The 115,343-nt window shown below is 70.5% G+C and carries 96 protein-coding genes, 1 tRNA gene and 2 pseudogenes (2 of these 99 running past the window's edge); 45 read left to right on the top strand and 54 right to left on the bottom strand.

The features are described from left to right. Together ACWD4G_RS07485 and ACWD4G_RS07490 are read right to left on the bottom strand one after the other, a co-directional pair. Window positions 1-572, bottom strand: the 5' portion of a protein-coding gene (locus tag ACWD4G_RS07485; RefSeq protein ID WP_451291269.1) for a dolichyl-phosphate beta-glucosyltransferase. The gene continues 358 nt to the left of window position 1, outside the view; only the first 572 of its 930 coding nucleotides appear in the window; its start codon is at window positions 570-572; its stop codon lies beyond the left edge, outside the window. Between the two features lie 155 nt (window positions 573-727). Continuing rightward, window positions 728-1,033: a zinc-ribbon domain-containing protein gene (locus tag ACWD4G_RS07490; protein ID WP_451291675.1), complete on the bottom strand. Its 306-nt coding sequence runs from the start codon at window positions 1,031-1,033 to the stop codon at window positions 728-730. 204 nt (window positions 1,034-1,237) lie between these two features. Here ACWD4G_RS07490 and ACWD4G_RS07495 point away from each other — a divergent pair, with 204 nt between their 5' ends. The 5 genes from ACWD4G_RS07495 (at window position 1,238) to ACWD4G_RS07515 (ending at window position 9,327) form a co-directional block, all read left to right on the top strand. Continuing rightward, window positions 1,238-2,797 (top strand): class I adenylate-forming enzyme family protein, encoded by a 1,560-nt coding sequence (locus tag ACWD4G_RS07495; protein ID WP_451291270.1) that lies wholly within the window; start codon window positions 1,238-1,240, stop codon window positions 2,795-2,797. Window positions 2,798-2,970: 173 nt separating this feature from the next. Then, entirely contained in the window at window positions 2,971-4,833 is a 1,863-nt protein-coding gene (locus ACWD4G_RS07500) for a DUF3556 domain-containing protein (protein ID WP_451291271.1), read from the top strand. After that, a complete protein-coding gene (locus tag ACWD4G_RS07505) occupies window positions 4,830-6,275 on the top strand; it encodes a phytoene desaturase family protein (RefSeq protein WP_451291272.1) in 1,446 nt (481 codons plus the stop codon). Before ACWD4G_RS07500 ends, ACWD4G_RS07505 begins: the two co-directional genes overlap by 4 nt. Before the next feature lie 133 nt (window positions 6,276-6,408). Then, entirely contained in the window at window positions 6,409-7,695 is a 1,287-nt protein-coding gene (locus tag ACWD4G_RS07510; protein WP_451291273.1) for a PucR family transcriptional regulator, read from the top strand. A 111-nt stretch (window positions 7,696-7,806) separates the two neighbouring features. Then, window positions 7,807-9,327, top strand: coding sequence for a purine-cytosine permease family protein (locus ACWD4G_RS07515; RefSeq protein WP_451291274.1), 1,521 nt, complete (start codon window positions 7,807-7,809; stop codon window positions 9,325-9,327). A 1,001-nt stretch (window positions 9,328-10,328) separates the two neighbouring features. Here ACWD4G_RS07515 and ACWD4G_RS07520 read toward each other — a convergent pair. Beyond that, window positions 10,329-13,217, bottom strand: coding sequence for a SpoIIE family protein phosphatase (locus tag ACWD4G_RS07520; RefSeq protein WP_451291275.1), 2,889 nt, complete (start codon window positions 13,215-13,217; stop codon window positions 10,329-10,331). Window positions 13,218-13,957: 740 nt separating this feature from the next. Here ACWD4G_RS07520 and ACWD4G_RS07525 point away from each other — a divergent pair. The 4 genes from ACWD4G_RS07525 (at window position 13,958) to ACWD4G_RS07540 (ending at window position 15,883) form a co-directional block, all read left to right on the top strand. Continuing rightward, on the top strand, window positions 13,958-15,163 hold the full coding sequence (locus tag ACWD4G_RS07525) for a helix-turn-helix domain-containing protein (RefSeq protein ID WP_451291276.1): 1,206 nt from the start codon (window positions 13,958-13,960) through the stop codon (window positions 15,161-15,163). 113 nt (window positions 15,164-15,276) lie between these two features. Next, on the top strand, window positions 15,277-15,483 hold the full coding sequence (locus ACWD4G_RS07530; protein ID WP_451291277.1) for a hypothetical protein: 207 nt from the start codon (window positions 15,277-15,279) through the stop codon (window positions 15,481-15,483). Window positions 15,484-15,485: 2 nt separating this feature from the next. Then, window positions 15,486-15,704: a hypothetical protein gene (locus tag ACWD4G_RS07535; RefSeq protein ID WP_451291721.1), complete on the top strand. Its 219-nt coding sequence runs from the start codon at window positions 15,486-15,488 to the stop codon at window positions 15,702-15,704. Continuing rightward, window positions 15,701-15,883, top strand: coding sequence for a hypothetical protein (locus tag ACWD4G_RS07540; RefSeq protein ID WP_451291278.1), 183 nt, complete (start codon window positions 15,701-15,703; stop codon window positions 15,881-15,883). The genes ACWD4G_RS07535 and ACWD4G_RS07540 overlap by 4 nt, the downstream gene beginning before the upstream one ends. A 216-nt stretch (window positions 15,884-16,099) precedes the next feature. Here the strand turns inward: ACWD4G_RS07540 and ACWD4G_RS07545 are convergent. The 5 genes from ACWD4G_RS07545 to ACWD4G_RS07565 all read right to left on the bottom strand — a co-directional run bounded on the left by ACWD4G_RS07545 (window position 16,100) and on the right by ACWD4G_RS07565 (window position 20,369). Further along, a tRNA-Arg gene (locus ACWD4G_RS07545) sits at window positions 16,100-16,172 on the bottom strand. Between the two features lie 214 nt (window positions 16,173-16,386). Beyond that, window positions 16,387-17,817, bottom strand: a complete 1,431-nt coding sequence (locus tag ACWD4G_RS07550) for a hypothetical protein (RefSeq protein WP_451291279.1) — start codon at window positions 17,815-17,817, stop codon at window positions 16,387-16,389. Next, window positions 17,810-18,691: a site-specific integrase gene (locus tag ACWD4G_RS07555; RefSeq protein WP_451291280.1), complete on the bottom strand. Its 882-nt coding sequence runs from the start codon at window positions 18,689-18,691 to the stop codon at window positions 17,810-17,812. The genes ACWD4G_RS07550 and ACWD4G_RS07555 overlap by 8 nt, the downstream gene beginning before the upstream one ends. Window positions 18,692-18,943: 252 nt before the next feature. After that, window positions 18,944-19,621 carry a hypothetical protein gene (locus tag ACWD4G_RS07560; RefSeq protein ID WP_451291281.1) on the bottom strand — a complete coding sequence of 226 codons (678 nt, stop codon included), beginning with the start codon at window positions 19,619-19,621 and terminating at the stop codon, window positions 18,944-18,946. Between the two features lie 286 nt (window positions 19,622-19,907). After that, window positions 19,908-20,369: a hypothetical protein gene (locus ACWD4G_RS07565; RefSeq protein ID WP_451291282.1), complete on the bottom strand. Its 462-nt coding sequence runs from the start codon at window positions 20,367-20,369 to the stop codon at window positions 19,908-19,910. Window positions 20,370-20,800: 431 nt separating this feature from the next. Here ACWD4G_RS07565 and ACWD4G_RS07570 point away from each other — a divergent pair, with 431 nt between their 5' ends. The 4 genes from ACWD4G_RS07570 (at window position 20,801) to ACWD4G_RS07585 (ending at window position 24,531) form a co-directional block, all read left to right on the top strand. Then, entirely contained in the window at window positions 20,801-21,055 is a 255-nt protein-coding gene (locus ACWD4G_RS07570; RefSeq protein WP_451291283.1) for a hypothetical protein, read from the top strand. 110 nt (window positions 21,056-21,165) lie between these two features. After that, the gene (locus tag ACWD4G_RS07575) at window positions 21,166-22,236 is read left to right on the top strand and encodes an ABC-three component system protein (RefSeq protein ID WP_416981410.1); all 1,071 of its coding nucleotides are present in this window, start codon (window positions 21,166-21,168) and stop codon (window positions 22,234-22,236) included. Then, window positions 22,233-22,706, top strand: a complete 474-nt coding sequence (locus ACWD4G_RS07580) for an ABC-three component system middle component 2 (protein WP_451291284.1) — start codon at window positions 22,233-22,235, stop codon at window positions 22,704-22,706. Before ACWD4G_RS07575 ends, ACWD4G_RS07580 begins: the two co-directional genes overlap by 4 nt. After that, window positions 22,699-24,531: a hypothetical protein gene (locus ACWD4G_RS07585; protein ID WP_451291285.1), complete on the top strand. Its 1,833-nt coding sequence runs from the start codon at window positions 22,699-22,701 to the stop codon at window positions 24,529-24,531. The genes ACWD4G_RS07580 and ACWD4G_RS07585 overlap by 8 nt, the downstream gene beginning before the upstream one ends. Before the next feature lie 39 nt (window positions 24,532-24,570). Here ACWD4G_RS07585 and ACWD4G_RS07590 read toward each other — a convergent pair whose 3' ends face one another. From ACWD4G_RS07590 to ACWD4G_RS07615, 6 genes are all read right to left on the bottom strand, one after another. Then, window positions 24,571-25,518, bottom strand: a complete 948-nt coding sequence (locus ACWD4G_RS07590) for a glycosyl hydrolase (protein ID WP_451291286.1) — start codon at window positions 25,516-25,518, stop codon at window positions 24,571-24,573. Between the two features lie 84 nt (window positions 25,519-25,602). Beyond that, window positions 25,603-26,604, bottom strand: coding sequence for a LacI family DNA-binding transcriptional regulator (locus ACWD4G_RS07595; protein ID WP_451291287.1), 1,002 nt, complete (start codon window positions 26,602-26,604; stop codon window positions 25,603-25,605). Between the two features lie 129 nt (window positions 26,605-26,733). Continuing rightward, complete coding sequence (locus tag ACWD4G_RS07600) at window positions 26,734-28,002, bottom strand: alginate lyase family protein (protein WP_451291288.1); 1,269 nt, start codon at window positions 28,000-28,002, stop codon at window positions 26,734-26,736. 155 nt (window positions 28,003-28,157) lie between these two features. Continuing rightward, a complete protein-coding gene (locus ACWD4G_RS07605) occupies window positions 28,158-30,983 on the bottom strand; it encodes a glycoside hydrolase family 2 TIM barrel-domain containing protein (protein WP_451291289.1) in 2,826 nt (941 codons plus the stop codon). Next, a complete protein-coding gene (locus tag ACWD4G_RS07610) occupies window positions 30,980-32,500 on the bottom strand; it encodes an endo-polygalacturonase (protein WP_451291290.1) in 1,521 nt (506 codons plus the stop codon). Before ACWD4G_RS07610 ends, ACWD4G_RS07605 begins: the two co-directional genes overlap by 4 nt. A gap of 53 nt (window positions 32,501-32,553) precedes the next feature. Next, entirely contained in the window at window positions 32,554-34,050 is a 1,497-nt protein-coding gene (locus ACWD4G_RS07615; protein ID WP_451291291.1) for an alpha-N-arabinofuranosidase, read from the bottom strand. Between the two features lie 561 nt (window positions 34,051-34,611). Here ACWD4G_RS07615 and ACWD4G_RS07620 point away from each other — a divergent pair. The 9 genes from ACWD4G_RS07620 (at window position 34,612) to ACWD4G_RS07660 (ending at window position 45,762) form a co-directional block, all read left to right on the top strand. After that, window positions 34,612-35,955: an extracellular solute-binding protein gene (locus tag ACWD4G_RS07620; RefSeq protein WP_451291292.1), complete on the top strand. Its 1,344-nt coding sequence runs from the start codon at window positions 34,612-34,614 to the stop codon at window positions 35,953-35,955. Then, on the top strand, window positions 35,952-36,980 hold the full coding sequence (locus ACWD4G_RS07625; RefSeq protein ID WP_451291293.1) for a carbohydrate ABC transporter permease: 1,029 nt from the start codon (window positions 35,952-35,954) through the stop codon (window positions 36,978-36,980). Before ACWD4G_RS07620 ends, ACWD4G_RS07625 begins: the two co-directional genes overlap by 4 nt. Then, entirely contained in the window at window positions 36,980-37,801 is an 822-nt protein-coding gene (locus ACWD4G_RS07630) for a carbohydrate ABC transporter permease (RefSeq protein WP_194083118.1), read from the top strand. Before ACWD4G_RS07625 ends, ACWD4G_RS07630 begins: the two co-directional genes overlap by 1 nt. A 16-nt stretch (window positions 37,802-37,817) precedes the next feature. Continuing rightward, on the top strand, window positions 37,818-39,830 hold the full coding sequence (locus ACWD4G_RS07635) for a beta-galactosidase (RefSeq protein WP_451291294.1): 2,013 nt from the start codon (window positions 37,818-37,820) through the stop codon (window positions 39,828-39,830). A 220-nt stretch (window positions 39,831-40,050) separates the two neighbouring features. Then, window positions 40,051-41,484, top strand: a complete 1,434-nt coding sequence (locus ACWD4G_RS07640) for a glycoside hydrolase family 43 protein (RefSeq protein ID WP_451291295.1) — start codon at window positions 40,051-40,053, stop codon at window positions 41,482-41,484. 816 nt (window positions 41,485-42,300) lie between these two features. Beyond that, window positions 42,301-42,930, top strand: a complete 630-nt coding sequence (locus tag ACWD4G_RS07645) for a TetR/AcrR family transcriptional regulator (protein ID WP_451291296.1) — start codon at window positions 42,301-42,303, stop codon at window positions 42,928-42,930. Between the two features lie 142 nt (window positions 42,931-43,072). Further along, window positions 43,073-43,453, top strand: a complete 381-nt coding sequence (locus ACWD4G_RS07650) for an FAD-dependent oxidoreductase (RefSeq protein WP_451291297.1) — start codon at window positions 43,073-43,075, stop codon at window positions 43,451-43,453. Beyond that, complete coding sequence (locus ACWD4G_RS07655) at window positions 43,450-44,271, top strand: FAD-dependent monooxygenase (protein WP_451291298.1); 822 nt, start codon at window positions 43,450-43,452, stop codon at window positions 44,269-44,271. The genes ACWD4G_RS07650 and ACWD4G_RS07655 overlap by 4 nt, the downstream gene beginning before the upstream one ends. Window positions 44,272-44,550: 279 nt before the next feature. Next, window positions 44,551-45,762 (top strand): cytochrome P450, encoded by a 1,212-nt coding sequence (locus tag ACWD4G_RS07660; protein ID WP_451291299.1) that lies wholly within the window; start codon window positions 44,551-44,553, stop codon window positions 45,760-45,762. On the opposite strand, the gene ACWD4G_RS07665 is transcribed toward ACWD4G_RS07660, so the two are convergent. Continuing rightward, on the bottom strand, window positions 45,737-46,555 hold the full coding sequence (locus tag ACWD4G_RS07665) for an SDR family NAD(P)-dependent oxidoreductase (RefSeq protein ID WP_451291300.1): 819 nt from the start codon (window positions 46,553-46,555) through the stop codon (window positions 45,737-45,739). The two genes, ACWD4G_RS07660 and ACWD4G_RS07665, sit on opposite strands and share 26 nt — an antisense overlap. Before the next feature lie 255 nt (window positions 46,556-46,810). On the opposite strand from ACWD4G_RS07665, the gene ACWD4G_RS07670 reads away from it, so the two are divergent. Next, on the top strand, window positions 46,811-47,149 hold the full coding sequence (locus ACWD4G_RS07670; RefSeq protein ID WP_451291677.1) for an alpha/beta fold hydrolase: 339 nt from the start codon (window positions 46,811-46,813) through the stop codon (window positions 47,147-47,149). On the opposite strand, the gene ACWD4G_RS07675 is transcribed toward ACWD4G_RS07670, so the two are convergent. Together ACWD4G_RS07675 and ACWD4G_RS07680 are read right to left on the bottom strand one after the other, a co-directional pair. After that, complete coding sequence (locus tag ACWD4G_RS07675; RefSeq protein WP_451291301.1) at window positions 47,035-49,461, bottom strand: SpoIIE family protein phosphatase; 2,427 nt, start codon at window positions 49,459-49,461, stop codon at window positions 47,035-47,037. The two genes, ACWD4G_RS07670 and ACWD4G_RS07675, sit on opposite strands and share 115 nt — an antisense overlap. 359 nt (window positions 49,462-49,820) lie before the next feature. Next, on the bottom strand, window positions 49,821-50,282 hold the full coding sequence (locus ACWD4G_RS07680; RefSeq protein WP_451291302.1) for a thiolase C-terminal domain-containing protein: 462 nt from the start codon (window positions 50,280-50,282) through the stop codon (window positions 49,821-49,823). 41 nt (window positions 50,283-50,323) lie between these two features. On the opposite strand from ACWD4G_RS07680, the gene ACWD4G_RS07685 reads away from it, so the two are divergent. Further along, window positions 50,324-50,482 (top strand): hypothetical protein, encoded by a 159-nt coding sequence (locus ACWD4G_RS07685; RefSeq protein ID WP_451291303.1) that lies wholly within the window; start codon window positions 50,324-50,326, stop codon window positions 50,480-50,482. 319 nt (window positions 50,483-50,801) lie between these two features. Here ACWD4G_RS07685 and ACWD4G_RS07690 read toward each other — a convergent pair whose 3' ends face one another. After that, entirely contained in the window at window positions 50,802-50,993 is a 192-nt protein-coding gene (locus ACWD4G_RS07690) for a hypothetical protein (protein WP_451291304.1), read from the bottom strand. 27 nt (window positions 50,994-51,020) lie between these two features. On the opposite strand from ACWD4G_RS07690, the gene ACWD4G_RS07695 reads away from it, so the two are divergent. Next, on the top strand, window positions 51,021-51,467 hold the full coding sequence (locus tag ACWD4G_RS07695; RefSeq protein WP_451291679.1) for a TetR/AcrR family transcriptional regulator: 447 nt from the start codon (window positions 51,021-51,023) through the stop codon (window positions 51,465-51,467). A 24-nt stretch (window positions 51,468-51,491) separates the two neighbouring features. On the opposite strand, the gene ACWD4G_RS07700 is transcribed toward ACWD4G_RS07695, so the two are convergent. After that, window positions 51,492-52,364, bottom strand: a complete 873-nt coding sequence (locus ACWD4G_RS07700) for a helix-turn-helix domain-containing protein (protein WP_451291305.1) — start codon at window positions 52,362-52,364, stop codon at window positions 51,492-51,494. Window positions 52,365-52,691: 327 nt separating this feature from the next. Between ACWD4G_RS07700 and ACWD4G_RS07705 the strand changes: the two genes are divergently transcribed. Beyond that, window positions 52,692-54,158: an aldehyde dehydrogenase family protein gene (locus tag ACWD4G_RS07705; RefSeq protein WP_451291306.1), complete on the top strand. Its 1,467-nt coding sequence runs from the start codon at window positions 52,692-52,694 to the stop codon at window positions 54,156-54,158. A 109-nt stretch (window positions 54,159-54,267) separates the two neighbouring features. Here the strand turns inward: ACWD4G_RS07705 and ACWD4G_RS07710 are convergent, their stop codons facing one another. The 10 genes from ACWD4G_RS07710 to ACWD4G_RS07755 all read right to left on the bottom strand — a co-directional run bounded on the left by ACWD4G_RS07710 (window position 54,268) and on the right by ACWD4G_RS07755 (window position 64,272). After that, on the bottom strand, window positions 54,268-54,675 hold the full coding sequence (locus ACWD4G_RS07710; RefSeq protein ID WP_451291307.1) for a nuclear transport factor 2 family protein: 408 nt from the start codon (window positions 54,673-54,675) through the stop codon (window positions 54,268-54,270). Between the two features lie 59 nt (window positions 54,676-54,734). Further along, a complete protein-coding gene (locus ACWD4G_RS07715; protein ID WP_451291308.1) occupies window positions 54,735-55,403 on the bottom strand; it encodes an SDR family NAD(P)-dependent oxidoreductase in 669 nt (222 codons plus the stop codon). Window positions 55,404-55,464: 61 nt separating this feature from the next. Further along, window positions 55,465-55,764 (bottom strand): hypothetical protein, encoded by a 300-nt coding sequence (locus ACWD4G_RS07720; protein ID WP_451291309.1) that lies wholly within the window; start codon window positions 55,762-55,764, stop codon window positions 55,465-55,467. Between the two features lie 240 nt (window positions 55,765-56,004). Continuing rightward, window positions 56,005-57,147 (bottom strand): XdhC family protein, encoded by a 1,143-nt coding sequence (locus ACWD4G_RS07725; RefSeq protein WP_451291310.1) that lies wholly within the window; start codon window positions 57,145-57,147, stop codon window positions 56,005-56,007. Between the two features lie 42 nt (window positions 57,148-57,189). After that, complete coding sequence (locus tag ACWD4G_RS07730; protein ID WP_451291311.1) at window positions 57,190-59,379, bottom strand: xanthine dehydrogenase family protein molybdopterin-binding subunit; 2,190 nt, start codon at window positions 59,377-59,379, stop codon at window positions 57,190-57,192. Further along, entirely contained in the window at window positions 59,376-60,356 is a 981-nt protein-coding gene (locus ACWD4G_RS07735) for an FAD binding domain-containing protein (protein ID WP_451291312.1), read from the bottom strand. Before ACWD4G_RS07735 ends, ACWD4G_RS07730 begins: the two co-directional genes overlap by 4 nt. A 10-nt stretch (window positions 60,357-60,366) precedes the next feature. After that, a complete protein-coding gene (locus ACWD4G_RS07740; protein ID WP_194083143.1) occupies window positions 60,367-60,882 on the bottom strand; it encodes a (2Fe-2S)-binding protein in 516 nt (171 codons plus the stop codon). 61 nt (window positions 60,883-60,943) lie between these two features. After that, window positions 60,944-62,173: a cytochrome P450 gene (locus ACWD4G_RS07745; RefSeq protein WP_451291313.1), complete on the bottom strand. Its 1,230-nt coding sequence runs from the start codon at window positions 62,171-62,173 to the stop codon at window positions 60,944-60,946. Window positions 62,174-62,212: 39 nt separating this feature from the next. Beyond that, window positions 62,213-63,688, bottom strand: coding sequence for an FAD-dependent oxidoreductase (locus ACWD4G_RS07750; RefSeq protein ID WP_451291314.1), 1,476 nt, complete (start codon window positions 63,686-63,688; stop codon window positions 62,213-62,215). Then, window positions 63,685-64,272 carry a TetR/AcrR family transcriptional regulator gene (locus ACWD4G_RS07755; RefSeq protein WP_451291315.1) on the bottom strand — a complete coding sequence of 196 codons (588 nt, stop codon included), beginning with the start codon at window positions 64,270-64,272 and terminating at the stop codon, window positions 63,685-63,687. Before ACWD4G_RS07755 ends, ACWD4G_RS07750 begins: the two co-directional genes overlap by 4 nt. Window positions 64,273-64,789: 517 nt before the next feature. On the opposite strand from ACWD4G_RS07755, the gene ACWD4G_RS07760 reads away from it, so the two are divergent. Then, on the top strand, window positions 64,790-65,371 hold the full coding sequence (locus tag ACWD4G_RS07760; RefSeq protein ID WP_451291316.1) for a TetR/AcrR family transcriptional regulator: 582 nt from the start codon (window positions 64,790-64,792) through the stop codon (window positions 65,369-65,371). Window positions 65,372-65,614: 243 nt separating this feature from the next. On the opposite strand, the gene ACWD4G_RS07765 is transcribed toward ACWD4G_RS07760, so the two are convergent. From ACWD4G_RS07765 to ACWD4G_RS07810, 10 genes are all read right to left on the bottom strand, one after another. Further along, entirely contained in the window at window positions 65,615-66,637 is a 1,023-nt protein-coding gene (locus tag ACWD4G_RS07765) for a branched-chain amino acid ABC transporter permease (protein ID WP_451291317.1), read from the bottom strand. Continuing rightward, window positions 66,634-67,494 (bottom strand): branched-chain amino acid ABC transporter permease, encoded by an 861-nt coding sequence (locus ACWD4G_RS07770; RefSeq protein ID WP_451291318.1) that lies wholly within the window; start codon window positions 67,492-67,494, stop codon window positions 66,634-66,636. The genes ACWD4G_RS07765 and ACWD4G_RS07770 overlap by 4 nt, the downstream gene beginning before the upstream one ends. A gap of 55 nt (window positions 67,495-67,549) precedes the next feature. Beyond that, window positions 67,550-68,749 carry an ABC transporter substrate-binding protein gene (locus tag ACWD4G_RS07775; RefSeq protein ID WP_451291319.1) on the bottom strand — a complete coding sequence of 400 codons (1,200 nt, stop codon included), beginning with the start codon at window positions 68,747-68,749 and terminating at the stop codon, window positions 67,550-67,552. Continuing rightward, entirely contained in the window at window positions 68,746-70,407 is a 1,662-nt protein-coding gene (locus ACWD4G_RS07780) for an ATP-binding cassette domain-containing protein (RefSeq protein WP_451291320.1), read from the bottom strand. The genes ACWD4G_RS07775 and ACWD4G_RS07780 overlap by 4 nt, the downstream gene beginning before the upstream one ends. A gap of 252 nt (window positions 70,408-70,659) precedes the next feature. After that, window positions 70,660-71,175, bottom strand: a complete 516-nt coding sequence (locus tag ACWD4G_RS07785; RefSeq protein WP_451291321.1) for a VOC family protein — start codon at window positions 71,173-71,175, stop codon at window positions 70,660-70,662. Between the two features lie 77 nt (window positions 71,176-71,252). After that, window positions 71,253-72,932 (bottom strand): thiamine pyrophosphate-binding protein, encoded by a 1,680-nt coding sequence (locus tag ACWD4G_RS07790; RefSeq protein WP_451291322.1) that lies wholly within the window; start codon window positions 72,930-72,932, stop codon window positions 71,253-71,255. A 31-nt stretch (window positions 72,933-72,963) separates the two neighbouring features. Beyond that, window positions 72,964-73,728, bottom strand: a complete 765-nt coding sequence (locus ACWD4G_RS07795) for an SDR family NAD(P)-dependent oxidoreductase (protein ID WP_451291323.1) — start codon at window positions 73,726-73,728, stop codon at window positions 72,964-72,966. Beyond that, window positions 73,725-74,606 carry an SDR family oxidoreductase gene (locus tag ACWD4G_RS07800; RefSeq protein ID WP_451291324.1) on the bottom strand — a complete coding sequence of 294 codons (882 nt, stop codon included), beginning with the start codon at window positions 74,604-74,606 and terminating at the stop codon, window positions 73,725-73,727. The genes ACWD4G_RS07795 and ACWD4G_RS07800 overlap by 4 nt, the downstream gene beginning before the upstream one ends. Window positions 74,607-74,611: 5 nt before the next feature. Continuing rightward, complete coding sequence (locus tag ACWD4G_RS07805; RefSeq protein ID WP_451291325.1) at window positions 74,612-76,120, bottom strand: carotenoid oxygenase family protein; 1,509 nt, start codon at window positions 76,118-76,120, stop codon at window positions 74,612-74,614. Between the two features lie 34 nt (window positions 76,121-76,154). After that, window positions 76,155-77,624 carry an aldehyde dehydrogenase family protein gene (locus tag ACWD4G_RS07810; protein WP_451291681.1) on the bottom strand — a complete coding sequence of 490 codons (1,470 nt, stop codon included), beginning with the start codon at window positions 77,622-77,624 and terminating at the stop codon, window positions 76,155-76,157. A 189-nt stretch (window positions 77,625-77,813) separates the two neighbouring features. Here ACWD4G_RS07810 and ACWD4G_RS07815 point away from each other — a divergent pair, with 189 nt between their 5' ends. The 4 genes from ACWD4G_RS07815 to ACWD4G_RS07830 all read left to right on the top strand — a co-directional run bounded on the left by ACWD4G_RS07815 (window position 77,814) and on the right by ACWD4G_RS07830 (window position 81,671). Then, entirely contained in the window at window positions 77,814-78,308 is a 495-nt protein-coding gene (locus tag ACWD4G_RS07815) for a VOC family protein (protein ID WP_152785666.1), read from the top strand. A gap of 38 nt (window positions 78,309-78,346) precedes the next feature. Further along, entirely contained in the window at window positions 78,347-79,981 is a 1,635-nt protein-coding gene (locus ACWD4G_RS07820; protein ID WP_451291683.1) for a bifunctional 3-(3-hydroxy-phenyl)propionate/3-hydroxycinnamic acid hydroxylase, read from the top strand. Next, window positions 79,978-80,820 carry a fumarylacetoacetate hydrolase family protein gene (locus ACWD4G_RS07825; protein ID WP_451291326.1) on the top strand — a complete coding sequence of 281 codons (843 nt, stop codon included), beginning with the start codon at window positions 79,978-79,980 and terminating at the stop codon, window positions 80,818-80,820. The genes ACWD4G_RS07820 and ACWD4G_RS07825 overlap by 4 nt, the downstream gene beginning before the upstream one ends. A gap of 65 nt (window positions 80,821-80,885) precedes the next feature. After that, window positions 80,886-81,671: an IclR family transcriptional regulator gene (locus ACWD4G_RS07830; protein WP_451291327.1), complete on the top strand. Its 786-nt coding sequence runs from the start codon at window positions 80,886-80,888 to the stop codon at window positions 81,669-81,671. 258 nt (window positions 81,672-81,929) lie between these two features. Here the strand turns inward: ACWD4G_RS07830 and ACWD4G_RS07835 are convergent, their stop codons facing one another. Beyond that, window positions 81,930-82,520, bottom strand: a complete 591-nt coding sequence (locus ACWD4G_RS07835) for a TetR/AcrR family transcriptional regulator (RefSeq protein WP_451291328.1) — start codon at window positions 82,518-82,520, stop codon at window positions 81,930-81,932. A 120-nt stretch (window positions 82,521-82,640) separates the two neighbouring features. Here ACWD4G_RS07835 and ACWD4G_RS07840 point away from each other — a divergent pair, with 120 nt between their 5' ends. The 9 genes from ACWD4G_RS07840 to ACWD4G_RS07880 all read left to right on the top strand — a co-directional run bounded on the left by ACWD4G_RS07840 (window position 82,641) and on the right by ACWD4G_RS07880 (window position 93,891). Continuing rightward, window positions 82,641-83,378 carry an SDR family NAD(P)-dependent oxidoreductase gene (locus ACWD4G_RS07840; protein ID WP_451291329.1) on the top strand — a complete coding sequence of 246 codons (738 nt, stop codon included), beginning with the start codon at window positions 82,641-82,643 and terminating at the stop codon, window positions 83,376-83,378. A 45-nt stretch (window positions 83,379-83,423) separates the two neighbouring features. After that, entirely contained in the window at window positions 83,424-84,362 is a 939-nt protein-coding gene (locus ACWD4G_RS07845) for a cyclase family protein (protein ID WP_451291330.1), read from the top strand. Between the two features lie 167 nt (window positions 84,363-84,529). Further along, the gene (locus ACWD4G_RS07850; protein WP_451291331.1) at window positions 84,530-84,934 is read left to right on the top strand and encodes a nuclear transport factor 2 family protein; all 405 of its coding nucleotides are present in this window, start codon (window positions 84,530-84,532) and stop codon (window positions 84,932-84,934) included. Between the two features lie 93 nt (window positions 84,935-85,027). Continuing rightward, complete coding sequence (locus ACWD4G_RS07855) at window positions 85,028-85,681, top strand: DsbA family oxidoreductase (protein ID WP_451291332.1); 654 nt, start codon at window positions 85,028-85,030, stop codon at window positions 85,679-85,681. Between the two features lie 474 nt (window positions 85,682-86,155). Beyond that, window positions 86,156-86,746, top strand: a complete 591-nt coding sequence (locus ACWD4G_RS07860; protein ID WP_451291333.1) for a TetR/AcrR family transcriptional regulator — start codon at window positions 86,156-86,158, stop codon at window positions 86,744-86,746. Between the two features lie 287 nt (window positions 86,747-87,033). Next, complete coding sequence (locus ACWD4G_RS07865) at window positions 87,034-89,283, top strand: MMPL family transporter (RefSeq protein WP_451291334.1); 2,250 nt, start codon at window positions 87,034-87,036, stop codon at window positions 89,281-89,283. Between the two features lie 119 nt (window positions 89,284-89,402). Further along, entirely contained in the window at window positions 89,403-90,197 is a 795-nt protein-coding gene (locus ACWD4G_RS07870) for a LuxR C-terminal-related transcriptional regulator (protein WP_451291335.1), read from the top strand. Beyond that, a complete protein-coding gene (locus ACWD4G_RS07875) occupies window positions 90,137-90,889 on the top strand; it encodes a response regulator transcription factor (protein ID WP_451291336.1) in 753 nt (250 codons plus the stop codon). The genes ACWD4G_RS07870 and ACWD4G_RS07875 overlap by 61 nt, the downstream gene beginning before the upstream one ends. A gap of 545 nt (window positions 90,890-91,434) precedes the next feature. Further along, window positions 91,435-93,891, top strand: a complete 2,457-nt coding sequence (locus tag ACWD4G_RS07880) for a family 78 glycoside hydrolase catalytic domain (RefSeq protein ID WP_451291337.1) — start codon at window positions 91,435-91,437, stop codon at window positions 93,889-93,891. Window positions 93,892-93,958: 67 nt separating this feature from the next. On the opposite strand, the gene ACWD4G_RS07885 is transcribed toward ACWD4G_RS07880, so the two are convergent. The 4 genes from ACWD4G_RS07885 to ACWD4G_RS07900 all read right to left on the bottom strand — a co-directional run bounded on the left by ACWD4G_RS07885 (window position 93,959) and on the right by ACWD4G_RS07900 (window position 96,608). Next, entirely contained in the window at window positions 93,959-94,930 is a 972-nt protein-coding gene (locus tag ACWD4G_RS07885) for a LacI family DNA-binding transcriptional regulator (RefSeq protein ID WP_451291338.1), read from the bottom strand. A gap of 224 nt (window positions 94,931-95,154) precedes the next feature. Beyond that, complete coding sequence (locus tag ACWD4G_RS07890; RefSeq protein WP_416981489.1) at window positions 95,155-95,475, bottom strand: helix-turn-helix domain-containing protein; 321 nt, start codon at window positions 95,473-95,475, stop codon at window positions 95,155-95,157. Window positions 95,476-95,641: 166 nt separating this feature from the next. After that, complete coding sequence (locus ACWD4G_RS07895) at window positions 95,642-96,052, bottom strand: hypothetical protein (RefSeq protein ID WP_451291339.1); 411 nt, start codon at window positions 96,050-96,052, stop codon at window positions 95,642-95,644. 136 nt (window positions 96,053-96,188) lie between these two features. Beyond that, window positions 96,189-96,608 carry a hypothetical protein gene (locus ACWD4G_RS07900; protein ID WP_451291340.1) on the bottom strand — a complete coding sequence of 140 codons (420 nt, stop codon included), beginning with the start codon at window positions 96,606-96,608 and terminating at the stop codon, window positions 96,189-96,191. Between the two features lie 906 nt (window positions 96,609-97,514). Between ACWD4G_RS07900 and ACWD4G_RS07905 the strand changes: the two genes are divergently transcribed. Continuing rightward, window positions 97,515-98,348 (top strand): hypothetical protein, encoded by an 834-nt coding sequence (locus tag ACWD4G_RS07905; protein WP_451291341.1) that lies wholly within the window; start codon window positions 97,515-97,517, stop codon window positions 98,346-98,348. Between the two features lie 309 nt (window positions 98,349-98,657). On the opposite strand, the gene ACWD4G_RS07910 is transcribed toward ACWD4G_RS07905, so the two are convergent. Next, window positions 98,658-101,444 carry an HAD-IC family P-type ATPase gene (locus ACWD4G_RS07910; protein WP_451291342.1) on the bottom strand — a complete coding sequence of 929 codons (2,787 nt, stop codon included), beginning with the start codon at window positions 101,442-101,444 and terminating at the stop codon, window positions 98,658-98,660. A gap of 270 nt (window positions 101,445-101,714) precedes the next feature. Between ACWD4G_RS07910 and ACWD4G_RS07915 the strand changes: the two genes are divergently transcribed. Further along, window positions 101,715-102,569, top strand: coding sequence for a universal stress protein (locus tag ACWD4G_RS07915; protein WP_451291343.1), 855 nt, complete (start codon window positions 101,715-101,717; stop codon window positions 102,567-102,569). A 101-nt stretch (window positions 102,570-102,670) separates the two neighbouring features. Here the strand turns inward: ACWD4G_RS07915 and ACWD4G_RS07920 are convergent, their stop codons facing one another. From ACWD4G_RS07920 to ACWD4G_RS07950, 7 genes and pseudogenes are all read right to left on the bottom strand, one after another. Further along, window positions 102,671-103,567: a universal stress protein gene (locus ACWD4G_RS07920; protein WP_451291344.1), complete on the bottom strand. Its 897-nt coding sequence runs from the start codon at window positions 103,565-103,567 to the stop codon at window positions 102,671-102,673. Between the two features lie 74 nt (window positions 103,568-103,641). Beyond that, complete coding sequence (locus tag ACWD4G_RS07925) at window positions 103,642-104,376, bottom strand: universal stress protein (RefSeq protein ID WP_451291346.1); 735 nt, start codon at window positions 104,374-104,376, stop codon at window positions 103,642-103,644. A gap of 152 nt (window positions 104,377-104,528) precedes the next feature. Continuing rightward, window positions 104,529-106,901 (bottom strand): annotated as a pseudogene (locus ACWD4G_RS07930) (glycoside hydrolase family 65 protein). Next, entirely contained in the window at window positions 106,898-107,041 is a 144-nt protein-coding gene (locus ACWD4G_RS07935) for a hypothetical protein (protein WP_451291348.1), read from the bottom strand. The pseudogene ACWD4G_RS07930 and the gene ACWD4G_RS07935 overlap by 4 nt, the downstream one beginning before the upstream one ends. Window positions 107,042-107,061: 20 nt before the next feature. Further along, window positions 107,062-107,361 (bottom strand): annotated as a pseudogene (locus ACWD4G_RS07940) (HAD family hydrolase); the annotation flags it as partial. A gap of 119 nt (window positions 107,362-107,480) precedes the next feature. Continuing rightward, window positions 107,481-108,161, bottom strand: coding sequence for a CBS domain-containing protein (locus ACWD4G_RS07945; RefSeq protein WP_451291350.1), 681 nt, complete (start codon window positions 108,159-108,161; stop codon window positions 107,481-107,483). Window positions 108,162-108,276: 115 nt separating this feature from the next. Beyond that, window positions 108,277-110,013 carry a GAF domain-containing protein gene (locus ACWD4G_RS07950; protein WP_451291351.1) on the bottom strand — a complete coding sequence of 579 codons (1,737 nt, stop codon included), beginning with the start codon at window positions 110,011-110,013 and terminating at the stop codon, window positions 108,277-108,279. A 293-nt stretch (window positions 110,014-110,306) separates the two neighbouring features. Between ACWD4G_RS07950 and ppdK the strand changes: the two genes are divergently transcribed. From ppdK to ACWD4G_RS07965, 3 genes are all read left to right on the top strand, one after another. After that, the gene (ppdK, locus tag ACWD4G_RS07955) at window positions 110,307-112,979 is read left to right on the top strand and encodes a pyruvate, phosphate dikinase (protein ID WP_451291353.1); all 2,673 of its coding nucleotides are present in this window, start codon (window positions 110,307-110,309) and stop codon (window positions 112,977-112,979) included. Between the two features lie 50 nt (window positions 112,980-113,029). Continuing rightward, complete coding sequence (locus ACWD4G_RS07960; protein WP_451291354.1) at window positions 113,030-113,458, top strand: hypothetical protein; 429 nt, start codon at window positions 113,030-113,032, stop codon at window positions 113,456-113,458. Window positions 113,459-113,658: 200 nt separating this feature from the next. Then, window positions 113,659-114,120, top strand: coding sequence for a pyridoxamine 5'-phosphate oxidase family protein (locus ACWD4G_RS07965; protein ID WP_451291356.1), 462 nt, complete (start codon window positions 113,659-113,661; stop codon window positions 114,118-114,120). Between the two features lie 56 nt (window positions 114,121-114,176). Here ACWD4G_RS07965 and ACWD4G_RS07970 read toward each other — a convergent pair whose 3' ends face one another. Together ACWD4G_RS07970 and ACWD4G_RS07975 are read right to left on the bottom strand one after the other, a co-directional pair. Continuing rightward, window positions 114,177-115,025: a universal stress protein gene (locus tag ACWD4G_RS07970; RefSeq protein ID WP_451291358.1), complete on the bottom strand. Its 849-nt coding sequence runs from the start codon at window positions 115,023-115,025 to the stop codon at window positions 114,177-114,179. A gap of 184 nt (window positions 115,026-115,209) precedes the next feature. Next, window positions 115,210-115,343, bottom strand: partial view of a pyridoxamine 5'-phosphate oxidase family protein gene (locus ACWD4G_RS07975; protein ID WP_451291360.1) — the 3' end only. The gene runs 310 nt beyond the window's last position; 134 of the gene's 444 nt are visible here — the last part of the coding sequence; its start codon lies beyond the right edge, outside the window; its stop codon occupies window positions 115,210-115,212.

Raw genomic sequence — 115,343 nt, forward strand, 5'->3', positions numbered from 1 at the left:
CACGCGGTGTCCTCGATGCGCGGCGCGAGCGCCCGGAAGACCTCCGTGCGGATCGCCTTGAAACCGCACTGGGCGTCGGAGAAGCGGGCGGCGAGGCCGAGCTTCAGCAGCAGGTTGTAGGAGCGGGAGACGAACTCGCGCTTCGGCCCGCGCACGACGTCCGCCTGCCGGTGCAGTCTGCTCCCGATGGCGAGATCGCTGTGCCCGCTGAGGAGAGGAGCGACGAGCGGAAGGAACCCTTCGAGCCCCGTGGACAGATCCACATCCATGTACGCCACGACATCGGCCGTGGACCGGCTCCACACATGCTTCAGCGCACGGCCCCGCCCCTTGGCGTCGAGCCGGACGGCGTGGACGTGGGGCAGCCGGTCGGTGAGACCGAGGGCGACCCGCCAGGTCCCGTCCGTACTGGCGTTGTCCGCGATCGTGATCCGGAACGGGAACGGGAAGGCGTCCTCAAGATATGCGTGGAGCCGCCCGACACTGTCGGCGAGGACGTGCGCCTCGTTGTACACCGGCACCACGATCTCGACCGAGCGCTGCCGGACGCCTCCCGCGTTCATTTCGTTCATGGCAGCGACTGTCGAGGCCGCTTCTGGGGCGACGCTGAGCGATCAGTGAGGGAAGAATGAGAATCAGCGGACTCACAGCTTGCTCACAGTCCCTTGATTCCGGCCCACAGAATCCGGCCCACAGAAAAGGGGCCGCCACGGGAATTCAGGACTGGTCAGGACTGGTACGGCTGCTGCTTCTGCGGCTGTCCGTACGCCTGCCCGCCGGAGCCTCCGGAACCGCCCGCGGCCTGCGCCTCAAGCCGCTCGGCCTGCTCCGCGTCGATCTTCTGCTCGGCCCCGCAGAACGTGCACTGCGTCTGGTACTTCGTCGACACGGGGAACAGCGGCACGAAGAACAAGGTGAACTTCGTGACCCGCTTGCGAAGCGTATGCGCGGCGGGGTTGCCGCACCGCCCGCACACCAGCGTGAGTATCGCGAGCTGGTACAGATAACCCTTGGTACCGAAGATGATCAGCATCTCGAATCCCTTCCAGTCCTTCCCGACGGTGCCTGTCGCCACACTGCCACCAGTGTGCGGCACGGTTCGCTTGTCGATGCTGCACAGCTCGGCGGGGAGATTTGTGGACGCGTGACATGGGATGACGGGCGGCGCCTTCCTACTGTTCACGGACACCGCCGCACAGCAACACCGCTGCGCGGCGTGCGTCGGCGAGGTGATCTGGTGAGCGTTGGATATCTGCCCTGGGGCCGACCGGACTCCATGATGTCCCGGCCCTGTCTGCGCGACGCCCGGCACGAGCTGTCGTACGCGGATGTCGCGCGCCGCGCCGAGGCGGTGGCGGAGCAGCTGGCCGAGCGCGGGGTCGGCGAAGGCGACGTCGTCGCGGTCATGCTGCCCAACCGGGTGGAGCTGCTGCTGGTCCTGCTCGCCGCCTGGCGGCTGGGCGCGGGCGTGACACCGGTCAACCCGGTCTTCACGGCGAACGAGGCGGAGTACCAACTGCGTGACGCGGAGGCCGCGTTCGTCGTCACGGAGGGTCCCGACGCCCCCACCGCCGGGCTGCCGTCGATCCCCGTCGACGCGCTACGGGCGGAGCCCGACGGCGGATCGCGCCAACGAGACGGCGGATCGCGCCAACGAGACGGCGGATCGCGCCAACGAGACGGCGGGTCGTGTGCACGCGAGGTGCGTCCCGACGACCTGGCCCTGCTGATCTACACCAGCGGCTCCACCGGCCGTCCCAAGGGCGTGATGCTCGACCACACCCATCTGCGGGCGATGGCGTCCATGCTGGCGGGGCATCTGAAGCTCACCGAGGCCGACCACTGCCTGCTGGTCCTGCCGCTGTTCCACGTCAACGCGATCTGCGTGAGCTTCCTGTCCTCCCTGCTGGCCGGCGGGCAGCTCACCGTCCTGGAGCGCTTCGCGCCGCTGCCGTTCCTGGAGGCGGTCGAGCGGTACCGGCCCACCTACTTCGCCGCCGTGCCGACCATCTACGCCCGGCTCGCGGAGCTTCCCGCGGACGTCGTACCCGACACCTCCTCGCTCCGCTTCGCCGTCTGCGGGGCGGCCCCGGTGTCGAAGGAGCTGCTGGAGCGGTGCGAGGAGCGCTTCGGCCTCGTCATCGTCGAGGGGTACGGGCTCACCGAGGGCACCTGCGCGTCGACCTGCAACCCCGTCGACGGCCCGCGCAAGCCGGGCACGGTCGGCCCGCCGCTGCCGGGCCAGGAAATCGGCGTCATCTCACCGGACGGCGACCCGCTCCCGCCCGGCGCCACCGGCGAGGTCGTCGTCCGCGGCCCCAACGTCATGCGCGGCTATCTGCGCCGCCCCGACGAGACCGCCGCCGTACTCGTCGACGGCTGGCTGCGCACCGGCGACGTGGGACGCGTCGACGACGACGGCTACCTCACCCTCGTCGACCGGGTGAAGGACATGATCATCAGGGGCGGGGAGAACCTCTACCCCAAGGAGATCGAGTCCGTGCTGTACGGCCATCCGGCCGTCCTGGAAGCCGCCGTCGTCGGCGCGCCGGACCCTCTCTACGGCGAGGTCCCCGTCGCGTACGTCGTCACCTACCCCGATGTGCCGGTCACCGCCGACGACCTGATCGACCACTGCCGGCGGCACCTCACCAAGATCAAGCTGCCGGTCGAGATCCATCTGCCGGTGGCGCTGCCGAAGAACCCGGTCGGGAAGATCGACAAGCCCGTCCTCCGGAAGTCCCTTCAGAGGGGTCCCGGTCTCCTGCCGGGTCAGGGGCAGAACACCGGCCGCTGAATCTCCGGCCCGCCACCGCATTCCCCCGCTCCCGCATTCCCCCTCTCCTGAATTCCCCCCTCCTGAATTCCCCCTCCGCCGCATTCCCTCTCCGCTGAATTCCGCCTCTTTCCTCCCGCCCCGCGAACGGTCGCCGGGCGGTCGGTACCCCCTTGCCGCAAAGGAGCCGCACCATGGGGTTCAAAACGGGTGATTTCCCTCAGGTCGACCCGGAGTCGTTTCTCCGTAAACCCCTGCTCGAACGCACGAAGACCCTCGCGCTCCACTGGGTCGAGTACGGCTTCGGCACACCCAAGATGATCCACACGACCTACGTGGTGAAACTCCTCGTCCTCTACGTCCTGGGCGGTACCGCCGCCGCGACCGCCACCTCCGGGGCCGGTCCGTTCTGGGACGTCGCCGACTGGTGGAACGTGCCGATCGTGTACGAGAAGCTCGTGCTGTGGACGGTGCTCCTGGAGGCGGTCGGGGTGGCCGGGTCCTGGGGGCCGATCGCCGGGAAGTTCAAGCCGATGACCGGCGGCATCCTGTTCTGGGCGCGGTCCGGGACGATCCGGCTGCGGCCGTGGCGCCGGGTGCCGTTCACGAACGGCGACACCCGGACGGTCCTCGACGTCGTCCTCTATCTCGCCCTGCTCGGCTGCCTGGCCGCCGCGATCGCGCTGCCCGGCGACTCCTCGGATCTGGTCGACCCGGCGCTGGTGGTCGCGGTGATGGTCCTGCTGGTGCTGTGCGGGCTGCGGGACAAGACGCTCTTCCTCGCCGCCCGAGGGGAGCAGTATCTGCCCGCGATGGTGTTCTTCGCGTTCCTGTCGTTCACCGACATGATCGTGGCGCTCAAGCTGCTGATCGTGGTCGTCTGGGTCGGCGCGGGTGTGTCGAAGATGGGGTCGCACTTCTCCCACGTCGTCGCGCCGATGGTGTCCAACTCTCCGTCCGTGCCCGCCAAGTGGTTCAAGCGCGCCCACTACCGCGACTTCCCGCGCGACATCCGCCCCTCGAAGGTGGCGGGCGCCATGGCGCATGTGGGCGGCACCGTCGTGGAGATCGTCACCCCGCTGGTGCTGCTGTTCTCCACCAGCCGGGCGGTGACGCTGGCGGCCGTCGTGCTGATGGTGGTCTTCCACCTGTTCATCATCTCGACCTTCCCGCTCGCGGTACCGCTGGAGTGGAATCTGCTGTTCGCCTACGCGACCGTGTTCCTGTTCTGGGGCTTCCCCGCAGGGGACGGCTACGGGACCGGTGACATGTCGTCACCCTTGCTGACGGCGGCCGTGGTCGCCGGACTCGCCTTCTTCCCGGTCCTCGGCAACCTCCGGCCGGACCTGGTCTCCTTCCTGCCCTCGATGCGGCAGTACGCCGGCAACTGGGCCTCGGCGCTGTGGGCGTTCGCACCGGGAGCCGAGGAGAAGCTCAACTCCCTTCCGCACCGGCCGACTTCCAACCAGGTCGACCAGTTGCGGGCGATGGGCTACCCGGCGGCGGTCGCGGAGATCACCATGCAGCAGACCATCGCCTGGCGCTCCATGCACAGCCAGGGCCGAGGCCTGTTCTCCCTCCTCATCGACCACATCCCGGACCTGGACCGATGGACGGTCCGCGAGGCCGAGTTCGGCTGCAACTCGCTGATCGGGTTCAACTTCGGCGACGGCCATCTGCACAACGAGGACCTGATCAACGCCGTGCAGAGCCGGGTGGGCTTCGCCCCCGGCGAGTGGATCGTCGTCTGGGTCGAGTCGCAGGCCATCCACTCCGGCGTCCAGCACTACAAGGTCATCGACGCCGCTCTCGGGGTGATCGAGCGAGGCACCTGGCGGGTCGCCGACGCGGTGAACTCCCAGCCCTGGCTGCCGGACGGGCCGATCCCGTACGAGGTCACCTGGTCGGCCCCGGGCGCGCGGCAGCAGACCGAACGGCAGCAGACCGAACGGCAGCAGACCGAACGGCAGCCGTCCGAACGGCAGATGTCCGAACGGCGCGAGGACGGCACCGGCCCGGGTGCTTCGGGTGCTTCGGATGTGAGGACACCGGCGTGAGCACGGCCGTGGTGGTGGGCGGCGGGCCCAACGGACTCGCCGCCGCCGTCCTCCTGGCCCGCGAGGGCGTGCGGGTCACCGTGCTGGAGGCCGCCGACGAGGTCGGCGGCGGCGCCCGCAGCGGCGAGGCGATCCTGCCCGGCCTCCTGCACGACCACTGCTCGGCCATCCACCCCATGGCCGTCGGGTCCTCCTTCCTGAACAGCCTCGACCTGGGCGGATACGGCCTTGAGTGGCGGCTGCCCGCCATCGACTGCGTCCACCCCCTCGACGACGGCACCGCCGGCGTCCTGCACCGCTCCGTCACCGAGACCGCGGCCGGGTTCGGCGGCCCGGACGGCGCACGGTGGCGGCGGCTGTTCGAGGGCCCCGTGGCCTCGTACGACGAACTGGCCGAGGACATCATGGGCCCGCTCCTGCGCGTCCCCCACCATCCTCTGCGGCTCGCACGCTTCGGGACTCCCGCGCTGCTGCCCGCATCGCTACTGGCACGTGTGTTCGCCACGGAACAGGCGCGGGCCCTGTTCGGCGGCGTGGCGGCACACGCCTTCCAGCCACTGCACCACCCGCTCAGCTCCAGCATCGGCCTGGGCATCCTGACCGCCGGACACCGGCACGGCTGGGCGGTCGCGTCCGGCGGCTCGGGAGCGATCACCCGGGCGCTGGCCGCGCTGCTCACCGACCTCGGCGGCACGATCGAGACGGGCGTCCGGGTGCGATCGTCGTCCGGGCTCCCGCCCGCCGACGTGACGTTGTACGACCTCGCCCCCGCCGCCGTGGCCGACATCCTCGGCGACCGGCTGCCCGGCCGCGTCGCCCGCGCCTACCGCCGGTTCCGCCACGGCCCGGGTGCCTTCAAGGTCGACTTCGCGGTGGAGGGCGGCGTGCCCTGGACCGCCGAACCGGCGCGGCACGCCGGGACCGTGCATCTGGGCGGCACCTTCGCCGAAGTGGCCGCCGGGGAACGGGAGATCGGCGCCGGCCGGATGCCGGAGCGGCCGTTCGTCCTGGTCGGACAGCAGTACCTGGCCGACCCGCGGCGCTCGGTCGGCGACATCCACCCCGTCTGGACGTACGCGCACGTCCCGCACGGCTACACCGGCGACGCCACCGAGGCGATCACCGCACAGGTGGAACGGTTCGCCCCCGGTTTCCGGGACCGGATCGTCGGCCGCGCGGTGCGCACCACGTCCGCGTTCGCCGCGTACAACCCCAACTACGTCGGCGGCGACATCATGACCGGCGCCAAGACCGTCCCCCAGCTGGTGTTCGGCCCCCGCCCCACCCTCACCCCCTACGACACCGGCCTGCCCGGCCACTACCTCTGCTCGGCCGCGACCCCGCCCGGGCCCGGCGCGCACGGCATGTGCGGGGTGAACGCGGCCCGGGCGGCGCTGCGCCACCTACGGACGGGCTCCCGCGAAAGGAGTCGCCGCTCATGACCGGACTGGACGCCTCCCCCCTGTAGGACCTGCGGAGATACCATCTGCGGGCCCACGGGACGCGGGCCACGCGACGCGAGCCCACGTGGCGGCGGGCCCACGGGACGGCGGGCGTACGGGAAGGACGCGGATGATGGCACCGGTCACGGACGACGACATCCTGCCCCTGGTGGCCGAGACGGCGCGGCGGCTGAACGAGCGCGAACCGGAGATCGCCCGCACGATGAGCATGCTGCTGGCCCGCGAGATCAGCCATCTCGACGACGACCGGCACCTCGTCGAGATGCTGGAGGCCAGCGTCGACGCCAATGTGAAGACGATCATCCATGTCCTCGCCCATCACATCCCGACGGAGCATCTGCAGCCCACGACCGCCGCCACCGAGTACGCCCTGCGCCTGGCCCAGCGCGACATCCCCGCGCACTCCCTGGTCCGCGCGTACCACATGGGCCAGAACGACTTCATCGAGGCGTGCTTCACCGAGGTCCAGCGCCTCGACTGCTCCGCCGAGCTGAAGCTGGCGGTCCTGCACCACATCTCCGACGTGCTCTACCGCTACATCGACTGGATCTCCCTCTACGTCCTGGACGCGTACGAGAGGGAGAAGAGGCGCTGGATCAGCTCCCGTGGAAACCTCCGCTCCTCCCTGATTCACAAGATCGTCGCCGGGCAGCCCGTCAACACCTCCGTGTTCCAGCAGGAGACGGCCTACCGCCTCGACCAGTACCACGTGGGGGTGGTGGTCTGGAGCACCGCGCGGACATCCGATCCCGAGGGACCCCGCAGGCTGGAGCGCCTCGTCCTCGGCCTCGCCGCCGGTTGCCGCTGCGCCGGTCAGCCGCTGGTCACGGCGATCGACCGCAGCATGGCCTGGGCCTGGCTGCCCTTCGGGTCCAGGCGGCCCGCCCTCGACATCGCAGAGATCCGCGACCTCGCCGCCGGCCTCGCCAAGGACTGCCGACTCGCCCTCGGCCTGCCCGCGCACGGCCTCGCGGGCTTCCGGCGCACCCGCGAACAGGCCCAGTCCGCCAGAGACGTGGCCCTCGCCTCCGTCGGCCCCGCCCACCCCGTGGTGAGCTTCGGCGACCAGGGCGTGGCGATCGTCTCCCTGCTGGCCAAGGACATGGACTCGACCCGGCGATGGGTGCACGAGGTACTCGGCCCACTGGCCCGTGGTGACGACCACACCGCCGAACTCCGCCGCACCCTCCACGCCTTCTTCAGCACGGGCGAGAACTACGGGAAGGCCGCCGAACTGCTCAACGTGCACCGCAACACGGTCAAGTACCGCGTCAGCAAGGTGCTCGACTCACCCGGGCTCACCTCGGCACACGACCGTACGGACATCGCCCTCGCCCTGCAGATCTGCCACTTCCTCGGCCCCGCGGCACTGCCCGGCACCGAACACGCAGGGCAGTGAACGCACAGTCGACATACGATCAGATACATCGCAAAAGGTAAACGCGCTTGTCGCATGGGCGGCCGGGGCCCGCCCCCGCCGCCCCCGCCCGCTCGCCCTCAGGTGACGTACATGCCCACGACTCCCGAGCGCCCGGCCCTGGAGGTCTCCTTCGTCGACGACCCCAGAGTCGTCAAGGCGGCCGCAACCGAGGACTACTCGACGCATGTCGTCCCGCTGTCCTGGCGATCCGGGCGCTGGTCCCTGGCGATGGCCTGGGCGGCGCTCTTCTCGGCCATGTTCTGGCTGTACATCGCGGTGGCCTCGGCGGACGCCGTCGGCACACCGGCCACCATCGTGGGCATGACCCTGTCGGCGGCCACCTACGGAGTGGTGAACCTCGTGCTGTCCCGGTACGCCGCCCGCACCGGGCTCACCGTCGCCCTGCTCTCCCGCCGGCTGTTCGGCGTGCTCGGCTCGGCGCTCGCACCGCTGATCTTCGCGGCCACCGCCGTGTACTACGGCGTCTTCGAGGGGTCCATCATCGCGGTGGCCCTCCAGAGCTACTTCGCCGGCGAGATCAAGCTCTGGTACCTCGCCGTGGTGCTCTACGCCCTGCCCCTGGTGATCGGCGGAGTCCGGGTCTGGCTCGACAAGTTCAACGGAGTGCTGCTCCCCCTGTACGTGGCCGGGCTGGTCGCCGTCGTCGTCACGGCCACGGTCAAGCAGGGCTACCCGGACGACTGGCTTGACCCGTCGCCGACCGGCGGATCGCTCCCGGGCTGGCTCACCTCGTACCTGATCTACATGGGCGTGTGGATCATGATGATGTACACCATGGACTACGCCCGCTTCGGCCGGGCGCGGGACCAGCGCTTCCACGCCCACGTCACCTTCGGCTGGGTCTTCTACCTCTGCACGTTCCTCGTCAACGGCCTGATCGGCATCTACCTGCTGCGGGCCTGGGGCATCGAGGGGTCCGAGACGGGCGTGGTGGACGCGTTCATCCGCACGCTCGGATTCACCGGGGTCCTGGTGATCATCGTGTCCCAGACCCGTATCAACACCGCCAACTACTACCTCGCCTCCACCAACCTGGAGGCCTTCGCCGCCCGCTTCCTGCGGGTCAGGCTGCCGCGCGCCGCCTGGGTCGCCGTCGCCGGAGCCATCGCGTATCTGCTGATGCTCACCGACGTGCTCGGCTATCTGTTGGACGCCCTGGCCTGGCAGGGCGTGTTCGTCACCGCGTGGGTGGCCATCGCCCTGGTCCACATCGCCGTACGCGGCGCCGACCGCGACGATCTGCCCGAGTTCCGGTCGCTGCGGCTGGCCCCGATCACCGCGGGCGCCGGGGCCTGGGTGGTCGCGTCCGCCGTCGGCATCACCCTCACCGAGCAGACAGCGAACGCCGTACTCGCGCAGCTCGCGCCACCGGTGACGGTCGCCCTGGCGGCCGGCCTGTACTGGCTGGCGCTCCGGTTCGCCCCCGACCCCGTACGCACCACCGGCGACGACCCGCGCGACGAGGTCGACGACATCTGGGAGGCCCGCGTCCGCTGCCACATCTGCGACCGCTCCTACGTGGCCGTGGAGATGGACCGAACCCCCCAAGGCATGATCGTCTGCTCGTCCTGCACAACGGCCACCCACTGAAGCCTGCCCGAGGGGCCAGCCACAGAGCCCGCACGGCACCCGCGCCCGGCCCCGCACTTGCTGCCTGGCCCCGCACCCGCGCCCGGCCCCGCACCCGCGTACGCCGCGCAGGCCGGGCACGCCGCATAGGCGGCGTACACCGCCGCGTACGCGCGCAGGCCGCGCGATCAGTCGTCAGGCGCGGCGCCTGGCCTCGCGTCCGCGCCCGGCCCAGCGCCCGCATAGGCCGCGTACGCGCGTAGGCCGCGCGATCAGTTGTCAGGCGCGGCGCCTGGCCTCGCGTCCGCGTATGCCGCGCAGGCCGGGCAGGCCACGCGACCAGCTGTACGGGTGCGGCCCCCGGCCCCGCGCCCGCGTGCGGCCCCGCATCCGCGCCCGGCCCCGCGCCCGCATAGGCCGCGTACGCGGGCAGGCCGCGCGATCAGTCGTCAGGCGCGGCGCCTGGCCTCGCGTCCGCGTACGCCGGGCACGCCGCGCTGGCCACGGGTGCGGCGCCCGGCCCCGCACCTGCGCCTGGCCCCGCGTCCGCGTCCGGCCTCAGTGGCTGTCCACCGCGCAGGCCGGGCACGCCGCATAGGCGGCGTACGCCGCCGCGTACGCGCGCAGGCCGCGCGATCAGCCGTATGGGTGCGGCACCCGGCCCCACGCCCGCGCCCGGCCCCGCGTACGCCGCATAGGCCGCGTACGCCGTGCGACCAGCCGTACGGGGCCGGGGCATGGTGCCGCGCATCGTGCCCTGAGCAGGTCGGGCGAAGTCCGCTGCGGTTCGGCTGCGTCATGAAGGGGCGCGGGGCTGTGACATGTGCGGTTCCGCCGCGTGGGGGTCCCGCCGAGCTGGGGGTACCTCCCAGGACCTTGAGGCACGGGGGAGCAGCCGACGGCACTGGGGGAGCCGCCGGGCGTGGGGGAGGGACCAGCGACCATGCCGCCGCGGGCAACCGATGGCCTGTCGCGGCCTCGTGGCGGAGCCGCATATCGGCACGGTCAGTGGAGCGGAGCGTTTACGCCGCCAGGGCCTGTAGCCAGGACGGGTCCTCCGGGGTGCCCGGCCAATTTCCCGGCGGGCCGCCGGGGACGCCGGGGAGCGTCTGCTCGGTCCAGATGCTCTTTCCGACCGCCGTGTAACGCGTCCCCCACCGCTGGGAGAGCGCCGCGACGAGTTGCAGTCCGCGCCCGCCCTCGTCCAGCGCCGACGCGCGGCGCATACGGGGTGTCGTCAGGCTCCCGTCCGATACCTCGCAGATCAGGCTGGCGCTGCGCAGCAGCCGCAACTGCACCGGGCCCTTCGCGTGACGTACGACGTTCCCGACCAACTCGCTGACGATGAGTTCCGTGGTCGTCGTCAGATCGTCCAGCCCCCAGACGGACAACTGCTTCCGCACCCGCTCGCGGGCCTGACCGGCCGCCCTCGGGTCCTCGGGCAACCGCCAGGACGCCATCCGGTCGGCCGCGAGCGCGTGGACGCGGGCGACGAGGAACGCGGCGTCGTCATGGGCCGCGAGCTGCCCGGCGGGGAGCAGCCCGGTGGTGAGGGAGTCGCAGAGCGGTTCCAGATCCCCGCGGTCGGCGGTCCGCAACAGCCGCGCGAGTTCGGCCATGCCCTGGTCGATCTCCCGACTGGGGGACTCGACCAGGCCGTCCGTGTACAGCACGAGCAGGCTCTCGTCGGGCAGCTCCAACTCGACCGTCTCGAACAGCGGCTCGGCCACGCCGAGCGGTGGATCGGGGGACAGCTCCGGGAAGCGCACGGTCCCGTCCGGATGGACCACGGCGGGCGGCGGATGGCCGGCCCGGGCGATGGTGCAGATCCCGCTGGTGGAGTCGTAGAGCGCGTACAGGCACGTGGCGTACGAGTCCTCGCCGAGCCCGCCGACGATGTCGCTGAGGTGGCTCATGATCTCGTCGGGCGGCAGTTCGAGGTCGGCCAGGGTTTTGACGGCCGTACGCAGCCGGCCCATGGTGGCGGCCTCCGGCAGACCGTGTCCCATCACATCGCCGACGACGAGCGCGACCCGGCCGGCGGAGAGGGGGATGACGTCGTACCAGTCGCCGCCCACGTCCATGCCCTGCCCGGCGGGGAGGTAACGCGCGGCGACGGTGCACATCGGCAGTTCGGGCAGCCGCCGGGGGAGCAGACCGCGTTGCAGTTCCTGGGAACGGGTGTGCTCGGCGTCGTAGAGCCGGGCCCGCTCCAGGGCGTGGGCGACGAGAGCGCTGATCGCGGTCAGCAGGGCCTGCTCCTCGTGCGAGAGGCGGCGCGGCCGGTCGAAGGCGACCGAACAGACGGCGAAGGTGCGCCCGGAGACGATCAGCGGCAGGAACGCCCAGGCCTGCTTGTCGGCCAGCCGCGGCCGGTGGACGAGATGCGGATAGCGCTCCGCGTACTCCTCAGGCGAGGGGACGAACAGCGGCGCCCGGGTCCGCATCGCGTCCGCGATCGGGTCGCTCGCCGCCACCTGGTGGCCGTTGAGCGCGTCGAGGAACGCCTGCGGATAGCCGACGGCTCCGACGACGTACGCCCGGTCGCCCTCGATGGCCATCACGGCCAGGCCGCTGGCGCCGAACGGCGGGAGCACCCGCTGCGCGACCACGTCCACCACGTCCTGCGAGGTCGTCGCCTTGGCGAGCGCCGTGGTCAGTTCCGCGATGCGCGCCGCGCGCTGGGAGGCCGCGCGCCCGGCGGCGGCCTGCTCCTCCTCGCGCCGCCGCTTCTCAGTGACGTCCGTGAGATAGAGGGTGAGCCCGTCGGGCCCCGGGACGAGCCGGAGATGGTGCCGGCGCCCGGCCGCTATCCGCACGTCGAAGCCCTCGGACGTGCCCGTGGCGGCGGCCTGGCGGCAGCGGGCCTCAAGATCGGGGACCTGCCGCACGGCGGGCAGATCCCACAGGACGCGTCCGAACAGCTCCTCCTCCGGAACGCCGATCGTGCGCTCCGCCTCCAGGTTGGCGAAGGTGATCCGCCAGTCGTCGTCCACCAGGAGAAAGCCGTCGCTCATATGGCGCAGCGCGCGGCTGAGCGCGTCGCGGGCGGTACGGGACTCGCTGCTGTCCCATCCCATGCCGACCATCCGGACGGCTTCCCCGTCGTCGTACTCCACGACCGTGCCCCGGGACTGCGTCCAGCCGTAGCCGCCGTCCGGTCGCCGCACCCGGTACTCGGCCTCGTACACGGTGCCGTCGCGGATCGCCCGCTCGGCCGCGGCCAACGTCCAGGGGAGGTCGTCGGGGTGGATGACCTTCATCCAGCTCTCGATCCGGGGCACATAACCCGCGGGGTCGCCGACGTGGCCGTACAGGTCCATCGCCGCCTCGTCCAGCAGCAGCTCGCCGGTGCGGATGTTCCAGTCCCAGGTGCCGACCGTGACGGCCTTCAGGGCCTGCCGGAGCCGTGTGCCGACCAGTTCCTCCCGAGGCGGGGCGGGTGCCGGTGCCCAGCCCATCCACTCCTCGGCCCAGTCGACGACGCTCCGCAGGAACTCCCACCGCTCCTCGCTCGGCTCGCCCCCGTCGCCCATCACCAGGGTGAGCGCGCCGATCGTGCGGTGCCCGCTGAACATCGGAACGGAAGCGAGTCCCGTGCCCGGCCACGGCCTCGCGGGCGGCCCGGACGCGTCGGGCGCCACCGTGGACACCCACACGTCCCGACCCCCGCGCACGGCGCCCGCCGGGACCGTCGGCCCCTCCTGGCCGACGATCTCCCAGGGGCGGGTGAGCGCTGGGGGAAGACCGGTCGACGACACGAGGCGCAGGGCCGACATGGGCCCGCGCAGATGAATGGCGCCGCCCAGCGCGCCCGACTCGGCCACCGACTGCTGCAGGGCCAACCGGAAAATCTCACTCTCGGTGATCCCCTTGTCGGTGCCCGCGAGCAGCGACAGCCGCGCGTGCATGTTTTTACGGTACACGCAGGGTCTGTGCTGCGGGGATGTGCGGACGGACGGACGGACGGACCGGGACGGCCCGGGACGGACCGGGGCCTGTCCGGGCAGGGGGCGGGGAGTGCACCGGACGACAGGCCCTGGTGGCCGGGGAGTGCACCGGGCATGCAGAGAAGTTGACCACGCGGACGAAGCCGGGGCGCGGCGGAGGGCGAGGACGTGGGCGGGGGCGCCCGGCCAGGTCAGGGTGTTCGCGGCGTGGGCGTAGGGGCCGGTGGGGCCTCGGGCACCCGGCGTGCGGCGCTCTTGCGGACGTAGCGGCTGGCATGGCGCATGACGCCGTGGTGGGACAGGGCGTTCCCAACTAGCCTTCAGCAAGCCGAAGTTGAACGCTGTGTGCGGGCCGCCGGGGCGGACGTGGGCGGCGAGCCGTTCGGAAGGCGTCGGCCCGGGCTTCGGCGACGAAGACGCGGTCGCCGTCGAACTCGTCGCGATCCCGGGCCAGGTGCGGTCGGACTCGAACTCGGCGGGTACTCCTTCGGGAGGGCAAGGGCTGGAAACGTACGCGGAACCACTGACGGCCTTGCCCTCTCCAGTGGCCCCACGGGGCTGGTGGAGGAGTGCCCTTTCGCCATGCCCGGGCGTCAACAGCACGACGGCCCCCACGGTGTGGGGGCCGTACAACGCATACACCTGGAGCCGACCAGGCGTACCGTTCTGAGTGTCGAAGCCAGAACGGAAGCAGGTTCAGCATGCCACACCCCACTCGCCGGGACACCGGCGGAATCGGGGCGCGCATCGAAGAGGTAAGCGCCCTGCGCGGCTTCTCGCTGCGAGAGTTGGGACGCCGCGCCAACGTCTCCCCGTCGATGCTCTCCCGCATCATCAACGGCAAACGCCAAGCAAGCCCCGCCATCGTCTCCGCAGTCGCCCGCGCCCTGTCCGTCAGCATCTCCGTGCTGCACGGCCAGCCCTACATCCACCAACTCCAGGCCGACCAACTCGACCGGCTGATAACGCCGATCAGCTCCGCCCTGGACGACTGGGACATTCCCCTCAGCGAGGGCGACCCCCCGCCGCCCGACCTCGCAACGCTCAAGGCCCGGGTGGACAGGCTCAAGGAGCAGCGTGCCAAGGGCGAGTTCATCGAGATTGCCGCCGAACTCCCCGGCTTGATCACCGAAGTCAACGCCCAGTACCTCCTCAACGATCGGCCAGGGCACCGCCGCGAGCAGGCCGCCGAGTTGCAGGCGGAGGTGAGCCGCACGACCTGCGTCGTCGGCCGCAACATCGGGTTCATGGACTTGGCCCGCCTGGCGCTGTCCCGCATGGCGGTCGCAGCGACGCTGTCCGGCGACCCGCGCCAGGTCGCCATCGAGCGGTGGTACCGGGCCCAGTTGATGGCGGACGGTGCCCGGCATGACCGTGGGGTTCTCCTCGTGCAGCAGGCACTCAAGGACCTGGACGATGACGGCGAGCAGGCCACCAAGGCGGTACGCGGGGCACTCCACCTGAAGGCAGCTGTCTTGTCCAGCCGCCGCGGTGACTCATCGGGCGCGGACGATTGGCTTGCCGCTGCGGGGGAGATCTCCAAGGAGACGGGCGAAACCCGTGACTACGGCCTCGTGTTCGGGCCGGTGAACTGCACGCTCCACACCATGTCCGCATCAAACGACCGGGACAAGCACGCGCGTGCGCTGGAGAAGGCCCGCGAGGTGCGCCTGCCGGAGGACTACCCGAGTGCCCGGGCCGGTCACTACTGGGTGGACCGGGCCCGCGCGGAAACGTGGACGGCCCGGCACGACGACGCCTTCAAATCCCTGGCCCGGGCCCGGAAGGCGGCGCCCCAGCAGACCCGGTATCACCCGGGCGTGCACGAGACCGTCGCGACACTGCTGCGGGCACGGGCGAAGGCGCCGGGAGAACTGCTGGAGTTCGCGAACTGGTGCGGCGTGTAGCGGTCTCGAAGGCACCGGTCAAGGCCCCCAGTGTTGACAGTCGGGCAACGCTGGGGGCCTTCCTGATCGCCAGGATTGGACGGTAACCATCCCGTCTGTCCATGGAGCCGACCATGACCAGCCGCCCCACCACGATGGACCCGCCGCCCCTCCTTGGTCTTCCGCCCGAGGAGCCGAAGCCGCCGGCCGACTGCGAGCCGTGTGCCGCCCGGGTCCGGGAACGCTCCGAGGCCCGCAGCGAGGGCGACTGGTCGCAGGTGTCGGACATGAACGTTCTGATCCGCCGCCACCACCCGCCGCGCCGGAAGCGGAGGCGGTGACCGTGTACGAGCCGACCATCGGCGACACGGTCGAGGACACCGCCATCAGACGAGTCGGCAGGGTCATGGGATTCGTGGGCCCGTTCGTGCAACTGCGGCCGATCAGCGGCGGCCGGGAATGGGACGCCGAGCCGGACAACCTCCGGCGCCTCACCCTCGCCGAGGCCCTGAGCGCGAGCGTGGCGGCAGCCAACGCCCGGTCCAGGGGAGAGCGCCCGTGAGCGGGCAACCCGCGCCCGCCGGTCTCTGGGGTTATCCCGGCGAGACCGAGTACCGCACCTTCATCCACCACCTGTACGACTGCGAGGACTGCGGGTACGGCCAGGTCCGCTGCGAGAAGGCCACCGAACTGTGGCGGGAGTTCAAGGACGCCGAGAAACACGCGAAGAACCCCACATGAGCCCCTCGGCGCTGCCTCGGAACCTCGACACCGAGGACAGCCGTCCCGTGCCGTAGGGACGGCAGGCGACCCGCCCGACCTCCGAGTACATCCCGGTGGGGGTCTCCGCCTGCGGGGGCCCTCCTCCACAGACTGGGCTGGACCCTGGGCAGAAAAGAGGCTCCTCGTTCGAACGAACGAGGAGCCTCCCAGCCCTCTGACCTGCTACGCAGCCAGTGCCCCCGGCAGGATTCGAACCTGCGACACCCGCTTTAGGAGAGCGGTGCTCTATCCCCTGAGCTACGAAGGCGGGGCTTGTGCGAAACCTTGCGCGGAACTCGATGGACGGGTCGCGGTCAGGTCTCTCGGTCAAGCCCTGAGCGGCCTGGGGCAGGCCGCTGTGGCGTGGAGGCGAGCGGAGCCCGCGTGACACGCCGCAGCGCCCGCCAGGGCGCTCGATCCACAGGGTACCGGATCGGGGCTCGGGCGGGCGCTGGTGTTCTTGGAGCGGGCGGAGGGGGTGGTCAGGCCGTGTGGCTGAACATGGAGGCTCCTTCCTCGTGCAGTGCGCGGCTGGTCGAGTTCTGGGCGAGGACGAAACCGAGGGTCAGGAGTTGCTGGGCTTCGACTCCGTAGGAGATGAGGCGTCCGTTCCACAGGGAGGCGTCGAGTTGCGAGTGGCCCGACTCGGCGTCGCTTCGGTAGGGGTAGACGAGCTGATGGGTGCGGGTGAGTTCCGGTATCTGTTGCAGGTGCTCGGCACGGTGGAAGCCGCGTTCCTCGTCGCTTTGACCGGGTGGCCGTTCGCCTTTTCGGCTTGTCGTCCCGACGGCGACTCTGTGCTCGTGGAGGCCGTGTCGGCAGGGAATGGCCAGAAGGTGATACCAGCGGAACGTCTGGATTCCGCGTCGCTCCAGTCGCTTGATCGGTACGGGGACGAGTTCCGCGGTGCCGTCCGCGTAGTGGACTTTCTCCGCGATGCGTCCGTCGGCCGCCCACAATTCGTGGATGCAGCGACCGGGACGCAGTGATTCATAGAACTGCGGTTCGTTCCCTTTGTGCTGCTTGTTTACGACGAGGCCGCCGTACCGGGCAATGGCGTCCCGGTGTACGCCGCGGAATGCGCCGTCGTAGAGGACTCCCATGCAGCCAGGAGCCGCGGACATGATGTCTATGACGCCCTCGACGGCGACGGCGGCCTCCCCGCCCGGGTGGAGGTGGGGTACGTAGCGCGAGTCCAGAAACACTCGGGACAGGTAGTTCTCGTCTTTTCGGGCCGAGAAGAACACGTATTTCGGGCCGTACACCTCGGTGCCGCCGCCTTCCATCTGTGTGACGGAGGCGGGGTCGACACGGTGATATCGGATTTCGCCGGTCGTCATGTTCACGCTTTGGCCGGCCCGGGCCAGGGTCGGGGATTTGAGGACCGTGCCGTCGGCGGCTATCAGCTGGTGCCGCTGCGGGCTGCTCCACGACCGGGTCTCGTCCTCGGGGAAGATCCCCTGCTCAAGCGCCTGATCGAGGGCCAGCACCCGGTACATGTCCCAGAGGTCGTGCGAGTGCTCGCGCAGCCGTTGCTGGGCCCGGAGCCACTGGGAGCGGGTCGGTCCCGTTTCGGGGAGGACCGCGGCGGCCACGGTGCCGAGTTCGGCCCGTACTCCGGCCTTCAGGATCGTCCACACCTCCGGGTCTTCGAGGTGCGCGGCGGCGCGGCGTGCGGAGGCGAGCACGCTGCGGGCTGCCAGGAAGAAGAGGAACGCGACATCGGGGTAGTCGCGGGGCCTGCCGATCCTGCCGGGTGGCGGGAGCGTCTCGGCCAGCTCGTAGAGGTCGGGGTTGTGCGCGCAGTCAACGAGGCGCTCATGGAGTGTGCGGCGGTCCCTGTCGGTGAAGGCCCGCTTGCGTGGTACGCGCCGCGCCGGTGGGACGGCGTCTCCGAAGATGTCATCAGGCACGGCCGGCCTGCCCTTCCGGCGTACGGTGCGACCAGTCGTAACCGACGAGGTCGGCGGCCCGGTCCAGGGAGCGCAGTCCGAGTCCGCGTGCGACGTTCTCGACCTTTCCGGTCTCGTCGAAGATCCGTACCGCGGCGTACGCGGTCAGCGAGGCCGGTTTGACCCGTGGGTCGGTACTCAGCCCGATGCGGCGGATGAGGTCGGAGAGCGCGACACAGGCCCGGGCCTGTAGTTGTTCGTCCGCAGCGGGGGCCGAGGAAACGGCGAGCCGGGTGTCAGGGGCTGCTTCGGGGGTGCGCTGCTGCCGGCTGACAAAAGCGGCCCTGGCCTGGAGCACGCGCAGTGCCCACGGGTCGAGAGGGCACCACCGTGGATCGGTACGGGTGGAGCCGTGCATCCAGACAGCCGCGGCGTCCTGGCCGAGGTCACGGACGCGGGCGTGGCCGATCTCGCCGGTGTGCCCGCCGGAGAGGGCCAGGGCCGCTGCTGCGGCGTGCCGGCTGGGCCTGCTCACATACTCTGCGGCGTGACGAAGGGCGATGGCCTCATCCTCGTCGAGGGGGCGGATCAGGGTCCTGGTGCGTGCGGGCAGGCGGATGTCCCGGGTGGGGTCGGCGCCGGTGAGACCCAGCTCGCGCAGAGTCCGGTAGAAGGAGCGCAGGACGGCGCGGCGCTGGTGCAGGGTCGCGGTGGCCGATTCGCTGATCAGTCCGTGCCGGGTGCGCCCCTGGGCGAAGACGAAGTCCTCGGCGAAGTCGAGGGTGACCTCGTCCACGAGGAGGATTCCGCGGGCCTGCGCGTAACGCTGGTAGCGCTCCAGCAGCTGCCCGAAGGAACGACTGGTCTGCGGGGACATCTGTCCCTGGGAAGTCATGTCAGTCCAAAGGGTGATGGTTTGCTCGACGGCGCGCGCCAGCGTCACGTCCGCAGGGAGCATCGCGGGCGTGCTGGGGCCGTCGGACAGCGTTCGGTGGGGTCTGGGCGCGCGCGGGACGGGCATGGGTGGCAACCTCCCAAGGTGGTGCAAGTCCACACCAGCCTGGGGAGGGGTGCCCTCGGTGCGCAAACGCTCGCGCGCGCAAAGGTGACGAGGATGCGGGCGGGCGCTGAGGCCGCCGACGAGGTGTCAGGTCCGCTGGCGGGACAGCACGTCGTAGATCGTCGCGAGTGACCGCATGACCGCGCCGTAGTCCTCGGCGGTCAGGTGGAGAAGCTGATCCATGCTCAACGGGAGCACCAATCCGACCTGCGGTGCGGATGAATCGGCAGCCGGGGTCTGTGCCTGGTCCTGGTCCTGCGCCTCGCCGTGAGTCGCCTCCTCGGCTCCGACCGCCTTCGACAGACGGAGCGTTCCGTCGTCGTCGCGCTCGACGTAGCGTGCGAGCTCGAGCCAGTCGACGAGGTGCACCCACGGCGACAGGGTGGAGGTCGGGTAGGGCTTCATCGCCCTCGCGATGTCTTCGGCGCTGTATGCGACGCCCGCCTGTACGGAGTTGATCAGGAGCCGGTACACCCAGGAGTCACGCCAGGCTTCGCCGAAGACCGTCCTGGCGGCCTCGCGGTTGGCGGTCCACGACTGCCCGACACGTACGCCGGACACGGTGGGCGTCCATCCGGCAGGGCCGGACGTCAGCAGCCCGGTGTCGGTCAGGAAGCGCAGAGCAGGGGTGATGTCGCGTCGTTCCAGCCCGGTCTCCCGGACGAAGTCGCGGATCTTGGCTGCCGAGCGGCCGGTGGCGCATGTGGTGACGGCGGCGGCCAGGAGGTCCATCTGCCGGTTGGCCTGGATCCCGGTGGCCGGCATGCGGTAGGCAGTGGGTTTGGTGCTGGAAGCAGCCTTCGCTCCGCGGCCGCGTGGCGCGCGCCGGTTGGAGGAGCGGCCGGCTGGTCCGGACGAGGAAGCGCTCGTTTCGTGGGTCCTTGTTCCCTTGGTCGCCGCGAAGATCGGCGATTGTTTCGGAAAGGGCTCACGTCGGTCTCGCCGAATGGCCTAGGCTGGCCGTCGGTGTGTGAACCCTTGTCTGGAGGCATACGCCAACGGCCGCCGTGGGCTCGCAACTTGCGGCGGCCGATCTGTGTGTTGTGCGTCTTTACCGGGCCCGGGTGCCCTCCGATCCCGCCACGGCGAGTGAGTACCTGGACTTGCCGTCACGCCGGAGCGTCCCCTGCTGGACCAGCTTGCTGAGCCGTGCCCGGACGCTGGACGCGGAACTGCTCACGCCAAGCGCCTCGACCCTCCGTGCGATCTCCAGAGGGGGCAGGCCGCTTTCCCGGCGCAGTATCTGGAGGATGGCCTCCTCGATCGACGGACTGTGAGTGCCCTCCGAGCCGTTCGCGGTGTCGGCTTGTCCGTCAACCGTGGGGGACTTCGGGGCCTCGCCCGTGTAGATCCGCAGGGCGCGCAGCGCTGCCGCACTGTCCGCCAGCCGCTTCTCGAAGTCCGCGAGCCGCGCAGCAGCTTCGTCGCGCTCACGCCGGGCGCATTCGGCGCCTCGTTGCAACTCCTCGGCCTGCTCAATGAGTTGAGCGAGGAAGGTGGTGTGTTGAGACATCGATGTCGGTCACTGCCACCCCGCCCTTCCTGTCGACGCCGACCGCCGCATTCATGATCTGCGGCGACAGCATAGACAACAACAACTCACGCTGTCTGCAAGTCTGTTGGATGTGCATTCGCTCGTAGGTGCGCTGCGGCTTCCTGCTTTGGGTGCACCCGATCTGACCAGGGAAGATGAAAGTGCACGCACCCGCAGTGCACCTGGTGCTGCGGAGGGACGCCGTGAGGTGCGACCACGAGTGCGCTCTCGGTGGTGCAGTCGCAGAGGACTCGGTGGGGGCGACCGGGGTGAGGTGTGAGCGAAGGTCATCGTCGCGCCTTTACGCGCACGCGAGGCGTCTGGGCAGATGGCAAGGGGTGCGGGATCGGTGCGCCCGAGGGGTGTTCGGAGGAATTCAGGGCCTTACCTTCGCCGGCGCCAGGATCACCGTGGCCTCCAAACTGAGCGAGAGGCTGGCCCTGAGCGCGGGGTACCCGGCTCAGCCGGGCGGGCGTACGAAGGCGGCGTACTTCGTCGACGAGGCGCTCAAGGACGCGCGCTTCAAGGTCAAGTCCGCGCTGAACCCGTCCGGTGTGAAGATCGTCCACGAGCCCGGCGGCGCCGATCCACCTCATGGTGCCAGGCGTTGCAAGCCACGACCCCGGAGCCGGCAGAGGGCCCCCTTGTCGGCGCCCTGTCCATGAACGATCTCCGATGGTAAAAGTGGGCAGCGGCGTGTACTTGGGGGAATGGCGCACCGGGGGTAGGGGTGGACGCATTACCGCAGGGCGGTGGCCCGACGAACGCGGACGGCGTGTCCGTGTCGCAGTATGTGCCGCCGCCATCGGTCGTGCCGCACAACCAGTTCGACACCCGCACCCCCCTCCAGCAGGTCTTCTATTGGACGCCGGAGCAGTGGGAACAGTTCACCTGCGAGTGGGTCCGGATGCGCGGGGACGAGTTCGGCTACCTCGGCGTGGAGGTCCTGGGGGGTACCAACGACCGTGGCGCCGACGTCGTGGCTTTCATGAGTGAGCAGCGGCTGAACGGTGTCTGGCACTGCTACCAGTGCAAGCACTACACCGATGACCTCACGCTCGACGACGCGCTGCCCGAGATGATCAAGCCGTTTGTGGCGGCGCTGGAGACGAGCCGGACGCTCCCGGCCAGGTACATCTTCGTGGCACCGAAGATCCACCCCCGGCTCAAGGACCTGGTGCTGACCCCGGCCGCGTTGAAGGCCCGGTTTCTCGCGTACCTGGGCGGTCGGACGAAGCCGGTCACCGCGCTGTCCACCCAGACCCGGGCGGCCGTACGGGCGTTGGCGGAGCGCGAAGACTTCTCGATGTTCTGGACTGTGAATCTGGACGAGGTCCTGGAGATCTACAGCAAGTCGTCGCTGTTTGCCTCCCGCTTCAACCTGCCGCCCACCGGCAAGCCCCGCAAGCTCATTCCCCCTCCCGTGCCCCAGGTCAATGAGGCGCGCTACCTCCAGCAGCTCCTGGACGTCTACCAGGAGAGGTTCGGCGAGGACATCGCGACCGTGGAGCACGCTTTCGAACACCCGGACTCGGGGGAGCATCTTGGGCGACAGCGGGTGGCGTTCTTCGATGCGGAGGCCCTGCGCATGTATGCACGAGAGAGCATTGCGGGGGACACCTACGAGGAGCTGCAGGACGACGTGCGGACGAACCTGATCGAGGTGGCGGCCATCGACTACCCGTCGGGGTGGGACCGCCTCCAGCAGGTACTGAAGGCATCTGGGCAACTGAACCTCACCGGGTCGCCCCTGTTGCACCTCTTCCGCAACAGCCAGCGTCAGGGCATGTGCCACCAGCTGGCGAACGTCGACAAGCTGCACTGGTGCAAAGGAGGTCGCCGATGAATCCGCTCAACAGCCCGATCGAAGTGGGGATGCGGACGTTGGTTCTGCTGGCACGCAGCCATCCTCACCCACTGGACCTGTCCTGGCTGGTTGTCCTGGATCACGCCATGCTGCACAGCAGCCAGTTCGACGGTCCGCCCAGCCTCCATCCCCGGCTGCCGGCCCTGCCGGGCGAACTCGGCCTGAAACGGCAGCTGATGCAGGAAGGGCTGGAGGTCCTGCTGCGCGCCGGCCTGGCCACGGTGGAGGCGACCGACGACGGGCTCGTCTACCAGGTGACCCAGCGTGGCTCGGGTTTCGTCGGCATCCTGGAGGCCCCGTACGTCGGTGAGCTGCGTCAGCGTGCGCAGTGGGCCGTCGATCAGTTCGCCTCGACCACGGACGCCGTAGCGGCCACGCGTGACATCACGGCCCGCTGGCACGCCGAATTCACCGCCGGCACACGGCACCTGGGGGTCGGCCATGGCTAATTTCACTCTCACTCATCTGACGTACGCAGGTGCGGGGCTGCCGACGGCCAGGGTGGAGTTCGACCCGGTGTTCACGGTGATTTATGGATCCTCCAACACGGGCAAGACGTTCCTCGTCGACTCCATCGACTACATGCTCGGCGGCCATGTCCGTCCCTCGATACCGCGCGCCGAAGGATACGGACAGATCCTGCTCGGCCTTCTGCTCCCCGACGGCAGCCCCCTCACGCTGGTCCGTAAGCCCGGCGGCAAGAGCATTCACGTGCACAAGGACGACCTGAGGGAGCTGGTCCACGCCACCCCCGACGCGGTCGTCTCGGCCCGCAGGATCCGCAGCCGCCGTGACATCTCGCACTACCTGCTCAGCAAGCTGGGACTGGACGACACCTATGTCCGCACCAACGAGGGCGGCAACACCGACCTGCTCAAACTTGCCGACCTGACCCACCTCAGCGTGGTCACCGACTCACGCATGATCGATACGAATCCTCCCTCGCAGCGCACACGCGGCACGGCGGCCAGGACCACCGCTCGCTCGGTCATGAAGCTGATGCTGACCGGCGAGGACGAGCCTCCGGCGACCAAACTCCCCAACGCCGCTCAACGACGCGTTCAGCGGGGCAAGATCAACCTGATCGACTCGCTGGCACTGGACCTGCACGCCAAGCTCTCCCGCGACCAGACCCCCAACGAACTGCGAGATCAGCTGGCCCGGTTGGAAGCAACCCTCAACGACATGGCCCGCTCACTCGCACGCGAGTCCGAACAGCAAGCCCGCGCCGTCGCTGCCCGTGCACAACTTGCCGAGATGGATGCCGAGTTGGAAGCGCGCATCGGTGAGATGCTCGACCTGCTGGGGCGATTCGACATCCTGCGCCAGCAGTACGAGACAGACCTGGCACGTCTGGTTATGGTCAGTGAGGCCGGCAATCTCCTGGGCTACTTTCAGGTCGGTCGCTGTGTCTTCTGCGGGGCGGATCCTGAACATCAGCAGGCCCAGCACGGTCATCAGGAGACCACGCAGCTGCATGAGGCCGTGCTTGTCGAGTCCGCCAAGACCCACTCCCTTCTCGCGGATCTTCGACTGACCATCGAGGGACTGGAAGGCCAGCGTGACGAACTGGTCGAACGCCGCGCCGCCCTGACCTCGGAGACGGCCGAGGCGGACAACGCCCTGGCCCAGATCGAGGCGCGACTAGCCCCTCTCAACGAGGAACTGCAGGACACCGTCGCCGAGCGACTGCGTATCGAGCGCGACCTGGAACTGCGCGCACGGCTCGACGAACTGGAAGAGCACCGCTCTCAGTTGGTGGCCCAGGGAGCCTTGCCCTCCAAGCGGCGGGAATCCCTGATCGCGGGCAGGATATTGTCGTCGTTCGACGGCATCTTCCAACGCACCCTCGATTCCTGGCGCATCCCCGACGTGGATGGTGCCGGCTATGACCCTTACAGCGGGGACGTCAGCGCCGGAGGAACGACGCGCGCGGCCCACGGCCGGGGTATGCGAGCACTTCTGCACGCCGCGTTCTCGATTGCCCTGGCCCGCTACTGCTTGGATCGCAGACTCCCGCACCTCGGCTTCCTCGTCCTGGACTCGCCCCTGGTGACGTACAAAGAGCCGGACTTTGACGCCGACCGCATCCCCCCGAACGTGATCGACCATTTCTACCGCTCTTTCCTGGCTTTCCCTGGCCAGGCGATCGTCGTCGAGAACGCGACACCGCCCCCAGACGTCATTGAGCAGGCACGGATCATTACCTTCAGTGGCAGCGGGGCCCGCCCCGGCTTCTTCCCCGCCCGCCCCAGCACCGCCAGCCGGACCTGAGCCGCACCGAGCCTTCAGGCAGGCGCCTTTCACGGAGTGTCAGCAGGGGGAACGCCCCCGGGACAGATCGAGCCGCACCGGCTCGTCGCGGTCGCAGCGCAGCACTCCGTCGACGACCCGCGCGGCGGCGACCTGGAGGGAGGAGCGGCGGCTGGCGTAGGAGCCGTCGTCATCGGTGACGCTGCCTACGCGGCCCGGGTGGGTGAAGTAGAAGATGTAGGCGGTGTCGCCCTGGACGACCACGTCGGCGTGGAGGCCGATGGTGCCGTCGTCGGGGCGGCTGCCGGGCTTGTCGAGGATCAGGCCCTGGTGGTCCCAGGTGGTGAGGTCGGCCGAGCGCAGGACTCCCTGACCGCGCCACTCGTCGACGAGCATCCAGTAGTGGCCGCCGAGTTCGAAGACGTTCGGGCCCTCGTGGGGGCGGTGGCCGACCGCGAGGCCAGTGGGCCGCCAGCGGTAGAGGTCCGGGCTGTCGGCGGCCGCGGTGAGCGAGCCGTAGGTCTCGTCCTTGAACCACATGCGCCAGCCGCCGCCCGGCAGCGGGAAGACACACGCGTCGATGACACGGTCGGAGCCGAGGTCCAAGGCGCCGTGGTGGGTCCAGTCCAGCAGGTCGGGGCTGGTGTAGTGGCGGATGCTCGCGGAGCCGTTCCAGTCGTCGCGGATGCCCTGGATGTAGCTGACGTACATGTGGTAGAGCCCGCCGTGCCAGATGATCTCCGGCGCCCAGAACGTGTTCCGGCCCCACTCGATGTCCAGGCCGGGGAGGGTGCCCCGGTAGGTCCAGGTACGGCCGCCGTCCCCGGACGAGGCCACGCCCAGGTCGGTGCCGTAGACCCAGGAGACACCGGGGCCGGGGGCGGTCGTACGGCGGTTGGTGTAGACGAGCCACCACTCGCCCGTCTGCTGGTTGAAGACGGCGACGGGGTCCGCGGCACCGTCGTGGATCGGGTCACGGAAGAGCGGCGCGGCGGCTATGGGGTGCACAGAGGTCTCCCTGATGCGTGAGGGGGGAGGCGGCTTCGGGGGTGGGCCACCGTGGGGGGTCGGGGTGGGCGGTCGGCGGTGGGTTCAGCCCCCCGTGGACTCGCGGATCACCAGCGAGAACTCGCCGACGGACTCCTCGTGGTCGGTCGTGGGCTCCTGCTGCTCGATGCGGCGGATCAGCAGGGCGACCGCACGCTCGGCCATGCCGTCGTGGTCCGGGTCGATCGTGGAGAGGGAGGGGATGAAGAAATCGCTCTCCGAGACGTTGTCGAAACCGATCACCTTCACCTGGTCGGGCGCTCGTACGCCCGCGTCGGCCAGCCCCCGCAGCACGCCCATGGCCAGAGAGTCGGTGATGCAGAACACGCCGTCGAAGTCGAGCCCGCTCTCCGTCATCTCACGGGCACGACGCGCGCCCTCGCGCATGCCGAGCCGGTCCACCTGCTGGATCAGGGCCGGGTCCCAGGGCAGTCCGGCCTCCGTCAGAGCCTGCCGGTAGCCGGTGAGGCGGAGGCTGGAGGTGTCGATCTCCTCGGTCGCTCCGCACAGGAACGCGATGCGCCGGCAGCCCCGCTCGATCAGGTGCCGGGTCGCCGCCCGTGACGCTTCGAGGTTGGGCATGGCGACATGGTCCACGGGGCCGCCGAAGATGCGGTCGCCGAGGATGACCACCGGGTGGTCCACCCGGAGCCGCTTGGTGTCGGCCTGCCCCATGCCCGCGGCGCAGAGGATGAGCCCGTCGTACAGCCGGTTGCGCGACAGGGACAGCGCGTCCAGTTCGTTCTCCCGGGACGCGGTCTGTTCGATGCTCACCCGCAGGCCGCGCCGCTCGGTCGCCGTGATGATCGAGGCGGCCAGCAGGCTGTAGTAGGGGCTGTTCAGTTCGGGGACGGCGAGACCGATGGTGCCCGTACGGCCCTTGGCCAGGTTACGGGCCGCGACGTTCACCCGGTAGTCGAGGCGGGCCATGGCCTCCAGGACCTTCTCCCGCGTCGCCTTGCGGACGTTCGGATGGTCGTTGATGACGTTCGACACCGTCATTGGTGACACTCCGGCGGCCTTCGCCACGTCCTGGATCGTTACCACGCCTGCCCCTGGTCTGCGTTCTCGAACCCCACGCGCATGCTATGCCTCACATCGCCCAGCTCTCGGCGACTCCCGCGTGGGTGGTCGGTGGATGGGAGGGCGGCCCCGGGAGACGGGGCCGCCCCGGGCCTACTTGGCGTACATCAGCTGACCGAAGCCGAGCTGGTCGTAGCCGCCGCTGGTGGAGCCGTAGTCGCCGCCTCCGCCCTCGATGCCGACGAGGTCGTTGGACATGGACCAGATGTACGGGTCGTCGAGCTTCTTGATCCGGTTGTAGTGGTAGTGGATCATCGCCCACACCGGGCGGACGTGACCCCGGCCGCTGGAGGAGATGACGGTCTGCTCGTTGGAGGCGCAGTTGGTGCCGCTGCCCCAGCTGTAGGTGGTGTAGGGCACGTCGAGGCCGAGGTTGTACTTGGCGACGTACTGGGCGGCCTTGAAGAATCTGTTGTTGTCGTAGCCGTACAGGTCGACGCCCTGGTTGTAGGCCATCTCGCAGATCACTGCCATCTGGCCCATTCCCATGACGCTGTGGGGCTGGTCGCGGCCGGACTCCTGCCACTGGCCGAGCGCGTAGCCGTCGTCGTCGGTGTAGAGGTACGGGATGGCGTGCCCGATGGCGCCGTTGCCCGCGCCGCTCTGGAAGTAGGTGACGGCCTCGTCGAACTTGTCGCCGTCCTCGCAGAGGATGGCGGTGGCCATGATCGACGCGATGTTGCACAGGTCCCAGTTGGCCCAGTAGTGCGTGATGCAGGTGAAGTTGTGGTCCCGCAGGAAGCCGTGGTTGATGGGGTAGAAGACGTTCAGCATCATCTGCTGGAAGGCTTCGAGGTCGAATCCGCTGTAGTCGCGCAGTAGTTCGCCCACGTTGGCGAACTGCCAGCCCTGGAGGCCGGCGACCAGGATCCCGTCGGTGCTGCCCGTGATCGTGGTCAGGGTGCTCGACCAGGCGTTGCAGATGGCTGCGGCGCAGTCGGCGTGGGCGGTGTCGCCGGTGATCAGCCAGCGCAGGGTGTTCTGGTAGGCGGCGGCGATGTCGTTGTAGAGGATCGTGTAGTTGTTGGAGGTTCCGGTGCCGCGGTAGACGACGGACTGGGGGTTGGCCGTCCAGGTCGACGCCGAGTGGGCGTTGGCGGTCAGCCGCTGCCAGCCCGAGTACCAGGGCTCGGCGTATGCGGCCACCTTGACCTTGGCGCGGTTGATGTCACCGGGGTGGTGTATGCCCCCGGGGTGGTTCCAGACGGTCGGCGCGGCGGCGACGGGCCGTGCGGCGGCGGCGCCGAGCGCTCCGGCCAGGGCCAGACCGCCGCCGAGGCGCAGGACGCCGCGGCGGCTTGGGCCGGTGGGACGGGGGTGGGGTGTGCCCGGGGTGAGTGGGGGGAGGTCGTTGCGGCTCATAGGGATGTACGACTCCAATCGAACGGGCCCGAACGGCTCTGATCGGGCGCGAGACCGACGTGGTCGAACTGCTGTGCCGAAGGCAGGGGCTGTCGTGGGGGGTGTCCGCCCGTCGCGGACGACTCGTGGCGGGCGAACCTCCTGCTGCTCGGCGATCACCTGCCGGAGGTCTCCGAGAAGGTGACGGTGAGGGCGGCGGACCGGGCGGTCAGCCGGTACGGCGGCAGGACGCGGGGGCCGCACGCGGCGGACCCCAGTCCGTGCTGGGCGAGGTCGATGTTCACGTGAACGGCGTCTCCGGGGCGGAGTTCGTCGGTGTGCCGGGCCGTGTCCAGGTCCTCGCTGGTCCAGCGCCGGGCGGTCAGGTGGAAGGTGGGTTCACCGGTGACGCGCAGCCCGCCGTACGGGCCGGTGAGCTCCGCCCAGCGGACGTCGGCCCGGCTGCCGTTCTCCTGGGGGAAGACGTACGGCGTCTGGAGGGCGTCGACGGTGGCGCTGTGACGGCCGAGGCGTGCGGCGAGACGGCTGTCGGGATAGGCCTCGTCCGGCCCCAGCCCGTACCAGGTCACGTGGTCGATCCAGGCGGGGAGGGCGAGCCGCAGGCCGAGCCGGGGCACGGGGACGTCCTGCCAGTCGCCGTCCGGCTCGATCTCGGCGGTGAGGCGGAGGCCCTCGTCGGTGGCCTGCCAGCGGTAGGTGGCGTACATACCGAGGTCGGTGGCGGCGGGGGCGACCCGGGTGCGTACGACCACCGCGTCGGACTCGGTGTCGATGCCGAGCAGGCGATGGTGCAGGCGGTCCAGGCCGGTGCGCCGCCAGGTGTCCGCCACAGGGGCGTGGCCGAGGCGGTCGTTGTCGGTCGGCGCCCGCCACAGGTCGAGTCGGGGGCCGGTGACGGGCAGGTCCCCGAGCCGGGTCAGGCGGCCGGTGCGGGGGTCGAACAGGGCGGGGTCCGGCCTGGACGCGCGGGTCGGTCGGCGCACCGGGACCGGCTCGGGGACCCGCTGGGCCCAGGCGATCTCGTGGCCCGCCGGTGCCCAGGGCTCGTCCTTGGCGAGGACGGCACGCACGGTGAGTACACCGGCGGTGTCCGCGGTGGGGCAGGGCAGACGGGCCGGAGGGGTGCCCGGGGGGAGGGCGGGCAGGGGCAGGGTCCCGGAGGAGGTCTGCTCGCCCTCCCGCTCCAGGGACCAGGGCAGGACCAGATGGGAGAGGTCCCGGAAGTCGTGGAGGTTCGCGATCTCGATGCCGTCCGGCGCCACGGTGATCCGGACCGGCTCGATCACCTTCTTGTACTCGGCCAGACCGGGCGAGGGGGTGCGGTCGGGAAACACCATCCCGTCGCAGACGAAGTTGCCGTCGTGCAGTTCCTCCCCGAAGTCGCCGCCATAGGCGAAGTGGCCGTCGTCGCGCAGGCCGTGGTCGATCCACTCCCACACGAAGCCGCCCATGCAGCGCTCGTACTTCTCGAACAGCTCCTGGTACTCGACGAGTCCGCCGGGACCGTTGCCCATGGCGTGGGCGTACTCGACGACGACGGCCGGCATGGCACGCCGCCGTGCGTCGGCCTCCGGGTCGTCGAGCGGCTCCTCCGCGCGGCGGCCGATGGCGTCCAGCTCCTCGTTCGAGGTGTACATCCGGCTGTAGACGTCGCTGTAGCGGCCGCCCCAGTCCTGCTCGTAGTGCACCGGCCGGTCCGGGTCGCGCTGCTTGACCCACTCCGCCATGGCCTGGAGGTTGCTGCCGTCACCTGCCTCGTTGCCCAGCGACCACATGACGATGCTGGGGTGGTTCTTGTCCCGCTCGACCGTCCGCCGTATGCGGTCCAGATACGCCTCCCGCCAGCGCGGGTCGTCGCTCGGGTTGCCCCGCCAGTCCCCGACGAGGGAGAAACCGTGGGTCTCCAGGTCGCACTCCAGCATGACCCACAGGCCCAGCTCGTCGCACAGCTCCAGGAACCGGCTGTCCGGCGGGTAGTGACTGGTGCGGACCGCGTTGATGTTGTGACGCTTCATCAGCACGATGTCCTCGCGCATGGTCGCCTCGTCGAGGACACGCCCGTGGTCGGGGTGGAACTCGTGCCGGTTCACCCCGCGCAGCAGCACCGGCCGGCCGTTGACCTTGAACACCCCGCCCTCGACGGAGACGGTACGGAAGCCGATCCGCAGCGGGATGGTCTCGCCGCCGGCACGCAGCTCACCGGCGTACAGCCGGGGGACCTCGGCCGACCAGGGCTCGACGGCCCCGATGTCGTAAAGCCCCTCGGCGGGGACGTCCCGCAGGCCCAGTTCCTCGACGGTCAGCCGGGCGGGTACGGACGTGTCGACGCGCAGGGTGCCACGGTCGGTGGTGTGGTCGAAGTCCGCGTGGACGAAGAAGTCGTCGAGCGCCCCCGCAGGACGGCCGAGGAGGGTGACGGACCGGAAGATCCCGGACAGCCACCACATGTCCTGGTCCTCCAGATAGCTGCCGGGCGACCACTGGTGGACCCGGACCGCGAGGACGTTGCGCCCCGGCCGGACGATCCCGGTGACGTCGAACTCGGTGGGCAGCCGGCTGCCGGTGGACCAGCCGAGTTCCTGCCCGTTGAGCCAGGCGGTGAAGGAGGAGTCCACCCCGTCGAAGCGCAGCACCGCTCCCAGGCCGTTCCACTCCTCGGGGAGGCCGAAGGCGCGCCGGTAGTCCCCGGTGGGGTTGTCGTCCGGGACGTACGGCGGATCGAGCGGGAAGGGGTAGGCGACGTTGGTGTAGACGGGGCTGCCGTGGCCGTACAGCTGCCAGTGGGCGGGGACGGGCAGTCGGTCCCATCCGGAGTCGTCGAGGTCCGGCCGCTCGACGCCCTCGGGTGCCTGGGCGGGCGACGCCGACAGCCGGAACCTCCAGTCGCCGTCCAGGACCAGCCGGGGGGCGTCCGAGCGGAACGCGGCCCGGGGGAGGCGTCGGCCTTCCCCGGGAGCGAAGGTGTTGAGCGGGCTGGTCATGACGCGGCGGCCGCCGCTGCCTCGGCCGTGGTCAGGAACTTCATGTTGATCACGTGCTCGTTGGCGTACCACTGCACGGTGTCGGTTGTGTAGTACCACCGGGGCTTGCGCATCGTGTCGGCGATGACGACGCCGTTGACCACGAGGTTCTCGAAGGTGACGTTCTTGATGGGGTGGTCGGCGTCGTAGCCGAGGAAGAGTGACGGGTTGGCGTGGGTGCCGGTGTAGGTGAGGTTCTTGATGTAGACGTCCTCGATGCCGCGGCCGACCGAGGTGTTGTACTTCGTGTTGTACATGACCCTGAAGTTGAGGAGCTGTCCCCAGCGGAAATCCTCGACCCGGACGTCCTCGACCCGGACGTTCTTGATCAGGTTGGAGTCGCCGGCGTTCAGCGAGATGCAGCCCTGGTAGTTCATCTGGGGCTCGCGGTGGTCGAGGATGTCGACGTTCTGGATGAGCAGGTTCTCGATCATCTCCGGGTCGTCGGAGTTGCCGTGTGTGCCGACGTTGATGGGGTGGGCGACGTCCGCCCACAGGGTGGCGTTCTTGATGGTGACGTTGCGAGTGTCGCCGTAGTAGGGATCCCGGTGGGCGTAGATGGAATGGCTGTCGTCGGCGGTGCGGGCGAAGCAGCCGTCGTAGGTGATGTCCGTGGAGCAGTAGACGGGGAAGCCGTCGCCCCACTGTCCCCACGTGAACACGCGGCCGTTCTTGACATGGACGTTCTGGGCTTCCCGGCAGCCCAGGCCCGCCCCGAGCATGATGATGTCCTTCACCCGCACGTTCTTGCTGCGCTCGATGTTCACGCCGCCGGCGGTTCTCGTCGGCATCAGCACGCCGTGGCCCTTGACGGTCACCTTCTCGGCGTCCTTGACGTCGATTCCCGCCTGGAGGACGGCGCCGCCCGCCAGATAGACGGTCTTGCCGCTGGGGACGGAGAGGAGGTCGCCGGTGACGGTGTGCACGCCGGGGCCGAAGTAGATGACGTCCGGGTCGTCGGCCGAGGGCGGGTTCGGGTCGATGCGGTTGGTGACGACGTGCAGGCAGTCGAAGACGTCGTCGTTGATCTGGACGACGACGTCCTTCGGCTCGTCGAGGGTGAACCGCAGGGTGTCGCCGAGGAGTTCGGGCGTGATGCCGTACGAGTCCGGGCGTACCCGGGCCTTGGTGGTGCCGCCCTTGAGGTAGGTGACCTCCAGCTCGACCGAGCCGCAGAAGTCGAAGTACGCCAGCGAGGAGTCGTAGACCTTGCCGGAGCCGGTGGTGGCGTTGATCTCCCTGCACCGTGGCTGGTAGATGTCGAGGCTCTGCCACTCGCCGTCGGGGGCCGTGCGTACCCGGACCTTGAAGCTGGCGGTGGTCGCCACGCCCGAGGGGCGGGGGTAGGTGACCAGTTTCGGCGCGGCGTTGTCCTCGTCGGCTCGGGCCGAGGTCGCCGTCAGGTTGGCCAGGCCGGTGGCGAGGGCGGCGGCTCCGGCGGCCTGGAGGGTTCTGCGACGGGTCAGGGGCGTGCTCATGTACGGCTCCTGTCAGGGTGAAGTGCGGCTGCGGGAAGAGGGATGACGGTTCGTCAGGTGAGCGGCGCGCGGACCGTGACGAACGAGTGGGGCGGCAGCGTGAGCGTGAGGCCCCGGTCGGTGGTCTTGAGATCGTCGAAGGGGCGGGGGCCGACCGTGTGCGGCGCCTCGGGGGTGTTGTGGTCCTGGATCCGGTCGGCGGTGAGGATGCGGGCGACCGGCTCGCCGACCGCGCGGCCGCGCAGGTCGAGGGTCAGCTCGGCCGGCTCCTCGGCGTGCAGGTTGGACAGCGAGATCAGTACCGCCCCGTCCTTGACGCTCGCGGAGGCGGACAGCAGGTCCGTCTCGGCGTCCTCGCCGCGCAGGTGCACGGCGAGTGAAGTGGCGTCCTGGTGGCCCTTGTTCATCTCGAAGACGTGGTAGGTCGGGGTGAGCACCAGCGCGTCGCCGTCGGTGAGGATCATCGCCTGGAGGACGTTGACGGTCTGGGCGATGTTGGCCATGTGCAGCCTGGCCGCGTGCTTGTGGAAGATGTCGAGGTGGACGCTCGCGACCAGCGCGTCCCGCAGGGTGTTCTGCTGGAACAGGAAACCCGGGTTGGTGCCCGGCTCGACGTCCCACCAGGTGCCCCACTCGTCCAGCACCAGGCCGACGGTGCGGCCGGGGTCGTAGACGTCCATGACCGTCGAGTGACCGGTGAGGATGCGGTCGATCTTCCGGGCCTTGACCATCGTCCGGTAGTAGTCGTCGGTGTCGAAGTCGGTCGCGCTGCCCTTCGTCTCCCAGGGGCCGGCCATCGTGTAGTAGTGCACGGACAGGCCCTGGAAGAAGTTCTTCGGGGTGGCCTCGCAGCCGAAGCAGCTGATCTGCTGCATCAGCGTCTCGGTCCACTTGTAGTCGTCGTCCGAGGCGCCGGAGGCGATGCGGTAGAGCTTGTTGTCGCCGTGGTCGCGGCAGTACGTGGCGTACTGGCGGGCCAGGTCGGCGGAGTACTCGGCGCGCATGTTGCCGCCGCAGCCCCAGGTCTCGTTGCCGATGCCCCAGTACGTCACCCGCCACGGCTCCTCGCGGCCGTTGGCCCTGCGCAGCCGCACCATCGGACTGTCGCCGTCACGGGTCAGGTACTCCACCCACTCGCTCATCTCCTGCACGGTGCCGGAGCCGACGTTGCCGCTGATGTAGGGCTCCGCACCGAGGAGTTCGCACAGGGCCATGAACTCGTGGGTGCCGAAGTGGTTGTTCTCCTCGACGTCGCCCCAGTGTGTATTGACCATGCTCGGCCGCTGCTCCCGGGGGCCGATGCCGTCCTTCCAGTGGTACTCGTCGGCGAAACAGCCGCCCGGCCAGCGCAGGTTGGGGATGTTCAGGGCGCGCAGGGCCTCGACGACGTCGAGCCTGATGCCTCCTTCGTTGGGGATCGGCGAGTCCTCCCCGACCCAGAAGCCGCCGTAGACGCAGCGGCCGAGGTGTTCGGCGAAGTGGCCGTAGAGATGGCGGCTGATCGTCGGGCCCTCGAGGTCGAGGTTGATCACCGCGGTGGCATCGGTCACGGAGGAACTCCTGCGGGGTGGGTTGGGTGGTGCGGAGGTGGGTGCGGGGGTGTCGAGGGAAAGCCGGCAAGGGTGGCGCGGCGGTTCCGTTTGCCACCACCTCGTTTGAGGCGGGCATGCGGACATGAGGGCGTAACAACCGTTTTCTTGTAGCGGTACAAAAAAGCTGCCACTCGGTGGACGGAAGAGTCAAGAGGGTTGCGTCAAGGTTTCCGTCGGCAGGCCCGGCGCCAGGAACTTACTCTTCTCATGAGGGCATTCCGCCCTCTTGACACCGTTCGGCGGCCAGTCCTACCGTTCGCCGAAGTCTTCCGGAACCGGTTTCCGCGGTCGGCGTTCTGGGGTGTGACGCCTACGGCCGAGGAACGGGACCGTGCGCGCCCGGCACATACCTGCCGACGAGTCCGGTTGCCCGCGTCGTCCGCCGTGACGAGGCGCCGAACGGCGCTACTTCCTGGCCTCCCCCTCTTCTCCCTCTTCCTTTGCTCGGTGCCCTCCTGCGCGAGCGGCGCCCACCTTGTGCGCATCCCTGTGCCCACATCGCCCGAAAGGCCCACAGCCATGCCCGTTTCGCCCAGAGGCTCCCTCGGCCGGCGCCGCTTCCTCACGGCCTCCGCCGGTGCTGCTGCCGCCACCCTGTCCGGTTGCGCCGCCTCCGTCGACTCCGGAAACGGATCGGGAGGCGGCGGGAAGACGATCACCGTCATGACGGTCGGCGAGGAGTGGGACGCGAAGACCAAGAAGAGCCTTGAGAAGACACTGGGCGTCACCATCCGGGTCATCACCTATGACGTCACCAAGCTCAACGCCCTGCTCTCCGCGAAGACGCCCCCCGACATGGTGCGCGGCGTCGGCGCGACGGACACGCCCTACTTCGCGGCGCGGGGACTGATGACGGATCTGGACCCGTACTTCGCCAAGAGCGAGCTGCTCAGGCCCTCGGACATTGCCCCGGCCAACGACGTGTGGCGCTACGACGGGAACAAGCAGGGAGCCGGCCCCCGCTACGGCCTCGCCAGGGACTACTCGCAGGACTGCATGTTCTGGTACCGCGCCGACATGTTCGAGGAGGCCGGACTCGAACTGCCCAGCGAGACCGAGCCCCTGTCCATGGACGAGTGGCTGGACCTCGGCAAGCGGCTGACCGCCCGCCGGCTCGGCAAGGTGAAGGTCTATGGCCTGAGCGCCAACGGCATGGGCGTCATGTCCCAGCTGATGTGGATGACGGCGTCGGCCGGCGGGAGCCTGTTCGCCGACGACACCGCCACCGTGGACTTCTCCTCGCCGGAGGCACGCAAGGCCCTTCAGTGGTACATGGACTACGCGAAGGCCGACATCGGCCCGAGCCTGGTCAACCCCAACCCGGACGGCTGGGACGGGCCGACCTACCAGGCCGGCCGGATGGCGATGAGCTGCAGCGGCTTCTGGTTCGGCTCGGTCATCGCCGGCGACGCCAAACTGTCCGAGGTCTCGCGGTTCGCGCCCGCGCCACAGCTGGGCAGCCACCGCGTCAGCCCCATCTTCAGCGGCACCGGTTTCTGGATCCCGAAGGACGCCAAGAACAAGGAGGAAGCCTGGAAGCTCTTCGAGCTGCACTTCGGCGGCGGACCCGCCAGGGAGCGGGCGGCGGCCGGCTGGGGCATGCCCCCGCTGAACTCGCTGCGCTCGAAGATGCCGCAGAAGACAGCGATGCAGAAGCAGGCGTACGCGGCCCAGATGAAGGAGTCGCCGTACTTCACGGTGCTGCCCGTCAGCCCGTACGCGCAGATGGACGCCCTCAACGGGATCCTCAGCAAGGTCCTGCCGGACGCGATCAAGTCCGACACATCGGTCGGCAAGGTGGCGGACGCGCTCAGCTCCCGTATGAACGAACAGCTCGCGCGGGGCAAGGAGCTGGTGCGGTGAGCACCGATCAGCTGACCGACCGGGGTGCGCCTGCCGCGGCACCCCCGCCACGGGTCCCGTCGGGCCCCCGCCGGGCGCCCGGGCTCCGCTCGCGGCGGATGCGCCGGGCCGGGGCGTTCTACGTGTTCACCGGCCCCTGGCTGCTGGGGTTCCTGGCGCTGACGGCCTACCCCCTGGGTTACGCGCTGTGGCTCAGCTTCACCAACTCCGACGGCCTGTCCTCCCACCCCCGCTTCGTGGGACTGGACAACTACCGGGAGGTCTTCACCGACCAGGACACCCTTGCCTCCCTGGCCCGCACCGGCCTGTTCACCGCCGTCACCGTGCCGCTGACGATCATCGCGGGGCTCTTCCTCGCGGTGCTGGTCAACCAGCCCATCCGGGCGCGCGGCCTGTTCCGGACGCTGATCTACCTGCCCGCCGTGGTGCCGCCGGTCGGTGCCGCCCTCACCTTCAAGCTGATCTTCGACCGTGACTCCGGCTCCGCCAACGGCCTGCTGGACATGTTCGGCGTCAACGGGGTGACGTGGCTGGCGGATCCGTACGCCCGCTACGTGCTGATCATGCTGACGCTGTGGGGCACCGGGAACGTCATGATCATCTCGCTGGCGGGGCTCCAGGACATTCCCAGGGAACTGCACGACGCGGCGCTGGTGGACGGCGCGAGCCAGTGGCAGTCCTTCACCCGGATCACCCTGCCGCTGCTCTCCCCCGTGCTGTTCTTCCAGGTGGTCACCGGCATCATCGCCACGCTGCAGACCTTCGCCCCGCTGCTCATCTCCCTCGACCCCACCCCTCAGGGCGTGTCGGCCGTACCGGAGAGCAACAACCTCATCATGATCAACGTCTTCACCCAGTACTTCGCCAACAGCCGCTACGGCTACGCCTCCGCCCTGCTGTGGGTGCTCTTCCTCTTCATCATGGCCGTCACCCTGCTCGTCTTCCGGCTCAGCAAGGGCGCGGTCTTCTACTCCGTGGACCCCGAAGAGAAAAAGGCCAAGTCCCGCACCCTCGGAGGCAAGTGATGGTCCTGGCCCGACGCAAAGTCGTCTACATGCTGCTGGTCGCGGTCCTCGTGCTGTTCCTGAGTCCCTTCGGCTGGCTCGTGATCACCGCGCTCAAGGCCCCCTCCGAACTGCGCGCCGTGCCCATCCACTGGTGGCCGCACCACCTGACAACGGAGAACTTCTCCCAGGCGCTGACCTTCTTCGACTACCTCGGCTACGCCCGCAACTCGCTGACCATCGCCGCCCTCTACTCGGTCCTGATCACGCTCGCCTCCGCCTGGGCCGGCTACGGCTTCGCCCGTCTCGACGCACCGGGCAAGCGGATCGTCTTCGGCCTCCTGCTGTCGACCATGATGATGCCGACGATCATCACCCTCATCCCGACCTATCTGCTGTTCGTCAAGGCGCACCTGGTCAACACCTACATCCCGTGGGTGCTGTGGGGGCTGTGCGGAGCCCCGTACCTGGTCTTCCTGTTCCGGCAGTTCTTCACCAACATGCCCAAGGAACTGGAGGAGGCGGCGATCGTCGACGGTTGCGGTCAGATCCGCGTCTTCTGGCGGATCTTCCTCCCGCAGTCCTGGCCGGTCATCGCCACCAGCCTGATCCTCTCCTTCAGCTGGAGCTGGGGCGACTACGTGGCGCCCGCCCTGTTGCTGGACGACGACCGCACCACCCTCGCGGTCAAGATCGCGACCGGCTATGTCAACGAACACGGAACCGGGCTCTACACGCTCGTCGCGGCGGGCGCCGTGATGTACATCGTGCCCGTCCTGATCCTCTTCCTGATCCTCCAGCGCGGCTTCATCGCCGGCACCGCCACGTCCGGACTCAAGTGAGACACAAGGGACTTCAGTGACCGCGAAACCCGAACTCTCCGTCCCCGGCATCGCCTACGGAGGCGACTACAACCCCGAGCAGTGGCCCGAGGAGGTCTGGGCCGAGGACATGCGCCTGATGCGCGAGGCCGGCGTGAACATCGTCAGCGTCGGCATCTTCTCCTGGGCCCTGCTGGAACCCTCCGAGGGCGTGTACGACTTCTCGCGCATGGACAAGATCCTGGACCTCCTCCACGAGAACGGCATCGCCGCCGACCTCGCCACCCCGACCGCGGCCCCGCCGGCGTGGTTCTCCCGCGCGCACCCGGAGGCGCTGCCGGTCGACGCCGACGGCCGCCGGCTGTCGTACGGGAGCCGGCAGACCTTCTGTCCGTCGAGCTCCGCCTACCGTCTGGCCGCCTCGCGCATCACGGGCAGGCTGGCGGAGCGGTACGCGGATCATCCGGCGGTGGCCCTGTGGCACGTCCACAACGAGTACGGCTGCCACAACAGGGCCTGCTACTGCGACACCAGCGCGAAGGCGTTCCGCCGCTGGCTCAGGGACAAGTACGACAGCGATCTGGAGGCGCTGAACCACGCCTGGGGCACCACCTTCTGGAGCCAGTGGTACTACGACTGGGACGAGATCCTGCCCCCGCGCGCGAGCGGCGCCGGCCCCAACCCGACCCACCTGCTGGACTGGCGCCGCTTCTGCTCGGACGAACTGCTGTCGCTGTACAAGGCGGAGCGGGACGTCCTGCGGGCGCTGGCCCCGCGCACCCCCGTGACGACCAACTTCATCGTGATGCGGGGCGCCGACCCGCTGGACTACTGGCGCTGGGCGCCGGAGCTGGACGTGGTGGCCAATGACCACTACCTCATGTCGGACGATCCCGAGCCCGAGATCGATCTCGCGCTCAGCGGCGATCTGATGCGCTCCCTGGCGGGCGGCCCCTGGTTCCTGATGGAGCACTCCACCGGGGCACTGAACTGGCAGCACGTCAACCGGGCGAAGAAGCCGGGCGAGTTGCGTCGCAACGCCTTGGCGCACGTGGCCCACGGCGCGGACGGCATCGCCTTCTTCCAGTGGCGGCAGTCGAGGGCGGGAGCCGAGCAGTGGCACTCGGCGATGGTCCCGCACGCGGGAACCGACAGTCAGATCTGGCGTGACGTGGTCCGGCTGGGAGCCGATCTCAAGGCGCTGGCGGAGGTGCGGGGGAGTGCCGGCACGGCCGAGGTGGCCATGGTCTGGGACTGGAACGCCCGCTGGGCCATGGAACTGCCTGCCCAGCCCAGCTCCGCACTCCGTTTCGAGGACCAGGTCCGTTCCTGGTACGAGCCGTTGTGGCGGTCGGGCGTGGCGGTGGACTTCGTGCGCCCGGACGCGGACCTGTCGTCGTACCGCCTGGTCCTGGTGCCGAGCCTGTACCTGGTCGGCGACGGGGGAGCGGCCAACCTCGTCGGTTTCGCGGAGCGGGGCGGCAGCCTGGCGGTGGGCTTCCACAGCGGGGCCGTGGACGAGAACTGCCATGTGCGGCTGGGGGGTTACCCGGGCGCCTTCCGGGAAGCGCTGGGCGTGCGGTCGGACGAGCTCTTCCCGTTGCAGCCCGAGGAGTCGGTGGCGTTGAGCGGGGGCGCTACGGGGGCGCTGTGGTCGGAGCGGGTGAGGCTGGAGGGCGCGGAGGCGGTGGTCTCGTACACCGAGGGGCCGCTGACGGGCGTACCGGCCGTCACACGGCACACGCACGGCGACGGCGTGGCCTGGTACGTGGCCACGAACCCGGACCCGGCCACCCTCGCGTCCCTGCTGACCAGGATTCGTACCGAGGCGGGCGTGGCGGCGGTGCGCACGGCACCGGAGGGGGTGGAGGTGGTGCTCCGCCGGTCTCCGGACGCGGACTATCTCTTCCTGATCGACCACGCGGGAAACGGCGCGGAGGTGACCGTCGCCGAGGACGCGGTCGAACTCCTGACGGGCAAACCCGCGCCCGGTTCGGTGACGCTGGCGCCGGGGGAGATCGCGGTGGTGCGCGAACCACGCCGGGGCTGACGGCGAGGACTGGTTCGGTCACACGGTTCTCTCTGGCATGTCGGAGGTATTGACGCACCGAACGCCACACCCCTAACGTCTGTCCGACCTTACGGACATTGTCCGAAAAGTCGAACAACGGGTGTGTGTCGAGCGGGAATTGGGAGAACCGTGAGAGCCCCTCCGCCGGCAGCTCCACCCTCAATCACTCGTGGGACCCGCAGATAGACAGGAAACGCACATGTCCGCGCTTCTCTCCCGGCTGACGGCGATATGGATCGCCGCCTGCCTCCTCTTCACCGGCCAGGTCCTGACCGCACCGCAGCGGGCCGCCGCAGCCGACCCGGGCTATCTGATGACGCACTTCATCGGGGAGGGGGCGACCGGCCAGCAGATCTACTTCTCGCACAGCACGGACGGCCTGAACTGGACGGATCTCAACGGCGGCGGGATGGCCCTGCGTTCCACGGTGGGTACGCGCGGCGTGCGCGACCCCTCCCTGGTGCGCTCTCCGGACGGTGACCGGTACTGGATCATCGCGACCGATCTGTGCATCGGCTGCGGGCAGTCGTGGGACGCCGCTGTGTACAACGGCAGCCGCAAGCTCGTGGTGTGGGAGTCGCGGGACCTGGTCACCTGGTCGCAGCCGTGGCTGCTGAACGTCGCCGGTGCGATCCCCGACGGACGCAACGCGTGGGCCCCGGAGGCTATCTGGGACCCGGAGACGGGCGACTACGTCCTGTACTGGGCGACGAACGCGACCCTGAACGGCGTTCTGAAGCACCGCATCTACTACGCCCGCACCGGCGACTTCCGCACGACCACCACCCCGCAGCTCTACATCGACCGCCCCGGCACCCAGAACATCATCGACACCCAGATCGTCGAAGTGCCGTCCGGTGTCGGCGACTACCGCTACGTGCGGGCCTCCGGTGACGGCCAGATCACGATCGAGGGCAGCGACTCGATCCTCGGCACCTGGACCAGTCTCGGCAACCTCTCCGGCATCGGCCTGACCGGCTCGCAGGTCGAGGGCCCGATGTGGATGAAGTTCCGCGACCGCAACGAGTGGTCCCTGTACCTCGACCAGTACTCCACCGGCGGCGGATACATGCCGGTCCTGACGACCGACCCTTCCGCCCCCGCCGGCTACCGGCTCCCGGCGTCCGGAAGCTACGACCTGGGCGGGACGACCAAGCGGCACGGGTCGATCCTTACCCTGACGGCCGCCGAGGACAGTCGCGTGCTCGCGCGCTGGCCCGACACCGCGGTCAGCCGGCTCCAGTCCTACAACTTCCAGGACCGCTACGTCCGGCACACCGGCTTCGACGTGCGCATCGACCCGAACGTCAGCCCCGCCGAGGACGCCCAGTTCAGGGTCAGGACCGGCCTGGTGGGCTCCGGCACCGTCTCCTTCGAGTCGGTGAACTACCCCGGGTACTTCCTGCGGCACTCCGGATTCGACTTCCAGCTCGCCTACAACGACGGCACCGCTCAGTTCGCGGCGGACGCCACCTTCCGCCAGGTAACGGGGCTCGCCGACACGTCCTGGTCGTCGTTCCAGTCGTACAACTATCCCGGCCGGTACATCCGTCACTACGGGTTCCAGCTGAGGCTCGACCCGGTCACCACCGCCACGGAACGTGCCGATGCCACCTTCCGCGTGACCGGCTGAACCGAGGGAGGACAGCGTCGGCCTGCCGGAGTGCGGCCCGCACTCCGGCAGGCCGACGACACACCATCCGACGTCGCGGCCGTTGGGCAGGCTCACATCGTGCTCACCACGCACTACCTGGAAGAGGCGCAGACGCTGTGCGGCCGGATCGGAGTGCTGAACCGGGGCAAGGTCACGGCCGACGGTTCGCCCGAGATCCTGCGCTCGGAGTCAGGCCCAAGCGGTCGTGACGATCCAACTCAGCGGGAATGCCGACGCCGTCGCCGAGGCGGCTCGTTTGGTGCCCGCAGTTGTCAGGGTCGAGCAGCACGGCGACACCTTGCGGCTCTACACCCACAAGCCAGACGGTCTCATCAGAGAAGCCGTGTTTCTTGCCGAGTCCGCCGGCCTGTATGTGATGTCCGCGACTACTGCGGCTCCGACTCTGGACTCGGTGCTCCGCGCCCTGACGAGCAACCCCCGGTCGGCTGGCGCCCTGAGATGATCATGGAGTGAGCAGTCGTCCGACCGGTCTGGTCGGGTTCTCGCCGGGCGCAGAAGGTTCCGCGGAACCGCAGGAGCGCATCCCGTGACTCAGGGCGTTGTGGCGAAGGGAGTCCCTGTTCGATGAGCAGGGGCTTCTTCGTGTGCGGGGCATGATCGCGACGAGTAAGGGGCAGGCAGCGGGCGGCTTGTTGTTGATCGAGGAGGGCGCGATGCCGGCCACGGGGTGATCACGCAGGCAGGGTCGGTGACTGCGGGCCGTGCGGGGTCGGCTGTCTGCGACAATGGATATATGGCCGAATCCCGTTCCGTGACGTGTGACAGTGCCGCGCCGTGGGCTCTGCCAGCGTCGTTGAGGGACTGCTGACGATGCCCCGGATCACTGCGGCCAGCGTTGCCGAGCACCGGGACCAGACGATGACCCGCTTGCTCGATGCGTTCGAAGCGGCACTGGAGGAAGAGGAGTTCGCCGAGCTGACTCTCGCAGGTGTCGCTGAGCGGGCGGGTATCGCCCGCAACACGGTCTACAACTATGCGAAAGACAAGCAGGCGTTGCTCGTCGCCACTGTGAGGCGGGCCATGCTCGCCGTGATGGCGGATCTCGACGCGCAGGCGGAGGCGGGCATCAGCGCTGAGGAACAGTTGCTCGCCGTCATCGACCGCCTGCTGGCGGACTTCTCCGGCGGGGCTCCGCGGCTGCTGGTCCTGCAGGCTCTGCAGGGTTCGTTGGACGCCGTGCCCGGCGGGGCTGAGGTACCGCGTCTGGACTCCCGCCTTGAGGGCATCGTGCGTCGTGGCATCGCGACGGGTGAGTTCCGGCCGTGCGGCGATGTCGCGTTGACGGTCGCGATGATGGCGGGTGCGGCGGAGGCCGCGGTACGGGCTCTCAGCCGCGGTGACCGGTCCTTGGCGCATGTCGCGCGTGAGGTGAAGGCCGTGGTTCTGCGCGTCGTTCGGGCCTGATCCGACTCCTCTGCCCCGAGCGATTCGTCCGATGTGTCTGATCGTCGAGATCCCTTCACGCTCTTTTTGCGACGCGTCGTCGTAATGTTTGCGACGCAGCGTCGTATTGTTTATGGCGCGACGTCATAAAAGGAGATGCTTGATGACACCCCCCACCTCAGGCACCACAGGCCGAGCGCTGGTCGTCGGCGCGGGAATCTCGGGCATGGCGGCCGCCATCCGGCTGCGACAGGCAGGCTGGCAACCGGTGATCGTGGAGCGGTCACCGCAGCGTCGGACCGGCGGCTATTTCATCGGGCTGTACCCGGGCGGCAGGAACGCCGCCAAGAGCATGGGCCTTTACGAGCACATCCACACCCGCACCCGGCCCCGGCGCGTACGTGGGAAGTCGACTCGTACGGCAACCGCACGCGCGGCTTCGGCATTGTTGAGCACCGGGACCGTCCGGACGCCGTACTGCGCGGTGACGTCGAGGAAGCCCTGTGGGGTCGCCTGGACGGCATCCCGGTCAGGTTCGGCGTGAGTCCGGCCAGGATCGACGAGCGTGCGGACGGTGTCACTGTCCGGTTGCGCGACATCGCCACCGACAGCCTGTCCGAAGAGCGCTTCGACCTCGTCGTCGGTGCGGACGGGCTCCGCTCGACGGTCCGGTCCCTGGTCTTCGGCGAGCACAAGCGGTTCATGAAGCCGATGAACGCCATCATCTGCGCCTTCCAGCTCCAGGAGCAGGTGCCTCACTTCGCCCCTCGCGACGGCGTGCTCCTGGCCGAGCCCGGACGGTCCCTGTGGGTTTTCGGGCTCGAGGACAGAGCGCCGACGGCCCTGTTCACCTATCGCACCAAGGACGAGGACGGTCAGTTCACCCGCCCGCCGCGCGAGGTACTGCGTGACCGGTACGCGGATGTGGCGCACGCGGAGCCGATCCGGCACGCCCTGGAACAGCTGGACCAGGCCCCGGACCTGCTCTTCGACTCGGTACACCAGGTCAAGATGGCCTCGTGGCACACCCGTCGGGTCGTGCTGCTGGGCGACGCCGCATGGTGCATCTCCCTGTACTCGGGCCAGGGCGCCGCAGTGGGTCTCCTCGGCGCCGACATGCTGGGGCGGATGATCGAGAAGCACCCCGGCGACCTCACCGAGGCGCTCGCCGAATGGGAGCGGGAACTGCGTCCGTTCGTGCGCAGGCAGCAGCTCGCGGCACGCATCAAAGGACACATCTTCGTGCCCGGCAACAGGTGCATCGCACAGGTGCGCCGCCGACTGCTGCGGTGGGGAGGCAAGAAGCTATCTCGCTCGCAAACGGTGGCGGCTGCCGTGCCGGCGAGCAGCGGGGCTGTGTGAGCAAGGAGCCGTCGCGGTCCGCATTGCTGCGTGCGTTCGAAAGGCGACGTCGCCCGCCCGCGCGATGTGCTCGCCGCGTGGCGGGAGATGCCGAGGCGCTGGCGCCCGCGCTGTGGGTCGTTCACCGGCGGTGCCGTCTGCGGCGGGATACGCGACCTTCCCCGTGAAGTCCTCCGTCGGACGATCTCAAGCACGCCTGCGGCACCGTCCGAGCGACCCCAGGAACGTATGGGCACCGACTGCCGATCGAGTTACCGGAAAGATCACCAAAGGAGAGCCATGAGTGTTGCCGCCGAACGTCCGCAGTTACCTTTCCCGCGACCGAACATCCTCGATCTCGCACCTCTGTACGAGGTGCTGCGCCGTCAGGCGCCGATCACGCTGGTCTCCGCACCGACCGGAGATCCCGTCTGGCTTGTCACACGCTTCGAGGAGGTTCGTGACCTGCTCGGCGACAAGCGGCTCGGCCGCTCCCATCCCGAGCCCGAGCGGGCGTCACGCGTGACGCCCGCCGCGGTACAGGACGGACCTACGGGCAGCTACGAAACCGAGGCGGCCGACCACACGCGGATACGTCGGCTGCTGACCCCGGCTTTCTCGGCCAAGCGGATGCGGATGCTCTCCGATTACGTGCAGGAACTGACCGACGGCTGTATCGACCAACTGCTCGTCGAGCACGCCGACGCACCCGACGGCGTCGTCGACCTGCACGCCGGGCTGGCCTTCCCGCTGCCGGTCGCGGTCATCTGCCGACTGCTCGGCGTGCCCGAGAGCGACCACGCTTACTTCTCTTCCTTGTCGGAGCGCATGGCCAACTACGCCATCGGCGAGGACGCCCACCGGGCACGAAACGAGTTCGGCCACTACATGGCCGCTCTCGCCGAGACCAAACGCGCGCAGCCGGGCGAGGACGTGATCTCCGACCTCGTCCGTGCCCAGAGCGCCGACCCGGACTTCGAGTACGCCGACATGGTCCGGTTCTGTGTCGGGCTGCTGTTCGCCGGGCACGAGACCACGGTCAACCGCATCGGCCTGGGCACGCTCTTCCTGCTCACCCGCCGGGAGCAGTGGCAGACGCTGACCGCCGAGCCCGCCGGCCGGGTCAACGCCACCGTCGAGGAGATCATGCGCATGGGCGCGCCCGGTGACCTCGGTCTGCTGCGCTACGCCCACACCGACCTCGACGTCTCCGGCGTCACCATCCACCGCGGCGACGCCCTGATCCTTTCGGTCAACTCCGCCAACCGCGACGCATCCGTCTACACCGACGCCGAAACCTTCAACCCCGCCCGCCCGGAACGCGGCCACCTCGGATTCGGCCACGGCGCGCACTTCTGCATCGGCTCGAACCTGGCCCGTGTCGAGCTGCGCACGGTGTTCGCCACCCTGGCCCGCCGCCTGCCCGGTCTACGGCTCGCCAAGGCACTCGACGAGTTGGAGGTGCGCACCACCCTCACCGGTGGTGTCACCGAACTTCCCGTGACCTGGTGAGCACACACCCCGAGAAGTTGTCCGCCGGACGGCGCAAACCTGCCGCGCCCTGCGCCGCCGTCTTGATCAGATCCTTGACGCCCTTGAGCATCTCGCCCATGCCCTGCGACCGCGGCACGTTGCGGAAGAGGTTCGTCATGGCGGTGCCCGGAGAGGCCGCGTTGACGCTGATCCCGTCGTCGGCCCAGCGGGCGGCAGCGCCGACGGCGAAGAGGATGTTGGCGGTCTTCGACTGGCCGTAGGCGAGCATCGGGTCGTACGGCCGGAAGGCGAAGTGGAGGTCGTCGAGGACGACCGGCGACGACAGGTGCATGCTGGAGCTGACCGAGACGACCCGGGCGTCCCCGGCGGCCGTGAGGGCCCCGTGCAGGCCCACCGCGAGCGCGAAGTGCCCCAGGTGGTTGACGGCGAACTGCTTCTCCCAGCCCTCCGGCGTCAGCTCCCGTTCCGGCAGCGCCATCACGCCCGCGTTGTTGACGAGGATGTGCAGGGGGCCGTCCCAGTCGGCGGTGAAGGCGGCGACCGACGCCCGGTCGGCCAGCTCCAGTCGCGCGACCTGGACGTCCTTGTTGCCGGTGTCGGCGGTGATGTCCGCGGCGGCCCGCTCGCCCGCCGCCGGGTCACGGACCGCGAGGGTGACCTCGGCGCCGGCGGCCGCGAGGGCTCGGGCGGTCTCGACCCCGAGCCCGGAGGAGCCGCCGGTGATGACCGCCCGCCTTCCGGTCAGGTCGACCCCGGCGGTGACCTCGGCGGCGGTGGAACGGAGTCCGAACGGTGTGCTGATGCGCGTCATGCCTGCAACGGTCGACGACCGCCGACGCGGTTACCCAGTGCCCTGCCGACCCTGGGAGCGACAGGACCAGGCTCGGCGACGCCCGCGGGCCGATCCGACCGGCTGCCGGGCTGCCGCGCGGTGCGCGGGACCCCTGCTTCGCGGAGCCGGCAGCAGGCGGTGGAGCCGACAGCTGGCAAGGGGTGTCACGATGGCCGTTTCGCCCGGAACGACGACGTACGGATCTTCCACGCCGACGAGGGCTCGGGGCCGGCGGTGCTGCTGCACGGCTGGGCCTGCGGCTCCCACGACTGGAGTCGGCAGATACCCGGCCTCCTGACGCACGGGTACCGGGTGATCGCCCTCGACCATCGCGGGCACGGCCGTTCGTCGGCACCGCGCGGCGACTATCCCGCAGACCCTCGCCGACGACGCCGCGGCCCTGCTCGACGCGCTGGGCACCGGACCCGTCGTGGTGGTGGGCCACTCCATGAGCAGGCTCATCGCGTGGGGACCTGTTCCGCCCAGATGGTTTTGCCCTCCGTGGTTTGGCGGGTGCCCCAGGCCGCTGTGAGCTGGGCGACCAGGAGCAGGCCGCGGCCGCCTTCGTCGTAGGTGCGGGCGCGGCGCATGTGGGGGGCGGTGCCGCTGGCGTCGGAGACTTCGCAGATGAGGTTGCGGTCGTGGATCAGACGCAGCTGTATGGGGGGTTCGCCGTATCGGATGGCGTTGGTGACGAGTTCGCTGACGACCAGTTCGGTGACGAAGGCGGCGTCGTCCAGTCCCCAGGTCGCCAGCTGGGCGGTCGCGTTCTTCCGGGCTTGGGCGACGGCGACGGGGTCCGCGGGTATGTCCCAGGTGGCGACGCGGTCGGTGTCCAGGGCTTTGGTACGGGCGATGAGCAGGGCGATGTCGTCGGAGGGGCGGTCGGGCAGCAGGGCGGCCAGAACCGCGTCGCACAGGTCGTCCAGCGGGGCTGACGGTCGGGTGAGGGCCTGGCGGAGCAGGGACTGGCCTGCGTCGACGTCCTGCTCGCGGGATTCGATCAACCCGTCGGTGTAGAGGGCGAGGAGGCTGCCCTCGGGCAGTTCGATGTCGGTCGCTTCGAAGGGGAGTCCGCCAAGTCCCAGTGGGGGGCCGATGGGGAGGTCGAGCAGTGTCGCGGTGCCGTCGGGGGTGACCAGGACGGGTGCCGGGTGTCCGGCGAGGGCGATCGTGCAGTGGCGGGACACCGGGTCGTACACGGCATACAGGCAGGTCGCGCCGACATCTCCCGTGGTCTCCGTGCCGGGGCCGGGCCGCGGGGCGTCCTTGGCGTCGGTGGACAGGCGGGCGACGAGGTCGTCGAGGTGGGTGAGCAGTTCGTCGGGGGGCAGGTCGATGTCGGCGAGGGTGAGTACGGCGGTGCGCAGCCGCCCCATGGTGGCGGAGGCGTGGATGCCGTGGCCGACGACATCGCCGACGACGAGTGCGACCCTGGCGCCGGAGAGCGGAATGACGTCGAACCAGTCCCCGCCCACCCCGGCCTGGGCGCCGGCGGGCAGGTAGCGGGAGGCGATCTCCATGGCGGCCTGTTCGGGCAGTTCCTGGGGCAGCAGGTTGCGCTGGAGGGTGACCGCAGTGGCACGTTGGCGGGTGTAGCGGCGGGCGTTGTCGATGCAGACCGCCGCTCTGGCGGCCAGCTCCTCGGCCAGCACCAGGTCGTCCTCGCGGAACACCTCGGGATGCCGGTGGCGGACGAAGACGACCACGCCCAGGGTGGTGCCGCGGGCGGTCAGGGGCACGGTGATCGCCGAGTGGATGCCGAAGTCGCGGACCCGCGCGGCCCGAGAGGGATCGCGGGCCGCCCATTCGGCGAACGCGAGGTCGGTGGGGTCGGTCACGTGGTGCAGCAAGGCACGCCCCGACCTGAGGGTCAGGACCGGTGGGGAGCCTTCCGGATAGTTGTCCACCTGGCCCGGAGCGACGACCGCCTCGGGAGTCCCCCGATGCACGGACCGGTGGGCGACGCGCCGCAGGGGGATGGGGCCGTGTGGCGCGCCCGTTCCCGGGGGCGGGTCGTGCGCGCCGTCGAGGGAGGGGAGCAGGTCGACGCTGACGAAGTCGGCGAATTCCGGGACGGCCACGTCCGCCAGCTCCTGAGCCGTCCGTGCCACGTCGAGGGTGCTGCCGATCCGCGTACTGGCATCCGCGAGCAGCGCGAGCCGCTTACGGGCCCAGTACTGCTCGGTCACGTCATGAGTGGCCATACCCACGCCCCGCACACGGCCGTCCTCGTCCTTCAGCGGGGTGACGAAGACCGACCAGGCGTGCTCACGGCTCTCGCCGGGGGCGGTCCCGTACATCTCGATTTTCTGCGGCTCACCGGTCTCCAGCGCCCGCCGCATGAACCGCTCGATCCTGTCCACCTCCGGATCGTTCACCAACTCCGAAAGGCGCAGGCCGCGCATCTCCTCCTCGGCGAGCCCAAGGCTGCGATGCTGGGCCGCGTTGGCCCGGCGAAGGCGCAGCCCGGTGTCGTACAGCGCCATGAGGCAGCCCGCGACCTGCTCGTGGTTCCGGTCCACGAGCAGGTCGTCGTCGGGTCGGGATTGCGCCCCTCCCAGCGCGGACACGAGAAACCAGCCCCGGGCCCTTCTGTGCGCGAGGACCCTGGCCTCCAAGCGGTGGCCGTCGCGGTGCCGCAGGGCGACCCGGCCGTTCCACCTGGGCAGCTGCGCGAGGGACCGCATCTCAGCCTCATCGACCCTCTCGGCCAGCAGGCCGGACGCGGGCCGTCCTACGACCTGCGCGGGCGAGTACCCCAGCAATGCCTCGGCTCCCGCATTCCACCCGGTCACGATGGCGTGCTCATCGATGGTGACGTTCGCGCTGAGCGCCTCGTCGAAGACGTCCTTGGACGCCCCCGGCACCTTGTCGGTGGCCATACGCCCTCCACGGTTGCGTCTCGCCCTGGTGGAGATCTCCGCCGCTCCCGGCGTGTGACGCCGGGACTCGCGCACCCAGCCAAACGGATATTATGAGCGCATTATCCTTCTTTGTCAGAATAGGACAGCAGCTGTCTACCGGGATGCGTCGCGGGTTCCGGTGGCGGCCCCCATGACAGCTTGAAATCGCGCCTGCGTAGGGATTCCCCCTTCGAGTGACCTTGGAATCACAGACAATCAGACACTTTCGTCTGCGATTCATAAATGGTGGACTGGCTCGACTCGTCGGCGGCCAGATAGAGCACGACGGCGGTGAGACGACGGGCAAGGTGGTCATGGTGGCTCCGGGCGCAGGGCGTTCAGGCATGCGGGTGGGGGCTCAGGACGAGCGTCGCGTGGTGGTCGAGGGTGCCGCCGTTGCCGCTGACCAAGACGATGTCGTGGCGGTCCACCTGGCGTTCGCCGCCTTCGCCGCGGGCCTGGACGACGGCCTCCGAGAGCGGGGTCATGCCCCACAGGTAGTACGAGGAGAGCTGCCCGCCGCCCGTGTCGAGCGGCAGTGACCCGCCGGGCCCGAGCGCCCCGCTCGCCACGAAGTCCCCGCCCTCGCCCATGGCGCAGAACCCGTAGTCCTCCAGGGTGATGAGGACGGTGAAGGTGTAGCAGTCGTACAGCTCGACGACGTCCACGTCGTCGATGCCGACCCCGGCCATCTTCAGCGCGGCGGGGCCCGCCTGGGCGGCGCCGCTGACTAGGCCGAGGTCGCTGCCCCGGTGCATCGGGTAGCCGGGGTGGGTCTGCGCCCAGCCCAGTACATGCACGGGCGGCTTTGCCAGGTGGGGGCGCGTTTGGCGGTGGTGACATGACGGCGATGCCGCCGTTGCTGACTAGGCAGCAGTCGAGCAGATGGAACGGCTCGGCGATCATCCTGGACGCCTGGTGGTACTCGACGGTGATCGGGGCGCGGAACTGGGCCCGGGGGTTCATCCCCGCCCAGGCCCGCTGGGCGACGGCGATGTGAGCGAGCTGCTCGCTGGTGGTGCCGTTGGTGTCCATCTGTCGGCGGGCGGCCAGCGCGTACCGGGGGGTGGCGCCGACCACCCCGGCCGCCGCCGTGAGGCCCATCCAGCCGGTGGTGCCGAGGCTCGCGCCCGAGTAGGCGGCGCCCGTCGAGGACTTCTCCTTGAGCGGCGCGTCGGCGAAGACGCAGGCGACGGCCTCCGCCATCCCGGACTGAACCGCCATCGCCGCGTACTGCACCATGCCGCCGACGGTGGAGCCGTACGCCTGCATCTCGGACAGCAGCCGCAGGTCGCGCAGGCCGAGTTCAGTCTGAAGGCTCAGCCCCACTCCCGGCATGACGCCGCTGCTGGTGAGCAGGCCGTCCAGTCGGACAGCGCCAGTCCCGCGTCGTCGGCGGTGCGGCGGACGGCGTCGGCCTCGAAGTCGGCGGCGCTACGGCCGTACACCTTGCCCGTCTCCGTGATGCCGAGGCCGGCGATGACCGGGCCCCGGGCGGTGTTCGTGGTCACGACGGACCGGATGCCCCGCTGGACGACATCGCACGCCGCGCGGGCGTGGGCAACGCCACGCTCTACCGGCACTTCCCCACCCGCGACGCCCTCCTGGTCGCGGTGTACACCGCCGAGATCGAGGCACTGACCGGCGCCGCCCGCGACCTGCTGGAGACCGCGCGGAACGGCCAGGCGCTCAAGGCATGGCTGCGCGTCTTCATCGACCACATCACTGCCCGCCGGGGCCTGGCCTCGGCTTCGCTCAACACCGTCGGCGAGCGCAAGAACCTCATCTGCCACTGGCACGACCCGCTGGTCGCGACGACCACCGAACTGCTCGACGACGCCCGCGAGCATGGCGCCGCCCATGGGGATCTGAGACCGGCGGAACTACTCATGATGGCCTACACCATCGCGGCCGTCGCCGAGTCCACCCCCGGTGCCGGCGAGCGTCTTCTCGACATCGCCTTCGAGGGCATCACCCCCCGCTGACGCCAGGAGGCGCACAGGCTCGGCTCACGGACGCCGGACGTCCGGGGCGGCGCGTTCGGTGGGAGCGGACTCCGGTGTGGAGGCGAGGGAGGCCAGGAGGGTGAGGCGCTCGGCTGTGGGGGTGCCGGGGGCGGCGTGGTAGACGACGAGGGTCTGCCGGTCGGTGTCGGTGATCAGGAGTTTCTCGTGACGCAGTTCGAGGGGGCCGACCTGCGGGTGTTCGAAGGTGAAGATCCCGCTGCGCTTGGGCCGGACCTCGTGCCGGGACCACAGCTTGCGGAAGTGCTCGCTGCGTACGGACAGCTCGCCGATGAGTTCGTTGAGGGTGGGGTCGTCGACGTCGGGGCCGACGAGGGCGCGCAGGGCGGCGACCATGCCCTCGGCGTTGACGTCCCAGCCCCCGTATGTGGCGGCCGAGGCGGGCGCGAGAAAGGTGGAGCGGACCAGGTTGGTGCCGGGGGTGAGGATCGGCGTGAGGGCCTGGGCGAGCGGGTTGGCGGCGAGCACGTCCATCATGCGGCCGAGGACGTAGGCGGGAGTGTGGGGCCAGCTGTCGACGAGCTGCCGGATGCCGTCGGGGGCGCGTTCCGGGCGGCGGGGCGCCGGGCGCCGTCGGGAGCGCTCCGGGCGGGCGAGGCGGTGCAGGTGGGCGTTGGCATCCGCGTCGAGGTGCAGGGCGCGGGCGAGGGCGTCGAGGACCTGCGCGGAGGGGTTGCGGTCACGGCCCTGCTCCAGACGCAGGTAGTAGTCGGCGCTGATACCGGCGAGCAGGGCCAGTTCCTCCCGGCGCAGGCCGGGCACCCGGCGCCGTCCGGACGAGGCAAGGCCGACGTCCTCGGGGCCGATCTGCTCACGGCGGGCCCGTAGGTACTCGCCGAGGGCGTTGTCGTTCACCATGCCTTCCACGGTACGGCCGCCCGCCGCGCCGAACCTGGTCCTGTCACCCCCAGGATCGGCGGGGCTCTGGGTAAACCGTGGGCGGTGGCGGACCGTGGCAGTCATGACACGGATCACGAGCCGTACGTGTCGGTGGCCGGTGCTTCGCCGGCAGTGCCGAGGCGCTGCCGGCACCCGGCGGCCCGCCGAAGGCACCGGCCACCAGCGAGTGCATGCCCGCCGGCGCCCCCTACGCACCCGGCCCGGCGGTGGGAGGACTCGCCACGGCTCACCGGCGTCCCGGCAACCGGCCAGAAGCCAACGACCCCCTTCGAGGAGCCAGTTCGCATGTCCACAGTTCTTGCCACCCCCGCCCCCGCCCACGTCAGCCGTGAGGAACTCGACCGGCTCGTCGAACTGCAGCGGGCGGCCTTCCACCGTGAGGGCCCGCCCAGCGCGGAGGTCCGGCGCGACCGGATCGACCGGCTGGTGCTCGCCGTACTCGACGCCGCCGAAGAGCTGACCGCCGCGCTGACCGAGGACTTCGGCCGGCGGCCGGTGGCCCTGACCAAGGCGGGGGAGGTACTCGGCCTGCTCGGAGAGTCCCAGGTCCTGCGAGAAGGACTGGAGGAATGGATGAAGCCGGTCCCCGTCGCCGGACCCGTCCCGGCCTTCGTCCAGCAGCAGCCGCTCGGCGTCGTCGGGATCATCACCGCCTGGAACCTTCCGGTGGGCTTGGCGGTTCGCCCTGCGCTGGACGCGCTGGCCGCCGGCAACAGGGTGATCATCAAGTTCACCGACGTCCACGTCCGCACCGGCGAGGTGTTCGCCCGGGCCGTGTCCAAGTACCTCGGCGAGGACGAGGTCACCGTGGTGTGCGGGGATCTGAAGACCGCCCAGGAGTTCTCGGACCTGCCCCTGGACCACATCCTGTTCACCGGCTCCCCCCAGGTGGGCAGGCTCGTGGGCCAGGCCGCCGCGGCGAACCTCGTCCCCGTCACCCTGGAGCTGGGAGGCAAGAACCCCGCCGTCGTCGCCCGGGACGCCGACCTGGACCTGGCCGCCGAACGCATCGCCGGCACCCGGATGAGCAACGGCGGCCAGGTCTGCCTCTGCCCGGACTACGTCTTCGTGCCCCGGGAACACCTGGACGACTTCACCGAGCGCCTGCGGGCCGCCCTGGTCCGCCTCTTCCCCACCTACACCGACCACCCGGCCGCGGTCTCCCTCGTCAACTACCGCAACTTCGACCGGGTCCTGGGCCTCATCCACGACGCGGAGGCGCACGGTGCCCGGAAGATCACCGCCGTCGACGAGGAGCCCTCCCGCGAACTGCGCCTGATCCCGCCGACGCTGCTCCTCGACGTCCCCGAGGACGCGGAGATCTCCCGGGAGGAGATCTTCGGGCCGGCACTGGTGATCCACCCCTACGACGATCTCGCCGAGCCCATCGCCTACATCGCCGACCGCCCGGCCCCGCTGGCCGCGTACTGGTACGGCGAGGACGGCGACGACTTCCGCCGTTTCCTGGACCGTACGACCTCCGGCGGCGTCACCCGCAACGACGGCCTCCTGCACGCCGCCCTCAGCAACGCCCCCTTCGGCGGGGTGGGTGGCTCCGGCTCCGGGGCGTACGGCGGCAGGACCGGCTTCGACACCTTCACCCACCGGCGCACCGTGGCCGCCCAGCCCGGACCGCACGGCGTCACCGCGACACTGGTCGGCGCCCCCGCGCTCGCCCCGGAGGTGGAGGCGGGCCTCGACCAGGCCATCGGCGCAGCGGCGGCAGAGATCCGGACCCGCCTCGGCCTGTGACAAGCAGCCGGACGACGGCCCCGCACACGCTCCTCCGGGAGCCTGTGCGGGGCCGTTACCGCTTGTCCTGACCTTCCGGTCGCCGAGGTGGGGGCCGACGGCGTCGGCGTCAGTCCGTCACCACCATCACGTCGTTGGCGTGGATGGTGTCGAAGTACTCCCGGATGTGGAGGATCTTGCTGTCCCGCAGCTCGAAGGCGTATATGAGCCGGTTGTCGTAGACCTTGCCGGCTGCGGAGACACCGTGGCTCTCGGCCTCCACCACGACCCGGTCGTCCTGCGCGGTGGAAGAGGTGATGGTGAGTTCCACCCCGTTCGGCATGACCTGTCCGACCGTGCCCAGCAGCCGCACGATTCCGTCCTTGTCGTAGTCGCCGGCGAGCGGGAAGCGGTCCGGTTTGCCCATCACACGCCACACCACCTGCTCGTCGAGCAGGGCGAACGCCGCCTCGGCGTTCCCGGCGTTGAAATTCTCGAAGAAACGCAGAACCGTTTCGGTGTTGTCGGTCGCAGTCATGACATGTGCTCCTGGTCGATATCCGTGTGTCGGAAGGCCACGCCTTCACCACGCAGTTGTCAGGCGCCGACGAAGTGGTCGGCCGTCGCACGGCGGGTGTGGAGGGTCCAGTAGTCCTGGGCGATCTCGTCCGGCGCGCGGTAGGGGATGCCCTCCTGGGGGGCCTGCGCGGCGATGGCGACGTTGATGGACACGTTGGCCGCGTGGATCCCTTCGGCGGCGAGGGTGTTGTGCAGGTTGACCGCCCAGTTGCGCACGGCGGCATGGGCGATGTTGAGGGCGGCCAGGGCCGGATGGGGATCGATCGCGCCGCCGCCGGTGGTGAACAGCAGGGTGCCGGAGCCCGCTTTCCTCATGTCCGGCAGCACCGCCTGCACGGCGGTCACCGCCCCGTACAGCAGGCCGTCGATCTGGGGCCGGAGGGTGTCCAGGGTCACCTCCGCGGGAGTGGCCATGATCGAGCTCGGCTGCGGGGAGTACTCCAGGACGTCGATCCGCCCGAAGCGTCCGGTCGCGGCGGCCAGCGCTCCGGTGAGCTGCTCGGGGGCGGAGACGTCGGCCGGGAAGCCTTCCGCCGTGATGCCGTCCTTCGTCAGCTCCGCGACCAGACCGTCGAGGTTCTCTCTGGTGCGGGAGACCAGGGCGACGTCGAAACCGTGGCCGCCGAAGACCCTGGCGATGGACAGACCGAGGCCGGGGCCGGCTCCGACGATGGCGATGGTGGGCATGTGTGCTCCTCAGATGGTCGTGCGGAAGGGGTTGGTGGGCCCGAGGGGGCGGGCGGAGGGGCTACGGCATCAGGGCCATCTCCTCCCACAGCGAGCCGGGCACGTGGTAGCCGGCGCGGTCGCGGATGCGGTCGACGTGTCTCTGCACGTCGTCGGCGGTGGGGATCGGCTCGGTCGGCGGGGCGTACCAGCCGTCGGCCACGCCTGTGAAGACGCGGGCGTAGCGGCCGCGGGCGACGGAGAACGCCTCCTGGGTGTGGGGGTTGGCCTCGCTCGCCAGGTAGGTGACCATCGCGGTGACCACCTCCGGTGCGTGGTGCGCCGGCGTGGTGGGGGCGTCGGACATGGAGTCGGCGCTCATGCCCTCGGCCATGCGGCTCGCGGCGGTCGGCAGGATTGTGTTGGCCTTTTGATGCCGTGCGGGGCGCCTTCCAGGGCCACCACGTTGGCCAGGCCGAGGAGGGCGGTCTTGGCGGGGGAGGACCAGGGTTTGCATCACCGCTACCACGACACCGGCGAGAGCCAGGACCGGCACGCATGACGTTCGGTCTCGGTGCGGACGAGTCGGGGGTGCGGCCACGTGCGGACATCGTGCTTCTCCTCAACCGGCGCTGTGCACCGTGCTGCTGCCGACCGAGGCAGGGGGATGGATTGGTCCCGTGCCCGAGGACAGGGGCAGGCCGGAGCCCTGGTTCGCGCGGGCGATGATCTCCGCGATGATGGAGACGGCGGTCTCCTCCGGTGTCCGGCCGCGGAGGTCGAGGCCGATGGGGGAGCTGAGGCGGGTGAGCTGCTCCTCCGGGACGCCGGCCTCGCGCAACGCGGCCAGGCGGTGGTCGTGGGTGCGGCGGGAGCCCATGGCGCCGACGTAACCGACCGCGAGGCCGAGGGCCAGCCGCAGCAGCGGGATGTCGAACTTGGCGTCGTGGGTGAGTACGCAGACCGCGGTCCGGGCGTCCACCTCGGTGGCCGCGAGGTACCGGTGCGGCCAGTCGACGACGACCTCGTCGGCGTCCGGGAAGCGCTCGGCGTTGGCGAAGACGGGCCGGGCGTCGCAGACGGTGACGTGGTAGCCGAGGAAGCGTCCGGCCCGGCTGAGTGCGGCGGAGAAGTCGACGGCGCCGAAGATCAGCATGCGGGGCGGGGACGCTTTGGTGTGGACCAGGACGGTCAGCCTCTCCGGGCATGTGTCGGCGTCCCCGCCCGTCTCCACCCGGCCGCCGCGCCCCGCCCGAAGCAGGGCGCGGGCCCGCGCCGCCACCGTACGGTCCGTGTCCTCGTCGCCGAGGGTGCCGTCGTGGGCGCCGTTGCCGGAGACACGCAGGGTGCGGCCTACGAGTTCGGCGGGGCCCTCGACGACCTGGGCGACGGCGACGGGCTCGTCCCGTACGACGTCGTCGAGAGCCGCGACGAGATGCGGCCGGTCCGTGGGATCCACCCGCTGCACCAGGACGTCGATCTCGCCGCCGCAGGTCAGCCCCACGGCGAAGGCGTCGTCGTCGGAGTAGCCGAACCGGGCGCGTTCCGGAGGGCTGCCGTCCTCCAGGACCTGCCGGCACAGCTCGTAGACAGCGCCTTCGACGCAGCCGCCGGAGACGCTGCCGACCGCTCGTCCCTCCATGTCGACGGCGAGCGCGGTGCCCGGCGGCAGGGGCGCGCTGCCGGAGACGCCGACGACGGTGGCGAGGGCGAAGGGGCGGTCCTCGCGGCACCAACGGTGCAGCGTGTCCGCGATGTTCAGCATCCGTGGATCTCCGTAGGGGGATGTTCGCGACGCGGGCCCCGCTCAGAGCAGGGCGTCGGCGGTGATGGGCAGTTCGCGGATCCGGCGGCCGGTGGCGTGGAAGACGGCGTTGGCGATGGCGGGTGCCACGCCGACGTGGACGACTTCCCCGAGGCCCTTGGCCCCGATCCGGGCGACCTTGTCGTCCTCGCCCTCCAGGTAGATCGCCTTGAGGTCGGGGATGTCCGCGTTGACGGGGACGAGGTAGTCGGCGAGGTTGGCGTTGACGATCCGCCCGTCGCGGTGGTCGGTGACCGTGTGCTCCAGCAGGGCCTGGCCGATTCCGCCGATCATGCCGCCGATGGCCTGGCTGTCGGCGAGCTTGGGGTTGATGACGCGGCCGACGTCGTACACGCCCAGCATCCGCCGCACCCGCACCAGCCCGAGGCGGGCGTCGACGGCGACCTCGGCGAACGTCACGCTGTAGGAGTGCGTGGAGAACGGCAGCCCGGCCGGAACGTATTCACCGTCCGCTTCCAGCCGATCCCGTCCGGACCGGGCCAGAAGGCTCCGGTAGGTCTCCCCGCGCGCGGGCTCGTCGCGCACGTACAGACGTCCGTCCGCTACGACGACGTCGTCGGCGGCGACGCCGAACAGCGGTGACTCCTCGTCCTTCACGGCGAGTTCGACGGCCTCCCCGCGCAGCTTGGCGCAGCCGTCCTGGACGGCGGAGCCGACGCTGGGCGTCGTCATGGAGCCGCCGTGGCCCACGGGGGGCGGCATGGTGGTGTCGCCCAGTTCGAACCGCACCGCGCGCACCGGCAGGCCGAGCGCGTCGGCGGCGACCTGGGTCATGACGGTGTACGTGCCGGGCCCCATGTCGCTCGTGGCGCTCTGCACCACCGCGGTACCGTCCGCGTCGAGGCGTACGTGCGCCAGGGAGGTGACGCTCCAGGAGGGGTGGGCGCCGGTGGCCATGCCGGTGCCGATCAGCCAGTCGCCGTCCCGGATGGAGCGGGGCCTCGGGTCACGAAGGTGCCAGCCGAACTCGCGGGCACCCGTGGCGTAGCACTCGCGCAGCCGCCGGGTGGAGAACGGCAGTCCACTCGTCGGATCCCGGTCGGGTTCGTTGCGCAGCCTCAACTCGATCGGGTCCAGACCGAGTTCACAGGCGAGTTCGTCCATCGCGGACTCGACGGCGTAGGCGGCCGTGGCGCCGCCGGGGCCGCGCATGAATGTCGGCGTGCTGACGTCCAGGGGAACGGTGCGCCAGTCCTGGGTGACCGCGGGCACGTCGTAGAGCATCTGGCCGATGCTCAGGATGTCGTCCTGGAACGTCTCGTAACGAGAGGTCTCCGCCCGCATGACGTGGGTCATCGCCGTCAGCCGGCCCTGCCCGTCGCTGCCCAGGCGCACCTGGTACTCGTACCCGGGCCGGTAGCCCGTCCCGAAATACAACTGCCTGCGGCTGAGCACGAGTTTGACGGGCCGCCCCACCTCACGGGCGGCGAGGGCCGCCATGACCCCCTGCGGCCAGATCCGTGAGGCGTTGCCGAACGCGCCCCCGACGAACGGTGACACGACACGCACCGCGTCCTCGGGCAGTCCGAAGACGGCGGCGAGTTCGGCCTGTGCGCCGTGGATCCACTGGGTCTTCTGCCACACCGTGAGCCGGCCGTCGTCCCAGCGGGCGACGGTGGCGTGCGGCTCCATCGCGTTGTGGTGCTGTCGGGCGGTCCGGTACGTCAACTCCAGCCGCACGTCGGCCGACCGCAGCGCACGCTCCGCGTCACCGCGCTCGTACGTGACCGGCGTGTCGTCCGTCGCGGTCGACAGGTCGGTCGAGGGCGGCTCGGCGTCGTACTCCGCCCGCACCAGGCGCGCGGCGTGCCGGGCCGTCTCCAGGGTGGTGGCGACCACGACGGCGACGGGCTGTCCGTGGAAGCGGACCCGGTCGTCCTCCAGCACGTGCAGCCGTTCGCCGGGCGGGGTCGCCATTCCGGGGTTGGGGCCGTAGGGCAGCCGGGGCGCGTTGAGGTGGGTGAGCACCGTCAGCACGCCGGGCAGGGCGAGGGCGGCGGCGGTGTCGACGGAGGTGATGCGGCCGAGACCGATGCCGCTGTCGACGACGACGGCGTGCACCAGCCCGTCGGCGTCGAAGTCGGCCGCGTACCGGGCCTGGCCGGTCACCTTCAGCCGTGCGTCGACCCGCGTCAGCGGGGCGCCGACGGCTGCCTGGGGCTGGGGGGTCATGCGTCGCCTCCTACGATGCGCAACTGGCGTTCGACCGTCCGCTTGAGCAGGTCGACCTTGAAACCGTTGTGGGCCAGGGGACGGGCGCCGTCCGCCGCGTGCTCGGCGGCGGCCGTCCACAGGGACTCCGAGGGCCGCTCGCCGATGAGGTGCTGTTCGACGGCGGGCAGCTTCCAGGGCACGGTGCCCACGCCTCCGGCGGCGACCTTCGCCTCGCGGATCACGCCGTCCCGGATGTGCAGGGCGACGGCGGCCGAGGTGAGAGCGAACTCGTACGACTGCCGGTCGCGGACCTTCAGATAGCCGGACCGCAGCGGGCGCGGATGGGCCGGGATCTCCACCGCCGTGATCAACTCCCCTTGGCCCAGAGCGTGTTCGCGGCGGGGGGTGTCGCCGGGCCGGAGCAGGAAGTCGGCGAAGGGAACCGTTCGGGCCCCGTCCGGTCCCAGCAGGTGCACGTTCGCCTCCAGCGCCGCGAAGGCGACGGCGACATCGGAGGGGTGGGCGGCCACGCAGGCGTCGGAGGTGCCGAGGATCGCGTGGGCGCGGTTGACCCCCTCGCGCGCGGCACATCCCGTGCCCGGCTCGCGCTTGTTGCAGGGGGCGGTCACATCACGGAAGTAGGTGCACCGGGTGCGCTGCATGATGTTGCCGCCGATGGTGGCCATGTTGCGCAGCTGGGCGGACGCGCTCAGCTCCAGGGCCTGCGAGACCACCGGGTAGGCGGTGCGCACGTCGGGGTGAGCGGCGGCGTCGGCCATCCTGACCAGGGCGCCGATCCGCAGGACGCCGTCGTCGGTGACGGTGACCTCGTGCAACGGCAGCGCGCTGATGTCGACCAGAGCGCCGGGGCGTTCGACGCTCTCCCGCATCAGATCGACCAGGGTGGTGCCGCCCGCGATGTAACGGCTGCCCTCGCGGCCCGCGGCGAGAGCTTCGCGGGTGCCGGAGACCCGTGTGTACGTGAAGGGATACATGGCCGCCGTCCTATATCCGGCCCGCGGTCTGCCCGACCGCGCGCACGATGTTCACGTAGCAGCCGCAGCGGCAGATGTTGCCGCTCATCCACTCCCGGATCTCTTCCCCGGAGCCGGTGTGGCCCTCTCGGATGCAGCCGACACCGGACATGATCTGGCCGGGTGTGCAGAAGCCGCACTGGGCGGCGTCCAGATCGATGAACGCCTGCTGCAGCGGGTGCAGTTCGTCGCCGTCGGCCAGGCCCTCGACGGTGGTGACCTCGGCGCCTTCCAGGCGTACTGCCAGCGTAAGACAGGAGTTGACCCGGCGGCCGTCCACGAGCACGGTGCACGCGCCGCAGGCTCCGGCGTTGCAGCCCGTCTTCGAACCGGTCAGGCCCAGGTGTTCGCGCAGCAGATCCAGCAGCGAGGTCCGGTTGTCGACCCGGAGGGAGTGGAGCTTGCCGTTGACGGTGAGGGTGACGTCGCTGCTGGGCGCGGTCTCCTCGGCGGGCGGGGGAATGCGTGAGGCGGATTCGGTGGTCATGCGCTTCGCTCTCTCGGTTCGGCGGACGGTGACGGTGTGTCGGGCAGAGGGGCGGCGTGGTTCAGGCGGCCCGTACGTCGTCCACGGCCAGGTGCAGGGCCGAGGGGCCTCGAAGGTCGGCCGGGACGCGGTAGGGCGGGGGGTCCTGCAGCAGCCGTGGGGCGACCAGGCGCTGGACCAGCCGCCGCACCGCGATCTGGCCTTCCATCCGGCCGAGCGAGGCGCCGAAGCAGTAGTGGATGCCGCCGGAGAAGCTGAGATGGGCGTTGTCCGGGCGCGTGATGTCGAAGGTGTCAGGGTCGGGGAAGCGCCGGGGGTCGCGGTTGCCGGCGGCGATGTTGAGGATGATCGAGGAGCCCCGGGGGATGACGTGGTGGTCCCCGACGCGGATGTCGTCGACGGCGATCCGGGCCCGCATGTGCACCGAGGGCTCCATACGCAGCGTCTCCTCGATCGCGCCGGCCATGAGGGAGGGGTCGGCCTGCAGGCGGGCCAGCTGGTCCGGGTGGCGCAGCAGCAGGAGCATGCAGCTGGCGATGAGGTTGACGGTTGTCTCGTGACCGCCGACGAAGAGCGTGATCGCGGTGTTCAGCAGCTCCGGTGTGCTCATCCGGCCACGGGGGCCGTCGTCGTGGATCATCCTGGAGAGCATGTCCTCGCCCGGGTTCTCCCGGAGCCGCTCGATGTGCGCCGCGAAGTAGGTGCCCAGTTTCTCGAAGGCGTGGGTTCTGGCCGCTGTCACCTCCGGGTCGTACGGGTCCACCTGGAACTCCGGACCGCGCACCGCGTCCTCGGAGGAGTGGGCGAGGGCGTCGGCGTCCTGGGGCGGGATGCCCAGCAGGTGGCAGATCACCAGGACGGGCACCGGGTAGGCGACCTCGGACACGAGGTCGAACTCGGTGCGCCCGGTCAGCCGGTCGATACGGTCGCGCACCAGGTCCTCCACCATCGTCCGCAACCCCTCGACGCCACCGGGGAGTTCGGGCGGTCCGAAGTGGCGCATCGCCTGTCCGCGCAGCCGGTCGTGTGCCGGGTTGTCCCGCACGAGGAAGGGCGGTGCCTGGCCGGGTTCCTGGGCCTCGGTGCCGATCCGGCCGCCCGCGGCGGCCTTGCCGGGATCGACGGAGACGCGGGGGTCGCGCAGCAGCGCGGTGATCTCCTCGTATCCGCCGACGACGTGGGTTCCGTCGTCCTGCACGCTGACCGGTTCCCCGCGCAGGTCGGCGTAGAGGTCCCAGGGGTGGGGTCGGCTGTCGGGGTGGAGTATCTGCTTGAGCAGTGTCGATGCCATGGGGCCGTGCTCGCTTTCGCGGTGGGGGGAATCGTGGGGTCAGCGGCCGATCGGCCGCAGCGCGGGGGAGGTGTTCTCGTCGCTGGTGGCGAACCGGGGCGGAAACGGCGCCTGTTCGCGGACGAGGGAGGTGTAGTGGTGCAGATTGCGGCCGTTGTCGAAGGTGACCGCGCCGATGGTGCGCTCCCCCAGGCCGTACAGGACGCTGAAGGGGCCTTGGCCGGGGGTGCCCTGCACGACGGCGATCCGGTCGGCGGCGCCGGGGAAACCGACGCCCTTGATGTTGACGCCGAACTGGGTGGACCAGAAAGACGGCAACTCGACGTGGGGAAGTCGTTCCTCGCCGGGCTCGCGGGTGATGTCGTGGGCGACGGTACGGGCCTGGTCGACAGCGCTGCCCCAGTGCTCGACCGACAGACGCCGGCCGGGGAACAGAGGGTGCGGCAGGGCGGCGATGTCCCCGGCCGCGTACACGTCCGGCAGCGGGCGCCCCTCCTGATCGAGCGCGTGGCACAGCTCGTCGCAGTGCACCCCGCCCGTGTCCGCGCGCACGGCCGAGCCCGCCAGCCATTCGACATTGCGTACGGCGCCCAGCGCGACGACCGCGAGATCCGCTTCGACCGTCTCGCCGTCCGACAGCCGGACCTGCCGCAATGCGTGCTTCTCGTCCGCCACGAACTCGTCGACGGTGGTGCCGAGGCGCAGGTCCACGCCCGTGCTCCTGGCCAGGCCGGCCACCACATCGCCCACCGTCCTGCCCAACGGGCCCTGCAGGGGAGTCGCCTGCGCCTCGACCAGCGTCACCGGGAGCCCCAGTTCGCGCAGGCCGGAGGCCAGCTCACCGCCCAGGAAACCGGCACCGACCACCACCACCCGGCGCGGCTGCCGGGCCAGGCGCTTCTGGAGGTCCTCGGCGTCGTCGCGGGTGCGGACGGTGAGGACGCCTTCGGGCGCCCAGCCGGGGAACGGGCGGGCGCGGGTGCCGGTCGCGATCACCAGGATGTCGTAGCCGACGGTGCCGCCGTCGGCCAGGACGACCGAGCGCCGCTCCGTGTCCAGCCCCACGGCTGCGGTGCCCAGCAGGAAGCGGGCGTCCAGGGGGCGGGTGACCGGCAGTTCGAGCCGACCGGGAGGGAGCTTCTCGCTGACGCACGCTTTGGTCAGCGGCGGTCGGTCGTACGGCCGGTGCGGCTCGTCCCCGATGATTGTCAGCGGGCCCGTGAACCCGTTCTCACGCAGCGCCTCGGCAGTCTTCAGTCCGGCGAGCGAAGCACCGACGACGACCACATGCCGGTCCTGGCGCGGTGTGGCCCCGGCTGGCTCGTCCTCGACGCCGACGGTGATGGCCCGTACCGGGCAGGCCAGGGCGGCCCGGTGCACGGCGTCCCGCATCTCGTCCGGGGGATTCGGTACGTAGGTCAGGGCCTCCAGGCCGTGCAGGGTGAAGGCCGAGGGGGCGGCGAACACGCACTGCCCGTATCCCTCGCAGCGGTTCAGGTCGACGCTGATCCTCACCGGGCACCTCCCGTCCGGAAGGGAGCCAGCACCGGCAGCAGCACCCGGTCCACGAAGGACTCCACGAAGCCGGCGTCGAGCTCACCGTCGGCGACCAGAACCTGATGGATCAGCGCGCTCCGGGCGAGGTCGGCGATCAGTACGGGGTCAGCGCCCTCAGCGAGTTCCCCGCGCTCCCGGGCCCAGCCCAGGACCGTCTCCGCGACGCGGGCGTGGTGCACGCGGCACAGCTCCTTGGCCATCCGCCCGACCTCGTCGCCACCGGACGCGGCGACCAGCAGTCCGGAGAAGTACTGGGGCGTGCGCTGCTGTTCCGGGACCGCGGACGGCAGCAGGTTGCGCACCAGGTCCTCGCGAAGGGATCCCGAAGACGTCAGGGGAACCTGCTCGTCCACGCTCCGGGACACCGCCCTGCGTAACGCGGCGGCCATCAGCTGATCCTTGTTGGACCAGCGCCGGTACACCGTCTTCGTGCTGGCCCTGGCCCTGCGGCACACCTCGGTCAGGCTCAGCCGTTCGTAGCCCACCTCGGAGAGCAGCTGCAGCGCCGCGTCCAGCAACGCGGCGTCGCGCTGGACGTCCATCGGGCGACCTGGAGACCGCGACGCGACCGGCGCGGGCGTGGGACTCACTTCTGCATTGAGAAACGACACGATGTCTTTTCCTAATTGGCCTGACATGTGGATTGACTCAACATCCTTATGTGAGAGGTCAGTTCAGGCAGTCAGTAGTGCGCTTCAGGGAGGGCCGTCACGTATTCAGTCGCTCCGGCTCCGCCCGCAGCCGGTGCTTGACGGCGGTTGTGGGTGTACGGAGCGATCGGCAGGGAGCCTCGCGGGCGAGCGCGACGGTGGCATGGTGCTCCGTGAGTGCCCGTGCGGTCTCGAATCCCGGCCTCGGTCCGCCGTTCGGCGGTCCGCGAGTTGGCCATGCCGTCACTCCCTCACTGCGCCGAACCCACATGCGGAACGGTCGCCCCGATTAAGATACGGAACGATCGCCCCGCTTGCAAGAGGTGGAACGATTGCTCCGCTTTCATCGGATGGGAGATCATGCGGTGGCAGGAGCAATCAGTCCCGGGGAGGGGGTAGGAGCGTGGACGTGTCTGCCGGCCAGGAGAGCGTGAAACCGCTGCGTGCCGACGCCAGGCGAAACAGGGCCCGAGTTCTTGAGACGGCGCACGAGGTGTTCGCCGCCGAGGGCTTCGGGGTGCCGATCGACGAGATCGCCCGGCGGGCGGGCGTGGGCGCGGGGACCGTCTACCGGCACTTCCCGACCAAGGAAGCCCTGTTCGAAGCCGTCGTACTGGACCGGCTGGACCACCTGGTCGCCTCGGCCGCCGACCTCGTGGCGACCCGTGACCCAGGAGATGCCTTCTTCGCGTTCTTCTGGGCGGGCGTCGACGAGGGTGCGGGGGACAAGGGGCTTGCCGAGGCCATGGCCGAGGCGGGCTACGCCGCCGAGGTGCTCGCCCCCGAGGCCGAGAAGCGGTTCCGGAACACGTTCGGCGACCTGCTCGCACGGGCCCAGGCCGTTGGTGCGGTACGCGGGGGCCTCGCGGTCGACGACGTGAGAGCTCTGCTGGTGGGCTGTATGGCCATGCAGCGCTACCGAGGCGAAGCGGGCGGGCTCGGAGTGCTCAGGGAGATCGTCCAGGACGGACTGCGGGGCGGCCGGAGCTGACGGACGACGGCGCCTTCTCGGCGGCCGGAGCTCTCGAACGCGGCGACTGAACGCCTCTCAGGGGTTGCGGCACGAACCAGACCCCAGTGCTGCGTGCCGCAGCCGCGACGTGGCTCGCCACCCCCAGCGTCCGCGAGCCGTCCGGCTCTTGCCCGCTGCCGGGAGCGGCGACGTCGTGACCGTCGCACACCGACGCATCGGTCGCCGGACGGGGGCACGGCGGCGAAGGCGGTGACACCACGGTTACACATGTTCCGGCGTTCGTGGGATGGCGTCGGGGATGGTGTCCGCACCGGGCGTGGGCTTCCGGCGGCGGGCGATCGGGACCCGGGCGGCGCGGCAGATGAGGGGCCAGGCGCCTTGCGGGGCGAAGCGGACGATGGCGATCAGCAGGGCGCCCTCGATGACCAGGGACAGGGTCTGCTGGTCCTGGAGTGCGCGGGTCAGTCCGTAGTAGACGACGCCGACGCCGACGACGGGGCCGAGGACGGTGCCCGCGCCGCCGACCACGGCCATGAGGACGGCGTTCAGGCTCCAGTTGACGCTGGCCACCCCGTCGGGGGAGATGACGACGAACTGGAAGGCGACGACCGCGCCGGCCAGGCCGGTGAGCGCGCTGGTGGGCACCAGTGCGGCGAGACGGTGGCGGTATACCGATACGCCGAGTCCCGCGGCGGCCGGTTCGTTGTCGCGGACGGCGGCGAGCCGCAGGCCGAAGGCGCTGTGCCGGACGTAGAGGGTGAGGGCCATGGCCAGGGCGGCGACCAGGACCGCGATCTGATACAGGTTGCCGCCGCTGGGAATCCGCTCTGTGGGGAGCGTCAGTCCGCTGGCGCCGCCGGCCCAGTTCCAGTTGCTGAGCAGGGCCTGGAGGGCGACGGCGACGGCCAGTGTGCCCACGGCGAAGTAGTCGCCGCGCAGCCGCAGCAGCGGTACGGCGAGCAGCAGGGCGAGGAGGCCCGCGCCGATGCCCGCGCCGACCAGGGCCAGCGGCCAGGGCAGTCCGGTGTGGATCAGGATCAGCGCGGTCGTATAGCCGCCGGTCGCCATGAACGCGGCGGCGCCGAGGGAGATCTGGCCGCTGAAACCGGCGAGGACGTTCCATGCCTGGGCGATCGTCAGATACGTCAGCAGGGTGACGCTCAGGTCCAGCTGCCCGAGGGAGAGCACCGGGGCGAGCGCGAAGGCGGCGATCGTGACGGTCGCGAGGGCGACCGCGGGCCACAGGGCCTTCGGCGTCCCTCGTGGGACGGTCGGGGTTTTCATCCGGCGGCCTTTCGGAACAGGCCCTGGGGGCGTATGGCGAGGACGAGGAAGAAGGCGAGGTAGACGACGACGTCGCGCATGCCGCCGCCGAACAGCTGGACGCTGACCGACTGGAGGACGCCGAGAGCGACGCCGGCGAGGAGGACCCCGCCGACGCTGCCGATGCCGGCCAGGGCCATCACGGCCATGCCGGTCAGCAGCAGCGGCATCCCGCTGGTGGGCGTGAAACTCTGGGCGACACCGGTCAGGACGCCGCCGGCCGCGGCGAGGGCGGCGGCGCCGGCGAAGGTCATGGCGTACACCGTCGGCACGTTGATGCCGAGCACGGCGGCGGTGGCCGGGTCCGCCGAGGCCGCCCTGACCGCGCTGCCGGCGCGCGTGCGGGTCAGGACGAGGTGGGTGGCGGCGCACAGGAGGACGGTCAGCGCGAAGGCGATCAGATAGATCGTCTGGATCCGCAGGCCGAGGACGGAGACACCGGAGGTCGCGTAGGGGGCGGGCAGGCTCTTGGGATGGGTGCCGAACCCGCCCTGGAACAGTGCCTGGGCGAGCAGGGACAGCCCGAAGGTGGCCACCAGCGGGGCGCTCCTGTCCCCTCGCAGGAGGGGGGTGAGCAGATACCGCTGCAGCGGATAGGCGATCAGGGCGACGCCCGCCATGGCGAGCGGCAGGGCCAGGAGCGGGTCCCAGCCGGTGTCCACCACCAGCAGGGACGCCAGGTAGGCGCCGCCGATGACGAGTTCGCCGTGGGCCAGGTTCATCAGGCCCAGTACGCCGAAGACCAGGGAGATGCCCAGGCCGATCAGGGCGTACAGGCCGCCGGCGAGGATACCGGCGGCCAGGACGTCGAGGCTCACGATGTGCTCCGTTCGCTCACGCTCGTGGTGGGTCGCAGCGCGCTCATGCCGGGCCTCATTCCAGCCCGGACAGGGAGGCGAGCGGGGACCCGCCCTTGGCGGGCCAGACCTGCTTGATGGCGCCGTCCTCCCACTGGCCGATGAAGGTGGGGGTCACGCTCTTGTTGTCGACGAACTTCACGGAGCCCTGTGCGGAGACGGTGGTGCTCTCGGCCAGTGCCTTGTTGATGGCTTCGGTGTCGGTGCTTCCCGCGGCCTTGATGGCGTCCAGGAGGATGGTCGCCTCGTGCAGCCCGAGGGCGACCGAGCCCAGGTCGGTGAGGTTGGTGTACTTCTTGCCGTACTTCTCGACGATGAGGTCGGTGTCCGGCAGCCCGGCCGTGTCGGACCAGTTCAGCTGGACGAGGGTGCCGTCTCCGAGCGTGCCGAGGTCGCCCCAGCCGGGCGTCTGGGCGCACTGCAGACCGATGGCCACCTTGGGCTTGTAGGCGAGTGCCTTCATCTGCTTCCACATCGCGAAGCAGTCCGGCGGGGTCATCGAGGCGATCAGCACCTGTGCGCCGGAGGACTTCCCGGCCTTGATGACGTCGGAGAAATCCGTGGTGCCGGTGGGGACGGACTTGGTGGCGGTGACGGTGAAGCCGGCCTTCTCGCCGGTGCCCGCCCAGAGCTTTCCGGTGGAGGTGCCCTGGGCGTCGTTGTTGGTGACGACCAGGGTCTTCTTGTTGGTCTTCGCCCCGGCGGCGACCTCGTAGAAGCCCTTGGCCCCGTCGGCGAGCGACTGGAAGGAGTCCCAGGTGTAGCCCTTGCCCTCGGGCAGCAGCTCGACGGGCAGGGCGCCCATCACCAGCGGCACCTTCAGCGCGTCGGCCTGGCCCTGCATGTCGATGTTCTGCTGGCAGCACGACCCCAGCAGCCCCACAGCCTTGTCGGTGAGCACCAGGGAACGCACCTGCTGGACCATCGTGTTCGTGTCGCTGCGGTTGTCGAGCACCTTCAACTCGACCTTCCGCTTCTTCCCGCCCACCTCCAGGCCGCCTTCGGCGTTCGCCTGCTGGACCGCCAGGAGGTAACCGTCGCGAATCTGGTTGAGGACGGTGTTGCCGGACAGCGAGATGCTCGTCCCGATGACGATGGGACCGTCATCACTGCTGGAACCGCTGCTGCTGGAGGCGTTGCCCGCGCAGCCGGCGGTGGCGGCGAGCAGTGCGGCACCGACGAGTGCGCAGGTGCGGCGGTGGGTGGTTCTGGTCACCAGGGGTCTCCTTCGGAGGCGCTGAGCGGTCGGGGAGCGGAGGAGGAGGGCAGGGGCGAGGAGGGCAGGGGCGAGGAGGGCAGGGATGAGGAGAGCAGGGACGAGGAGCCGGCTTTAGCGGCGTTGTCCTCGGTGGTGCCGAAGTAGGCGGCGTCCAGGGCCTCGTCACTGAGCAGGCCCGCCGGATCGCCGGTGTACGAGACGCGGCCGCGGGACAGCACGACGGCGTGGTCGGCGATGCCCAGCGCCCGCTTGACGTTCTGCTCGACCAGGACGATCGCGACGCCCTGGGAGTTGATCTCGGCGAGTGCCCCGTACAAGGAGTCGATGGCCACGGGGGCGAGGCCGAGTGAGATCTCGTCGCAGATCAGCACCCGGGGGTCGGCCATGAGGGCGCGTCCCACGGCCAGCATCTGCTGCTGGCCGCCGGACATGGTGCCGGCCTGCTGGGTGGCACGTTCAGCGAGCACCGGGAAGATCGCGTGGACGCGTTCCATGCGGCCGCGCACCTCATCCTTGGCCAGCGCGAGCGGAGCGCCGAGCATCAGGTTCTCGGCGACGGAGAGGCCGGTGAAGACGCGGCGGCCTTCCTGGCAGTGGGCGATGCCCAGGCGGGCGCGCCGGTAAGTGGCCATGCCGGTGATGTCCTGGCCGAGGGCGTGCACGGAACCCGATCTCGCCTCGACCGCGCCCATGATCGTGGCGCAGAGCGTCGACTTGCCGGCCCCGTTGGCGCCCAGGACGGTCACGATCTGTCCGGCCTCGACGCGCATCGAGAAATCCCGCAGGGCGACCATGTCGCCGTAACCGGCGCTGACCGAGTCGAGGGCGAGCACGGCCGTGGTGTCCGATGCCGGCGCGGTGGCCGGAGTGCGCGCCGGAGAAGCCTGAGCCCTGTCGCCGAGGTAGACGGCCCGCACCTCCTCGTTCGCGGCGATCTCGGCGGGTGTGCCCTCGGCCAGGGGGCGGCCCCAGTTGAGCACCAGGACGCGGTCGACGAGTTCCCGTACCACCCGTTCGATGTGCTCGACCAGGAGCACGGTGATGCCCTGGTCGTGGACCTGCCGGATCAGGTCGATCGCCTCGTCCAGCTCGCGGCCCACGAGCCCGGCCGCGACCTCGTCGAACATGAGCACCCGGGGACGGGTGGCCAGGGCCCGGGCCACCTCCAGCCGCTTCAGGTCCAGGACGCGCAAGGAGTCGGCGGGACGGGAGGCCTTGGTGTCCAGGCGGCACCGAGCGAGGATCTCGTCGATCTCTCCGGGGTGGGGATGGGGCCGGCTCGCCATGGCCCCGACCCGTACGTTTTCCCGGACGGTCAGCCCGTGGAAGGGCCGCGGGACCTGATGGGCCAGTGCGACACCGGTGCGGGCGACACGGTGCGCCGGCATGCGGTCCAGCCGCTGCTCACCCAGCCACACCTCGCCCTCGCTCGGGCGGTGCACGCCGGAGATCAGCTTGAGCAGGGTGCTCTTTCCGGCGCCGTTGGGACCGATGACGGCGACCGCTTCGCCGGACGCCACCGAGAGGTCGACACCATCGAGAGCCGTGACACCGCCGAACCGCTTGGCGAGCCCTCGTACCTGGAGAGGTGCCCCGGACAGGGTGCCTGGGTTCGGCCGTGCTTCGGGGGTGGTCTCAGCATCCAGTCTCTTCACGCCGTAACTCCTCACCGCCGCGCGCCAGGAGTGCCCCCGGTGTCATGCGGCGAGTGGTTGACCGTAACTTCGCCGAAGCGTACGGTCCCTTATGTCGAAACGCTAGTCCTAAGTATTGGGACATTGTGAGGACGGATGAAAGGTGGCGCTCACGCTGAGCGGGCGGTAGTCCGCCAGTGGGGCACCCTGAGTTCCGTGCGCACATCGTCTAGCTACTATTAGTCTCTTTAACCGGGACGAATATCCTGTTTATCAAGACAATGTGGGGTGAAGGGATTCCCTGTACATCGCGGTGAAGGCCGCGTCCAGGCCCGGGCTCGCCTCGATGAGTTCGGTCATGCCGGGAAGGACGTCACGCGTGTCGAAGTAGGAGACGCGGGAGTCGGGCCCGACGGACGCGGTGAACACGGCCTCGTAGCCCTTGCGTCGCATCGCCTCCACCGCTGTGTCGAAAGCCGTTGTGGCGCAGCCGAAATGGTGGAAGCCGTATCCCCGCTGGACGATCACGTCGCGGTGCACCGACGGGAGTTCGTCCGCCGGCTGGATGAGCTCGTACTGCATGTGCCCGCCGAAACCGAGCGCCACGTGCGCCCGTGCCTCGGAGGGTTCGCCCCGGTAGCGGGGGTTGTCGCCCGCGAAGTCCCGCAGGACCGTCCACGGCCCCACCCCGAAACTCTCGCTGAAACGGGCCATCGCCGCGTCGAGATCCTCGACGACGAACGCCATCTGGATGAGGCCGTCGGTCGGTTGGCCGAAGTCGAACAACATGGCAGTTCCCTGACGAGTCGTGAGCCGCCACGGTCGGGTGGCTCCGGGGTGTCGGACGCGTGGGGGAGAAGACGCACTCAGAACGGGCTGCCGCCCATGATCACCCGCTCTTCCGGCGGTATCGGGTCGAGACTCACATGGACCTCCACGCAGGACGGCCGTCCACTCAGGAGGGCCTTGGCGAGGGTGGGCGCGAGTTCGTCGAGGGCGCGGACCTGGTAGCCGTCTGCGCCGAGGGCGAGCGCGGCGGCGGCGTAGGAGCCGTTCTCCAGCCGGTTGTTGACCACCCGGTCCTTGCCGTGCATGAGTTCCTGCGCGTGCAGAGTGGCGCCCCACGCCCGGTTGCTGAGCACGACGACGACCACTGCGAGTCCGGCGCGCACCATGGAGTCGAACTCGCCGAGGCTGTAGCCGACCGACCCGTCACCGGTCACCAGGACGACGTTCGTCCCGGGAGCCACGGCTGCCTGTGCTCCCAGCGCGACGCCCATGCCGACTCCCATGGAACCGAGGTAGCCGTGGCAGAGGAACGCGGACACCGGTGCCTCGGAGATCGCCTCCGACAGCCAGAGGTACGTGAGCGCGCCGTCGGCGACGACCACCGACCTGTCGGGTAGTGCCGCGGCGATGGCGCACACGGCGTCGTAGGGGTGCACGCGCTCATCGGGGACGACCTGACAGGCCACGGCTTCGAGCCGCCGACGAAGGTGCGCTCGCAGGGTGGCCTGCCAACCGGTCGGTTCGGGGCCGGAAGCCTGCCTGAGGGTGAGCGCCCGGTTGAGATCCTGGAAAACCGGCAGCGGGTCGGCGGCGACCGAGAGCGAGACCGGCTGAAGGAGTCCCAGTTCGCCGGCGGAGGGATCGATCTGCACCACACGCGCCGCACGCGGGATCAGCGCACCCGAGCCGTGCGCGGTCGTCAGGCCGAACCGCAGCCCCGCCATGATCACCAGATCGGGCTCCCCTCCCGGCGGCAGACCGTGCAGGCCCTGCAGCAGACCGAAGTTCAGAGAACCGGGTGTGATCGCGCCGAGGCCCTCGTAGTCCGCCATCAACGGTATGCCGAGTCGCTCGGCGAAGGCCCGCAGCTCACCGCCGGCCCCCGATCGCGGAACCTCGGAACCGGCGATGATCACCGGCCTCCGGGCCTGCGCCAGGAGATCCAGGATCTGTTCCGCCCCGGCGTGTGAGAGACCCGGCCCGTGGTCGGCGCCGCGGAGGAGTTCCGTGGTCAGGTCGGGCAGGTCGATCTGCTCGGTCAGCACGTCCCAGGGGATGTCGACCAGCACGGGCCCCCGTGGTGCGGCGAGCGCGATGCGGATCGCGCGGGCCAGGACGCGGGGGATCAGTGAAGCGCGCGTTACCCGGTGCGCCCATTTGGTGACGGGTGTCGCGATCGCCACCTGGTCCAGGCCCGCCTGCAGGGTGTTGGTCTGGTCGTTGGCGAGCGGCCCGGACGCCGCGAGGTAGAGCACGGGAGTGCGGTCGAGGTGAGCGTTGGCCATCGACGTCACGGCGTTGGTGAACCCGCCGCCCGCGGTGAGCAGCGCGACGCCGAAGGCGTTGCGCACCCGGGCGTACCCTTCGGCCGCGTGGCCGGCGTTCATCTCGTGCCGCGTGTCCACGATGGGCAGCCGGTGGTCGAGCGCGGCCTGATAGACGGCGTCGATGTGCGCGCCGTTGATGCCGAACATCCGGTCCACACCGGCCTGTTGCAGGAGGCGGACGACGAGGTCGCCGCCGGACACGAGAGGCATGGAACGTTTCCTTTCCCGAGGCCGGAGCACGTCAGACGCAGGTCTCGCCGCCGTCGACGGCCAGGACGTGACCGGTGACGAAACTCGACCGGGGAGACGCGAGCCAGTACGCGGCCTCGGCGACCTCCCGCGGCTGGGCCACGCGGCCGAGCGGAGTGGTGGCGGCGGCGCCCTCGGCGTCGAGGTGCTCGTGTTGCTCCAGGTGCCGGAGCATGCCGGTGCGGGTCAGGCCCGGAGCTATCGCGTTGACGCGGATGCCGTGCCGTCCGTGCTCGGCGGCCGCTGATCTGGTCAGCCCGACAACACCGTGCTTGAACGCGGAGTAAGCGGCTCCGCCGCCCGGATTGCCCACGAGGCCGGCGACCGAGGACGTGTTCACGATCGCTCCGTGGCCCTGCCGTGCCATGACGGCCAGTTCGTGCTTCATGCACAGCCACACGCCACGCAGGTTCACCGCCTCCGACAGCTCCCAGCTCTCGCTGCTGAGCCGCTCGATCGGTGCCACCGGGGGTGCGATGCCCGCGTTGTTGAACGCTGCGTCCAGAGCGCCGTAGGTGTCGACCGCTGCGGCGACCATGTTCTCGACCTCCTTCTCGACCGACACGTCCGCCTGGACGAAGACGGCCCTGCCGCCCGCCGCCGTGATGGCGGCGGCGGTGCCCGCGCCGGATTCGGAGCGGTCCGCCGCGACGACGGCCGCACCCCGTTCGGCGAACAGTCCCGCCGCCGCCCGCCCGATGCCCGAGCCGGCGCCGGTCACGAGCACGACCGATCCCTCCATGCCGTGCGCCGTCACCGTCGGGCCTCCGCGGAGGCCAGGACCTCGTCGTAGACCGGGTTGGCGAGCACCGACCTCTCCACCGCGGCACGGTGCGGGTTCTCCTGGCCGGTGGGGACCGAGGCGAGGATCGCGTCGAACCGCCGGGCGAGCAGGTCCCGGTGCTCGGCGTGGGTCAGGACGTAGAGGCTTTCCTCCTGTATCGCCAGCAGGACCCGCTCACCGACTTCCCGCGGAAGCATCGCTGTTTGGTGCAGGTCGGCCTCGGCGAGGGCGCCCGGCGCCTGCGGCCCCGGCCCGCCAGGGGGCGGCGGGCCCTGGTGGATGTTGGTGCGGACGATTCCCGGTGTCAGGACGGACACGTTGACGTGGGTGTCGCGTAGTTCGGCCGCCAGTGCCTCCATCAGCCCCACCACACCGAATTTCGCGGCCACGTAGAGCGCTCCCGGGGTGCCGAGCAAGCCGCCGATCGACGCGGTCGAGACGATGTGCCCCGGGCGGCCGGCGGCCAGCATGCGTGGCAGGAAGGTCCGGATGCCGTTGAAGACGCCGGTGAGGTTGATGTCGAGCACCCAGTCCCACTGGTCGAAGCTCGCCTCGACCGCCGGTGCGAGGAAACCGACGCCCGCGTTGTTGACCAGCACGTCCACGCCGCCGTAGTCCGCGTCGAGACGGTCGGCTACGGCGGCGAACGCCTCCCGGTCCCGCACGTCGAGCCGAACCGCTTCGGCCCGGCCGATACGCGCGAGTTCGCGTTGCGCGCTCCGCAGCGACTCCGTGACGACGCCGCAGATGACCACGTTCATGCCGGCGTGACACAGCACCTGTGCCACGCCGAGACCGATGCCGCTGTCCCCGCCGGTGATGAAGGCGGTCCTGCCCGCCAGATCCCGCACGGCCGTCAGCCGTCGCCGCGGTGGGCGGCGATGGCCCGGTCCAGCGTGTGGTGGTCGGCCCAGCTGCCGTGGAAGCCGAACGGCACCCGGCTGGGGAGCTTGACCCGGGCCAGCGGGGTGCGGCGCAGGTCGGCCGCGTCGTGGACGAGCAGTTCGCTGCGGTCGGTCGTGCGGTTCCACCACAGGGACAGCAGGTAGCCGTCGTCCTCGGCGCGGGCGTTCTCACGGGCCACGAAGACCGGCTCGCTGGGGCTGGTCAGGCCGTCCGGGCCCTCGACGACGGTGGTGCGGTCGAGGAGGTAGTCGTGGCGGGCGAGGCCGTCGGACATCGTGTCGTCGGCCAGGCCGCGCGTGGTGACGAAGTAGCCGTAGCGGTGCGGCCGGCCCGTGCAGGCGTCGTTGATCTTCGGGAACTCCCCGAAGACTCCGCTGATCATCTCCTCCGTGGCTCGTCCGGTCTCCAGGTCGACACGCCACCGGTAGGGCATGGCCGGCGGGAACCACTCATGGGACCCCAGCGGCGTGGAGAGGCGGTCGACGGGGCTGCCGAGCCGGTCGATGCGGTGACCGTCGACGACCAGCTCGCCGTCCTTCTCGTAGGCGTTGTAGAAGTGGGTGTTGGCCCAGTGGCCGCCGAGTTCGTGCCAGGTGACCTCGTGGGTGTGGCGGTTCATCAGGACGATCTGGACGCCGTGTTCGAGAGAGTTCTCGTCCCAGACCACTCCGGGCAGGCTCTGCGCCACCAGGTCGAGGCGGAACTGGGCGGGGGTGACGAAGAAGACCGCGTACGTGTCACTGACGGCGAAGTCGTGCATGAGGACCGGCACGCCGATGTCGAAGGAGTGCGAGTCGATGATTTCGGCGGTCTTCACATCGGCGCGGTACCAGGTGATGACGGGCCCGGTGGCGGCGAAGAAGAGCATGTCGCCGGTGTCGGGGTCGGTCTTGTAGTGGCCGGTGCACAGGACGTCGATGCCGCCGTGGAAGTCGTACGTGCCCAAGGTGCGCAGGGTCTCGGGGTCCAGGGCGTGTGGGAGTCCGCCGTCGAAGTAGACGAGCAGGTGGTCGTCGAAGAGGCCGGCGTTGATGTTGGCGACGTTCTTGGCGCGCGGGGCGCCCTCGGGCAGCCGGCCCGCAGTGCCGCCGTTGACGAAGCCGCTGTAGACGGCCTCCCCGGCCTCGACCTCGACCTTCATCGAGTCGGTCTCCACCCAGCGGGTGCGGTAGGCGGCCCTGCCCTCGCGCAGGTAGATCCCGCACACCATGCCGTCGCCCTCCCACCAGTGGTAGCGGTCGGTGTTGCGAGGCTGGAAGCGGGGGTTGGAGGAGACGCGGAACAGCGCGCCCGCGAGGTCGGCCGGTATCTCGCCGTCCACGTCCAGGTCGTACGCCTCGCTCTCCTCCGTCCAGGGCGCGAAGGGGCCACCCAGGAACTTGTTGCCGGTCGACCAGCCGGCCTCGGCGGGCGGCGGGGCGGTCCGACGGGGAACGACGGTCATGGGGTCCAGGGGCATGGGACTCTCCGTGCGGCTCTGTGGGGCGGGGCGGTCAGAAGGGGTAGTGCGGGAGTTCGCCGCGTACGGTGACCCACTGCTGTTCGGTGAAGGCGTCGAGGTTGGCGGCCGCGCCGCCGTGGCGGGCCCCGGTGCCGGAGTCGCCGACCCCGCCGAAGGGGATGAGCGTCTCGTCGTTGACCGTCTGGTCGTTGATGTGCACCAGACCACTGGGGATCCGCTCCGCGAGGGCCAGGCCCTTCATGACGTCCCGGGTGAGGATGCCGAGGGACAGTCCGTACTCGGTCCCGGCGGCCAGGTCGGCGGCCTCGTCGAGGTCCTGGAAGGTGACCACGGGTGCCACGGGCCCGAAGATCTCCTGGGCGTAGGCGGGCGCGGTGAGCGGTACGTCGGTCAGGACGGTCGGCCGGTAGAAGAGCTCCTCGTAGGTGCCGCCCGCGGCCAGCCGGGCCCCGGCCTCGACGGACTCGGTGACGGTGCGGTGGATGGTGTCGCGCTGGCCGGTGTCGATGACCGGTCCCAGGGCGACCTGCTCGGTGGTCGGGTCACCGACCGGGAGCGCGTCGGCGTGCTGGGCGAGCAGGGCGGTGTACTCGTCGGCGACCGAGGCGTGGACGAGGTGGCGGCTGCTGGCCATGCAGATCTGGCCGGCGTGGACGAAGGACCCCCAGGCGCCCACTGAGGCGGCCTTGTCCAGGTCGACGTCGTCCATGATGACGAGCGCGGAGTTGCCGCCCAGTTCCAGGTGGACGCGCTTGAGATGCTGGGCTGCGGCGACACCGATGGCGCGGCCGGCCCGGGTGGAGCCGGTGAACGCGATGACGGGGATCCGCGGGTGCTCGACGACGGCCGCTCCGACGTCCGCGCCGCCGGGCAGGACGTGCAGCAGACCGGGCGGCAGACCAGCCTCCTCGAAGATCCGGGCGAAGACGACACCGCCGCTGATCGCGGTCCGGGGGTCCGGCTTGAGGACGACCGCGTTGCCGAGGGCGAGCGCCGGGGCGACCGCCCGCATGGCCAGGATGATCGGCACGTTGAACGGCGCGATGACACCGACGACCCCGACTGGGACGCGGCGGGCGAAGGACAGCCGCTGCTGTCCGGAGCGCAGCAGCTCGCCGTAGGGTGCCCCGGCGAGGGCGGCGGCCTCGTGGCACTCCTCCGCACCGCCGCTGGTGACCTGGAGTGCGGCGAAGGGCCGGATCGCGCCGGACTCCCGCATCAGCCAGGTCTCGATCTCCCGCTGGTGTTCCTCGAAAAGACGCGCGGCACGGCGCAGTACGGCGGCCCGGTCGGAGTACGGCCGCGCCGCCCACTCCCGCTGGGCCCGCACCGCCCGCTCCACCGCCCGGTCCACGTCGGCGGGCGTGGCGGAGCCGACGCGGCCCAGCGCCTTGCCCGTCGCCGGCTCGACGGCGTCGTAGACCTCGCCCGAGCCGCTGATCCACTCACCTGATCCGGAGAAGACGCGGCCTTCCCAGGTACTGCTGTCCAAAAGCGTCATGGTGTCCCATTCCCACAGTTTGATGTCCCGCATGTTCGGACCTTAATAGCGTGATACAGGACGCTGCCTCGAAGGGGGCTGTGGCGTCAAGAGGTGTGCGGCTGTGATCTCGCCTGGTTGACCTCGGCCCGCCTCTCGCCCTAGTGTCCTATTAAGCAAAACTATCGTCCCGTTAAAGGAGACATCAATATGGCGATCACTGGACTGGGTCACACCGGCTTCTGGGTCGACGACCTGGAGACGATGCGGGACTTCTACGAGCGGGTCCTGGGCCTGACCGTCACCGACGAGGACGAGGAGCGCGGCATCGTCTTCTTCTCCGCGCGCCCAGAGGAGGAGCACCACGAGTTCGTCCTCCAGCGGGGCCGCACCGCACCTCCCGGCGCCAAGCTCACCCACCAGGTGTCATGGCGGGTGGACTCGCTGGACACGGTCATCGACTTCCACCACAGGTTCCGCGCCGAGGGCATCGAGGTCCAGCAGGAAGTGACCCACGGCAACGCCATCGGGATCTACTTCTTCGACCCCGAGGGCAACCGCAACGAGGTCTATCTGCGGCTGGAGCGCGACGTGCGCCAGCCCTTCCGCAAGTCCCTCGACCTCGACCTGTCCCCGGACGAGATCTTCGCCGAGGTCGAGCGGCTGCTGACCGAGGGCGGTCCCGCCTACCAGCCGGTCCAGTGACCGCCGTGCCCACGACATCCCCGGCGCCGCCGGTCCTGGTGGTCGGCGCCGGCCCGACCGGACTGACGGCCGCCCATCTGCTGGGCTCCCGGGGGATACGGGTCGTGCTGGTGGAACGCAACGCCACCACCAGCAACGACGCCAAAGCGATCAGCCTGGACGACGAGTCGCTGCGCACCCTGCAGTCGGCCGACGGCCTCGACGAGGCGGTCTACCCGATCATCGTGCCGGGTACCGGGACCAGGTACTTCGGCGTCGGCGGGCGGCCTCTCCTGCACGCCCGCGGCTCCGGCGACCAGCGCCTCGGACACCCCTTCAAGAACCCCTTCGCCCAGCCCGACCTGGAGCGAGTGCTGCGGGAACAACTGGACCGGCTCCCGAGCGTCGACGTCCGCTTCGGCACCCGGTTGACAGATCTCACCCAGGAGCCCGGCCGGGTGCGCGCCTCGCTCCGTACGGGCGGGGAGGACGGGCCGGTGGAGGAACTGGAGGCCGCGTACCTCCTCGGCTGCGACGGCGGCCGCAGTACCGTGCGCGACCTGCTGTCCGTCCCCATGCGCGGGCGCAGCTTCCCGGATGTGTGGCTGGTGGTCGACACCCTTGAGGACACACACGACCAGCGATTCGGTATGCACCACGGAGACCCCGACCGACCCGTGGTCATCGTCCCCGGCCGGGACGGCCGCTGCCGTTACGAGTTCCGGCTGAAGCCCGGAGAGTGTGCGGCGGGCTCGCCTCCGCCGCTCGCCCTCGTGCGTGAACTCCTGCGGCCCTACCGGCAGATCACTCCAGGGCAGATCGAGCGCGCGGTCGCGTACAGCTTCCACGCGCTGCTCGCCGACCGGCTGCGCGAGGGCCGCTGCTTCCTGCTCGGCGACGCCGCGCACATGATGCCGCCCTTCGCCGGCCAGGGCCTCAACTCCGGTCTGCGGGACGCGGCCAACCTGTGCTGGAAGATCGCCGACGTCCTGGCGGGCCGGGCCGGCGACGCCTTGCTCGACACGTACGACACCGAGCGCCGCCCGCACGCCCGGGCCGTGATCGGCCTCTCCGTACGCCTCGGCCGCGTCGTCATGACCACCAGCCGCCCCCGCGCTCTGCTGCGCGACCTGCTGGTGCGCACGGCCATGCTCACCCCGCCGGGACGCCGCTATCTGACCGAGATGCGCTACCGCCCCGACGCCCGCGTCCGCGCGGGTGCCGTGCTCCACGCGGACGGCCCGGGCCGTGCACTCGTCGGCACGATGCTGCCCCAGCCGCGGGTGCTGCGAGGTCCGAGCCACCGGCTCAGCCGGCTCGACGACGTGCTCGGACAGGGCTGGAGCCTGCTCGGGATCGACGTGACCGACACCGACTGGACGGCCGTCGCGCGGGCCGGCCTTCCCGACGCCACCGCCGTGGACGTCCACCTCGACGACCGTGCGCCGCGTGACCGAGCCGGCCGCGTGGGGATCGCCGACGCCGACGGCCGGCTCGACGCCCTCTTCGCCGGGCTGACCGGCTCCTTCGTCCTCGTACGTCCCGACCGTCTGGTGACCGCTGTCTTCACCTCCGCGCGGACCGCGCACGTCGGAGCGTGGCTGCGGTCCTTCGCCGCCCGCCCCAGGACGGACGGCGCCGACCTCGACCCCGAACCCGAGATCCAGCACGACTCCCAGGGAGTACCCCGATGAGACTCAGCACCGTCCGCGTCGCCGACGGCCGCCAGACCGCTGCCGCCCGGCAGGAAGGCGACGAACTCGTCCTGCTGCCCCACTCCGACGTCGGCGCGCTGCTCGCCACCGGCGACGACTGGCAGGAACGGGCGGCCGCCGCGGACGGCGAGCGCCTGCCGCTGGCCGGGGCCTCGCTGGCCCCGCTCGTCCCCCACCCCAGCAAGATCGTCTGCCTGGGCCTCAACTACGCCACCCACATCCGGGAGATGGGCCGCCCGACCCCCGCCCACCCCACCCTGTTCGCCAAGTACGACGGCTCCCTCATCGGTGCTCACGACGAGATCCACATGCCGCCGGTCAGCGACGACCTCGACTGGGAGGCCGAGTTGGGCGTCGTCGTCGGCCGCCACGGCCGCCATGTGCCGCGTGAGAAGGCCCTGGAGCACGTGGCCGGCTACACGGTCGCCAACGACGTCACCGTGCGGGACTGGCAGCACCGCACCCGGGAGTTCCTCTCCGGCAAGACCTTCGAGGCCACCACCCCGGTCGGACCCGTCCTGGTCACCCCCGACGAACTCCCGCCCGGAGCCTCCGGACTGGACATCTCCTGCAGCGTCGACGGCCACACCATGCAGAAGTCCAACACCGCCGACCTGCTCTTCGACGTGGCAGACACCATCGCCTACATCAGCACCATCATCACGCTGCTCCCCGGCGACCTGATCCTCACCGGAACCCCGGGAGGCGTGGGCGCCGGCCGCGACCCGAAGGTCTTCCTGCGCCCCGGCCAGGAACTCGTCACCGCAGTGGAGGGCATCGGGGAACTGCGCAACACCGTCGTCAAGGACCGGCTGTAGACCGGGCGAGCGGACGGCCGGGCGCGGCCTCCACCACGCCGCGCCCACCCGCTACAGTGTCTCGCATGTCAGGAAACACGTCCCCCAGCTACCGCGACCGCAACTCCACGGCCGACCGGGCACTCGACATCCTGACCATGTTCGACGACGTCCATCTCGTCGTCTCCGGGACGGCCGTGGCCGAGCGGCTCGGCGTGGCACGCTCCACCGCCTACCGCTACCTCCAGAGCCTCGTCGCCGGACGTTTCCTCGAAGAGGCCCCCGGCGGCGGGTTCCGGCTCGGCCTGCGGGTGCTGGAGATCGCCCGGCTGGCCCGCCGCAGCTACGGCCTCTCCGAAGTCGCCATGCCGTCGATGGAGGACCTCGCCGTCGACACGCACGAGACGGTCCTGCTCACCCGCCGCACCGGCGACCTCGTCGTGTGCGTGGACCGCGCGGAGAGCACCCGCGCGGTCCGCATCTCCTACGAGCGCGGCAGTGCCCTGCCCATCAACGCCGGCGCCTCCGCCCTCGTGCTGCTGGCCTGGAGCCCGGAGGACGAGGCCCGCCGCCTGCTTCAGAACGCCGAACTGCGGCGGTTCACCCCGGCCACCCTCACCGATGTCGACGCGCTGATGGAACGCCTCGGCCGCATCCGCCGCATCGGCTACTCCGTCACCCGCGGCGAACTCGACCCCGACGTGGTCGGCATCGCCGCGCCGATCCGGGACGAGAACAAGAACGTGGTCGCGGCCGTCAGCGTCGCCGCCCTCGCCTCACGCGTGTACCCGGAGGCCGAGACGGAGATCGCCCAGAAGGTCCTCGCCACCGCGCAGCAGATCAGCGACCGGATGGCCGTCGTCGCGGGATGACCCCGCTCCTGCGGGAGTCCGCCGCCCGGGGCCTTCACCTGATCCGGGCGCGGTCCGACCGGACATCCTGACCGGTGTTTGAACGCCTCCGCCGGTCGCTCCGGTGCGAGACCCGAGTCGGCGGCCGACCGGAACACCTCATGGTGGGGCCGCAATCGTGGCCGAGTTCTGCCTCCTCGCGTGATGATGGGCCGTGCGCCGGCCGGGCACACAGTGGTCGCTGCCGAGACCGGGCGCGGACTCCGGCCCGGTCGTCTGTCAGCCGGCGGGTATCACCTGGACGGCGAGGATGGCGGCGGCCATCAGTTCCTCGCGGGGCGCGTCGGAGGCGGCGTTGACGGCGAGGCCCTCGGCGGTGGCCATGAGGAAGCGGGCCAAGGTCCTGCAGTCGGCGCCGGCGGGCAGGTCCCCGTCCGCCACGGCCTTCTCGAATCGGTCCTGGACAGCCCGCCGGTAGTCGTCGCGCGCGACCTTGAGCACCTCCACGATCGCGCGGCCGTCCTCGCCGGAGGCGAGACCCGCCTGCACGGTCAGACAGCCGCGGGGCTTGCCCGGTGTGGTGTACGCCTCGACCAGGCCCGTCAGCAGCCGTAGCGCCACCTCGCGCGCGGTGGGCTGCGCCAGCGCCTCGCGGGACAGGGGCGAGCGGGCCTCGGCGTAACGGTGCAGGACCTTCTCGAAGAGTTGCCGCTTGTTGCCGAAGGCCGCGTAGAGGCTGGGCGGGCGGATGTCCATGGCCTCGGTCAGCTCGGCGATCGAGGTGGCCTCGTAACCCTGGCGCCAGAACAGCTCCAAGGCCACGTCCAGTGCGGTCTCCTCGTCGAAGGCGCGCTTTCCGCCTCTGGGCATGGCCCTTCCCTCCCTTGCCCGGCTCCGCCGGGGTGCCGTTTGCACGTTCCCTTTAGTGGTCGTTACAGTGTAGCCGTTGACCGCTTTAGTGGTCACTAAATCGAAAGGTGGGTGGCACCCATGGGCAAGCTGACGGGAAAGACGGCGGTCGTCACCGGCGGAAGCAGCGGTATCGGGCTGGCGACCGCCCGGACGTTCGTCGCCGAGGGCGCCCACGTGTACATCACCGGTCTCGACGCCGATGAACTGGACGAGGCCCGGGCCGAGATCGGCGGCGATGTCACAGCCGTGCAGGTCGACATATCCCGCCTGGAGGATCTCGACCGGCTCTGGCAGCAGGTCGAGCGGGAACGGGGAGGAGTCGACGTCGTCGTCGCCAACGCCGGCCGGGGCGAGCAGGCCACGTTGGCCCAGGCCACGCCGGAGCACTTCGACCGGCTCTTCTCCGTCAACGCCCGGGGCACCTTCTTCACCGTGCAGAAGGCGTTGCCGCTGCTCAACGACAACGGATCCGTCGTTCTGATGGCTTCCGCCGGGCACCTGAACGGCGCGGCGGAGCGGACGGTCTACAGCGCCACCAAGGCCGCCATCCGCTCCTTCGCCCGCACCTGGGCGAGTGAGCTGAAGGGGCGCGGGATCCGGGTGAACACGGTCAGCCCGGGGCCGATCGACACGCCCGCCCTCGACAGGCAGGACGACCCGGCCGCTCTGCGCGCGTCGCTCGCGGCCATGGTCCCCCTGCGCCGTCTGGGCCGGCCCGAGGAGATCGCCGCGGCCGTGCTGTTCCTCGCCTCCGACGACAACCGGTACACCACCGGCTCCGACCTTGTCGTCGACGGCGGCCACACCCAGATCTGACCACCACCCACAAACCGGCATCAACACCTTCTTGAGGAGAAACCTATGAACGACATCACGACCTGGCCGCATCACGCACTCGGCAAGGAGCTGAGCAACTGGGGGCGCTGGGGCGATGACGACGAGATCGGCACCCTGAACTTCATCACGCCTGCCAAGCGGGTCGCCTCGGCGCAGCTGGTCAGGACCGGGAAGACCTTCGACCTCGGCATGTCGTTCGGCAAGGAGGGCCCTGCCACACCGCATACCTTCCGGGAAAACCCCCAGCACATGATGACCCTGCTGCCCTCGGACAGCGCCGGCGCCCCCGACGGCATGTTCGGCACCGACGACCTGGTCGTCATGAGCCTGCAGGCGGCCACCCAGTGGGACGCCCTCGCCCACATGGGATACGGCGGCCACTTCTACAACAACGTGCCGGCCGCCGCGGTCAACAACTTGACGGGCGCCTCCCGGGATTCCTTCGACAAGGTGGCCGGGCGCCCGATCTCGCGCGGGGTGCTGCTGGACATCGCCGCGCTCAAGGGCGTCGACCGCCTGGCGGACTCCTACGAGGTCACCGCGGCCGACCTGACGGCAGCCGAGGAACGCCAGGGGGTGCGCGTGGAGTCCGGCGACATCCTCTGCGTCCGCACCGGCTGGCACCGGTGGTTCATCGAGGGCGACCGCGACCACTACATGGGCGAGAACGAGGCCGGCCTCGGCCTGGACACCCTGCGCTGGCTCTACGACCGCGAGGTCGCCGCCGTCGCCGTGGACAACTGGGCCGTCGAGGTCTACCCGTCCCCCATCGAAGGCACCTACGCCCCCTTCCACCAGGTCGCGATCCGGGACATGGGCCTCACCCTCGGCGAGATGTGGGACTTCGAGGCCCTCGCCGACGACTGCGCCCAGGACGGCGTGTGGGAGTTCCTCCTGTGCGCCCCCGGCCTCAAGATCACCGGGGCGGTCGGATCGCCCATCACCCCCATCGCCCTCAAGTAGGGTCCGCGATCCGGACGAAGGCCGACCCGCGAGCTGGTCGCCCGCGCTCGTGAGGCCGTCGGCGAGCGTCATTCCCCGTCAGTGAACCCATCGTCCCGTGGATGGACGGCCCGCCCCCTCGACCGGCGGGCCGTCCATCCACGGGCGTCGAGCAAGGAGCAGGTCCCATGACAGCAACCGGCAACACCGCTGTGGTGTTGCAGTTCTTCGAACGCTTCGCCGCAGGGGACGCGCAGGCCGCACTGACCCTGCTGGATGAGCAGGCGGTGTGGTGGGTGTCGGGCAAGCCCGACCAGTACCCTTCCGCCGGCCCCCACGGGAAAGACGAGGTCCTCCAGCTGCTGAGCCGGGTGGGGCAGGCCCTGCCGAACGGCGTGGAGATCGAGGTCACCTCCACAACGGCACAGGACGACCGGGTCGTGGCGGAGGTCGAGAGCCGCGGAGTCTCCGCCGCCGGGAAGGTCTACGACCAGCGGCTGGTCTTCGTCTTCCAGTTGCGGGACAGCAGGATCCACCGCATCCGGGAGTACCTCGACACCCTCCACGCCCACGACGTCCTGGTGGCGAACTGAACCCCCTGTCCGGGCACGCACCTGCGCAGGGGCATCCCGGGCGGCAGACACGGCAGTTGAAACCTGTTCACGTTATGGAAGGCGGTTCCTGAGATGACATCCCCCCGATTGACGATCGACATGTGGGCCGATGTGCTCTGCCCCTGGTGCTACGTCGGTGAGCATCGTCTGAGCACCGCAGTCGCGCGGTCCCCGCACGCGGCCGACATCGAGCTGAAGATCCACACGTGGCAGCTCGACCCGAGCGTCCCCACCGAGGTCTCCTGGGTCCCGGAGTACCGGGTCAGGAAGTTCGGGGTCACCCCCGACCAGGCGCGGGCCATGGAGAGTGAGGTGGCCGGGCAGGCCGCCGCCGACGGCCTGCCCTACGTTCTTGACCGACCCGTGCGCAACACCCTCGACATGCTGCGCCTGGTCCACCTCGGCAACGAGCACGGTGTGGGCTGGCAGTACATGGCGGCGATGCACGCCGAACTGTTCGGCAGCGGCAACGCCGACACCTTCGAGCACGAGACGCTGATCCGCCTGGGCGAGGGACTGGGTATCCCCGGCGACGAGATCCGCGACGTCCTCGCGACCCACCGCTACGCCGCCGCCGTACAGGCCGATCATGCCGCCGCGGTGGCCCTGGGCGCCCGTGGTGTCCCCTTCACCGTCCTCGGCAACCGGCTGGGCATACCCGGCACGGCCGGCATCCGCCAGTACACCGACGCCATCGACCAGGCATGGGAGCTCGTCAATGAATGACACACCGTCCGCCCCGCAGCCGCTGCAGCTCATCGACACCGGGCCGGCCGGCGGCTGGTGCGATGCGGAGACCGGAATCTGCACGAGCGCTGTCCCGGAGCCCGCTACTCCGGGCCTGGTGTCTCTCGGGGAGAGTTTGCCCGGCGAAGACCAGGCGGGTTGCCTTCCCGCCTGAACGCGTCGAGCGGGCGGACTGCCTGCCGCCCATGGACGTGGGAGCAGTGGTCCCGCGGAAGCTGTTGTGCGGGCAACCAGCAGCGAGGGCTGGTCGTTGGCGCAGGTCGAGTGACGACCCCAAGTGCTCCTGCCCGGCGGCCTCGTCGGCCACGCGGAAAACAGCAGGTTCGCGGCATGCGTCGAGGCTGCAGAATGTGACCCAGGACACATAGGAAACGGTGCCGTTTTCTCCGAGGTCTGGCTAGGCTGATGCCATCCAAAGAGAACGGCACCGTTTCGCGAAGGGATGGGGCAGTCATGACCGAGCAATCGACGGCTCGCCGCAGCCGCTTCACCCCCTTGCGTGCGGCGCAGCTCTACGACGCCGTGCTCGACCTTCTGCGTGAGGTCGGATACGAGGCGCTCTCGATGGAGGCCGTGGCCACCCGGGCACGGTTCAGCAAGGCCACGCTCTACCGTGACTGGGGAGGGAAGCCGCAACTGGTCGCCGCCGCGATGAAGTACCGCAGGCCGAGACAGATCGACAGGATCGACACCGGCTCGCTGCGCGGCGACCTGTACGCACTGGCCGACCAGTCCCAGAACGGGGAGCACGCGCAGGGTGCCGCTGTGCAACTGGGCGTGGGGCACGCGATCTATGACAACCCCGAACTCCGTCACACCCTGAGAGAGGTGATGCTCGCCCCCATCCTCGACGACATCCGCGCCATCCTTCAGCGCGGTGTCCAACGAGGTGAAGTCGTCCCGGACAACCCGGCGCTGGATCTCGTCCCGCCGATGCTGGCCAGCGTCTCCATCGCCCGCCCGCTGATCAGCGAAGCGACTCTGTCCCGCGCTGACGCGAGGCGGTTCATGGAAGCACTGGTCTTCCCCGCCCTCGGCATCTGACCCACCCCACCGGGTCCTCACGCACCGACCTTTCCCCACCGTCGGCGCGTGCAACTCACCGAGCACCACGCACTTTCCCGCCTTCGGCCTCCCCGTGCTGTCGGCTTCCCGCGCCCTGCCCGGCCAATGACGGCCTGTGCTCAAGTAGCGCGCCCCGCTTCCCGCCGTGTCCCTGCACGGCTGAACACACCCCCCACCTGACGCGCACCGCTCACGTCGTCGGGCCACCCCCGCACGCCCTCATGTCCCGACGGGCGTTCCCAACGACTGACCGAGAGAGCTCCACCATGGCAACATTCCTGTACAGAATCGGGCGTTCCAGTTTCCGGCGACGCCATCTCGTCCTCTTCGCCTGGCTCGCCCTGCTGGGCGCGGCGATCATCGCCGCCCTCAGCGCGCCGGCCACGAAGGCGCTGCCCTTCACGCTGCCCGGGGCGGAGTCCCAGAAGGCGTTCGACCTGCTCGACGAGCGGTTCCCGGGCTCCAGTTCGGACGGCGCCACCGCGCGGATCGTCTTCAAGGCCCCCGAGGGGCAGACCATGACCACGTCGGCCAACAAGGCCGAGGTGCAGAAGGTGACCAAGGAGATCACGAGCGGCTCCGACCAGGTCGCCTCCGTGGTCGATCCCTACACCGCCGGGGCCGTCAGCAAGGACGGCTCGACGGCCTACATCTCCGTCACCTACAAGGTGACCGCGGCCGAGGTGGACTCCGACTCCCACGACGCGCTCGACAAGACCGTCGAGCAGGCCCGCGCGTCCGGGCTGACCGTGGAGGCCGGTGGGAACGCCGTCAAGGTGGCGTCCCACGGGGCGGCCGCCGAGGTCATCGGTGTGATCGTGGCGGCGGTCGTCCTGGTGATCACCTTCGGCTCTCTGGTGGCCGCCGGGCTGTCCCTGCTCACCGCGCTGATCGGCGTCGGCATCGGCTTCCTCACCCTCGCCGCACTGAACTCGCCTCTCGAACTGGGCGACAACGCCGGGGTGTTGGCCCTGATGCTGGGGCTCGCGGTCGGTATCGACTACGCGTTGTTCATCGTCTCCCGCTACCGGTCCGAACTCGCCGAGGGCCATCCGAAGCAGGAGGCGGCCGCCCGCGCCGCGGGCACCGCGGGCTCCGCCGTGGTCTTCGCGGGCCTGACCGTGGTCATCGCGCTGGCCGGGCTGGCCGTGGTCAACATCCCGATGCTGACCAAGATGGGCCTGGCCGCCGCCGGAGCGGTCACCATCGCGGTGGTCATCGCCATCACTCTGGTCCCCGCCATGCTCGGCTTCGCGGGAGACAGGGTGCTGTCCCAGCGCAAGGCCGGTAAGAAGACCGGCAAGGTCAGGGGTGGCTCAGGCGACACGGAGGCCACGGGAACGGCCAAGTCCCCGATGGGTGTGCGCTGGGCGCAGTTCGTGCTGCGCCGCCCCGTCGCCGTCCTGCTGGCGGGTGTGGTCGGCCTCGGTGTGATCGCCATCCCGTCGGCCTCCATGACCCTGGGCCTGCCCGACGACGGCGCCCAGCCCACCGACACCACCCAGCGCCGCGCCTACGACCTCCTCTCCGAGGGCTTCGGCGTCGGCTTCAACGGCCCCCTCGTCGTCGTGGTCGACGCCGCCCACAGCGACGACCCGAAGACGACCGCCGGAGAGGTGGTCTCCAGGATCGGCAAGCTCGACGACGTGGCCGCCGTGGCGCCGGCCCGCTTCAACCAGGCCGGGAACACCGCGATCATCACCACCATCCCGTCGTCCAAGCCCGCCTCCGAGGCCACCGAGAAGCTGGTCGAGCACATCCGTGACGCCGGCACCGCCATCGAGAAGGACACCGGCGCGAATCTGCTGGTCACCGGTCAGACCGCGGTGAACGTCGACTTCTCCCAGAAGGTCAACGACTCCCTCATCCCCTACCTGGCCCTCGTCGTCGGACTCGCCTTCCTGCTCCTGATGGCCGTCTTCCGCTCCGTGCTGGTTCCGCTCAAGGCCGCCCTGGGCTTCCTGCTCTCGGTGCTCGCCGCCCTCGGCGCGGTCGTCGCGGTCTTCCAGTGGGGCTGGCTCGCGAGCGCGATCGGCCTGGAGGAGACCGGGCCCATCATGAGCCTGATGCCGATCTTCATGGTCGGCATCGTCTTCGGACTCGCCATGGACTACGAGGTGTTCCTGGTCACCCGCATGCGCGAGGCGTACGTCCACGGCGAAGGCCCCGGACAGGCCATCCTCACCGGCTTCAGGGACGGAGGCCGTGTGGTCACCGCGGCCGCCGTCATCATGATCGCCGTGTTCTCCGGCTTCATCGGCGCGAGCGGGGCCATGATCAAGACGATCGGCTTCGGCCTCGCGGTGGCCGTGCTCTTCGACGCCTTCGTCGTCCGCATGGCCATCGTCCCCGCCGTCCTGGCCCTGCTCGGTAAGTCCGCCTGGTGGCTGCCCGACTGGCTCGACAAGCTCCTGCCGAACGTGGACGTCGAGGGCACGAAGCTCGCCACGTCCCCCGCGTCCGACCCGGGTTCGGGACCGGAGATCGACAAACACCGGCAACCCGTCCGCGTCTGATCCCTGCGCCGAGACCCCCGGGCACGTGGCGGCGCCCCGCCTGTGCCCGGGCCCGACCGGACCGACACCCCCTCTCACCACCCCGTGGACGCCCACGCCCCCCTATGGAGACGTCCGGCATGATCACCGTCCTCATCGCCGACCCCCACGCCCTGCACCGCCTCAGCCTGCGCACCCTCCTCACCCCGCATCCCGGCCTGACCGTGGTCGGCGAGGCGGACAGCGGCGCCGAGACGGCCCGTCTGCACGACGTACTGGTCCCGCAGGTCGTCCTGCTGGGCAGCGGACTGCCCGCCCTCGACGTCATCACGACCATCCGCCGCCTCAGACCGACCCGCGTCGTCGACCCAGGGCCGCCACGCGTCCTCGTCCTTAGCTCGGCGCGCCGCGAGCAGCACGCCTACGACGTCCTGCGCGCCGGAGCCGACGGATACCTTCCCGCCACGGCCGCCCCGGACGAAGTGATCTCGGCCCTCCTCGCCGTGGCCGCCGGAGACGCCGTCGTCCCCCCGGGCCTGGCCCGCGCTCTCATCCATGCCGTCCGCCACGGCCCGCGCCCCGAGGCCCTGGAGCCGAAAGGACGACTGGGAGACCTCACCGAACGTGAACGCGACGTCCTGACCGCCGTCGCCGCCGGGTACTCCAACAGCGAGATCGCCGCACAGTTGTGCATCGCGCCGACCACCGTGAAGTCCCATGTGAGCAACATCCTCACCAAGATCGGAGCCCGCGCCCGCGTCCAGGCCGTGGTCTTCGCCTACGAATCCGGACTCGTACGGCCTCCCCGAGCCACCTCTGCCGACCAGCCCTCCGGCTCAACCCCCCACCGAATGACGCACCGTGAGGAACCGACATGCACGTACTTCTCGTCGAGGACGACCCCGCCATCGCCGATCCGCTGGAACGCGGCCTGAAGCGCTACGGCCACACCGTCCACCGGGCCGCCACCGGACGGGACGCCCTGCGCGCCGGAACCACCTGGGACATGGTCCTGCTCGACTTGGGCCTGCCGGACATCGACGGCCTCGACGTCTGCAGACAACTGCGCGCCGCAGGCGACGACGTCTCCCTCATCGTGATCAGCGCCCGGGACAGCGAGACCGACAAAGTCGTCGGCCTCGAACTCGGCGCCGACGACTACCTCGTCAAGCCCTTCCTGGTAAGGGAGTTGATAGCCCGGATGCGCGCGGTGCAACGCCGCCGCGTGAGCGCCCCGCCGCCCGCGCCGGAACCCTTCGAACCCGGCCACCCCGGCGTGGTGATCGCCCTGCCCGCGCCCGGACGGACAGGCGACCGACACGGCCGTGTGGTCATCGACCGTCAGGCCCACCGAGTCTTCCTGGACGGTGCCGAAGTCGCCCTGACACCAAGGGAGTTCGCCCTGCTCACCTTCCTCGCGGAGCAGCCGGAAGTGCTCGTGACGCGCGAGACCATCATGGCCGCCGTCTGGGACGCCAACTGGTTCGGCCCGACCAAGACCCTCGACACCCATATCTCCGTCCTGCGGCACAAGTTCGGCCACGCCCTGACCATCCAGGCCGTACGCGGCGTCGGCTTCCGCCTGACGACCGCCCCCGTCACGGTCACGCGCCCCTCCGTGTCCTGACTGGGCCGATGCTGGAGTAGTGCAGGACATGGGCCACAACTCGATGTCGCGGTGTTCCTTCGGGGAGACGCGCTCCGACTGGGATGCTCTCGACACCGCCACCTTCATTGTCGTTGGGGGCGGACGCGGCGACACGCGCTGAGCGCGGCCGGATGCTCGACGTGGCAGCGGTCGCCGGAGACATGCCGATTTCGACTGTCCCCGTGCATTTCTCGTCCGGTCCGGCTCCTCCTGAGCTGAGGGTGCCGGCACGGGATGAGTCGCGGGGATCCCAGGCGGCCGTGGTCCAGCTGAGTGAATCGATTCATTATCTGCGTCCTCGCGGGCCCGTGATCGATGTCAGAGTCGGCGGACGAGCTAGTCATCAGTGTCCACGTGGTGACACTAAAGCAGTCCGAAACGTTTAAGTAACCCCATTGACTCGAATCGCACCCTCTCACTAGCGTGCGCCGAAACGTTCCAAATCGGCGAGTGCTGCGGCAGCCTCCGGCATGTGTGCCGCCCGCAGACCTGCCTGACAGGTTCACTGACAAGGAGGGAACGGCATGCCTCTCAACAGGTCGGCCACGCGTCGCCAGGTGGTAGGTACCGCTGCCGCAGCCGTGGTGCTCGGCATGATGAACCCGGCACGCAGCGCCGCGCTCTCCGGTGCCCCGTCGGCCACGGCCGCCGGCACCGGGGACGGCTGGACGGCGCAGTGGATCGGGCGGGACACCCCGCCGGTGGCACCCGAGCTGGGCAAGCAGAACCCCGCGCCGCTGCTGCGCCGGAGGTTCGAGCTGGGCAAGCACGTCGCACGGGCCGAGTTCAGCATCGTCGGACTGGGCTACTACGAGGCGTGGATCAACGGCCACCGCGTCGGTGACCAGGTCCTGGACCCGCCGCCGTCGGCATACGACCAGACCGCGTACTCGCGCACGTTCGACGTCACGAAGGCGCTGCGCGGCGGGGACAACGCCCTTGCCGTCACCCTGGGGCGCGGCTACCTCAGCACCCCGGCGACCACTCCGACCACGATATTCGGCCTGCACAAGGCGCCGTGGACACAGGAGCCCCGACTTCTGGCACAGCTGGACATCGTCTTCAGCGACGGCACCAGACGCCGGGTCGTCAGCGACGACAAGTGGAAGATCACCGACGGGCCCACCCTGGACGCGCTGTACTTCGGTGAACACTACGACGCCCGCCGGGCCAGACCCGGCTGGACAAGCACCACCTACGACGACTCCGGCTGGGAGGACGCGCATGTGCAGCCGGCGCCCACCAAGCAGGTGGTGCCCGCCGGCATGCCGCCCGTCAAGGTCACCGACACCTTCGGCCCCGTCGGCTCCACGAAGCCGAAGACCGGCACCCAGGTCTACGACTTCGGCCGGACCACGGCCGGCTGGGCCCGCATCAAGGTCAGCGGCACGGCCGGAACGACGGTGACCCTCATCTACGGGGAGCAGCTCAACGACGACGGCACCGTGTTCCAGTCGGGCATGCTCGGTCCCGCCGACGTCAGTCACCTGGATTCCTACACCCTGGGCGGCAAGGGAGCGCAGACGTGGGAACCCAGCTTCACCCGGCACGGTTTCCGCTACGTCGAGGTCTCCACCTCGGCACCGCTGACCTCGTTCGGGATCGAGGCCCGCGTCGCGCACACCGCGGTGGAGTCGACCGGCCGCTTCGACTGCGCCAACCCGGTGCTGAACAGCATCAATGCCATTCAGCGCGCGTCGCTGCTGGACAACATGTGGGGCATTCCCAGTGACACCCCCTGGCGGGACCGGCAGGGCTGGACCGCCGATGCCTACCTCTACCTGGACTCGGCGGCCCTCAACTTCGACGTCGAGGGCCTGTACCGCCAGTGGCTGCGCACGTTCCGGGAATCCCAGCGGGCCGACGGCGCCCTGCCGGTGATCGCCCCGAACCCCGGCGGCTTCCCCCTGTGGAACGACCCGTCCTGGTCGGGCACGCTGATCTCCTCCACCTGGACCCACTACCAGCACTACGGCGCCACCGGCGTACTCTCCGACAACTACCCCGCCATGGCGCGCTGGCTCGACCTGATGCGCACCACCATCGCCGGGACGAACGGTCTGTACACCGGCTTCTCCTTCGGCGACTGGTCACCGCCCGGCGCGGAGAACGCCGCCACCGTGGCCCTCAGGCCGCCGGAGGGCTCCCTGCTGACCGCCAACGCGGATCTTTACCACGAGGCCCGTCTCCTGGCCCTGATCGCAAGGGAACTGGGTCACTCCGGCGACGCCACCCGGTTCGACACCATGGCCGACGCCCTGGCCGAGAAGTTCAACGAGAAGTTCCTCGACGCCGACGCGGGCGTCTACCACACCCCCGTCGAGGCCGGGTACCGCCAGACCTCCAACCTGGTGGCTCTGGCGTACGGGCTGGTCCCCGACGAACACCGGGACAAGGTCTTCGCCAACCTCGTCAAGGACATCACCGAGCGAGGCAACCACCTGAACACCGGGGCCATCGGCACCAAACTGCTGCTTCCCGTCCTGACCGAGAACGGGCATGCCGACCTGGCCTACAAGATCGCCGCCCAGACGGACTACCCCAGCTGGGGCTACTGGGTGGAGCAGGGTGCCACCACCTCGTGGGAGACCTGGTCCATGACCAAGAAGGACTTCTCGATGAACCACCCCTTCCTGGGCACCGTGGACGACTGGTTCTACCAGCATCTGGCCGGTATCCAGGCGGCTGCTCCCGGCTACGGCAAGGTGCTCGTCGCGCCGGTCGTGCCGGACGGCCTGCGGTATGCCTCAGCCCAGGTGACGACCCCGCGCGGCGAGGTCAGCTCCGGCTGGCGCAGGCAGAACGGCCGACTGACCCTCACCGTGAAGGTGCCCGCGGGGACACCGGCCGAGGTCCGTGTCCCGCTCACGGACGGAGCACGGGGGGTCACCGCGGGCCGGGGCGCGACCCGCGTGGAGCGGAAGGACGACTACGTCGCCTACCACGTGCGGGCCGGGACACACGTCTTCCACGTGTCCTGACCAGGCATCGGGCACCCGAGTTCGCCCTGGCGGGCGGGCTCGGGTGCCCGATGGCCGGTCGGCCGGTTCAAGTGGACCGGCGGACGACGACCTCAGCCGAAGCCGCACTCTCCCAGATCGTGCGGCCGAGCGGCGTCCGCCGACCGTTCAGCTCCGCCTCCAGCCAGACACGCACACCCTTGAGACGGTCGGAATCGACCAAGCGCGCCGTCGTGAGCGCGGGGAGCGCCAAGCGGCCCTCCACGGTGTCCTCGGCGCCGATGACCGCCACATCCGACGGAACCCGCCAGCCGAGATCCGCAGCCGCGGCCAGCACGGCCAGTCCATGGCGGTCATCGGCCGCACAGATCGCCGAACCCGGCGCCCGGCCCAGCGCCGACAGGGCCGTCACGGCCTGCTGCCGGTCGAGAGGCAGAGTGAACACCTCGGGCTGCGGCATCTCCCGCCGCTCGCATTCCTCCCGTGCACCCTGGAGCCGGTGCTCGGCCACCACGCGTCGGCTCGAAGGCTCAGGAAACGCGTACCAGACCCTTTCGAAACCGCGTTCCGCCAAGTGCGCCACCTGGGCCCGGCCGATCGCCCGCTCCCAGGGCCGGTCCGCTGCCTCCGGATCTCCCTCGGCGGCGGGGAACCCGAAGACATGCCGGACCCCGGCGGCACGCATCTCCTCACAGGTCCGTACGGTCACGAAGGCGAACAAGGCGACACCGACAGGCTGCAACGCCGCCACCACCTTCACCGCCTCCGCCTCCTGGAGCAGCGTGTGCATGACGACGGTGTAACCGAGGCCGGACAAGGCGCCCATGACCGCGCTGCTCCAGCGCTCGCTGGCATCCCCCACGAACGTCGGGTCGAGGACCACCAGGACGACGTTCGAGTGCCCGCGGCGCAGGGCGGTACCCACGGGGTTGCGCACGTATCCGAGATCGGAGACCGCCGCGGCCACGCGCCGCTTCGTCTCCTCGCTGATCGTCTGGGACTCCTTGCCGTTCAGCACGTAGCTGACCGTGGCCACGGAGACCCCGCTGAGCTTGGCCACGTCCCGGATCGTCGGACGGCGTACCCCGGCACCCACTCGTCCAGCCCCTCTTCTTCGACTCCAGTCAGGGTATGCGCTGCTCAACGCTGTGTGTGCCCGGTCCTTCCCATGCTGCAGAGCAGATGATCGCCGCTCCAGGAGCCTGTCTATCAAACCCGCTGATCAGCAGGGTCGCTGGCAGCCGACCTGGAGCAGAGCGTCCTGCGGCGACACCGTGGTGCTCCTCAGACGTGCTCGCGCTCGGTCCAGGCGGTCAGACCGGGCCACAGGCCGACCCCCAGCGCGACTTCGAGACGGGCGAGCGTCCCCAAGTCGGGCAGGACCATTCCCCGTAGTAGTCGACTGATCGTCGCGTGCGAAACCCCCGCTTTGTCCCCCAGGGCCCTCAGCCCGATCGTGGATACCTCCATCGCCTCTGCGAGGTTCCGCGCGAAGGCTTGACCGTAGTACGCACTGACGGGGGCGTCCTCGACGAGCCGGGCATACGGCCAAGCGCCGGACGCGACGTAAGTCGCCGGCAGTTGGTCGTTGTTGCTCCGGGGCATGCCGAGATGATCCCACGTCCCCATGGGTCCCGTCCCTCCGTGCCGCGCGGGTCAGCGCATGCCGCCGTGGTGGTGTAAGTACACACCACTCTAGGGGGTGGAAGCCCGGCTGTGTTGCGGAAATCGGCCCGTGGGTGTGTCGCACTCTGCGATGGCGCGGGCGGATCTACGTGGTCGGCCCCGGATCTCCCTTCCTTTTCGGGGCATCGTGCAGGTCGGCGAGGATCCGCTTGATGTCCGCGGCCAGGGTCGTGGGTGCGGGAACGCGGCCGGCGCGAACGGCAAGGGCGCCGGCCGGATCGGACTCCACCAGGTATCCGACCTCCGACAGGATGCCGAACAGGGCCGCGTGCAGGTGGCGCCGGGCGGCCTCGTGTGCGCGGTCCGCGGCTGCCATGGGTAGACCCCGCAACTGCTCGTCGGCGGCCGCGCGCCGCAGACTGCGGGAAACAAACCACTCCACGCCCACCGATTCATCGCGATCGGTCACCGCGACGCCGTAGGAGCGATAACGGTCGTTGTCGTCCGCTTCGGGCAGCCCGGCGGCCGCCAGAATCGTCCGGATTTCCAGGCCCAATGGACCGCGAGCGGGAGGTCGACGTCGGTGCTGAGCGCTTGTCACTGGGGACGCTCCTGGGTGGGGTAAGACCAGATATCGAGAGATGAGGAGGGCCGCGCTGCTCGTAGCCGATACAGGGCGGCGGGATTCGAGATCACTCGACAAGCGTGATGACGCCGTCGGGAATCCAGCCCTCCAGGTATCCACGCAGAAAAGGGCCGAGCTCGCGTGGGTACACATCGAAATCCGCGTCCTCCACATCGGCCAGGGGATGCCAGACGTAGTCGACATCCAGGGAGGCGTGGGCCCGAGCACGAAGGCTGATGGGCCTCATCCTGTCGTGACGGGTGACGAAGATGCGCATCAAGCGTGCCTGTCCGTCCCGCTCTGGAACGGGAGCGAACTTGCCGACCACTGGAGTAGCGGCAAGGAACCAGTGAGAGAAGATCGGGTCCAGAACTCGAATGGCTGAGAATCTGGAAGGCCGCAGAGGGATCACTCGCGCCTTGATCGGCTGCCAAGCGGACTCGCCGTGAATTCGGCAGAGCAGCACACGCTCTTGGCGGTCAATCACAGCCAGCACCGTAGGCGACGATTTCCGTCGGAGAATTCTCATGCGTTGAGCGTCCGTCAGAATCCGCGCGGACGCCTCCCGCTGAGTTGCAAGTGAATGAAGCCGATAAGAATGACGAGATTTACTGAAGTGAGGCGATGGCGAGATGCCTGTGGCGCATGGCCCTTGCGAGATGCGCTGCAGCTGTCGGTTTGGGAGGTCGGCCCCTGTGCCGGGAGAGAGGGGGCCGCGCGGTTCTCGGGAGAAGCCGTAGTCCCAGTCGCCTCAGTACCGGTTGCTGACGAGGTGACAGGCCCTGGCCTGCGCAGATGCGTTGGGCGTTCCCAGATCACCCGCAGAGCGTTTTGGCCGCGGTGCGCGCACCCGCTCCGACCTGCGGCGAGCGACTTTCGTACAAGCCCCACGAAGGCGGAGGCTTGTGGGAAACCTTGTCGGAAAGTCCGGGACGCAGACTCTCGGCTAGGACACAAACCTGCTGGTCAGTGGTGGTGTCATGTTCTCTGCATCGCTGCTCGGGCTGACAACATGGCGTACCGGCTACTGACCAAGGACAGGGTAGCGGATGTGGGCGGGCGTGGGTGGCGGGGATGGCGTCTGAAGGGGCCGATGGTGGGGGTGGATGCCCCTGACCTGCTGGTTCCGTCGTTGATGCAGAACGGTCGGTGGATGCTGAAGGGGACGGAAGGGGGAGCGGTTGGTCCGTTCCGTCACCTGTGTTGGCTTGTGGGTGAGCTTGGCTCTGCGGCGGGCTGACCTGGCGCGACGCTGCCCCTGGGGGATGTGTCCACGGCCGTGTGCGCGACCGCTCTGTGACGGTGTCGAGGCGGTGTCGCTGGTTCTGCAAGTTGGTGGTTTGCGTTCCTGGGCCCGTTGTTCCTCTCCCCCGCCTTGCGCTGGGACGATCAGATGAGCGAGCGTCCCGGAAGACGCCGGACCCTGCGGGTGCGTGGCATCGGCCCCGGGTTCGGCGGCGTCGGTCGGCGCTGTGCCGGTGAGACCCAGCTCGGACGCGTAGGACTCGGCGGCCTGGACGGTCGCCAAGACCGCCTCGTACCGCTCGGCCGCGACACGCTGCTCCCCGAGCGCGACACGCTGACCGTCGAGTGCCTCTTGCGGAATCCGTTCGGCCTCTGCGACGGCCGCCGCAGTGTCGGCCACTGCGGTGTCGGCCTTCTCCAGCTGGGCCCGCTCGATACCGACGATCTGCTGCAGATGGGCGATGAACGGCAGTGTGAACTTCGTGTCCGAGTCGCTCAACTCACCCTCCTCATCCGCGTGCGAGACCGATCCGCCGCACCATCCCGGGACCTGGCGCCCGACGACCGGGCCGCCGTGGCGGATCTGCTCGCCGCGCAGCGCGGGCAGGCCGTGGCCGACGTCCTGCGCCGGCAGAGGACCGACGCGGTCGCGGCGGAGCTGGCCGATCCGGCCGCCCTGCTGTTGCGGTGGATCGAGCGGGACGGCAGCGACTGGTCCAGGCTGTCGGCTGTTGTCGCTGATGCCGAGAAGGTGGCGGAGGTGTTCGCCCGGCACCGCCCCGCACACGAACGGACTGTCGATCACGAGGCGTTGGAGGTGCTGCGGGAGTTCCTCGGCAGCTTCCCCGACCCGTCCCAGAAGCTCATGCTCTACACGCTGTTGGCGGCCGGCATGGATCACGCCAAGCGTCCGCAGCACGCCGCGAAGACACTGTCCCTGCTCAACGGGCACGCGCAACTCGGTGAAACGGGGGGTGGGTGAGCACCTCGGTGTGGCGGTGGGTGCTGGCACCGCGGACGAGCTGGCGGGCATGGCGGCTGGTACGGGCGAGTGGCGGGGGGCTTGCCTTCGACGCGGCATGGCGGCGGGCCAGAATCGCGACTCACCCCGAGGAACGGCCCTATCTGGAGCAGGGACACCGCGCTGGGGAAAGGGCAGTGAACAACCCCACTCGGCGGCGGTGAGCGGGACCTCCGGGATGGAGGAGCGACGGCCGCGCCTGCCGCACGGACGTCGCCTGAGCCGGGCCCGGTGAAGGCACCGGGCCCGGCTCAGGCAACGGACGGCGGGTCAAGGCGCCGCATTCCGGCGGTGGGACCGGGAGGCCGGCTCGTGCCCGCGCCGCCACGCCACCCCCACCGCGCGTACTACCAGTTCGGCGACCAGCACGGTGGACGCCGTCGCCGCGCACACGGCCCACTGCCCGGCGTCGAGCGGCACCGTGCCGAAGGCGTCGCGGGCCCAGGGGAGGTGCACCGCGGCGGCCTGGATGGCGAGTACGCCGGTCAGGCACAGCCACAGGGTGCGGTTGCGGAGTTGGTGGCGGCCCAGCAGGGGGCCGCCCTCGGCGCGGGCGCACAGTGCGTTGAAGAGCTGGAACAGGACGAACGTGGTGAACGCCATGGTCAGGGCCGTGTCCGTGCCGACGCGGGGGCGGGCCAGGGCCAGTAGGGTCACCGTGCCCAGGGCCATCACCGCGCCGGCCCGGGTGATGGCGATCAGGCGGTGGGTGTCCAGGATGCGTTCGCCGGCGTCGCGGGGCGGGTGGCGCATGTCGTCGTCGCGGGCCGGGTCGACGGCCAGGGCCATCGCGGGTGGGCCGTCCATGATGATGTTGATCCACAGGAGCTGGGCGGCGGTGAGGGGCGAGGGCAGCCCGGTCAGGGAGGCGCCCAGCAGGGTCAGGATCGCCCCGAAGTTGGTGGCCAGCTGAAAGCGTACGAACTTCACGATGTTGCCGTAGATCGCGCGGCCCTCGCGCACCGCCCGCACGATGGTGGAGAAGTCGTCGTCGGTGAGGACCATGTCGGCGGCTTCCTTGGCCACGTCGGTGCCGCCGCGCCCCATGGCCACCCCGATGTGGGCGGCGCGCAGCGCGGCGGCGTCGTTGACGCCGTCGCCGGTCATGGCGACGACGTGGCCCCGGCTCGCCAGCGCCCGTACGATCGCGACCTTGTGCTGGGGTGCGACGCGCGCGAAGACGCCGATGTCGTCGATGTGGGCGGCGAGTTCGTCCTCCGTCATACGGTCCAGGTCGGCGCCGGTGACGACATCGCCGGTGATCTCCAGTTCGCGGGCGATGGCCGCCGCCGTGTCCGCGTGGTCCCCAGTGATCATCTTGACGGCGACCCCGGCCGTCCGGCACAGCGCCATGGCCTCGCGTGCCTGCGGGCGGGGCGGGTCCGCGATCCCGACGGCCGACTGGAACATCAGGGCGGGCAGGGCGGAGGCGTCGTAGGCGGCCGGGGGTTCGTCGAGCAGCGCCGTGGCCGCGCCGAGTACGCGCAGGCCCGCGCCGCCCATCCGCGAGGTGATGGTGAGGAGTTCGCCGCGGCGGGTCTCGTCGAGGGGGCGGACTCCGTCCTCGGTGACGATGTCCGCGCACAGGTCCAGCAGGACGTCCACCGCGCCCTTCACCAGGACACGGGTGCGGCCGTCGGATTCGGGGTGGAAGGTCGCCATGTACTTGGTGGCCGCGTCGAAGGGCAGTTCGCCCGTGCGGGGCCGGTCGGCGCGCAGGCGGTCGGCGTCCAGGCCCGCCTTCGCGGCGAGGACGACGAGCGCGGCCTCGGTGGGGTCGCCGACGAAGCCGGCGCCGCTCCCGTCTGCCAGGCGGGCGTCGTTGCAGAGGGCGAACGGCAGCAGCGCATCGGTCAACTCGACAGCCCGCACCGGTTGTTGGGTGTCGGATGCGCGTATCCCGCCGCGTGTCGCGTATCCCTCGCCCGTGACGTCGTAGTGCCTCCCGGCGGTCCACAGGGACCGTACGGTCATCTCGTTGAGGGTGAGGGTGCCGGTCTTGTCGCTGCACACGACCGTGGCCGAGCCGAGCGACTCCACCGCGGCCAGACGCTTGACGATGGCGCCCCGGCCGGCCATCCGGTGCACCCCGAGAGCCAGCGTCAGGGCGAGTACGGCGGGCAGGCCCTCGGGGATCGCGGCGACGGCCAGGGCCACGGCGCGCAGCGCGAGGTCGGACAGCGACTCACCGCGGACCAGTGCGGTGAGGGCGTACAGCAGCACGGCGACACCACTGAGGAGCGCCAGCCGTTTGCCGAGGCTGTCGAGCTGGATCTGGAGGGGGCTGGGCGGTTCGGTGCCGGTGCGCAGCTCGGCGGCGATCGTGCCGAGTTCGGTGTCCATGCCGGTGGCGGTGACGACGATCTCGGCCCGGCCCCGGGTCAGGGAGGTGTTCATGAAGAGCATGCCGGTGCGCTCGGCCACCGGTACCGGGGCCGGGGTGGATGGGGCGGTGGCCTCGGTGTTCTTGGCTACGGGCTGGGACTCGCCGGTCAGGGCGGCCTCGGCGGCCTCCACCGACTCGGCGACGACGAGCCGCCCGTCGGCCGGGACCCGGTCGCCGGCCTCCAGGAGGACGAGGTCGCCGGGTACGAGGGTGTGCGCGGCCACGATCTGTTCCGTGCCGTCGCGGCGGACCCGGGCCGTGGGCACCAGCATCCGGCGCAGGGCTTCGAGACTGCGTTCGGCGCGGCGCTCCTGGAGGTAGCCGAGGACGGCGTTGATCTGGAGGACCACGGTGATCACGACGGCGTCCTTGAGGTCTCCCATGGCGGCGGCCACCACGGCGGCCAGGAGCAGGATGCCGATGAGCCAGTTGCGGAACTGGTCCAGGAACTTCTGCCACTCGGGGCGGCGCGCGGGCTCGGCGAGCTGGTTGGGGCCGTGGACGGCCGCCCGTTCGGCGGCGGCCCCGGCGGTCAGGCCCGCTGCCGGGTCGACGTCGAGCAGGTCCGCCAGTTGTGCGGTGGAGAGGCGGTGGGCTTCCGTGGCCGCTGTCGGGCGGGATTCGGTGGCTCCGGGGTGTGCGGTCTCGGTGAGGGTCGTCGGCTCGGCCATGGTGAGTCTTCCTCCGGTCGGATGACGGCGACGGGTCGGTCCGCGTGGCGAAGGGCCGCCCGGCGGGGCATCGAGCTCGGCAGCCCGGTCCTGTTTCCCTCGGCTCAGGCTCTCCTCACGCACGGTGGCCGGGACAGGGCCGATCGGTCCCCCGCGGCACACCGTCCGGCCCTGTCCCGACCGTTGCCCGTCCCGTGACGCTCGTAGCCAGGACAAGACCGTGCTGCGCGGCTGGGTGTGACGGGTCGCGCCAGACCGAGGAGGTTTGCCATGACCGGACCTGTCGGCCCCGTCGTCGTCGGACTCGACGGCTCCCCCGCGAGCGTGACCGCCGCGTGGTGGGCCGCCGACGAGGCAGCCCGCAGGCGGCTGCCCCTGGTCCTGCTGCACTCGTGGACCACCCAGCCGCTCAACGTGCCGATCCCGCAGGAGGCCCGCAGCAAGCAGCACTACGGGCGGGACGTGCTGCGGCGCGCGGAGGCCGGGTTGCTGCACCGCCACCCCGATCTCGACCTGACCACGGAACTGGTGCCGGAGCCCGCCGCCAAGGCGCTGCTCGAACGCGCCGCGGACGCGTCCGTGCTGGTGCTCGGCTCCCGTGGGCACGGCTCGCTGGCCGGTTTCCTGCTCGGTTCCATCAGCCTGCACGTGCTGGGCCTCGCGCCATGCCCCACGGTCACCGTCCGGGCCGGTGACCTGGCCGTGGAGGAGAGCTGGGGGAACCCGGCCGCGGCGGAACGGGACGAGGTGGTGGTGGGCGTACGGGACCCGGAGGCCGCCGCGGACCCGGTGCTGGAGTTCGCGTTCACCGCCGCGCAGGCGTACGGCGTCGGTGTGCGTGCCGTACGGGCCCGCGCTCACGAGGGCAGGGCCGAGGCCGAGGAACGCGACCTGCTCGGTGCCGCGTTGGCGCCCTGGCGGGAGAAGTTCCCCGACGTGCCCGTCGTGGAGCAGGCCGTCACGGGCTCGGCCGCGCAGACTCTGGTGGCCGCCTCCGCGCACGGTCGGCTCACGGTGATCGGCCGTCGCAGGCACACCTCGCCCCTGACATGGAAGCTCGGGCCCGTCGCGCACACGGTGCTGCACCACGCCGCGAGCCCGGTCGCCGTGGTCCCGCACGACTGACACCGGCAGACATGAAGGAGGGGCGGGCCGCTTCCGGTGGCCCGCCCCTCCTTTGCCTTGTTTCCTTATGCCTAGTTCGTCCGGCATCACCGACAGGTCGCTCAGTCGTGCGGCACCAGTACGACGGGCCGGGGCACGTGGTGGATCAGCGCGTGCACCACCGGACCGGTGTGCGGGCCGACGCCGACACGGCGCCTGCGGCGGCCCACGACCAGCAGACCGGCTCCCTCCGCGGCCCGCACCAGGACGTGCCCGGCGCGCCCCTCGTGCAGGGTCTCGTGGACGGTCACGCCTGGGTACTTCGCGCGCCAGGGTTCGAGGAGCGCGGTCAGTTCGCGTTCCGCCTCCTCCCTGATCCGCGCTCGTTCCTCCGCCCCCGCCACGCCCCGGCTGAGCGGCACGTGCCAGGCGTGCACCGCGCGCAGCGGCGCGTGCCGGAGTTCGGCGGCGCGGAAGGCGAAGTCCAGGACGTCGTCGCAGGGGCCGTCGGTGTCGACGGCGACCGCGACCTCCCGGTAGGGAGTGCGGGCCGACGCCTGCCGGGGGTCGTCGGACAGGTGTTCGTCCGCCTCGGTCTCGGTGGCGCGGACGAGGACGACCGGGCGGTCCACGTGGGCCATGGTGGCGCCCGCGACCGACCCGGACATGAAGGCACCGACCCCGCCGAGCCCCTGGCTTCCGATGACGAGCAGCTCGGCGTTCTCCGCCTCGGCAAGCAGCGCCGGGCCGGGCTGCCTGCGTACCTGCTCGGCGGCGATGTACAGCCCCGGGTACCGGTCGTTGAGCTGTTCGACGGCTGTGCGCAGCACCCGGCGTGCGTGGTACTGCGGTGCGCGCAGCTCGGGCAGATCGGCGTCGCCGTCGTCCTCGGGCAGACCCTCCCAAGCGTGCACCAGACGCAGTGGCAGTCCCCGCAGCAGGGCTTCCCGGGCCGCCCAGTCGGCCGCGGCGATACTCTCGCGCGAACCGTCGATACCGGCCACGACAGGCTTCAGCATGGTCGTCAACTCCCTTTGTTGTCAGGTATTTCGGCGTATCGCCGATGTTGGTGCAGTTGGCGTTCGGCGAACCCTCACAGATGGGGTACGACGGCCACGGGGCAGCCGACGTGGTGGATCGCCGCGTGGGTGACCGGCCCGGTGCGCGGGCCGACCGGCCGCTCGCTGAGGTGGTGGCCGACGACGAGTAGGCTCGCTCCGGTCGCGGCACGCACGAGCGCGGTCGTGGGCCTGTCCTCGACGACGCTCTCCAGGACCTCCACGTCGGGGTACTTGTCGCGCCACACCTGGAGCACGGCCTTGAGGAAGCCCAGCCACTCGTGGGACTGCTGGGGCTCCTTCACCAGGCCGACATCCCCGGCACCGAGGCTCAGCGGACCGGGCGCCTGCCAGGCGTGCACGGCCCACAGGCGGGCGTGGCGCAGCCGGGCCGCCTCGAAGGCGAACTCGATGACCTCGTCGCACGCGTCGGAGAGGTCGAGGGCGAGGACGACGTCCCGGTAGCCGGTGTCCGTGGAATGGCTCCCGTCGGAGAGCTGGACCTCCGGGCACACGGCACGGATCCGCTGCTCCGCCTGCCGCAGGGAGCGCCGCGCCAGATGCCGCTGAGCCGCGTTCGCGATCTCCCTCTCCCCCTCCTCCTGGCGCGGATGCCAGTTCCAGGCGTGCACCAGACGCAACGGCCGCTCACGCCGTACGGCCTCGCGGGCCGCCCTCCCCCACTGCCTTAAGGGCGTGGGAGGTGCCCCCATGGCGGCGGCCAGGCTCTCGGCTGAACCGTCGACTCCGGCGACAACGGGCAGCACCATCACGCACCTCCCGGCTGATCGGTTTCTCCGTCCTGCTTCCAGCCTGGCGCCGCGACCCGCGCAAGGGGATGGGCTGCCAGGTCCCTTGCGGGGGCCGACCGGCCCTCGTCCAGCCCGTGCGCTCTGCCCCCGGCCCGTCCCCGGCCGGGCGATCAGTCCGTCAGGGCCAGTCGGCACGTCTCGCCGGGCGCCACGGACACCGTGCGGTCCGGCAGCCGGAAGTCGATCGGCGCGCGGTCGGACGGCGGCACCTCGACCTCCAGGCCCCCGTGCTCCAGCCGCAGCCGTACACCCCAGTGCCCCTGGTAGCGCAGGGAGAACGTGTACGACGACAACTCGGGCAGTGGCACCGGGTCGAGCCACAGCGCGCCCTCACGGGTCTCCAGGCCGGTCAGTCCGCGCTGCGCGAGGTCGAGGGTGCCGGCCATGGCGCCCAGGTGGATACCCTCTCCGGTGGTACCGCCCTGGAGGTCGGCGACGTCACCGAGCAGGGCCTCCTGGCAGTACGCCCAGGCGTCCGCGCGGCGGGCCCGTGCCAGCACCCAGCCGTGGACCAGACCGCTGAGGGTGGACCCGTGGCTGGTGCGACGCAGGTAGTACTCGACGGTGCGCTGCCACCGGCCGTCGTCGAGGCGGTGCCCCAACCGGCCCAGGAGGGAGCGGAGTTCGGCCGGTGAGAAGAGATAGCCGAGCATCAGCGCGTCGGCCTGCTTGGAGGCCCGGTAGCGGTTGACGGTGTCGCCCTCGGCCTCCATGATCCGGTCCAGACGGCGGATGTCGCCGTACCGCTTCCGGTAGCCGTCCCAGTCGAGTTCGGCGAGGTCGCCGTAGCCCTCGAACTGGCTGATGACGCCGTCGTGGAAGGGCACGTGCAGGGTGCGCGAGACGTCCTCCCACTGTTCGAGTTCGCCGCCGTCCAGGCCCGTGCGTTCCGTCAGTTCACGTCTGCGCGGCTCGGGCAGGGTGCGCAGCAGGTCCAGGGCACGGGTGAGGACCCAGGCGGCGGTGACGTTGGTGTACGCGTTGTCGTCGAGGCCGGGTCGCTCGGCGTCCGGGTAGGCGTCGTGGTACTCGTCGGGGCCGACCACTCCCCGGATGCGGTGGCGGCCCAGGTCCTCGTCCCAGGTGGCGGAGTCGGCCCAGAACCGGGCGATCTCCAGCAGCGTTTCGGCGCCCTTGGTGTGCAGGAACTCGGTGTCGCCGCTGGCCTCGCAGTACCGCCAGACGTTGTACGCGATCGCCGAGCCGACGTGGTGCTGGAGCCGGGAGTGGTCCGGCAGCCAGCGCCCCGAGCGCGGGTTGAGATGCAGTTCCTGCGTCTCCTCGCGGCCGTCGCCGCCGCTCTGCCACGGGTACAGCGCACCCCGCCGGCCGATCGCGCGGGCCGAGGCGCGGGCCCGGTCCAGACGGCGGTGGCGGTAGCGCAGCAGGGCGCGCGAGACCTCCGGGAAGTGCAGGTCGAGATAGGGCAGGACGAACAGCTCGTCCCAGAAGACATGCCCGCGGTACGCCTCGCCGTGCAGCCCTCTCGCCGGTACCCCGACGTCGAGGTCGGCGGTGTGCGGGGAGAGGGTCTGGAGCACGTGGAAGAGGTGCAGCCGCAGGACGCGGCCCGCTTCCCCGGGCACGTCCAGCTCGGCCCGCCGCCACAGCTGGTCCCACGCCGTCAGGTGCGACTCCAGCAGTTCGTCGAAGCCGGGCGCGGCGCCCACCCGGTCCACCGCCGCGCGCAGCGGGTCGCTGATCGCCGGGTCGTGGGAGGTGTGCACGGCGACGGTCTTGTCGACGGTCACAGTACGGTCGGGGGCCAGCCGCAGGTGGGCGCGCTGCACCGCGCACCCGGACCGGCGCGCGGCCGACACCGGCCCGTCGCACGTCAGCCGGGCCGCGATCGCGATCCGGATGTCCGAGGTGCGGGTACGGCAGCGCAGCCACACCGTGTCCGGGGCGGCGCTGCCCGTGTGCACATGGGTCAGATGGCGGCCGTCCAGGTCCCGGTAGCGCGGCACACCGGAGTTGGTGACATTCCCGTCGAGCGCGGCCTCGACATCGAGTTCCCCGGTGAAGCCCTCGGCGGTGAACTCGGTGCGCAGGACCGCCAGATGGGGGTCGGCCATGTGCACAAGCCGCTGCTGCCGCACCGCCAGCACCCGCCCGTCACCGAGCCCGTACCGTGTCCGGCGCTCCAGCAGACCTCAGGACAGGCGCAGGACGTGCCGGTGGTCGAGGACCGTCGCGGTGTCCGGCGTCAGCCACTCCTCCCGCCCGGCGGGCCGGAAGCGCAGTGGCAGCCAGTTCGGCAGGTTGACCATGTCCTCGTTCTCGACCCGCCGCCCGGCGACGTCCGAGGTCAGCCGGTCGTAGCAGCCGGCCGCGTAGGTGCCCGGGTAGTGCACGTCGTCCGCCACGCACTCCGGCAGCGCGCCGCGCGTGGCCAGGTAGCCGTTGCCCAGGGTGCACAGCGACTCCCGCAGGCGCTCGGCGGAGGGATCGTAGCCGTAGTACTCCCAGGTCCAGGACGTCACCGGCGTACCCCTTCGTCTTCGTTGCCTTCTTCTTTTTCGTTTTCATCCGGTTCGAGCAGTTCCGCGAGATCGGGTACGACGATGTCGGCGCCGTGCCGCAGCAGGGCCGCCGCCGTGCCGGGGGCACCCGTGCGGTTCACACCGACGACCAGGGCGAACCCGCCGCGTCGGCCCGCACGGCTTCCGGCGCCGCGTCGAGACCGCGTGCGGCGAGGAAGGCGGCGGCGCCGTCCAGCCGGGACCTGCCGTCCACGTACCGCAGGTAGTCGTCGCGGGCGTCGAAGGGGCGCCGCTGCGCGGGGTCGGCGGGCGGGTGTGTGGCCAGGTGGTCGTCGAAGGCGGTCTTCCAGGCGGTGGCGTGGACGCGTGCGGAGTCGGTGATCACCCCGTCGGTGTCGAAGACGACCGCGTCGACGCTCCGCAGTGCGGGCGCGAGTACGTAGGGGGGCCGCTCGGTCAAGTTCCTCTCCCTCCTCCACCCGCCGTGCCCGCTTTTCGCCACATCCAGAGTCCTGCTCCCGCCCCGGGGAAGCGCGTGGGCCGAACGGCCTTCTCAAAGCTCCGGTGGGAACTGGCGGTTCACTGTGCACGCAGGTCGGGGTCGAGGTCCGGGCGGCGCAACGGGCCCTCCAGTTCGCAGTCGACGTCCACCACACCTTCGACGGCCCGCACCAGGCGGACGAGGAGCGGGATGAGGGTGGTGTCGCGGACGTGGCCGGTGAGGGTGACCACGCCGTCACGTACTTCCACGTCGACGGGGCGTACGGGAACCGCCAGCAGATGGGTCGCGATCTCGCGGCGCACATCCGCGGCGATCTCCTCGTCGCCGCGCAGGAACACGTCGAGCAGGTCGGAGCGGCTGACGATGCCCCTCAGCATCCCTTCGCCGTCGACCACGGGCAGCCGCTTGACCCGGTGCCGGGCCATCAGGCGGGCCGCACGGGCGAGGGTGGCGTCCGCGGCGACGGTGACCGCCGGGCTGGTCATCAGCTCTCCGGCGGTCACCGCGCGGGCCTTGGCCCGCTCGGTCGCGTGCCGGGTCCGGGTATCCGCCGGGTCCCGGTCGCGGAGCGCCTCCTTCGGCAGCAGGTCGGCCTCGGAGACGACGCCGACGACCCTGCCGTCCGCGTCCAGCACGGGGAGCGCGCTGATCCGCCGTTGCCGCAGGGTCCTGGCGATGTCCTTGAACTCCGCCGCGTCACGCAGGGCGACGACGATACGGGTCATCACGTCTTCGACGACGTACGGGGTGCCGGGCATGGTGTCCTCCCGTGGTGCTCCGTGACACCTCCAGGGTCGGACATCCCGGGGACCGGCGCTTGGGCCGAGCGGCCCATACCCCTCGTCGCGTCGTCCTCCTCGCCCGGCCTCCCCGCTAGGCCGACGCGACGGGCACCCACCACACCAACGCCGTGCCCCCGCCCTCCGGGCTGCTCAGTTCCAACTCGCCACCAAGCTGCTGTGCCCGTTCCGCCATGTTGCGCAGGCCGCTGCGGCGGCCGTCGGCCGGGATGCCGACGCCGTTGTCGGTGACCGTGAGCCGCACCCGGCCGGAGCCGACCGTGAGGGCGACGTCGGCGCGGTCGGCACGGGCGTGGCGGGCGATGTTGGTGAGGGCCTCGGAGAGGACGGCGACGACGTGGTCGGCGGTCTCGCGCGGCACGTCCGTGTCGATCAGGCCCTCCATCCGCACGCCGGGCGCGAAGCCCAGCACCGGGGCCGCCTCACCGGCGATCCGCACCACACGCGCCCGCAGCCCGGTCCCGTCGGCGCCGTCGCGCGAGCGCAGGCCGAAGATGGTCGACCTGATGATCTTGATGGTCTCGTCGAGGTCGTCCACCGCGCGCACCACCCGCTCGGACGCCTCGGCGTGCTCGATGAACCGGCCCGCGCTCTGCAGCGTCATACCCGTGGCGAAGAGCCGCTGGATGGCGAGGTCGTGCAGGTCACGGGCGATCCGGTCGCGGTCCTGGAGCACCGCGACCTCCTCGGCGTCCGCGCGCCGCTCCGCCAGCTCGATCGCGACCGCCGCCTGCGCCGCGAAGCCCTTCAGCGGTTCGATCTCCTTGCCGGAGAACGCCGTGGCACCGGCTTCCCGGACCAGCAGCACGACGCCCCTCACCACCCCGGGGTCCGTCCCGATGGGCACCGCCACGGCGGGGCCGAGTCCGGCAAAGCCGCCGGGCTCGGGCGACACACGCTGGTCGTGCGATACGTCACCGCTGGTGACGGGGGTGCCGGAGGCGAAAGCCTCACCGATCAGGGTGCCCTCCCCGGGCACCACCAGGCCCCGGTGCGCCTCGGAGTCCGTCCCGACCGCGAGTTCCATGACGAGTGAGCCGGTGTCCGCCATCGGCACCGCGACCACGGCCAGCGCCGCACCGGTGATCTCCCGGGCCCGGTCGGCGATCAGCGCGAGGACCGTGCCCTGCGCGCCGCCGGACATCAGGGTGTGGGTGATCTCGGCGTTCGCCCGCAGCCAGCGCTCGCGCAGCCGGGACTCCTCGTAGAGGCGGGCGTTGTCGATGGCCACCCCGGCCGCCACGGCCAGCGTCGACGTGACCGAGACGTCCTCCTCGTCGAACTGGACCCCGCCCCGCTTCTCGGTCAGGTACAGGTTGCCGAAGACCTGCTCGCGCACCCGGATCGGGACGCCGAGGAAGGTGTTCATCGGTGGGTGGTTGGGCGGGAAGCCATAGGACGCCGGGTGCTCGGAGATCTTCGCGAGCCGCATCGGCTCCGGGTGGTGGATCAGCTCGCCGAGGATGCCGTGGCCCTCGGGGTAGGGGCCGATCCGGGCGATCTGCTCCTCGCTGACGCCGACGGTGTGGAAGGCGGACAGTCGCTTGCCGTCCGGCCCGATCACCCCGAGCGCGGCGTACTCGGCGTCGACCAGCACCGCCGCGGCCTCCACGATGCTCCGCAGGGCCTGTTCCAGGTCCAGCTCCCGGCCGACGGACAGCACCGCCTCCAGCAGGCTGTGCACCCGGTCCCGGGTGCCGCGCGCGGCGTCCAGGCGGGCCTGGAGCTCCTCCAGCAGCTCGTCCAGCCGCAGCTGCGGCAGCCGTACCCGGGCCTGCCGGGTCTCCCGGGGCTCTTCGGGGCTTCCCACCTGCGTCTCCTCCGGTCCCGGGGGCGGGCTGACACCGGCCGCTCCGGTCAGGGGCCACGCTACCGGCGCGGGGCGCGCGGCGGTACGGGATCGGGCCCTGTTCACAGGACGGTCCGGTGACCGTCTGGGGCCGTTCGGCCCCGGGGGAGGGACGGACAGCACCTGCCGGGCCGCGGCGCGGACGTCCGAAGCTGAGGGCACGTCCGACCGGAGAACCCGAGAACCGGAGACCGGAGCCGGGAAGACCCCGGCGTACCGGTCCGTCCAAGCCCCGAGCCGAGGAGTACGGCGTCATGGTCCGTTACGTGTACGACTTCCGCGAGGGCCGCCGCGAGATGGCCGACCTGCTGGGCGGCAAGGGCGCGAACCTGGCCGAGATGACCCGGCTGGGCCTCCCGGTACCGCCCGGTTTCACCGTGACCACCGACGCCTGCCGGGCCTTCCTGGCCACCGGCGCCGAGCCGCCCGGCATGACCGTGGAGGTCTCCCGGCACCTGTCCGCCGTCGAGGCGGGCGCGGGCCGCCGACTGGGCCAGCGGGACGACCCGCTGCTGCTGTCCGTCCGCTCCGGGGCCCGCTTCTCGATGCCCGGGATGATGGAGACGGTCCTCGACATCGGCCTCAACGACGACTCCGTGCTGGGACTGGCCAAGGCCACGGGAAACGACCGGTTCGCCTGGGACTCCTACCGCCGGCTGGTGCAGATGTTCGGTGCGACGGTCATGGGCGTCGACCCGGCCCTGTTCGAAGAGGCCATGACCCTCCTCAAGGAGGCCCGCGAGGCCCCGGACGACCTCCACCTGGACGCGAACGACCTGGCCTGGCTCGTGGAGACGTACAAGCGCCTGATCCGCGACGAGACCGGGGAGGAGTTCCCGCAGTCCCCCGCCGAGCAACTGCGCCGCGCGATCCTCGCGGTCTTCGACTCCTGGAACGGCGAGCGCGCCCGCCTCTACCGGCGCCGCGAACACATCCCGGACGACCTCGGCACCGCCGTCACCGTGCAGCGCATGGTCTACGGCAACCTCGGCGCCGACTCCGGCAGCGGCGTCGCCTTCACCCGCGACCCGGCCACCGGCCGCCCGGGCCTCTACGGCGACTACCTGCCCAACGCACAGGGCGAGGACGTCGTCGCGGGCATCCGCAACACCGTGCCACTGGCCGAACTGGAACGGGTCGACCCGACGTCGTACGCCCAACTCCGCGACCACATGCGCACATTGGAGACCCACTACCGGGACCTGTGCGACATCGAGTTCACCATCGAGCGCGGCCGGCTGTGGATGCTGCAGACCCGGGTCGGCAAACGCACCTCCGAGGCCGCGTTCACCATCGCCGCCCAGCTCACCGACGAGGGGCTGATCACCACGGACGAGGCCCTCGCGCGGGTCGACGGCGACGGGCTGGCCCGGCTGATGTTCCCCGCCTTCGACACCACCGCGGCCGGTGCGGCGCTCGCCCACGGCATCCCCGCCTCGCCGGGCGCGGCGGTCGGCGCGGCGGTGTTCGACTCGGCGGAGGCGGTACGGCGGGCTGCCGCCGGGGAGAAGGTGGTCCTGGTCCGCCAGGAGACCACCCCCGACGACCTGCCCGGCATGATCGCCGCCCAGGCCGTGCTCACCAGCCGGGGCGGCAAGACCAGCCACGCCGCCGTGGTGGCCCGGGGCATGGGCAAGGTCTGCGTGTGCGGTGCCGAGGAACTCACCGTGGAGGAGCGGCGGTTCACCACGCGCGGCGGTGTCGTCGTCGAGGAGGGCACCGTGATCTCCGTGGACGGTTCCGCCGGTGCCGTGTACCCGGGGGCCGTGCCACTGGCCGACTCGGCCGTCATGCGGTTCCTGGAGGGTGGTGGCGAGCGGTCGGCCGGCGTGGTCGACGCGGTGGCCCGTGCCCTCGAAGACGCCGATGGTGTACGGCGGTTGGAGGTGCGGGCCAACGCCGACACCCCCGAGGACGCGGCTCGGGCCCGCCGCTTCGGGGCCCAGGGCATCGGACTGTGCCGTACCGAGCACATGTTCCTCGGCGAACGCCGCAAGCTGGTCGAGGAGATGATCCTGGCCGGAGACGACACGGAACGGGAGCGGGCGCTGGCTGCCCTGCTGCCGCTCCAGCGGGCGGACTTCACCGGCATCCTGGAGGCGATGGACGGCCTACCCGTCACCATCCGGCTCATCGACCCGCCGCTGCACGAGTTCCTGCCCGACCGCACCGAACTCGCCGTACGCGTCGCCACGGCAGAGCAACCGGACCCGCACGACGTCGAGTTGCTCGACGCGGTCAACCGCATGCACGAGGAGAACCCGATGCTCGGCCTGCGCGGAGTACGGCTGGGCCTGGTGATACCGGGCTTGGTCGCCATGCAGGTAAGGGCCGTCGCCGAGGCAGTCGTGGCCCGTACCCGGGCCGGGGGCTCACCCCGCGCAGAGATCATGGTGCCGCTGGTCGGCGCGGTCGAGGAGCTGCGGATCGAGCGGGCGGAGGTCGAGCGGGTGCTCGCCGAGGTGTCCGAGGAGTCCGGCGTGCCCGTGCGCTGCCCGGTCGGCACGATGATCGAGCTGCCCCGAGCCGCCCTCACCGCCGGCAGGATCGCCGAGGAGGCGGAGTTCTTCTCCTTCGGCACCAACGACCTCACCCAGACCACCTGGGGCTTCTCCCGCGACGACGTCGAGGCGGCGTTCTTCTCCGCCTACCTCGACAAGGGCGTCTTCCCCGCCTCGCCCTTCGAGACCCTCGACCGCGACGGAGTGGGCCGCCTGGTCCGCATCGCCGTCGACGAGGGCCGCGCCGCCCGGCCCGGTCTGAAGATCGGCGTCTGCGGCGAACACGGCGGCGACCCGGAGTCCGTCCACTTCTTCCACACCGCCGGACTGGACTACGTGTCCTGCTCGCCCTTCCGGGTGCCAGTGGCGCGGCTGGAGGCGGGGCGGGCGGCGCTGGCCGGGACCGAGGGGAGCGACAGCCGGTGAGAGCCCGGCACCCCGCACAGACGGAACAACCACCAAGAGGAGCAAGGCACATGACCGACACAGACCTGGGCGCCCAGGACGTGCTCGCCGCCGTCCGGTTCCGCACGGACGGCGACGTGGACGACGAGACGCTCACCCACCTCCGGGCCAAGACCGGCGCGGTCCTCGCCCGGCCGGGGCTGCCGGCCGTGAGCGGCCGGGTGACGATCGTGAGGGACACCGCGCACCACGTCGCGCTGCCGTGGGCGGCCCTGGCATCGGTCCAGGTGGGCGACCGGCACGTTGTCGTCCACGCCCGCGAGGCGGACGCGCTCGCGCTCGCGGACCGGCTGGAGGACCGGCTGCGCGCGCAGGTGGAGCGATCCGCGCACCGAGCGGAGTCGGCCCGCAGGACGGCGGGGCCGCCGCCGTGGCGCGGTGGAGTGGCGGGGGAAGGCCATGGTCTTTTGCCCGCCGAGGGATCTTCTCCGGCCGCATAAGGGCCGACCGGACCGTCATCGGGGCCCATCGGCCCTTGGGACGGGCTGTGCCCCGGACGACAGTGGAAGCAGGAGCGGCACCGGCCCCCGCGGTGCCGCTCCTGTCCGTAGCCCCGGCAGCCCGCACCCGCAGAGGTCCGCGACCCATCGCCGGCCCGAGACGACAGCGACACACCCTACGCACGCACACGGAAGTCCCCATGGCCCACGACAGCAGCCCAGCAGCCGCAGCACCCCGCCGCCGTGTCGAGCTCGACAGCGCCGAGGCGCTGCGGCTGCTGGGCAGCGTGTCGCTGGGCAGGATCGTCTTCACCCGGCACGCCCTGCCGACCGTCCGCCCGGTCAACCACGTCCTGGACGGCGGAGACATCGTCATCCGCACCCACGAGACCGCCGCGCTGACCTCGCACGCGCAGGGGAACGGCGGCTCTGGGGTCGTCGTCGCCTACGAGGCCGACGCCATCGACCCCGACACACACCTCGGCTGGAGCGTGGTGGTGACGGGATACGCCCGGCTGGTGACCGACCCCGGTGAACTCGCCCGCTACGAGCGGATATTGCGGCCGTGGGTCGAGCAGGGCATGGACCGGGCCGTCCGGATCCGGCCTGACCTGGTCACCGGCGTCCTGCTCACGACGGACGGACGGCCGGACACGGCGTGAACCGTGTCCGGCCGTCCGAGGTGAACCGAGGTGAGCGGAACCGGGGTGGTGGCCGTTCACCCGCCGGGGACGATGACCACGGGGCAGTGCGCGCCGTGCAGCAGGGCGTGGGTGACCGGCCCCGGGTGAGCGCCGTGCCGGCCGCCGGACCGGTGGGCTCCGACGACCACGACGGCGGCGTCCCGGGTCGCCTCCACCAGGGCGTGCGCGGGCGCGGTGCGGACCGTGCGGGCCTCCACCTCCACCCCGGGGTGAAGTTCGCGCATCCCGGCCAGGGCGAACCGGGGCACGGCCTCCTCGGCGCGGTCCAGCGTGGCCTGCCGCCGCTGCCCGGGACTCGTCGCCGGGATCGGTGAGGGAGGTTCGGGCGTGGTGTGCCGGTGCGTCCAGGAGTGCAGCACCCGCAGCCGCGCACCACGGGCCTCGGCCTCCCGGAGGGCGTAGTCGGCGGCCTCCGTGTCGGTGTCGTCCGCCAGCCCGAGCAGTACGTCTCGGCAGCGGCCGTCATCCGAGTGGTCGCCGTGCGGGCGGTCACCGCGTACGACCATCAGCGGGCCGCGCGTACGGGCGGCGACCCGCGTGCTCACCGCGCCGAGCACGAACCCGGCGAGGCCCCCGAGGCCCCGGGTTCCCACGACGGTGAGCACCGCGTCCGCGCTCTCCCGCACCAGCGCCCGAACGGCGTCGTCCTCCACGGCGCGGGTCTCCACCGGCAGGTGGGGGTGGCGTTCCCGTACCCGCGCGGCGGCGGAGGCCAGGACCGGTCCCGCCTCGTCGCGGTCGGGCACGGCGTACAGCACGCGCAGTACCGCGCCGCGCCTGGCCGCCTCGCTCGCGGCCTGGTCCAACGCCCGTATGGAGACCAGTGAGCCGTCCACTCCGGCGACGACGTGTTGCTGAGTCATGGTCTGCTTCCCTTCCTCTCGTCCTGTCCGTACCGGGTGCCTTCACCGCGATGCTCGTCGCCCGCCGCGGTGGCGGGCAGGTGCCGTGGGTACCGGCCGGGACGCCGAACGGCCTGCGGGGGAAGGGCCGTTCGGGCCCTGGTGCAGGTGCAGGTGCGGCACAGCGTGTGCCGGGCGGCGGGCTTCAGGCCCCGACGTCCAGGCAGCCGTACAGGCTGCGCCCGCCGACGAGTTCGCGTCCGGTCACCAGCTCGGGCTCGATGCGGACGAACACCTCCTCGGGCGCGGGTGCCCAGGAGCGCGGGCCGGTGCGGGCCA

This window comes from Streptomyces sp. NPDC002643, from assembly GCF_053592555.1.

Bases quoted from the DNA above. Each gene is read 5' to 3' on its own strand.
- ACWD4G_RS07960 (WP_451291354.1), top strand. From the start codon at position 113,030: ATGACCGACACAGACCTGGGCGCCCAGGACGTGCTCGCCGCCGTCCGG.
- ACWD4G_RS07630 (WP_194083118.1), top strand. From the start codon at position 36,980: ATGGTCCTGGCCCGACGCAAAGTCGTCTACATGCTGCTGGTCGCGGTC.
- ACWD4G_RS07520 (WP_451291275.1), bottom strand. From the start codon at position 13,217: ATGCACGCGCGGCTGTCGCTGCTCGCGGGCACCGACAAGGGGATCACC.
- ACWD4G_RS07865 (WP_451291334.1), top strand. From the start codon at position 87,034: ATGGCAACATTCCTGTACAGAATCGGGCGTTCCAGTTTCCGGCGACGC.
- ACWD4G_RS07715 (WP_451291308.1), bottom strand. From the start codon at position 55,403: ATGCCCACCATCGCCATCGTCGGAGCCGGCCCCGGCCTCGGTCTGTCC.
- ACWD4G_RS07965 (WP_451291356.1), top strand. From the start codon at position 113,659: ATGGCCCACGACAGCAGCCCAGCAGCCGCAGCACCCCGCCGCCGTGTC.
- ACWD4G_RS07610 (WP_451291290.1), bottom strand. From the start codon at position 32,500: ATGAGCACGCCCCTGACCCGTCGCAGAACCCTCCAGGCCGCCGGAGCC.
- ACWD4G_RS07530 (WP_451291277.1), top strand. From the start codon at position 15,277: ATGACCAGCCGCCCCACCACGATGGACCCGCCGCCCCTCCTTGGTCTT.
- ACWD4G_RS07830 (WP_451291327.1), top strand. From the start codon at position 80,886: ATGTCAGGAAACACGTCCCCCAGCTACCGCGACCGCAACTCCACGGCC.
- ACWD4G_RS07700 (WP_451291305.1), bottom strand. From the start codon at position 52,364: ATGGTGAACGACAACGCCCTCGGCGAGTACCTACGGGCCCGCCGTGAG.
- ACWD4G_RS07725 (WP_451291310.1), bottom strand. From the start codon at position 57,147: ATGCTGAACATCGCGGACACGCTGCACCGTTGGTGCCGCGAGGACCGC.
- ACWD4G_RS07925 (WP_451291346.1), bottom strand. From the start codon at position 104,376: ATGGTGCTGCCCGTTGTCGCCGGAGTCGACGGTTCAGCCGAGAGCCTG.
- ACWD4G_RS07805 (WP_451291325.1), bottom strand. From the start codon at position 76,120: ATGCCCCTGGACCCCATGACCGTCGTTCCCCGTCGGACCGCCCCGCCG.
- ACWD4G_RS07860 (WP_451291333.1), top strand. From the start codon at position 86,156: ATGACCGAGCAATCGACGGCTCGCCGCAGCCGCTTCACCCCCTTGCGT.
- ACWD4G_RS07705 (WP_451291306.1), top strand. From the start codon at position 52,692: ATGTCCACAGTTCTTGCCACCCCCGCCCCCGCCCACGTCAGCCGTGAG.
- ACWD4G_RS07875 (WP_451291336.1), top strand. From the start codon at position 90,137: ATGCACGTACTTCTCGTCGAGGACGACCCCGCCATCGCCGATCCGCTG.
- ACWD4G_RS07850 (WP_451291331.1), top strand. From the start codon at position 84,530: ATGACAGCAACCGGCAACACCGCTGTGGTGTTGCAGTTCTTCGAACGC.
- ACWD4G_RS07685 (WP_451291303.1), top strand. From the start codon at position 50,324: ATGACGGCGATGCCGCCGTTGCTGACTAGGCAGCAGTCGAGCAGATGG.
- ACWD4G_RS07765 (WP_451291317.1), bottom strand. From the start codon at position 66,637: ATGAAAACCCCGACCGTCCCACGAGGGACGCCGAAGGCCCTGTGGCCC.
- ACWD4G_RS07755 (WP_451291315.1), bottom strand. From the start codon at position 64,272: ATGGACGTCCAGCGCGACGCCGCGTTGCTGGACGCGGCGCTGCAGCTG.
- ACWD4G_RS07945 (WP_451291350.1), bottom strand. From the start codon at position 108,161: ATGCCCGGCACCCCGTACGTCGTCGAAGACGTGATGACCCGTATCGTC.
- ACWD4G_RS07740 (WP_194083143.1), bottom strand. From the start codon at position 60,882: ATGACCACCGAATCCGCCTCACGCATTCCCCCGCCCGCCGAGGAGACC.
- ACWD4G_RS07640 (WP_451291295.1), top strand. From the start codon at position 40,051: ATGTCCGCGCTTCTCTCCCGGCTGACGGCGATATGGATCGCCGCCTGC.
- ACWD4G_RS07870 (WP_451291335.1), top strand. From the start codon at position 89,403: ATGATCACCGTCCTCATCGCCGACCCCCACGCCCTGCACCGCCTCAGC.
- ACWD4G_RS07650 (WP_451291297.1), top strand. From the start codon at position 43,073: ATGACACCCCCCACCTCAGGCACCACAGGCCGAGCGCTGGTCGTCGGC.
- ACWD4G_RS07915 (WP_451291343.1), top strand. From the start codon at position 101,715: ATGACCGGACCTGTCGGCCCCGTCGTCGTCGGACTCGACGGCTCCCCC.
- ACWD4G_RS07605 (WP_451291289.1), bottom strand. From the start codon at position 30,983: ATGACCAGCCCGCTCAACACCTTCGCTCCCGGGGAAGGCCGACGCCTC.
- ACWD4G_RS07560 (WP_451291281.1), bottom strand. From the start codon at position 19,621: ATGCCGGCCACCGGGATCCAGGCCAACCGGCAGATGGACCTCCTGGCC.
- ACWD4G_RS07660 (WP_451291299.1), top strand. From the start codon at position 44,551: ATGAGTGTTGCCGCCGAACGTCCGCAGTTACCTTTCCCGCGACCGAAC.
- ACWD4G_RS07845 (WP_451291330.1), top strand. From the start codon at position 83,424: ATGAACGACATCACGACCTGGCCGCATCACGCACTCGGCAAGGAGCTG.
- ACWD4G_RS07665 (WP_451291300.1), bottom strand. From the start codon at position 46,555: ATGACGCGCATCAGCACACCGTTCGGACTCCGTTCCACCGCCGCCGAG.
- ACWD4G_RS07745 (WP_451291313.1), bottom strand. From the start codon at position 62,173: ATGGCATCGACACTGCTCAAGCAGATACTCCACCCCGACAGCCGACCC.
- ACWD4G_RS07500 (WP_451291271.1), top strand. From the start codon at position 2,971: ATGGGGTTCAAAACGGGTGATTTCCCTCAGGTCGACCCGGAGTCGTTT.
- ACWD4G_RS07905 (WP_451291341.1), top strand. From the start codon at position 97,515: ATGAGCGAGCGTCCCGGAAGACGCCGGACCCTGCGGGTGCGTGGCATC.
- ACWD4G_RS07490 (WP_451291675.1), bottom strand. From the start codon at position 1,033: ATGCTGATCATCTTCGGTACCAAGGGTTATCTGTACCAGCTCGCGATA.
- ACWD4G_RS07840 (WP_451291329.1), top strand. From the start codon at position 82,641: ATGGGCAAGCTGACGGGAAAGACGGCGGTCGTCACCGGCGGAAGCAGC.
- ACWD4G_RS07880 (WP_451291337.1), top strand. From the start codon at position 91,435: ATGCCTCTCAACAGGTCGGCCACGCGTCGCCAGGTGGTAGGTACCGCT.
- ACWD4G_RS07825 (WP_451291326.1), top strand. From the start codon at position 79,978: ATGAGACTCAGCACCGTCCGCGTCGCCGACGGCCGCCAGACCGCTGCC.
- ACWD4G_RS07790 (WP_451291322.1), bottom strand. From the start codon at position 72,932: ATGCCTCTCGTGTCCGGCGGCGACCTCGTCGTCCGCCTCCTGCAACAG.
- ACWD4G_RS07910 (WP_451291342.1), bottom strand. From the start codon at position 101,444: ATGGCCGAGCCGACGACCCTCACCGAGACCGCACACCCCGGAGCCACC.
- ACWD4G_RS07675 (WP_451291301.1), bottom strand. From the start codon at position 49,461: ATGGCCACCGACAAGGTGCCGGGGGCGTCCAAGGACGTCTTCGACGAG.
- ACWD4G_RS07785 (WP_451291321.1), bottom strand. From the start codon at position 71,175: ATGTTGTTCGACTTCGGCCAACCGACCGACGGCCTCATCCAGATGGCG.
- ACWD4G_RS07855 (WP_451291332.1), top strand. From the start codon at position 85,028: ATGACATCCCCCCGATTGACGATCGACATGTGGGCCGATGTGCTCTGC.
- ACWD4G_RS07970 (WP_451291358.1), bottom strand. From the start codon at position 115,025: ATGACTCAGCAACACGTCGTCGCCGGAGTGGACGGCTCACTGGTCTCC.
- ACWD4G_RS07835 (WP_451291328.1), bottom strand. From the start codon at position 82,520: ATGCCCAGAGGCGGAAAGCGCGCCTTCGACGAGGAGACCGCACTGGAC.
- ACWD4G_RS07565 (WP_451291282.1), bottom strand. From the start codon at position 20,369: ATGTCTCAACACACCACCTTCCTCGCTCAACTCATTGAGCAGGCCGAG.
- ACWD4G_RS07525 (WP_451291276.1), top strand. From the start codon at position 13,958: ATGCCACACCCCACTCGCCGGGACACCGGCGGAATCGGGGCGCGCATC.
- ACWD4G_RS07620 (WP_451291292.1), top strand. From the start codon at position 34,612: ATGCCCGTTTCGCCCAGAGGCTCCCTCGGCCGGCGCCGCTTCCTCACG.
- ACWD4G_RS07600 (WP_451291288.1), bottom strand. From the start codon at position 28,002: ATGAGCCGCAACGACCTCCCCCCACTCACCCCGGGCACACCCCACCCC.
- ACWD4G_RS07710 (WP_451291307.1), bottom strand. From the start codon at position 54,675: ATGACTGCGACCGACAACACCGAAACGGTTCTGCGTTTCTTCGAGAAT.
- ACWD4G_RS07515 (WP_451291274.1), top strand. From the start codon at position 7,807: ATGCCCACGACTCCCGAGCGCCCGGCCCTGGAGGTCTCCTTCGTCGAC.
- ACWD4G_RS07730 (WP_451291311.1), bottom strand. From the start codon at position 59,379: ATGACCCCCCAGCCCCAGGCAGCCGTCGGCGCCCCGCTGACGCGGGTC.
- ACWD4G_RS07585 (WP_451291285.1), top strand. From the start codon at position 22,699: ATGGCTAATTTCACTCTCACTCATCTGACGTACGCAGGTGCGGGGCTG.
- ACWD4G_RS07815 (WP_152785666.1), top strand. From the start codon at position 77,814: ATGGCGATCACTGGACTGGGTCACACCGGCTTCTGGGTCGACGACCTG.
- ppdK (WP_451291353.1), top strand. From the start codon at position 110,307: ATGGTCCGTTACGTGTACGACTTCCGCGAGGGCCGCCGCGAGATGGCC.
- ACWD4G_RS07810 (WP_451291681.1), bottom strand. From the start codon at position 77,624: ATGACGCTTTTGGACAGCAGTACCTGGGAAGGCCGCGTCTTCTCCGGA.
- ACWD4G_RS07555 (WP_451291280.1), bottom strand. From the start codon at position 18,691: ATGACTTCCCAGGGACAGATGTCCCCGCAGACCAGTCGTTCCTTCGGG.
- ACWD4G_RS07735 (WP_451291312.1), bottom strand. From the start codon at position 60,356: ATGTATCCCTTCACGTACACACGGGTCTCCGGCACCCGCGAAGCTCTC.
- ACWD4G_RS07580 (WP_451291284.1), top strand. From the start codon at position 22,233: ATGAATCCGCTCAACAGCCCGATCGAAGTGGGGATGCGGACGTTGGTT.
- ACWD4G_RS07510 (WP_451291273.1), top strand. From the start codon at position 6,409: ATGGCACCGGTCACGGACGACGACATCCTGCCCCTGGTGGCCGAGACG.
- ACWD4G_RS07890 (WP_416981489.1), bottom strand. From the start codon at position 95,475: ATGCCCCGGAGCAACAACGACCAACTGCCGGCGACTTACGTCGCGTCC.
- ACWD4G_RS07720 (WP_451291309.1), bottom strand. From the start codon at position 55,764: ATGAGCGCCGACTCCATGTCCGACGCCCCCACCACGCCGGCGCACCAC.
- ACWD4G_RS07920 (WP_451291344.1), bottom strand. From the start codon at position 103,567: ATGCTGAAGCCTGTCGTGGCCGGTATCGACGGTTCGCGCGAGAGTATC.